Source organism: Flavobacterium azizsancarii (assembly GCF_027980145.1).
Lineage (GTDB): Bacteria > Bacteroidota > Bacteroidia > Flavobacteriales > Flavobacteriaceae > Flavobacterium > Flavobacterium azizsancarii.
Map to the genome: position 1 here is coordinate 57,672 of NZ_JAMZNK010000009.1, position 90,784 is coordinate 148,455.

Annotated in this window: 76 protein-coding genes (1 of these 76 running past the window's edge); 39 read left to right on the plus strand and 37 right to left on the minus strand. The window is 34.3% G+C overall.

Features of this window, described 5'->3' with window-relative positions; translation table 11 throughout:
• The 5 genes from NJT12_RS07835 to NJT12_RS07855 form a co-directional block, all read right to left on the minus strand.
• Positions 1 to 66: the beginning of a M16 family metallopeptidase gene (locus tag NJT12_RS07835; protein ID WP_271335328.1), read on the minus strand. Its footprint begins 2,742 nt before the window's first position; only the first 66 of its 2,808 coding nucleotides appear in the window; the start codon lies at positions 64 to 66; its stop codon lies beyond the left edge, outside the window.
• A gap of 215 nt (positions 67 to 281) precedes the next feature.
• A complete protein-coding gene (locus NJT12_RS07840) occupies positions 282 to 1,313 on the minus strand; it encodes a TlpA family protein disulfide reductase (protein WP_271335329.1) in 1,032 nt (343 codons plus the stop codon).
• Between the two features lie 111 nt (positions 1,314 to 1,424).
• Positions 1,425 to 2,846 carry a RagB/SusD family nutrient uptake outer membrane protein gene (locus NJT12_RS07845; protein ID WP_271335330.1) on the minus strand — a complete coding sequence of 474 codons (1,422 nt, stop codon included), beginning with the start codon at positions 2,844 to 2,846 and terminating at the stop codon, positions 1,425 to 1,427.
• Positions 2,847 to 2,854: 8 nt separating this feature from the next.
• Positions 2,855 to 6,298: a TonB-dependent receptor gene (locus NJT12_RS07850; protein WP_271335331.1), complete on the minus strand. Its 3,444-nt coding sequence runs from the start codon at positions 6,296 to 6,298 to the stop codon at positions 2,855 to 2,857.
• A gap of 161 nt (positions 6,299 to 6,459) precedes the next feature.
• Positions 6,460 to 7,602 (minus strand): FecR family protein, encoded by a 1,143-nt coding sequence (locus tag NJT12_RS07855; RefSeq protein ID WP_271335332.1) that lies wholly within the window; start codon positions 7,600 to 7,602, stop codon positions 6,460 to 6,462.
• Between the two features lie 122 nt (positions 7,603 to 7,724).
• Here NJT12_RS07855 and NJT12_RS07860 point away from each other — a divergent pair, with 122 nt between their 5' ends.
• Both NJT12_RS07860 and NJT12_RS07865 read left to right on the plus strand, forming a co-directional pair.
• On the plus strand, positions 7,725 to 8,306 hold the full coding sequence (locus NJT12_RS07860) for an RNA polymerase sigma factor (protein WP_271335333.1): 582 nt from the start codon (positions 7,725 to 7,727) through the stop codon (positions 8,304 to 8,306).
• A gap of 142 nt (positions 8,307 to 8,448) precedes the next feature.
• Complete coding sequence (locus NJT12_RS07865) at positions 8,449 to 8,757, plus strand: response regulator (protein WP_271335397.1); 309 nt, start codon at positions 8,449 to 8,451, stop codon at positions 8,755 to 8,757.
• 106 nt (positions 8,758 to 8,863) lie between these two features.
• On the opposite strand, the gene NJT12_RS07870 is transcribed toward NJT12_RS07865, so the two are convergent.
• From NJT12_RS07870 to NJT12_RS07890, 5 genes are all read right to left on the minus strand, one after another.
• A complete protein-coding gene (locus NJT12_RS07870) occupies positions 8,864 to 9,928 on the minus strand; it encodes a PAS domain-containing protein (protein ID WP_271335334.1) in 1,065 nt (354 codons plus the stop codon).
• A 101-nt stretch (positions 9,929 to 10,029) separates the two neighbouring features.
• On the minus strand, positions 10,030 to 10,194 hold the full coding sequence (locus NJT12_RS07875; RefSeq protein WP_271335335.1) for a hypothetical protein: 165 nt from the start codon (positions 10,192 to 10,194) through the stop codon (positions 10,030 to 10,032).
• 324 nt (positions 10,195 to 10,518) lie between these two features.
• On the minus strand, positions 10,519 to 10,788 hold the full coding sequence (locus NJT12_RS07880) for a hypothetical protein (protein ID WP_271335336.1): 270 nt from the start codon (positions 10,786 to 10,788) through the stop codon (positions 10,519 to 10,521).
• A 540-nt stretch (positions 10,789 to 11,328) separates the two neighbouring features.
• Positions 11,329 to 12,189, minus strand: coding sequence for a helix-turn-helix domain-containing protein (locus NJT12_RS07885; protein ID WP_271335337.1), 861 nt, complete (start codon positions 12,187 to 12,189; stop codon positions 11,329 to 11,331).
• Between the two features lie 284 nt (positions 12,190 to 12,473).
• On the minus strand, positions 12,474 to 13,184 hold the full coding sequence (locus NJT12_RS07890) for a hypothetical protein (RefSeq protein ID WP_271335338.1): 711 nt from the start codon (positions 13,182 to 13,184) through the stop codon (positions 12,474 to 12,476).
• A gap of 346 nt (positions 13,185 to 13,530) precedes the next feature.
• Between NJT12_RS07890 and NJT12_RS07895 the strand changes: the two genes are divergently transcribed.
• Positions 13,531 to 15,201 carry an AraC family transcriptional regulator gene (locus NJT12_RS07895; RefSeq protein ID WP_271335339.1) on the plus strand — a complete coding sequence of 557 codons (1,671 nt, stop codon included), beginning with the start codon at positions 13,531 to 13,533 and terminating at the stop codon, positions 15,199 to 15,201.
• Positions 15,202 to 15,671: 470 nt separating this feature from the next.
• Here the strand turns inward: NJT12_RS07895 and NJT12_RS07900 are convergent, their stop codons facing one another.
• On the minus strand, positions 15,672 to 15,935 hold the full coding sequence (locus NJT12_RS07900) for a helix-turn-helix domain-containing protein (RefSeq protein ID WP_271335340.1): 264 nt from the start codon (positions 15,933 to 15,935) through the stop codon (positions 15,672 to 15,674).
• 961 nt (positions 15,936 to 16,896) lie between these two features.
• Here NJT12_RS07900 and NJT12_RS07905 point away from each other — a divergent pair.
• The 3 genes from NJT12_RS07905 to NJT12_RS07915 are packed head-to-tail and all read left to right on the plus strand — an operon-like array spanning position 16,897 to position 23,992.
• Entirely contained in the window at positions 16,897 to 19,920 is a 3,024-nt protein-coding gene (locus NJT12_RS07905; RefSeq protein WP_271335341.1) for a SusC/RagA family TonB-linked outer membrane protein, read from the plus strand.
• Between the two features lie 10 nt (positions 19,921 to 19,930).
• Positions 19,931 to 21,313: a RagB/SusD family nutrient uptake outer membrane protein gene (locus NJT12_RS07910; protein WP_271335342.1), complete on the plus strand. Its 1,383-nt coding sequence runs from the start codon at positions 19,931 to 19,933 to the stop codon at positions 21,311 to 21,313.
• A 15-nt stretch (positions 21,314 to 21,328) separates the two neighbouring features.
• A complete protein-coding gene (locus NJT12_RS07915) occupies positions 21,329 to 23,992 on the plus strand; it encodes a S9 family peptidase (protein ID WP_271335343.1) in 2,664 nt (887 codons plus the stop codon).
• A gap of 67 nt (positions 23,993 to 24,059) precedes the next feature.
• Here the strand turns inward: NJT12_RS07915 and NJT12_RS07920 are convergent, their stop codons facing one another.
• The 3 genes from NJT12_RS07920 to NJT12_RS07930 all read right to left on the minus strand — a co-directional run bounded on the left by NJT12_RS07920 (position 24,060) and on the right by NJT12_RS07930 (position 26,562).
• Positions 24,060 to 24,353 (minus strand): DUF6520 family protein, encoded by a 294-nt coding sequence (locus tag NJT12_RS07920; RefSeq protein WP_271335344.1) that lies wholly within the window; start codon positions 24,351 to 24,353, stop codon positions 24,060 to 24,062.
• A gap of 113 nt (positions 24,354 to 24,466) precedes the next feature.
• A complete protein-coding gene (locus NJT12_RS07925; protein ID WP_271335345.1) occupies positions 24,467 to 25,984 on the minus strand; it encodes a MauE/DoxX family redox-associated membrane protein in 1,518 nt (505 codons plus the stop codon).
• A 284-nt stretch (positions 25,985 to 26,268) separates the two neighbouring features.
• Positions 26,269 to 26,562, minus strand: coding sequence for a hypothetical protein (locus tag NJT12_RS07930; RefSeq protein ID WP_271335346.1), 294 nt, complete (start codon positions 26,560 to 26,562; stop codon positions 26,269 to 26,271).
• 8 nt (positions 26,563 to 26,570) lie between these two features.
• Here NJT12_RS07930 and NJT12_RS07935 point away from each other — a divergent pair, with 8 nt between their 5' ends.
• From NJT12_RS07935 to NJT12_RS08010, 16 genes are all read left to right on the plus strand, one after another.
• Entirely contained in the window at positions 26,571 to 27,077 is a 507-nt protein-coding gene (locus tag NJT12_RS07935; protein ID WP_271335347.1) for a S8/S53 family peptidase, read from the plus strand.
• The gene (locus tag NJT12_RS07940) at positions 27,074 to 27,289 is read left to right on the plus strand and encodes a DUF6252 domain-containing protein (protein WP_271335348.1); all 216 of its coding nucleotides are present in this window, start codon (positions 27,074 to 27,076) and stop codon (positions 27,287 to 27,289) included. Before NJT12_RS07935 ends, NJT12_RS07940 begins: the two co-directional genes overlap by 4 nt.
• A 147-nt stretch (positions 27,290 to 27,436) precedes the next feature.
• Positions 27,437 to 28,507, plus strand: a complete 1,071-nt coding sequence (gene corA, locus NJT12_RS07945; RefSeq protein ID WP_271335349.1) for a magnesium/cobalt transporter CorA — start codon at positions 27,437 to 27,439, stop codon at positions 28,505 to 28,507.
• A 47-nt stretch (positions 28,508 to 28,554) separates the two neighbouring features.
• On the plus strand, positions 28,555 to 30,648 hold the full coding sequence (pta, locus tag NJT12_RS07950) for a phosphate acetyltransferase (RefSeq protein WP_271335350.1): 2,094 nt from the start codon (positions 28,555 to 28,557) through the stop codon (positions 30,646 to 30,648).
• A 172-nt stretch (positions 30,649 to 30,820) separates the two neighbouring features.
• Positions 30,821 to 32,005 (plus strand): acetate/propionate family kinase, encoded by a 1,185-nt coding sequence (locus NJT12_RS07955; RefSeq protein WP_271335351.1) that lies wholly within the window; start codon positions 30,821 to 30,823, stop codon positions 32,003 to 32,005.
• Positions 32,006 to 32,033: 28 nt separating this feature from the next.
• Positions 32,034 to 32,456, plus strand: coding sequence for a DUF3995 domain-containing protein (locus NJT12_RS07960; protein WP_271335352.1), 423 nt, complete (start codon positions 32,034 to 32,036; stop codon positions 32,454 to 32,456).
• Positions 32,457 to 32,556: 100 nt separating this feature from the next.
• Complete coding sequence (locus NJT12_RS07965; protein ID WP_271335353.1) at positions 32,557 to 35,301, plus strand: ligand-binding sensor domain-containing protein; 2,745 nt, start codon at positions 32,557 to 32,559, stop codon at positions 35,299 to 35,301.
• A 244-nt stretch (positions 35,302 to 35,545) separates the two neighbouring features.
• Positions 35,546 to 38,545, plus strand: a complete 3,000-nt coding sequence (locus NJT12_RS07970) for a SusC/RagA family TonB-linked outer membrane protein (RefSeq protein ID WP_271335354.1) — start codon at positions 35,546 to 35,548, stop codon at positions 38,543 to 38,545.
• A 4-nt stretch (positions 38,546 to 38,549) separates the two neighbouring features.
• Complete coding sequence (locus NJT12_RS07975; protein WP_271335355.1) at positions 38,550 to 40,013, plus strand: RagB/SusD family nutrient uptake outer membrane protein; 1,464 nt, start codon at positions 38,550 to 38,552, stop codon at positions 40,011 to 40,013.
• A 72-nt stretch (positions 40,014 to 40,085) separates the two neighbouring features.
• Positions 40,086 to 41,459, plus strand: a complete 1,374-nt coding sequence (locus NJT12_RS07980; RefSeq protein ID WP_271335356.1) for a glucoamylase family protein — start codon at positions 40,086 to 40,088, stop codon at positions 41,457 to 41,459.
• Positions 41,460 to 41,470: 11 nt separating this feature from the next.
• Positions 41,471 to 42,184, plus strand: coding sequence for a carboxylesterase family protein (locus NJT12_RS07985; protein WP_271335357.1), 714 nt, complete (start codon positions 41,471 to 41,473; stop codon positions 42,182 to 42,184).
• A gap of 10 nt (positions 42,185 to 42,194) precedes the next feature.
• A complete protein-coding gene (bglX, locus tag NJT12_RS07990; protein WP_271335358.1) occupies positions 42,195 to 44,495 on the plus strand; it encodes a beta-glucosidase BglX in 2,301 nt (766 codons plus the stop codon).
• 130 nt (positions 44,496 to 44,625) lie between these two features.
• A complete protein-coding gene (locus tag NJT12_RS07995; protein ID WP_271335359.1) occupies positions 44,626 to 45,411 on the plus strand; it encodes a glycerophosphodiester phosphodiesterase family protein in 786 nt (261 codons plus the stop codon).
• 59 nt (positions 45,412 to 45,470) lie between these two features.
• The gene (locus NJT12_RS08000; protein ID WP_271335360.1) at positions 45,471 to 47,393 is read left to right on the plus strand and encodes a discoidin domain-containing protein; all 1,923 of its coding nucleotides are present in this window, start codon (positions 45,471 to 45,473) and stop codon (positions 47,391 to 47,393) included.
• Between the two features lie 151 nt (positions 47,394 to 47,544).
• Entirely contained in the window at positions 47,545 to 48,933 is a 1,389-nt protein-coding gene (locus NJT12_RS08005; RefSeq protein ID WP_271335361.1) for a M20/M25/M40 family metallo-hydrolase, read from the plus strand.
• Positions 48,934 to 48,940: 7 nt separating this feature from the next.
• The gene (locus NJT12_RS08010) at positions 48,941 to 49,465 is read left to right on the plus strand and encodes a PsbP-related protein (protein ID WP_271335362.1); all 525 of its coding nucleotides are present in this window, start codon (positions 48,941 to 48,943) and stop codon (positions 49,463 to 49,465) included.
• 110 nt (positions 49,466 to 49,575) lie between these two features.
• Here the strand turns inward: NJT12_RS08010 and NJT12_RS08015 are convergent, their stop codons facing one another.
• The 3 genes from NJT12_RS08015 to kdsA all read right to left on the minus strand — a co-directional run bounded on the left by NJT12_RS08015 (position 49,576) and on the right by kdsA (position 52,222).
• Positions 49,576 to 50,259 (minus strand): YiiX family permuted papain-like enzyme, encoded by a 684-nt coding sequence (locus NJT12_RS08015; protein ID WP_271335363.1) that lies wholly within the window; start codon positions 50,257 to 50,259, stop codon positions 49,576 to 49,578.
• Positions 50,260 to 50,478: 219 nt separating this feature from the next.
• Positions 50,479 to 51,384 carry a hypothetical protein gene (locus NJT12_RS08020; RefSeq protein ID WP_271335364.1) on the minus strand — a complete coding sequence of 302 codons (906 nt, stop codon included), beginning with the start codon at positions 51,382 to 51,384 and terminating at the stop codon, positions 50,479 to 50,481.
• A 19-nt stretch (positions 51,385 to 51,403) separates the two neighbouring features.
• A complete protein-coding gene (kdsA, locus tag NJT12_RS08025; protein ID WP_271335365.1) occupies positions 51,404 to 52,222 on the minus strand; it encodes a 3-deoxy-8-phosphooctulonate synthase in 819 nt (272 codons plus the stop codon).
• A gap of 314 nt (positions 52,223 to 52,536) precedes the next feature.
• Here kdsA and NJT12_RS08030 point away from each other — a divergent pair, with 314 nt between their 5' ends.
• Complete coding sequence (locus NJT12_RS08030) at positions 52,537 to 52,659, plus strand: hypothetical protein (RefSeq protein ID WP_271335366.1); 123 nt, start codon at positions 52,537 to 52,539, stop codon at positions 52,657 to 52,659.
• Positions 52,660 to 52,734: 75 nt separating this feature from the next.
• Here the strand turns inward: NJT12_RS08030 and NJT12_RS08035 are convergent, their stop codons facing one another.
• The 7 genes from NJT12_RS08035 to prmA form a co-directional block, all read right to left on the minus strand.
• On the minus strand, positions 52,735 to 53,199 hold the full coding sequence (locus NJT12_RS08035) for a hypothetical protein (RefSeq protein WP_271335367.1): 465 nt from the start codon (positions 53,197 to 53,199) through the stop codon (positions 52,735 to 52,737).
• 10 nt (positions 53,200 to 53,209) lie between these two features.
• Positions 53,210 to 53,407 carry a hypothetical protein gene (locus tag NJT12_RS08040; protein WP_271335368.1) on the minus strand — a complete coding sequence of 66 codons (198 nt, stop codon included), beginning with the start codon at positions 53,405 to 53,407 and terminating at the stop codon, positions 53,210 to 53,212.
• Between the two features lie 381 nt (positions 53,408 to 53,788).
• Entirely contained in the window at positions 53,789 to 54,241 is a 453-nt protein-coding gene (locus NJT12_RS08045) for a 2-dehydro-3-deoxyphosphooctonate aldolase (protein WP_271335369.1), read from the minus strand.
• A gap of 104 nt (positions 54,242 to 54,345) precedes the next feature.
• A complete protein-coding gene (locus tag NJT12_RS08050; RefSeq protein ID WP_338083384.1) occupies positions 54,346 to 54,999 on the minus strand; it encodes a lysoplasmalogenase in 654 nt (217 codons plus the stop codon).
• 43 nt (positions 55,000 to 55,042) lie between these two features.
• On the minus strand, positions 55,043 to 56,314 hold the full coding sequence (locus NJT12_RS08055; RefSeq protein WP_271335371.1) for a sterol desaturase family protein: 1,272 nt from the start codon (positions 56,312 to 56,314) through the stop codon (positions 55,043 to 55,045).
• 389 nt (positions 56,315 to 56,703) lie between these two features.
• Positions 56,704 to 56,979 (minus strand): ATP-dependent Clp protease adaptor ClpS, encoded by a 276-nt coding sequence (locus tag NJT12_RS08060; RefSeq protein WP_041517785.1) that lies wholly within the window; start codon positions 56,977 to 56,979, stop codon positions 56,704 to 56,706.
• A 145-nt stretch (positions 56,980 to 57,124) separates the two neighbouring features.
• Positions 57,125 to 57,958, minus strand: a complete 834-nt coding sequence (gene prmA, locus NJT12_RS08065) for a 50S ribosomal protein L11 methyltransferase (protein ID WP_271335372.1) — start codon at positions 57,956 to 57,958, stop codon at positions 57,125 to 57,127.
• A gap of 113 nt (positions 57,959 to 58,071) precedes the next feature.
• Between prmA and NJT12_RS08070 the strand changes: the two genes are divergently transcribed.
• Both NJT12_RS08070 and NJT12_RS08075 read left to right on the plus strand, forming a co-directional pair.
• The gene (locus NJT12_RS08070; RefSeq protein ID WP_271335373.1) at positions 58,072 to 59,208 is read left to right on the plus strand and encodes a hypothetical protein; all 1,137 of its coding nucleotides are present in this window, start codon (positions 58,072 to 58,074) and stop codon (positions 59,206 to 59,208) included.
• Complete coding sequence (locus tag NJT12_RS08075; protein ID WP_271335374.1) at positions 59,168 to 61,507, plus strand: hypothetical protein; 2,340 nt, start codon at positions 59,168 to 59,170, stop codon at positions 61,505 to 61,507. Before NJT12_RS08070 ends, NJT12_RS08075 begins: the two co-directional genes overlap by 41 nt.
• A gap of 131 nt (positions 61,508 to 61,638) precedes the next feature.
• Here NJT12_RS08075 and tpiA read toward each other — a convergent pair whose 3' ends face one another.
• The 4 genes from tpiA to NJT12_RS08095 form a co-directional block, all read right to left on the minus strand.
• The gene (gene tpiA / locus NJT12_RS08080; RefSeq protein WP_271335375.1) at positions 61,639 to 62,391 is read right to left on the minus strand and encodes a triose-phosphate isomerase; all 753 of its coding nucleotides are present in this window, start codon (positions 62,389 to 62,391) and stop codon (positions 61,639 to 61,641) included.
• A gap of 112 nt (positions 62,392 to 62,503) precedes the next feature.
• Positions 62,504 to 62,998 carry a TlpA family protein disulfide reductase gene (locus NJT12_RS08085; protein ID WP_271335376.1) on the minus strand — a complete coding sequence of 165 codons (495 nt, stop codon included), beginning with the start codon at positions 62,996 to 62,998 and terminating at the stop codon, positions 62,504 to 62,506.
• Between the two features lie 525 nt (positions 62,999 to 63,523).
• Complete coding sequence (locus tag NJT12_RS08090; RefSeq protein WP_271335377.1) at positions 63,524 to 64,624, minus strand: BT_3928 family protein; 1,101 nt, start codon at positions 64,622 to 64,624, stop codon at positions 63,524 to 63,526.
• A 62-nt stretch (positions 64,625 to 64,686) separates the two neighbouring features.
• On the minus strand, positions 64,687 to 65,226 hold the full coding sequence (locus NJT12_RS08095) for a DUF1599 domain-containing protein (protein ID WP_271335378.1): 540 nt from the start codon (positions 65,224 to 65,226) through the stop codon (positions 64,687 to 64,689).
• A 228-nt stretch (positions 65,227 to 65,454) separates the two neighbouring features.
• Here NJT12_RS08095 and folP point away from each other — a divergent pair, with 228 nt between their 5' ends.
• Positions 65,455 to 66,279: a dihydropteroate synthase gene (gene folP, locus NJT12_RS08100; protein ID WP_271335379.1), complete on the plus strand. Its 825-nt coding sequence runs from the start codon at positions 65,455 to 65,457 to the stop codon at positions 66,277 to 66,279.
• 189 nt (positions 66,280 to 66,468) lie between these two features.
• Positions 66,469 to 67,092: a hypothetical protein gene (locus NJT12_RS08105; RefSeq protein ID WP_271335380.1), complete on the plus strand. Its 624-nt coding sequence runs from the start codon at positions 66,469 to 66,471 to the stop codon at positions 67,090 to 67,092.
• Between the two features lie 40 nt (positions 67,093 to 67,132).
• Here NJT12_RS08105 and rlmH read toward each other — a convergent pair whose 3' ends face one another.
• The 8 genes from rlmH to NJT12_RS08145 all read right to left on the minus strand — a co-directional run bounded on the left by rlmH (position 67,133) and on the right by NJT12_RS08145 (position 73,396).
• Positions 67,133 to 67,606, minus strand: coding sequence for a 23S rRNA (pseudouridine(1915)-N(3))-methyltransferase RlmH (rlmH, locus tag NJT12_RS08110; RefSeq protein ID WP_035628752.1), 474 nt, complete (start codon positions 67,604 to 67,606; stop codon positions 67,133 to 67,135).
• Between the two features lie 87 nt (positions 67,607 to 67,693).
• A complete protein-coding gene (locus tag NJT12_RS08115) occupies positions 67,694 to 67,996 on the minus strand; it encodes an antibiotic biosynthesis monooxygenase family protein (protein WP_271335381.1) in 303 nt (100 codons plus the stop codon).
• A gap of 51 nt (positions 67,997 to 68,047) precedes the next feature.
• The gene (locus tag NJT12_RS08120; protein ID WP_271335382.1) at positions 68,048 to 69,466 is read right to left on the minus strand and encodes an amidohydrolase family protein; all 1,419 of its coding nucleotides are present in this window, start codon (positions 69,464 to 69,466) and stop codon (positions 68,048 to 68,050) included.
• Positions 69,467 to 69,694: 228 nt separating this feature from the next.
• Positions 69,695 to 69,979, minus strand: coding sequence for a GNAT family N-acetyltransferase (locus NJT12_RS08125; RefSeq protein ID WP_271335383.1), 285 nt, complete (start codon positions 69,977 to 69,979; stop codon positions 69,695 to 69,697).
• Between the two features lie 6 nt (positions 69,980 to 69,985).
• A complete protein-coding gene (locus tag NJT12_RS08130; RefSeq protein ID WP_271335384.1) occupies positions 69,986 to 70,381 on the minus strand; it encodes an OsmC family protein in 396 nt (131 codons plus the stop codon).
• A 3-nt stretch (positions 70,382 to 70,384) separates the two neighbouring features.
• Positions 70,385 to 71,266 (minus strand): pirin family protein, encoded by an 882-nt coding sequence (locus tag NJT12_RS08135; RefSeq protein ID WP_271335385.1) that lies wholly within the window; start codon positions 71,264 to 71,266, stop codon positions 70,385 to 70,387.
• A gap of 241 nt (positions 71,267 to 71,507) precedes the next feature.
• A complete protein-coding gene (locus NJT12_RS08140) occupies positions 71,508 to 72,263 on the minus strand; it encodes a YwqG family protein (RefSeq protein ID WP_271335386.1) in 756 nt (251 codons plus the stop codon).
• Positions 72,264 to 72,295: 32 nt separating this feature from the next.
• On the minus strand, positions 72,296 to 73,396 hold the full coding sequence (locus tag NJT12_RS08145; RefSeq protein ID WP_271335387.1) for a DNA alkylation repair protein: 1,101 nt from the start codon (positions 73,394 to 73,396) through the stop codon (positions 72,296 to 72,298).
• A 348-nt stretch (positions 73,397 to 73,744) separates the two neighbouring features.
• Here NJT12_RS08145 and nadC point away from each other — a divergent pair, with 348 nt between their 5' ends.
• From nadC to priA, 7 genes are all read left to right on the plus strand, one after another.
• A complete protein-coding gene (gene nadC, locus NJT12_RS08150; protein WP_271335388.1) occupies positions 73,745 to 74,602 on the plus strand; it encodes a carboxylating nicotinate-nucleotide diphosphorylase in 858 nt (285 codons plus the stop codon).
• 87 nt (positions 74,603 to 74,689) lie between these two features.
• A complete protein-coding gene (locus tag NJT12_RS08155) occupies positions 74,690 to 75,610 on the plus strand; it encodes a YihY/virulence factor BrkB family protein (protein WP_271335389.1) in 921 nt (306 codons plus the stop codon).
• A gap of 4 nt (positions 75,611 to 75,614) precedes the next feature.
• A complete protein-coding gene (locus NJT12_RS08160; RefSeq protein WP_271335390.1) occupies positions 75,615 to 76,046 on the plus strand; it encodes a DUF2147 domain-containing protein in 432 nt (143 codons plus the stop codon).
• Between the two features lie 15 nt (positions 76,047 to 76,061).
• Entirely contained in the window at positions 76,062 to 76,793 is a 732-nt protein-coding gene (gene bla-B1-FLAV, locus NJT12_RS08165) for a subclass B1 metallo-beta-lactamase (protein WP_271335391.1), read from the plus strand.
• Between the two features lie 58 nt (positions 76,794 to 76,851).
• The gene (locus tag NJT12_RS08170; RefSeq protein WP_271335392.1) at positions 76,852 to 77,115 is read left to right on the plus strand and encodes a hypothetical protein; all 264 of its coding nucleotides are present in this window, start codon (positions 76,852 to 76,854) and stop codon (positions 77,113 to 77,115) included.
• Positions 77,115 to 77,519, plus strand: a complete 405-nt coding sequence (locus tag NJT12_RS08175) for a PIN domain-containing protein (RefSeq protein WP_271335393.1) — start codon at positions 77,115 to 77,117, stop codon at positions 77,517 to 77,519. The genes NJT12_RS08170 and NJT12_RS08175 overlap by 1 nt, the downstream gene beginning before the upstream one ends.
• A 56-nt stretch (positions 77,520 to 77,575) precedes the next feature.
• Positions 77,576 to 80,026 (plus strand): replication restart helicase PriA, encoded by a 2,451-nt coding sequence (gene priA, locus NJT12_RS08180; protein ID WP_271335394.1) that lies wholly within the window; start codon positions 77,576 to 77,578, stop codon positions 80,024 to 80,026.
• Between the two features lies 1 nt (position 80,027).
• Here the strand turns inward: priA and NJT12_RS08185 are convergent, their stop codons facing one another.
• Positions 80,028 to 80,726, minus strand: coding sequence for a LytR/AlgR family response regulator transcription factor (locus NJT12_RS08185; protein ID WP_065449575.1), 699 nt, complete (start codon positions 80,724 to 80,726; stop codon positions 80,028 to 80,030).
• A 177-nt stretch (positions 80,727 to 80,903) separates the two neighbouring features.
• Between NJT12_RS08185 and rpsF the strand changes: the two genes are divergently transcribed.
• From rpsF to NJT12_RS08210, 5 genes are all read left to right on the plus strand, one after another.
• Positions 80,904 to 81,245, plus strand: a complete 342-nt coding sequence (gene rpsF, locus NJT12_RS08190) for a 30S ribosomal protein S6 (RefSeq protein WP_007810575.1) — start codon at positions 80,904 to 80,906, stop codon at positions 81,243 to 81,245.
• A 5-nt stretch (positions 81,246 to 81,250) separates the two neighbouring features.
• Positions 81,251 to 81,547 carry a 30S ribosomal protein S18 gene (gene rpsR, locus NJT12_RS08195; protein WP_002987043.1) on the plus strand — a complete coding sequence of 99 codons (297 nt, stop codon included), beginning with the start codon at positions 81,251 to 81,253 and terminating at the stop codon, positions 81,545 to 81,547.
• Positions 81,548 to 81,614: 67 nt separating this feature from the next.
• Positions 81,615 to 82,055, plus strand: a complete 441-nt coding sequence (gene rplI / locus NJT12_RS08200) for a 50S ribosomal protein L9 (RefSeq protein WP_271335395.1) — start codon at positions 81,615 to 81,617, stop codon at positions 82,053 to 82,055.
• 144 nt (positions 82,056 to 82,199) lie between these two features.
• The gene (locus NJT12_RS08205; RefSeq protein WP_271335396.1) at positions 82,200 to 82,673 is read left to right on the plus strand and encodes a DUF6495 family protein; all 474 of its coding nucleotides are present in this window, start codon (positions 82,200 to 82,202) and stop codon (positions 82,671 to 82,673) included.
• Between the two features lie 1,268 nt (positions 82,674 to 83,941).
• On the plus strand, positions 83,942 to 90,784 hold a 6,843-nt coding region (locus NJT12_RS08210), incomplete at its 3' end, for an Ig-like domain-containing protein (protein ID WP_422653648.1).

Sequence of the window (90,784 nt, forward strand, 5' to 3'; positions counted from 1 at the left end):
TAGTTCTTGTGCTGTAACAGTATGCGCTGTTACTAAAATAAAAAATACAGTTAATAAATTTTTCATGTTTTTTTATATAATTACGTTTCCTGCCCTGATTTAACGTAAATTTTAAAAGGGATATTATTTATACATTTTTTCGAGATAAGCATATTAACCTTTTAATAATAAACTATTTTCTACAGAGATTAATGTTTAAAAAATGGAAACAAAAATGAATTGAATTTAATAACCAGAAAGACCTTTTCTCTGATTATTAAAGCTAGTTTTTAAAAAGTTATTTAAATATTAAGAGATTTTAAGATCTCGACTAATTCTGGCTCTGATGGTCTTGGAGCATCGGAATTGACAATTTTTCCTTCTTTATCTAAAATAATAAAACGTGGAATAGCCTGAATATAGTAAGCCGCTATAAATGATGATGCTATCTCTTTGTCTGCCAAAAGCTGAATTCCGGTCAAACCTTGTGCTTTAATCATGTTGCGCCATTTTATTTCATCTTTTAAACGGTCTACAGATATGCTAACAAATTTTATGTTCTTACCGTGAAATTGTTTTTCTACTTTTGCAATAAATGGCATTTCGTATTTGCATGGTCCGCACCATGTTGCCCAAACGTCAATAAAAACAAAGCTTCCTCTGAAATCTTTAAGAGAGGATTTTCCTTCTTTGTAATTAATATAATTTTTAAACTCTGGTGAAGGCATTCCTATACCTAATTCACTTTTATTTCTTTGTTCATCTGTATATTGCTGAAGAAGACCTTTTGTCAAGTTTTCAAACATTTTTAATTGGATGGTTACAAAATTAGGATCAAGATCTGATTTTTTTTGCTTTAGTAGTGACGTGAAATCAGCTGAAAATTTATTTATTTTAGCATCAAAAACTGTTTTTTCTAAGTTTAAAAACTCCATATAATCACTCCCATATAAATCTGCTTCCAGTTTAGATTTGGTTCTTAAAAAGTTGTTTTCTTTTTCTCCTTTTCCGCTGATTGTGATGCTTTTATAAATGTTTTTTGCATCAAAATTAATTTCTAAATTCATATCATTTATAAGATATACATTGAAGAACTTATCATAAAAAGTATTAAATAATATGGGTTTATCCAATTTTAAGGTATCTCTATATGTTCCGTCAGCAGCTACTTTTATTGTAACGCTTTTTGAACTAATGGGATCAAATAATCGTACTCCTAATCCTTCGATTGGATTTTCTATTTTTCCGTGTACTATTGCATACTCTTTTTGCGCTATTATTTTTTGGCAAGAAAGCATTACAACTAGTAATGCCAATGCTTGTAATTTTTTCATTTTTTTAGATTTATTAAATTTAAGTTTAAGAAATGAGCGTGTATCGATAATTTGATTATAGATTTATCTTTTTCGAAATAGGTACACTCTGCTTTTAGAATAGTGAAAAGGCTAGTAGCCTTTGTTTTGTGTGACTGTTTTATTTCCTGCTATTATTTGTAATGGTATTGGCAGAACAAATTGATTAGGAGATACCAAAGTAGCTTTGACTGATGATGCTTTAAGATTTCCAAGATTTACATATCGTACGATATCAAACCACCCTTCGCCATTTTCAAAAAATAGTTCTAGTAATTTTTCGTTGCGAATATCTTCTAGTAGAGTTGTTTTATCAGTAAGTTCTTTTTCGGCTACTCCTGCGCGATTTCTTATTTCGTTTAGACTTTCTAATGCTAAAGTTAGATCTCCACCTGTCTTACGAGTTTCTGCTTCAGCTTTAATTAAGTATATTTCAGCAAGACGCAAATGATACAGGGTATTTCCTTGAGATGCAATTGTGTTTAAAAATGGATATTTACCGTTTCCATTTGACTTTTTTGTGATGTTTGAGTAGGCAAACGCAAAACGTGGATCGTATCCTGAACCTGTACCTGACAAACTACCGTCATTAAAAGTTCCTACCTGAGCATCGGCTAAACTTTTTAAGGTTTGACTGTATGTTGTGGTGTTTACCTGATACATGGCTGTTTTTCCTTCATTATCCGGGCCTGTTATTGGAGCGAAAATAACTTCAGATGACTTGAAACTATTTTTAAAGATATCTGAATATTGTGCTTCCAACATGTAGCCTTCGGCATTGTTTATTACTTCATCTGCTAGAGTGGCGGCTTCTGTAAATTTTCTTTCGTACAAATAAACTTTTGACAACAGGGCTTTGGCAGCAAGACTTCCAGAATAAAAATGGTCTATGTTTACTGGCCCCAAAAGTGATGCGTATAGTAAATCATCTTCTATCTGTTTGTATACCTCTGCTACTGTATTTCTAGGTTTTGCCTCGAGTACAGTCGAGAAATTAGTTCTTAAAACTACTCCGTAAGAAGAATTTAAATCGTAGAATTCTCCAAAGTAACGCAACAAATTAAAATAAGTAAAAGCTCGTTGGAACTTTGCCTGAGCAATCATTGCTCCTTTTTTTTCTTCAGAAATACCAATGGCTTTTCCTGCTTCTAATTCCTGAATTAGGAAATTAGCAGAATTAATAATTTTGTAATGACCGCTATATAAATTCGTCAAAAAGATATTATCTACCGGGACTTCGTTAGTGTTAAATCCTTTACTGCCACTCATAAAACCCGAGATCAATCCTTCGTTGCCATAAGCTGCTAAATGCAAGGGAAAAAAGCTTACATCAAACTCTTTTCCTAAATCATAAACACCATTCAGAACTAATTGAGCCGAAGCCTCATCGCGTACAGTATTATCTGTTGTTAATTTATTATTGGGTTGTATATCGTCAATATTACAGCTTGCAGTGGTTAATGCTATTGAAAGAAGTAAAATCGTATTGATCTTTATAAAATGTTGTTTCATCATTTTTGAATTTAAAATTGAACTTGAACTCCTAAAGAGTACGACTTAGCTAATGGATACGGATCTTCATTGTTGATTTGATCTGTGATAGTGCCTCTTTCAGAGAAAGTTTCAGGATCAATTCCAGGCCATTTTGTCCAAGTCACTAAATTTGTGCCCGTTAATGTCAGTTTTGCGCTTTCTATACCAATTCTGTTGATTAGTTTTTGGTCGAAATTATAACTTAACTGGATGCTTTTTAGACGTAAATAAGACGTGTCATAAATGTATCTATCTGAAATTCTTCCATTAGATGATGGATCTGTATATACTGCTTTTGCATAACGAGCATTAGTATTTTCAGGTGTCCAGGTATTTAGGGCGTATTCAGTATATTTATTTTCTCCCAATGTGTTATAAATACCTGTTGGAATTGCACTCCAAATTGATTTCGCTCCTACAGAATATTGAAACAATGCATTTAGACTAAAATTCTTGTAAGCGAATGTATTTGATATTCCGCCAAAAAAGTCCGGTTGAATATTTCCTATTATCGCTCTGTCATTAGCATTAATCTGACCATCATCGTTAACGTCTTCCATCATAAAGTCACCAACAGTAGTTGAGGCTTTATCATAAATTCCTGATGGTGAAGCTGCATTTAAAGCATCAACTTCGTCTTGCGATTGGAAAATTTTAGCTACTTTATATCCCATAATCGTACCTACGGGTTCTCCTTCGATGTAATAATCTAATTGGTACGAATTGATACTGGCACCGTTTAATTTTTCGAGTTTGTTTCTGTTTAAAGACCAGTTAAAACTAGTTGACCAAACAAAATCCTGACTTCTGATGATATCGCCGCCTAAAGTGATTTCAATTCCCTTATTTGAAACATCCATGAAATTAGAGAAATAAGAGTTAGGTCCAAGTTCAAAAGGAATTGGTGTTTTTACTAAAGCACCGGTTGTTTTTCTATCGTAAATATCAAAACTTCCTTTTATGCGATTGTGGAAGAAACCGAAATCTAAACCTAAATTAACCTCTTTGGTAGTTTCCCATCCAATGTTTGGATTTGGGAAGTTGTTTTCTGGTACAATGGCCGAACTTCCGTTATAGATGTTAGATGCTGTGTTTTGAAAAAACTGTAAGAAAGCAAAATCAGAAACGTTAGTAGAACCCACTTTTCCAACACTCGCTCTTAGTTTTAAAATGTTGATGTTGCTTACATCAGCTAAAAAACTTTCATTATTAATATTCCAACTTGCAGACAAAGACGGGAAGTACGCTCTTTTATTATCTGGACCAAATTTTGAAGAAGTATCAGTTCTAAAATTTACAGTAGCATTATACAAATCTTTGTAACCATAATTCAAACGAGAGAACAACGAATACAATCCTGTTTCTACACGATTGCTGGCATATCCAATTACAGTTCGCGCTGATGTTGCATTGATTAAAACCTCGTCATCAGGAAAACCGCTGTATAAATGACTTGAATTATTAAAGTTTGTTTTATCCCAGGCAGCTCCTGCTAATGCACCGAATTTATGCTCTGAAATTTTAAAGTTGTAATTAGCAGTCAAATTCGTTGTGATATTAGACACTAAGCCATCTTCTTCATTTAAATAAGAATCATTAGGATAATATATAAAATCAGTTTCTGTAATTTTAGGAATAAACGAACTGTTTTTATTGTAAAAGACAGAAGCATTTACGTCTGCTTTTAACTTTAAATCTTTTAATGGCTCCGCTTCAATATAAGTATTGCCGATAAAATTATAGGCTTTGTTATTGGTTTTGTTACTCAATCGCATTAAAGGATTTGGCTCTAAAGTCATAAACCCATATTGATAATCCGGCTGACCTAACAATTTACCATTTTCATCTCTAACGGGTAAATCCGGACGAGCGCGAGCAATTGAAGTATTGATTGTAAACTGATTTAAAACATCGTTTTCTCCAGAATTAACCTCTGTATGACCAACATTTACAGAGCTTCCCATTTTTACGTGATTGCTTATATCAGTATCAAAGGAAATTCCTAAATTATATTGTTTCATTTTATCATTTATAGTTAAACCCTCTTGGTCTATAAATGAAGTGCTAAAATTATAATCTGTTTTTTCGCTGCCACCGCTCAAACTCAAATGAGCTTGTTTTGTTACAGCCATACTCCTAAAAACTTCTTTGTTCCAGTCTGTATTAGCATTTCCAAAATAATTATCGTTGATACCGCCATTGCTTACTTGGAAAGTATCGAAATCTAAATCTACTTTGGCAATATTTGCTAAATCGTAAGATAAAAAAGGATCTAGTTGACCACTGTTCATCGCATCGACGCTATTGTTAACCAATAAATTGTAGAAACTTTTATATTGACTTGAATTTAAAGCGCCGACTTTATTGATAGGCTGAGCAAATGTCGTTGCATAAGAAAAGTTTAATTTTGGAGCTTGATTTTTTTTGCCTCTTTTGGTTTTAATAATAATAACTCCATTAGCTCCACGAGAGCCATAAATTGCAGTAGCTCCGGCATCTTTTAAAACATCAAAACTTTCTATATCGTTAGGATTTAATGTGGATAGGGGATTGGCGCCTTGCAAAGCATCAATATTAAACGGCACACCATCAATTACAAATAAAGGCTGATTTAATCCGCCTCCTACTGAAGAGAATGGCGAAGTAATTCCTCTAATATTTATACGAACCGGCGCACCTGGACGCCCAGTATTTTGAGATACTTGAACGCCTGCTGCTAAACCACCCAATGCTCTGTCAAAACCTATTGTTCCTGTTGCTGCCTGCACGATATCTTTGGCATCTAAAGTAGATACGGCACCAGAGAATTCGTTACGTTTTTGCTTACCATAACCAACAAGTACAACTTCTTCGAGTTCATTTAGTTCTGGTGAAAGAACAATTTTAAAAGCAGTCCTACCATCAACTGCTACGCGTCTAGGTTCGAAACCTACTTGAGAGAAAATCAAAAATTTGGCATTGTAGTCAGAAACAAATTTGAATTTTCCGTCAAAGTCGGTAGTTGCTTCGTAATTCGTTCCTTCTATCATTACAGAAACACCTACTAACGGAAGCCCAGCTTTATCTGTAACAATTCCTTCTAAGTGTTTTTGCTGAACAGCTACGTTATTTTCTGTCTTTTTTTCGGAAGTATTTATTTTTTTAAGAATAATTTGATTGCCCAAAATTTGATACGCAATCGTACTGTTGTTGAATAATTTTGATAAAACTGAGCTTAACTGCTCTTGCTTAACATTCAGAACAATTTTTTGGTTGATGTTTAATTCAGTTCGGTTGTAGAAAAAATGATAGTCAGTTTGTTCTTCAATAAGCTGAAGAACAGTAGTCAAACCTACCATTTTTACATCCATGGTAACTAAGTCTTTTTGTCCATAACAGCTCGATGCATTGACCTGTAATAGACTGGTAAATAAAAACAAGAAAGTTAATTTCATTTTTAAATTATGGGTACTGAAAATGTGCTTCAACGCACTTTTTGTTCGTTGTTTTTTCATAAGTTTACACTTGGTTTAATTTTTAGTTTTAGATTAAATCAGCATTTTAAATTGACGAGGAGGGTGTTGACGCACCTTCCTTTTTTTTTGGGGTTTGATTACTACATTTTTTTTGGTTCGGTTATGGTTATTACTCTATTGTTTATGGTGTAATTAAAAGCTTTATAAGTTTGAAAAGTTTTTAGAACTTGGTCAATATTTTCGTTTTTAAAAGTGGCAGTGATAATAATGCTATTCAAGTCTTCGTAATTGTTTATAATCTGAACATTGTATTTTCGCTCTAGTTTATTGGTAATAACAGCAAAAGAATCATCTATAAACATTAGTTCTCCAGAAATCCAGGCAATATATTTTCGAACGTTTACTGGTTCTACTTTTAATTGTTTGCCCTCAAAATAAACTCGCTCAGATGGTTTTAAGATTACTTCTTCGTGATTTAAATGATCCGATGCAGCCACTTTGCCTTCAACTAAAACCGTATATGTTTTGGCATCGTTTTTATAAGAAGTCACATTAAATTTAGTTCCCAAAACTTTTACATTCATATCACTTGAACTTACCAAAAATGGATGTCGCGGATCCTTTGTTACATCAAAATAAGCTTCACCATTTAGAAATACCTGACGAATCTCTCCTTTGACGAAGTTTACGGGAAATTTTAAAGACGTTCCCGAGTTTAATTGTATGCTAGTGCCATCGGATAAAATCAATTCGAATCGTTTTCCATTGGGTACGCTGATCGTGTTGTAAACCAGTTTTTCCAAATTCAGTTCTCCAGCATAAACGATTTTATTTTTGTGTTGACTTCCAATTACTTTACCCTGGTTATCTGTGATTATTTGTGTATTTATAGGATTAATAATTTGTATACTTCCATTTTCCGATTGTAACGTAATCGACTCTTCTCTCAGAATTGCTTGGGTATCGGTGGCCTTAAAAAAAATATTAATCTTAAACAAATAAAAAGCACTTAAGAATACTATAAAAATTGCAGCATATTTAAAATAAGAGCGAATTCTCGCTTTAAAAAAGACGCTTTTTTCTTCTTTAATTTTTTGTAGAAATTGTTTTTTTGCAGCATCAGTGTTAAACGTTTTTTGGCTACAATTAACCGTGTAGTTAGTCTTTATCAAATCATTGAACACCTTTTGGTGATTTACATCTTGATCAAGCCAGTTTGAAATAGCAATTATATCTTCTGGTGAAGCCTCATTATTTATAAATTTCAAGATTAATACTTCCATTTTAAATTGTGTCATTTGGATTATTTAGCCTATGACGAACAAAAACAATAATACCCTACCATTTTTAGAATATTTTTTTATTAATAGTATTATTTTAATTAATATTACTTTAATTTGCTTTTATGAAAAGTGATCTTTATAGCGATAATACTATCTTACTTCAATCCTTAAAAGAAGGTAATGAAAAAGCTTATAGCTATCTTATGGATGTTTATTACCACAAACTATGTTTATATGCCGACAGTTTGATCCGAAATATTTTTGCTGCCGAGGATATTGTTCAAAATGTATTTCTTAGATTGTGGATACAGCGTGAAAATCTAAAAATTGATCAATCTTTCAAAAGTTTTTTGTACAAGTCGGTTTATAATGAATTTATAGATCAGTATAGAAAAAATCAGTTGCTTACGACACTGGAGAAAAGATATTTTGAAACTTTAAATGCATTTGTTTGGGAGGACAATTCCGACAACTTTGAACAAATGCTTTTTGTTATAAATAAAGAAATTGAAAAACTTCCGCCAAAGTGTAAAGAAATCTTCATTTTAAGTAAAAAAGAAGGGCTGACAAATAACGAAATTGCCGACTATTTGAAGATTACTGTGAAAGCAGTTGAAGCACAAATTACAAAAGCATTCTCAGTGCTTAGTTCTGCTTTGGAGGAAAAGAACAGGGCGTTCTTTTTTCTGATATTCAGTCGTTGAAAATCCTAAAATTATTACTTTGCGGTATTACAAGAAAAATAAGCAAGACCCTTGTTATTGACTGTCCTTCTTCTGCTTTACTAAGTTACTTGTTTATTTACTTATTTGACAATAAACCTTTGCTCGCATACACCATTGTAGACTGGGCCGGTCACTTTCCGGCTCAGAGCTTCCCGAATTTGTTTTTCTGGATATCAATATGCCCGGCAAATCAGGGCTTGAATGTCTCGAGGAGATAAGAAGCTGTGAGGGGGGGCTAAAAGAAGTAAACATTATTATGCTCTCCTCCAGCAATGATCCGCAAAATATTCACAGGGCAATGGAATTGGGCGCTTCATTTTACGCTGTGAAGCCCAGTTCGTTCGAGAAACTAAAGTCAATACTTAAAGAAATCCTTGCTATGGATCTTGCCTGGACTGTTGAAGAAAAGAAAAAGTTTCTTTTACTTTAGGCAGAAGCGCCATTGCTAAATGGCAAAAAGTGATTTGTAGATAAAAATACCGGTCTGAGACCTTCAGCGGCAGTAAGAATGAAAGACGAAGATTAGATATACGGGCCTAAGGGTCTATTTTGTCCTTGTGGTAATCCCTGAGCCATTTTTCGATTTTCTCAAGCAGCAGAATTCTTTTCTTTCCTGTTTTGGGATGAATTACAGTATATATTTCATCATAGATACCACCTGACTCTGGGTTCAGTCCCCATGCTACAGCCTTTGCGACCCTTTGCTGGTCTTCTTCTAGCAGGATCGGTATAACTTCATTGTAGGGTTGGGCGGCAGGGTCATACCCAAACCATTCGATCAGGCGCTCGGAATAGATTAGTCCATTTGACGCCACATCAATGCTCCATGTGCCAAGCTGGGCAAGCTCTACGGCGCCTCTCATGTTTTGTTCGGCTTCCTGCAGCTTGTTTCGAGCAATTACTTCTTCTGTACAGATAACACCATAGATTCTGCCTTTTGCATTGTAGAGTGGCTTGTAGGTGTAATCGTAATAGCCGTAATAGGGCAAACCATTCTTTATAAACATGATACGTGCAGCCGTTTGGGTATGGATTTCTCCCGTACTTAAAACTTTAGTATAGGCCCCGAACAAATGTGTCTCCTTAAGCTCGGGTGCTGCTTCCATGATGGGCATGCCGATAATGGAATCTCCTTTGCCGAATATTTCCAGCATTTTCTCATTGGCCTGGTGCAGGAACATTTCAGGTCCCGTATACACCAGTTTGGCCACAGGGGAGTTGTAAAAGACGGTACGCGCAAATTTTTCACTTTCTTCAACCTTTTGCCTTTGGCTGACCTGCAGGGTATTGTCCATAACCCATACGGCTACTTTTTTTACCTTCCCGGCAGTATCCTTCAGCGGGGCATAAACTAAAGTTATATAAACAGTTTCCTGCCTACCGTTCCTAATCACCTTACGTTCGGCTTCACGGGCAGTGTAAGGGTTCCCGTCAGAAATAGCACCCGCTAGTGCGCTCTCATAGTAGGAGCGTGCTTCAGGGAAAGTATCCCAGTAAAAATTTCCGAGGATTTTCTTGCGCGGTTTTCCGGCCACGGCTATAAAGCTGTCATTTACAATTTCCACTTTAAGTGTCTGGGCATCCAAAACGCAGATGGCCACCGGAGTTATAATGCGGGCTTGAATATGCTGCTGAGAGCTGTAATTTGAAATGCGCAGTAAAAAATAAAGAGCAGAAAACCTGTGTTTTCTGCTCTTTAATATTAATATTCCCGTATTTGTTTAATGATGCGCTGCAGGGTTTCCACGGCAATTTCCTTATCCCTTTCTTCTGCGATATACGCTTTACTGCGCATAGAATCAAAGGAGAGGTTCTTTTTAAAAGGTGTTGAGAGAAACGGCACAATGGTTTTAAAAACCTGGTTCATTGATTTTGAAACAAGGATTTCAAGTTCGTGGCAGGCCTGAAGTATCAGTGCGGTCTGGTCGGTTGATAACTGGCACAGTATTTTTTCTTCTCTGCTTACAGGATTTTGCTGTGAAAGTTTTTTATTTTCAGAAGGAATGCAGAGAGCAGTTTTAAGATCTTCCTTTTTTTTAAGAAAATTAATTTCCTGTTTAAACCAGTCCAGCAGTACTTTCTTTACATTTTGATGGTCAGGATGAAGGGCCGAGGCCGCATTGCCTGCAATTTGGTTAAGCTCTTTAGCATACAGCAGCAGCCATCCAATTCTATCGGAAGCCAGTTCAAATCAGCTGATTTTCATAGATACGGCCCGGGTATAAAAGTTGATAAAAAGTTTGCTGTTGAAATTCATATAAATAGGCGCCTGCATTAAATCGGTATGAATCAGGTCTTCTGTTTTATTTATCTTCAGCGATTCAAGTTCCCCAAGCAGCTCTTTAGAATAGAGCATTTCCCTAAAGGTGACTTTTTTATTTTCTTTAGAAGCAGCAAAGCAGTAAAGGTTATTAAAAACAATCTCTGCAAGCATCTTTTCATCCGGATCAAAATGCATCATGGTTCTGAGTTTATCGATTCTGAGTTTTATTTTCTCATAGGAAACACTGAGATAGGAAACAGGTATTTTGGAATCTAAACTTATAAAACGGGCAAATCTAGACTCCAGAAAATTTAGGAGTTCATCCAAAGCGCTAAGAAGGGCAGTAGTGACTTCCCACAGATCCTTTCTTTCCGTATGGGGGCTTTTATTGATAACAATCGGCTGATCCCAAAGACTGATCAGGGCGGAATGATAATTTTTTACCAGTACCTTAATATGCTTTTCTTTGCTGAGTGAAAAAACGCGGATAGTAAACTATTTTTGGATGAATTGTGTTTGCTGTACAGCTTTATTGATTATGGCTTGAGACTCAAAGGAGGTAAGGTTGCTTATGGCGCTTTTTTTTGGATTTAAATTCAGCGTCACAACGGAGTCCAGCCATTCTAAAAGATAGGTTTGATTCATGTTGCTTCACTTTTAAGTAAATATTATTTCAATATTGTATTGAAAATACTCCAAATCAATGTCTGTACACATTTCAAACCCAGGTGGAATTATTTAGTGATGGTTCAGCCTTTTTCGGTATTCAGATGGAGATAAAGAATTATGCTTTTTAAAAAAATTACTAAAGAAAGAAGTGTTTGCAAATTTTAGTTGGTCAGAGATTTTAAGAATGGTTAAATCACTATTTTGAAGCAGAATCTTAGCTTCCAGAATTAGTGCATTCTCAATGCACTGCTTGGCCGTTATCTCTGTAATTTGTTTAATTGTTTTAGTGAGATGCCCTGAGGATATATTCAGGGCATCCGCGTAAAACTTGACACTATGCTGTTCTCTGCAGTGAATTTCCAGTAATCTGAAAAAATGGACTGCTGTTTTTTCCGTGGTGGAATATTTTATCCTTTCATGCCAGGAAGCTTTATAATAATGGCTGGCAAGTTCATAGAGAAACAGGTTAAAACTCAGCAGGATCAGCTCTTTTTTAAAAACCCTTGAATTAGGCATTAACAGCGTGGAGTTCACTATTTCCAGCAAATCCATCAGGCTCTTGATCTCCTTTTTCTTTATGAAAATTTTAGAGGCATACCGGGCAGTGAAGAAATTAAAATATCCGATATGGGGCCATCTAATACTGTTCTCCAATGCAAATTCTGGTGTAAAAGATACAATCGAAATGCACAATTCCCTGCTCATCAGCAGAATTTCGCAGTCTGACTTTTTTGGAATAACTGCTGATTCGTTAATAAATAAGTGTACTTTCCTGCTGTTGATGCGCATCGCTGCAGCGCCTTTATTTACAAGTAGCACAGTAGAATAATCTTCCGGAATCAAATTCTTTAATGCGCGCTTGGAGGTTATACTTTCCAAAATGCACAATTGAATTCCCTCAGTTTTATAGTTTGATTTTCTAAATTCCAAAGTATTTTTTTTAAGATTAAAGGCCTCATTTTTCTAACTGTATAGTTTTGCGATTAGCGAAACACAGATAAACAGCATATTTGACATCCCATTTATAAATAAGAGATATACTAATTTCCTGACGGAATCCATTTTAAGGGTCTCTGCAAGAGAGATACCTTTTAAATGATCATTAAATAGTATGGATAGGATCAGGTATATGGTTGCCAAATTGAATAGTATCAGAAAAGCATAATAACTGTATACTATCTGTTTTTCAAAAAGTAAAATCCAGTCCATAGTTTCTATTCTGTAGTGTTGCTGCTGAGAATCCCCGCGAGTAGTGATCTGGTAACTGCAGTGGCAGAATTGCTTAAGGCTCCCTGAACGGCGCCGACCCTGTTTCCAACCGAGGTTTCCCAGTCTTTGTCTTTTCTCTCTGATGCATAATAAAGCGAATACCTTGTAATGGCCGATGAGGTAAGGATTATTCTTTTCTCTTCAGCTGAAAATTGCTGGTTATTTGCAACAGCAGCCTCAAAAGAGATGATGGATTGATAAGCGGCATCATAGCCGCTGTTCTGCCAGAGTGCAGCCAAGGACATAAATTCTGACAGGCAGTTTTTTGAACCCGTGGACATCCAGGAATTGGCAATAATCTGCTCCAGTTGCATTTCAGGCGAGTCGACAATGCCTTGTATTTCTTGGAAATTGATCGGATAATAAGAAGGCAGGTTTTGAAGATCGCTGTTCAGAAGTGAAATAGAATCAATTTTACTGCTAATAGCACTTATGGTTTGATCCGAAAAATTACCCGAAAGATAGGCATCCAGTAAGTCATTGTGAATTTTCCCGGCGATGTCATACGCATTGGCGGTATTTTCAGGATTCAGCCCTGCATTCTTTTTTGAATTGGCATCCTTTTTTTTGAAATTAGATTCTGAGTCTTCGCGAGCATAGTCGTTGGTGCATGAAAGGGCCAGTACCGCCAGCATGCTGATTAAAAAGTTTTTCATGATTAAAGTGTGTTAAATGGAATGACTTTTCAGTCAGTTCATCACCCGAGTAAGCAGAACTTTAAAACAGCACGATGCCGTTTTTTTTGCTTTTGAATTCACCGCAAATCTATCATCATCCACTCAGCCCTGCAAACTCTCATCTGTGGATTTTCGGAATTTCACCTATGGATTTTCCGAAAATCCATACCCTGTTTTTTTAAGTTAAGTCTTTGTTATCAATATATTACGTTATATTTGAAGCTCTTTTTTTACAGAATGCTTTACCTATGATCTGAGATCTGAAAATTGTATTAAGGAAAAGCATTTTTTGATAAATATTGTACCATTTTTTAATTATCAATCTATGCTTAAAATACAATTCGGACTTCTTTTTTTGTGTCTGGCCCAGCAGGTTTCGGCCGACTGGAACCCACTGAGATCACCTGATACGCTTTATGGTAAATCCTATGATTATTTATTTGACAGGATTGAAGAATCTGAAGGCAGCAGCCAGCCAGTTTATCTTGCATATTTCCTTGGAAAAGCCAAAAGGGAAAAAAATGAGCAGGAAATCATAAACGGTTATAAAAACTACCTTCATTATTCCGCTGATAAATTAAAACTGGTTTATGCCGACAGTATGATCTATACGGCCAGAAAGTCTGGAAATGATGCGCTGATCGGTTCGGGGTATCTCTCAAAGGGAATTGTCTTTTATTCCTTTAAAGAATATAAGCAGGCTTTAGACCATTATCTTATAGCCGATAATTTTATTTCCAAAACAAATGATGATTACCTAATTTATAAAGTAAAGTACAATATAGCCCAAATTAAATATTACTTAGGGTTTTATGATGAAGCTGCTCCTTTATTTAAGCAGTGCATTGAGTATTTCCACGCGCATAATGCCAGAGGGTATCTCAATTCCTTACACTGCCTTGGTCTCTGTTATAACAGGATGGGAAATTATGGCCTCTGCTCTGAGATAAATGAGAAAGGGATCGAGGAGGGGAGGAGGCTCTCCAATGAGGATATGAAAATGTATTTTATACATTCTGAAGGGATCAATCAGTATTTTAAAAATAATTATGCTGATGCCTTAAAAAATATCAATGCGTCAATTCCTCAGATAATTAAAAACAAAGATTTTGCAAATGAATCTGTGGGCTGGTTCTACCTTGGGAAAAGTTACTGGGCTCTTCACAAACCCGAAAAGGCACTGCCTTACTTTATGAAAGTAGATGGGATTTTTGAAAGTAAAAATTACATCCGCCCGGACCTTAGAGAGAATTATGAACTGCTGATAAAATACTACAAAGGCAGACAGGATATGAGTAAAGAACTTTTTTACATCAAAAAACTACTCAAAGCCGACAGTGTGCTCAGCAGCCGATATGTTTATCTCTCGGGCAGAATACGTAAAGTCTATGATACAAAAGTACTGATAGCCGATAAAAATAAAATTGAGTATTTATTTAATAAAAGAAAGCACAATGACCTTATCTTCAGCGGTGTTGCCATTTTGCTGTTTTCAGGGCTGCTGTATTTTGCCGTAACACATTTCAGGAGTAAAAAAATGTACAAATCAAGATTAGAACAGGCAATGAATGAAAAAAATTCCTTGCAGCCTCGGGTGCAGAGCAGGAACGGAGGAAAAGTCATTGATGATATCAGTAAAGAAACAGTAGCGCAGATACTCAGAAAACTCGATAAATTTGAAAACGATAAAAAATTTCTTTTAAAAGCCTTAAATGCCGGCAGACTTGCGGCAATTACGAGTTCTAATCCGAAATATTTATCCAGTGTAATAAGGAACCATAAAGGGAAAAAGTTTGTAACCTATATCAGTGATCTTAAGATCGATTATATTATTACTTTACTAAAGGAAGATAAAAAAGCAAGAAAATATTCAAATAAGGCGCTCGCTGATGAAGCGGGATTCAGTACTACCCAGAAATTCGCGCAGGCTTTTCATGCCAAAACCGGATGCCCGCCCTCTTTTTTTATTAAGGAAATTAATAAGATGCCGGTTTAGGAATGTTGATTTTAGTAATGAGGCATGCTGTTTTAAGCCTGTGATTTGATAAACTGAAGTGAATTTGAAGCAGAATCATGAGGTTTCTTCAGCAGGCAGCCTCTCCCGCTTTGCACTGCAATCTTTTATGCCGAACCCCGGCAGAAAAGGATTTCCGTTTCAATCGGGGCTAGAAAAATGTATTCAGCTTTTTTAAAAGTATTTAAAAATATGGATAGTTGAGCTGAGCTTTATTAAATAAATTAAAACTATTAAGATGTAATTCATCCTGAATATTTTGCAAGCAGCTATTAATGTTTTCAAACTCCTTTTGATAGATAAATCATCTGAAACAAAATAACTTTCTATTAATACAATTGCTAAATCTATAGCCTGTTTTATAAAAATATTCAATTACAATCTTAATAGCTATTAAATTTATAATTGGTCTAATCTTGCAGGTGGATTTACAGAAAAAATATATATCTTGACTAATTATTTTTTTTACCTATATACTTCTTAGTAAACTCTTCATAAGTTTCTGACGTTTCATTTTTCCAATCAGTAGGTTCTATCAAACTATGTATGTTTATACGTAGAAGTTTCGCTATTTGATAAAACTCCTCAAGGTTTGGTTGCCTTTTATTGTTACGCCATAAAGATATAGTAGATTCTGATTTTCCTAAATATATAGCAATTACTCGGTTCTTAATTTTCTGATCGTCAAAGACTTTTTTTAATCTATTTAATTTCATTTTTAAAAATTTATCTTTAAAAGTTTTGCGTTTAACGTAAAACTTTTATATATTTGTATTTATAATTTTGCGACATAAAATTTTAATTAAGTCTAATACGACTTGATTGATGATGTCTCTCATGAAAGAAAACCGCTAAAATTCCACATGAGAAGATATGAGTTCGCCACTATCTATTAGATTTTACTATTTTTGTACAATATCTAATAGGGCGGACTTCATGTAAATCTTTGTGGACTACAATTTCGATTGTAGGGTTCTTAGCGGTACCACTTTCAAAGTTTTGAAGTTCGCCTTATTGTTTCTCTTCATTACTTTTTTGAAAGACATCGTTCAACTATCATAAAATAAATAATTGATGAGAACGAATAACTTAAAACCCCTTATTGTAAGACCCCCTTAATAAAGGTCAACTTTTTTGTTTTCCCAGTAAAATAAACAGTGAGGATGTACATCATATTAGCTTGCTCTCGTACGAGAACAATTTTTGTAAGCCATCTTAACAATAGCTATCCTATAGAAAACTATAAATAGCCATATAATTACCCCTTTAACCACTCTCTCATTTACACTTAGAATGACCAGATAAAAATCTTTAAACTCGCACTTTAAAAGTATATCCTTTATTTCTATTTCACAACTGAAAGTTTAAAATGTTTTCTAAAATTTTTACAGGGAAACCGTTTGATTAGATTAGCTAACTATAAGATAAATTCTGATGGGTTAATTTGAATTAGATGGAAAATAAACACTCCATACTAGGCTGCTACAAGGAAACGGCGGTGTGGCTTGCAATGATTAACCTTTAAACTTAAATGCGTATGTAATAAACTACTTGAAGCCAAAATTGAAAGTTCAACTTCACTTCAATATAAAATAAAAAGGTCCTCTAACTCTTCTTGGCGGTTGACTAGAGGACCATAGCTAATCAAATCATATTTAACTAACCAATCCCAATATTATGAATTATTTTTCATTTTACAAGGGTGGGAAAGCTCTTTATTGCCTGTTTTTTATAGGGTTCATATTATCTTTCTCATCTTCTTCAGCGCGAAACTCAAATCGGAGTTTCAGTTTTATTTTTCAACAGCATCAAGTTCAGGGTGTTATTACCGATGGCAATGCTCCGCTGCCTGGTGTAACTATTTCAGTCAGAGGCAGAGCAGATGTCAACTCCATAACTGATTATACGGGGCATTATTCAATTTCCGCCGGTATTAATGATACTCTTGCCGTTTCTTTTATAGGCTTTAAAACTAAACTTATTCCCGTTGCAGGGCGGGTCAAAGTAGATATCGATCTTCAGTACGATACAACAACGCTTCAGGAAGTACGCGTTAATGCAGGATATTATTCCGTTAAAGAGAGCGAGCGCACAGGAAGCATTGCACGAATAACTTCTAAAGACATTGAAAACCAGCCTGTCACCAATGTGCTTGCAACCATGCAGGGACGAATGGCAGGAGTGAGCATTACTCAGACCACGGGGGTTCCAGGAGGTGGATTTGATATCAAGATCCGTGGACAGAACAGCCTTCGGTCAGGTGCGAACTCCCCGCTCTACATTATTGACGGCGTTCCGTATGCTTCAGATCCAATCGGTTCAGGGATAACAAATCTTACTTTTCCAACTCTTTCAAGTCCTTTGAACAGCATAAATCCGAACTTTATTGAAAGTATTGAAGTTTTAAAGGATGCCGATGCGACCTCTATCTATGGATCGCGTGGCTCGAATGGCGTGGTTCTGATCACCACCAAAAAAGGAAAAGTCGGTAAGACGAAATTTACGCTGACCAGCTCCACAGGGGGCGGTACAGTTACTAAATTTATGGACCTCATGAGTACCAGCCAGTATCTCGCAATGCGCAAGCAGGCATTTAAAAATGACGGACTTACTGAGTATTCTCCTTGGGATTACGATGTCAACGGAACTTGGGACCAGAACCGCTATACGGATTGGCAGAAAGAACTTCTCGGTAGAACAGCTCAGATTACAGATCTTCAAGGAACGCTTTCCGGAGGGTCTGAAAATACCCAGTTCATGCTAAGCGGTTCCTACCATAGTCAGTCTACCGTTTTTCCAGGTACTTTTATGTATAAAAAAGGCGGCAGCCAGTTCAATTTAAATCATGCATCTGATAATCGGAAATTCAGGCTTAACTTCTCCGCTGGAGTTACACTTCAGAATAACGACCAGCCTTCTTTCGATTTTTCCTATGATGCACGCAGCCTTGCCCCTAATGCACCAAGACTTTATAATCCAGACGGCTCATTGAATTGGGAGAATAGTACATGGACAAATCCCCTTGGAAACCTTAATACGGAATTTGAATCTAAAACAAATGACCTAACAGCCGGTACCGCTGTGTCCTATGAAATAATTCCCGAACTGATTGTAAAGGCCAATTTGGGATATACGAATCTGAATAATAGCGAAACACGTATAGTACCATCCACCATTTATGATCCTGCATACGAAGTTAGTAGTGAAAGGTCGGCCATTTTTCTCAATGATGTAAAAAGGGATTCTTGGATAGCTGAGCCGCAGATCAACTGGAAAAAAGAGCTGGGAACTTCAACGATTGATATTCTGGCAGGGGCAACATTTCAAAGCCAGCGTTCCACACGCCTGCAGCAGTCCGGTACCGGATTTACATCCAATAGTCTTATTTATGATCTGGCTGCGGCTAAAGTGACCAAGGTGCTACTTAGTGATGAAACCCTTTATAAATATCAGGCATTTTTTGCAAGAGTTAACTATAAATATAAACAGTGCTATATCCTTAATCTGACTGCCCGTCGTGATGGATCTAGCCGTTTCGGTCCCGGAAAGCAGTTCGCTAATTTTGGAGCGGCGGGGCTGGCATGGCTTTTTTCAAATGAATCATTTTTTATGCAGAACAAATGGCTGAGTTTTGGAAAAATAAGGACAAGTTACGGAACAACAGGAAACGACCAGATAGGAGATTACCAGTTTTTGGATACTTATTCCAATACAGGTATACTCTATAACGGTATACCAGGACTAGCCCCGAGCAGGCTTTTTAATGCGGATTTTGGATGGGAAACCAATAAAAAGCTGGAAGCAGCTTTGGAACTAGGTTTTTTTGGAGACAGAATTTTTACAACTGTTGCCTGGTATCAGAATAGATCATCCAACCAGCTTGCAGGTGTTCCCCTTCCAGGTTCAACAGGCTTTACTTCCTACCAGGCAAATCTTGATGCGGTAGTTCAGAATAGCGGACTTGAATTTACGCTTCGCACCGTTAATTTTAAAGGGCACGGCTTTACTTGGACCACAAACCTTAATCTTACATTTGCAGAGAATAAGCTCTTAAAGTTTCCTGGCCTTGAAAGCTCTGCCTACAACCAGCAGTACCGTATCGGAGAACCTTTGAACATAAAACTCTTATACAGTTTCAAAGGGGTCGATCCACAGACCGGATTGTACACTTTTGAAGATCTTAACGGGGATGGTGCAGTAACCTTTCCTGAAGATCGTCAGGTCGCAGTTAATCTCAATCCCCAATATTACGGCGGGCTTCAAAACCAGTTCTCCTATAAAGGAATCACTCTTGATTTTCTTTTCCAGTTTATCAAGCAGAAAAATAGAACTTATCCCATGGGTACAGCAGGGATGATGGCTAATCAGCAGCAAAGGAAAACCGACAGCTGGTCAGCTCCCGGAGACAACGCGGCTTATCAAATGTTCAGCACAGGCTATGACTTTCCTGCTGTTATGGCAACTTATTCCTATAATGAGAGTACTGCTTCAGTCACGGATGCTTCTTTTATCCGCTTGAAGAATATTTCTATTTCCTATGACCTGCCACTTGATTTAAAGCAGACTCAATGCAGAGTCATCTTGCAGGGGCAGAATCTTCTAACATTTACAAAATACGTAGATGGGGATCCGGAATTTACCTCCTATGGCTTTCTGCCTCCATTGAAAATATTGACTGCTGGAATACAGCTAACCTTTTAATTCGATTACTATGAAAACGATTAACCTTTTAGTAATCCGGTGGTTATGGCTTAGTGCTATAACACTATTCATTTCCTGCGATTCTTTTTTGGAAGTGGAACTTCCAAAAACGCAGCTCACGGCCGTGGTAGTTTTTCAGGACTATCATACAGCGGAGGCCGCACTTACCGATATCTATTCCAATCTGCGCGATTCAGGAATTCTTTGTGGGGATGGGACAGGGATCTCAAACCAGCTTGCCAATTATGCCGATGAAATGGTCAGTAGTGAAAATCCTTCCAATCCTAGTATTTCTTTTTATACAAATTCACTGCTGCCTTCCAATAATTATGTGACAGGATACTGGAATTTTGGCTACCATCAAATCTATGCGGCGAATGCTGTGATTGAAGGAGCAGAGAAGAGCAGCCTGACCGCTTTGCAGAAAAAACAACTGCGTGGAGAGGCCTTGTTCATAAGAGGGCTTATTCATTTTTATCTGGTTAATCTTTTTGGAGATATCCCTTTTGTAGACCAGACAGACTTTAAGATTAATAGGACTGTCAAAAGAATTCCAACCGCGCAGGTCTATGAAAAAATTATTGCTGACCTGCGGGAAGCTTCAGTACTTCTTCGGACGAGTGATACTGACCGAAATAGGGTGCGTCCTGACGCGATAGTAGCCAAAGCGTTGCTTGCCAGAACACTCCTTTATATCAATGCCTATCCCGAAGCTGCCAATGAGGCATCCGCTGTTTTAAATCAAGTGCAGACCTATAGTCTTGAGCAGCCTGAGAAGGTGTTTTTGCGTGCTTCCAGAGAAACAATCTGGCAGCTCGAATCCGGTGGCTCGGGGCAAAATACTGCAGAAGGAGACTATTTTATCTTTACATCCGCACCTCCACCTTATGTGTCGCTGAGTAATTCCTTAGTGTCTTCTTTCTCCCCAGGCGATTTGAGAAAATCATCTTGGATCAAAGGTGTGTCTGATGGTACCACAATATGGTACCATCCTTACAAGTACAAGGAAAATAACCCAACAGCAGAATCTAAAGAATACTCCATTGTACTGAGGCTATCAGAACAGTATCTGATCAGGGCGGAAGCAAGGGCGTGGCAAGGAGACCTTATCGGAGCCAAAGAAGATCTGAACAAAATAAGGCACCGCGCAGCGCTCACTGACACTCCTGCGCTAACACAAAAGGAGATTTTGGATGCAGTCTTCTTGGAAAGAAAACTTGAATTGTTCACCGAAACCGGGCATCGCTTTTTTGACCTTAAACGAACTGGCAGGCTTGATGCCGAACTGGGTGGCATGAAAAAGGGTTGGGACTCATCGGACAGCCTTTTTCCCTTACCGCAGAACGAACTTAGTACGAATCCTAATTTGAGACCTCAAAATCCCGGATATTAAAACAAAACATTTATTATGTTAAAAGTAATATTTACCAAAAGTTGGGGCTTCCCTCATTTTACTTTGGTGCCTATTTTAGAATTTTTATTTTTATTTTTTATTTTGCCATTAGTAGCCTGTCCTCTCATGGGGCAGGTGGTGCAAAAAAAATGCCTTTCGCCGTCAGAATATTCTCTGTGGGGAGAAGTGCATTTAGATAAAATTTCTTATGATGAAAAATGGACAAGTTACAGGAATACCTATGAAAATTCGCAGGATACTCTCTTCATACAAAATATTGTAACTGGGCGAAAGTTATCTGTTATTGGTGCAGAAAAAACACTCTTCACAAGTGGCAATTTTTTCATCTATAATAACACAACAAATCTGAATATTCTGAATCTGAAGACCCTAAAAACAGAAACTATTCCTAAAGTAAAACAGTTTCTATATGACAAGAAGACTGATAAGCTCGTAATTTTTATAGGCGATGCCCAGGAAAATGGTACACTTCTGGTTAAACCGTTGGGAAAAGCAGGCGTAGTTAATTTTAAAGGTGTGTCTCAGCTTGCCCTAAGTCCCATAGGAGGTAAAATAGCGTTTACCGCTTCGACCCATTCAGGACATGCTATCGCAGTTCTAAATCTAGAACAGTTGAATAATGTTAAATGGATCGCAGATAGCTCAGAGCAGTTCATCGGCTTGACTTGGGAGGATAATGGCAAAGCATTGGCTTTTTTACGCCAATCGGCAGATCAGAATATAAATGCATTGGGATTGTATGTTCTGTCGGCGGAAAAGTCGTATGAACTAGATCCAAACTCATGTTCTGATTTTCCACAGAAGTCCTCAATATATTTTGATGCGTTCACGCCCATAGTAATCTCGAGTGATCTGAAGCGTGTTTTTTTTGCCATAAAAAACGAAACAAGTTCTTCAGAGGACGGGTCCCCGCAAAAGGTCGAAATTTGGAATTCAAATGATAAACGGGTCCGTGCACAGGAAAAATATGCAGGCCGTTTTGACGCAAAACCTAAAGTAGCGCTGTGGAATCCGAACAGCAATCACGTCAACCTCATTACGTCAAACGAGCTTCCATTACTGATGCTCAGCGGAGATATGAAATACGCTGTTTTATCAGATCCCGATCAACATGAGCCACAATTCAAAGTGGAAGAAATCAGAGATATCTATGTTATGGATCTCTCCACATTTGAAAAGAAAATGGTTTTGGAAAAATATGTATATGTGCCTTTGGAGCTAAATATTTCTCCTTCGGGGAAATATTTTTCGTATTTTAAGGAAAACAGCTGGTGGGTTTACGATTTTGTATTAGGAACTCATAAAAACGTATCAGAAAAAATTGGTGTGAAATTTACCGGTAAGGCTCAGGAACTTGTCCCTGAATCTGCTTACGGGAATCCTGGATGGAGCCTGAATGACAAGGAAATTCTTCTTTATGATCAATTTGATATTTGGGCGGTCAGCCCGGACGGAAAAACTTCTAGTAGGATTACAAAAGGCAGGGAGTCCGGTATTAAGCTGCGTGTCGCCAAGGCGTCCAATGGGAAAGGGCTGAAATTTCTTTTCGATGGTCTTGTGTCTGAGAGTTTTGATCTTAGTGAAGAGTTGCTGCTGCGTGGTAGCGGAAGTGATGGCAAGACAGGTTATTTTAAGTGGATGAGCGGTTCGCGGCAAAAAGCTCTTACATACGGCGACTACTATACCGATGATCTAAATTACAGCCCAAAAAAAAGAACTTTTTTTTTCAGGGAACAGAAATTTGACAGTCCGCCACAGCTATTGAGCAGCTCAGTTTCGGGAGACAAAAAAAGTTTTTATAAAAGCAATTCTCATCATAAAAATTATTTCTGGGGTAGGTCGGAACTGATAGAGTTTGAGAATGCTAAAGGTAGAAACTTAAAAGGTGTTCTGTTTTATCCAGCAGAATATGACCCGAAAATAAAGTATCCAATGATTGTGAGTATTTATGAAAGCCAGTCACGTGAACTGCATATTTATGAAAATCCAACTTATTATAACGGAGCAGGTTTCAATATCACTCTGGCAACAGCAGCTGGATATTTTGTTTTTTTACCAGACATACATCTTGAATATCAAAACCCCGGACTATCTGCAGCGGACTGTGTTATTTCAGGAGTCAAAAAAGTAATCGAGAAAGGAATTGTAAAGCAGGATAAGATTGGACTTAGGGGACACTCCTTTGGCGGCTTTGAGAGTGCCTTTATCATATCGCATACCGATCTGTTTGCCACAGTGATAACAAGCGGAGCTATTACAGATCTGTTCAGCGACTACCATAGCCTAGGTCCTCGTGCAGGAATTCCTGAAATATGGAGATATACTACAGAACAATATAATATGGGCAAATCTCCCTATGAAATCCCAGAAATGTATGCTGCCAATTCCCCTATAATTCATGTGCCTAAAATAGATGTTCCGGTACTTTTATGGACAGGTGAAAATGACCCTCAGGTAGATCCTCGTCAAAGTTATGAATTTTATCTTGCACTAAGACAGCTGCGGAAAAAAAGTGTTATGCTCATTTATCCCAAAGCTGGTCATGTCCTGATGAAACCTGACCAGCAGAAGGATGCTACGGTTCGTACTTTAGAATGGTTTGATTATCATTTGAAAGACAATCATTCCTACTCTTGGATTGCCGATGCAATGAAATAGGTATCCTTATAAATAAAAAAACAATGCAGTTCCGTAGGAACTGCATTGTCAATTAAAGAAGCATTTTTTATTGTCCATTTACAACGCGGTATAATGGCTGTACACAATTATTCTCTGCATTTTTTTCATATGCAATTGGTCCGGAGGTATCGCCCATACGACACAGCTCTTCTTTCTGTATGTCACTGCACTGAGTTCTGTTAGGAGAACAGGTTCCGTTGGGATTAGCAAAATAGCCCCATTTCAATGCAACATCATTTTTTTCAGGTGCCTTCTGCATGGAAGTTGTAGCAAAAGCTCCTGAAACTGCCAAGGCTACAACAGCTGCCGGCAGTACGTTTTTTAAAATTAAAGTTTTCATAATATTAAATTTGAAATTATAAGTCTGATCTACTTTTTTCTACAGGTGTTCGATCTGATTCCTGATACCGGCCGGTATATTATTATCGGATGCAGCCAGGCTGAAGCCGATATTTATTTCTTTGTAATTTCTTTTTTTAAGACATTCTTCAACTTGTAAACAACAAGATCTTCTCCTATTATCACAGAGAGGTAATCTTGGGTGACTGCAAAAGAATTCAGGGTGCTGGATGAGGTGTGATATATCGGAAAACTCATCAGATAACTTCCTTTGGTCAGATCGTAAACATCGATAATAAAAGATTTCTGCCACAGTGTTTCATCCTCATATTGGCCTCTGACAAGTGAATGGACGAATAGCAGATTTTTATATACGGCAGCTTTTGAATTCACCACATCCGATGGAGAAGACAGGGCGTACTGTTTTCCTCCCTTGAGCGTTGATACTTTTAACCTTGCTTTTGAAATGGTGTCGATAGTATGGCCCCTGTATTGAAGAGTACCGTTTTGATCTGCCACAATGAATTCATTTCGATAGTAGTATAAATACACGATTTTCTTTATTCCATTGCTGTATAAAAGTATACCGTCGGTATCGAAGATACCGTCGATCTGTTTTTGTAAGAGGTCTCTTTTATAGTTAATTTTAGGGATTGAGTCTATTTTAAAAACACCCAGCACATTGGCAAGTTTTACTGAATTATTTGATCGGAAAGCGACCGAAGCTCCATCGATTGGTACTAGCTTTGTAAAATAGGGCATTCCTTCAAATTCTTTAGTGATGCTCCAGTTTTTAGCGTCTCCCCGGAACAACACTGGAACGCTTCCATCATAAAGGTAGAAGTGTGGCTCCTGCAGTGTAATATAAATATTTTTAAAAGGGATCTTTCCCGGTGAGAACGAAATCATTTGGATTTTTTGATCTTTTAGATCAGAGTCAAATGACATAAGGTAGGAAGGAAATTCATAGTTGCCCAGAATTATTCGGTTTCCGCGCAAACCCACTATATAATAGGAATTATGCTTTAATTTAAACGAGGCTGAATATTCTGCTGGATGTTGCGGATAACGTCTTAAAAATGGATTGCGGTGGTGCATGACTTCTTCGGAAAATACAAAGAGAAGCACTATTGCCAAAATGCTAGTCACAAGTGTCGCAGCTATAGGTTTAAAAGAACTTAGAAAGATGTAATTAAAAGGTTCAGGTTTTTTCTCTTGTCTATTTAAACCTATTGCCAAAATTGCCAGTATGACAAAAACAAGATTGAATATAAGATGGGCATTCCAGCTCATTTTTTCCAGAATTCCACCACAGGAACACGGAACAAAAGAACCGAAATGAAGAAGTATAAAGATATAGGCAGAAAACATAGTCATTAAACTCAATGCCAGATAAAGACCCAATGTTCGTGATTTTGGAACAACAAGTAATGCAGCAACCAGTACTTCAATTACAATTACCAGCCAGGAAATCCATGATGCATATATACTTAGTAAGGGCGACTGTCCAAGGTGAACCTGAAAATTTTCAAAGTCTAATATTTTGCTGGTAGCTGCATATATAAAAAGCGTAACACACAAAAGATAGATTATTTTTAGGGAGACAGTCTTTATATTTTTGTTTACATTCATGATTTCATTTAAAGTGATTATTTGATCAATTTTAAGACTTAATATTCTAAGTAAACTCTCTTTGTAAATCTTAAAACAGCATTCAAATAGGTTAATGTATTCTGTTGATTACAGCTAAAACAAATCTACAAAAACCTATTATACTGTCTGTTATCAAAAACAGGCGCAGATTATTCAATAGCATTCAAATGTTAGTTAAAAATAAAGATTGCCTTGCTGCATAAAAAGAAGATGCCAATAAACAATTTTATGTTTATTGGCATCAATTAATTTTCTTATTTCATTTACTTTCCGATATCACTCAATGAACTAAGTTTTTCACTGAATTCTATGAGTCCCGCTTTTTGAAGAAATTCATCTCCAAATTGTTTTAGTTCCTGGAGATTTTCCTGAGGAATACTGGTCAAAAAGAGGGATGATTTATCATCACCTTTTGCGGTGAGCCCGCGCTCAATTACATGGTTTAATAAAAGCACATTTTTGCGTGAAATTTTCAAATCAATTTTCACTACTTCATTCATGCCTGGGATACTAAATATAGTATCGAAAACCTTTGCTACATCATTTGTTGTCATCATAAAATCTATTGCAGACGGGTGGGACTAGTTTTGCAGCTCCCAGTACATTAAGACTTGCATCAGGAATTAAAGCTCATTTTGGCAGTTCTTTAAATGCATTGGCAATTAGAACCTTGCTTATTCATAGTTCTGAAGCTTCTGAACTTCCGAAATTTGAAGTTGGATGGGGGCGAGTTGCTAGAGATTTAGAAAGCATAGTGGTGTGTGAAGACCATGTAATGAGGGTGGTATATCAGGGGAAAATTAGTGCTGCAAAATATCTACGAGCACCGATTCCTTTGCCACCTGGAGCAATTGTCGGAATGGTGAAAATAAAAGCTACTCTTTGCTATGCAACTCCCGTTGATCCTCATTGTCCAGATAACTATACTCGGAGTGGTTTAGAGCCATTTTTTCGACCAAATAAAAATAAGAAACGTAAAGTTGAAAAGGGAGAAGCTGAACCAATGCATGCTTTAACAAAACCCTTTTTTGTAATGATATTATTGACGCCTTATTTGTCAATACTTATTTGATTGAAGGGAATACTTATACAGAACATTTTGCTAAAACCGGAACAATAACCATTACTTCAATGAATTCTGATAAAAAAACAGTGTCCGGAACTTTTAGTTTTACTGCTGAAAAAGTGGGCGTATTACAAACTAAAGTAGTTACACCTGATGTTGTTGAAGTAAAAAACGGAGTATTTACAAACGTGCCTTATAAAGTATTGACTACGCCATAAGTATTGAGTAATTAAATATTAATAAACCGGGTCAGAAATGGCTCGGTTTTTTTTACGTCTTAAATTTTAGGTATTTCCTATCAAAATGACAATTGTCATTTCCCGTTCAGATTCTTTTTCGTAATATTACTATGTAAATATTTTTGAATGAGAAAGATTAAATACAAGAAGGGACGCAAGCTTCAGCATATCACTTTAGAGTACACAGGTGTTGAAAAAGAGCATGAAACAGAAATGCAACTTTTTGTATACGATGATGCAGATGTCGTTGAATATGAGAAATTTACCGTTTTAGCATTAAATACCTGCATTGATTATACTAAAAATAACTGGCTCAATATTCATGGATTAAATGATATTAATTTGCTTAAAACAGTTGGTGCACATTTTAAACTGGATGATTTTTTATTAGCAGATATTTTAAATACTTCAAAAAGAACCAAATTAGAAGAACAAAAAGATATATTGTTTTTTAATATAAAATCACTTTTGCCTTCTGAATATTCGGATAATATTAGTGTTGAGCAGATAAGTTTTATTTTGAAGGACGGAATTTTAATTTCATTTCAGGAAAAACGAAGCGATTTTTTTACTCACATTCGAGAACGCCTTCGCACTCATGCAGGAATTGTGAGAACTAAAAAAGTAGATTATTTGCTTTATTTATTATTAGATGCCGTAATGGAGAATTTTTACATTACAATTGAAGACGAAGAAGATAAGATTGAGGAATTAATCAATTTGACTAAAAAAGGCGCGGATCCTATTATTCTGGAAAAGATTGAGAATCACCGTGATAATTTTAATTTTTTAAAACGTTCTATAATTCCGCTTCGAGATTCTTTGTATTATTTAAAAACAATTAAAGACGATGATACTTATAACGGAATTCAGAAAGAGACTTTTAGTTTCTTTATCAGATTGCATCAAAAAAGTCTGGAGCTTTTAGAGCAAATCGATTCTGATATGAGCTCATTAGAAAGCGCTTCTAATTTTTATTTCTCGGAACAAAGCCGAAAAATGAATGAGATCATGAAAACCCTTACGATAATTTCGGCTATTTTTATTCCGCTCACTTTTATTGTTGGTGTGTATGGAATGAATTTTGAATATATGCCGGAATTACGTGCAAAAAATGGCTATTTTATTGTCATGGGCGGTATGCTTTTATTAGTTGTCGCTTTGATTATCTATTTCAAAAAAAGACGCTGGTTTTAGCGTTTATTATACAATTACAAAATTTGTTAAGTTTCAATATATAAGTTATGAGTAAAGCAATATATATAGCCACAAGCGATCATAATAGCGGTAAATCGATTATTACACTCGGTTTAATGAGTATTTTGATTGGTAAAACGGCTAAAGTAGGATATTTTAGACCCATTGTAGAGGATTTTGTCGATGGAGAACTGGATAATCATATCGAAACAGTTTTGTCTTATTTTAATCTCGATATCAAATTTGAAGATGCGTATGCAATTACAAAAAGCAAATTGATCAAGAAGAAAAACAAAGGTAAAATAGGAGAGGTTTTAGATCTGATTATCGAAAAGTATAAAAAGCTTGAAGAACGTTTTGACTTTGTTTTGGTAGAAGGAACAAGCTTTACAGGCGAAGGAACTTCGATAGAATTAGATCTGAATGTTTTGATTGCGAAAAACCTTGGAATTCCAACTATCATTATAGGTTCTGGAGTTGGAAAGACATTAGAAGAATTGGTAGACAGTCTTTATTTGATTTACGATTCTTTTAAAATAAAAGATGTTGAGGTTTTATCCGTTATCGCCAATAAAGTTCAATTAGAGAATATAGAATTGGTAACACAAGGGTTACAGAAAAGTTTGCCAGGGAACGTCTTGATCAATACAATTCCGTTGATTTCTAGTTTAAATAATCCAACAATGCAGGAAATTGTCAATCAGCTTGATGCAAAAGTATTGTTTGGCAGTGCTTATTTAAACAACGAAATTGGGCATTTTAGCGTTGGTGCGATGCAATTGCACAATTACCTGGTTCATTTGCATGATAATGCTTTGGTAATTACTCCCGGAGACCGTTCAGATATTATTTTAGGGGCTTTGCAAGCCAATGAATCGGCTAATTATCCAACCATTTCAGGAATTATTCTAACCGGAAATATAGTTCCCGAAGAAAGTATTTTAAAACTAATCGAAGGGCTTTCTGCCATTGTTCCTATTATTGCCGTCGATGGCGGAACGTACAGTATTACCAATAAAATTGGTTCAATCAAATCAGAGATTTACGCCAACAACACCCATAAAATTGAAACATCGATTAGTACTTTCGAAAAATATGTAGCAGTAGACGCTTTATCTGAACGATTGATCACTTTTGTGCCGGAAGGAATGACACCAAAGATGTTCCAGTACAATATGGTAAAAAGAGCCAAACAACATCGCAAACATATTGTTTTGCCTGAAGGAACTGATGACCGAATTATCACTGCCGCTTCAAGATTATTAGATATGGACGTAGTTGATATTTCTATAATTGGTGATAAAAAACACATCGAAAATAAAGTTGCAGAACTTGGAATTACCTTTGATTTTTCGAAAGTCAATATTATCAATCCAAAAGAATCTGAGCTTTATGAGGACTATGCAAATACGTATTACGAGCTTCGAAAAGCTAAAAATGTAAGTATTACCATGGCAAGGGATTTAATGGAAGATGTGTCTTATTTTGGAACTATGATGGTGTACAAAGGGCATGCTGACGGAATGGTTTCCGGAGCAGCACATACTACACAACATACCATTTTGCCGGCGCTGCAATTTATTAAAACAAAACCAAATTCATCCGTAGTTTCATCCGTGTTTTTTATGTGTTTAGAAGACAGGGTATCTGTTTTTGGTGATTGTGCAATTAATCCAAATCCAACAGCAGAACAATTGGCCGAAATTGCTATTTCATCTGCTGAATCAAGTTTAGCTTTCGGAATCGAACCAAAAATAGCCATGCTTTCTTATTCATCAGGATCATCAGGAAAAGGAGATGAAGTTGATAAAGTGAGAACGGCGACTGAAATTGTAAAACAAAAACGACCGGATCTAAAAATTGAAGGCCCAATTCAGTACGATGCCGCAGTGGATCGTGAAGTAGGAAAAAGCAAAATGCCGAATTCTGAAGTAGCGGGGCAGGCGAGTGTACTTATTTTTCCTGATTTAAATACTGGAAATAACACGTATAAAGCCGTACAAAGAGAAACAGGAGCATTAGCTATCGGACCAATGCTGCAAGGCTTAAACAAGCCGGTAAACGATTTAAGCCGTGGCTGTACGGTTGATGATATTATAAACACAGTAGTAATTACAGCGATTCAGGCGCAAGGATTGTAAGCAATTAAAAATTAAGAATTAAAAATTATCAGTTTTACGTTCTGAAATAATACTTAAAAAAATCCGTTTTGATCCGTGTCTTCGCGATAGCGAATCCGTTTTATCAGCGTCAAAAATTTGGAAATACAAAAAATTAGCGACTTAGTGCCTTAGCGGCTAAAAATAATAAACAATGAAAATATTAATAATAAACTCAGGAAGTTCTTCAATAAAATATCAATTAATGATTATGCCTACAAACGAAGTAATTTGTTCGGGTATGATTGACAGAATTGGTTTAGAAACTTCGAATGTAACCTTCAAAACTTCTTCTGACTCACTAGAAGAATTGCTGCCAATTCCGAATCATAAAGTAGGTTTACAAAAAGTGGCTGATATGCTTTTACATCCTGAAAAAGGAGTTATAAAATCAACATCAGAGATTGGTGCAGTTGGTCATCGCGTGGTACATGGAGGAAGTTATTTCTCTGATACCACAATCATTACTGAAGAAGTTAAAGATAAAATAAAAGAACTTTCAGAACTGGCTCCATTGCATAATCCGGCACATCTTGTGGGAATAAATGTTGCCGAAGAAATTTTTTCAGCCGCAAAACAAGTGGCAGTTTTTGACACTGCTTTTCATCAGACAATTCCAGTTGAAGCGTACAAATATGCCATTCCTAATTATCTTTTAACAGAGAATAAAGTAAGGGTTTATGGTTTTCATGGAACCAGCCACAAATATGTTTCAGAAAAGGCAATTGAGCATTTAGAGAAGAGTTCTAAAATAATTACCATTCACTTAGGAAACGGTTGTAGTATGACCGCAATAAAAGATGGAAAAAGCATTGATCATACGATGGGATTTTCACCGGCAAATGGTTTAATAATGGGAACCAGAACAGGAGATATTGATCAGTCAGTTATTTTTTATATGGTTAAGAATCTCGGGTATTCTGCAGATGATGTAAATTCGATTTTGCTGAAACAAAGCGGAATGTTAGGACTTACCGGATATAGCGATTTACGTGATATCGAATCAGAAGCGGCAAAAGGAAATAAGGAATGTGAGTTAGCTTTATTGATGAACGCTTACCGTATCAGAAAATATATAGGTTCTTATGCTGCTGCTTTAAATGGCCTGGATGCTATTATCTTTACAGCTGGAATTGGCGAAAATTCATCCTATATGCGAAAATTGGTTTGTACTGATATGGATTATTTTGGAATTGAAATAGAGGATGAGAAAAATCAGATTCGTTCTAAGGAAATTAGAGAAATTAGTAAGCCAAATTCAAAAACAAAAGTTTTAGTAATACCAACAGACGAAGAATATGAAATCGCAAATCAGGTATACCAATTGCTGCAGAATTAATTGATTTTACGACTTTACATTACTTCAAATGATTATCATTACAATAATACTGTTTTTAGTTTTTGCAGCGATTTCAATGCTTCATTTTTATTGGGGTTTTGGAGGTAAATGGGGGAGTTACTCGGTCGTACCAACTAAAGACGATGGATCGCCAGTTTTTATTCCCAGAACAATTTCAACTTTTATTGTTGCTATTGGTTTATTGGGTTTTGGTGTTTTTTATTTGATAAAATATGGTTGTATAACTGTGAGTTTGCCAATATGGCTCGATAGGTATGGATTTTGGATCATCACTTTTATATTTATCCTCAGAGCTATCGGAGATTTTAATTATGTTGGCTTCTTCAAAAAACATAAAAGTTCAGATTTTGCCTTAAATGATACCAAGTATTATTCTCCTTTGTGTTTGCTAATTGGGGTATTAACATTAATACTAGTGTTTTCTAATTAAATATTTAAGTAGTTTATAGCTATAAAAAAGCTCCTCAATCGAGGAGCTTTTTTATGTTTTTAAATATTTGTCAGTATCTTTGAATATAAATCCGAATATTTTGAAATCGACACTTCTAAAACTGTTTTTCTTGTTTTTAATTGCTTCACAAATCCAGGCACAAGAATTACTTCCTTTTGTAGAAAACTATAATAAATCAGATTACCAGGGCGACAATCAAATCTGGAATGTTGCTCAGGGAAAAGATAATGCCATGTATTTTGCCAATAACCATTATTTATTGCGATATGATGGCGTAATGTGGGAAAAATATACTTTGCCTAATAAAACCATTATCCGTTCGATTATGATCGAAGGCGATAAAATCTATTCCGGTTCCTATAAAGAGTTTGGGTATTGGTATAGGAAAGAGGGAAAGATGCATTATGTTTCGATCACCAAAAATCTGCGCTTATTTGATGAAAAAGACAATGAGGAAATCTGGAAAATTTTCAAATTCAACGGGTCTATTTATTTTCAATCATTTAATGATGTTTTTATTTATAATGGAAAACACATTCAAAAAATCAGATTTCCTTTTCTAATATCCTATTGTTTCGTAGTTGATAATGATGTTTACGTAGCCTCGGTCGAAAAAGGTCTTTTTAAAATGAGTGGGGCAAAGATTGCAAACCCAAAAGGCTGGAATATCTTAAAAAATACAGTCGTTCATGCTGTCGAAAAGTACCAAAATAAGAATTATATTTTTACTCAGAAAAAAGGAATTTTTATAGTCGAAAAAGATCGTTTAGTACCTTGGAATAACCCATTAAACGAGACCTTAAAAGCAGCAACGATTAATGTAGCCAAATTTATTAAAAACAATAAATTGGTTATAGGAACAGGTAACAGAGGTCTTTTTATTTATGATTTCAATACAGATACCTATAAAAACATTGATCGCAACAATGTGTTAAAGAACAATTCAGTTTTGAGCATTGGTTTTGATAAAGAAAATGATTTGTGGCTTGGCTTGGATAATGGGATTACCCATGTAGAAATAAACTCTCCAATATCTTTCTTTTATGATAACTCGGGACTTTTAGGTTCTGTTTATTCTGTGGCTGCAATAGACAAAGGCTATTTAATTGCATCAAATCACGGTATTTTCGAGTTTGTTTCAGGAAAGTTTAAAATGATGCCTAATACACAAGGGCAGGCATGGAATATTACTAAAATTAATAATAAGTTTATCATTGGACATAATGATGGAAACTTTTGTTATGAAAATGGCTCTTTGGTTAAGATTAATAATATAAACGGAGGATGGAACTTATCTAAAAGCAGTATCAATAATACTTATTTTCAATCGACCTATAGCGGAGTCCTGGTTTATGATAATCCTGCAGACCTAACGCAATACAAGATTATTAATGATCTTTCGAAACCTATTAAATACGTTGCTCAGAATAAAAAGAATGAAATTTGGGCTGCTGATAATTACCGTGGATTGTATCGCGTTGTCTTTGATGATAATTACAAAACAAAAAAAGTTGAGAATATCACGCAGCAAAGTAAAATAAAGAATGATTTTGGAGTTAAGATTTTTGAATTTAGAAAAGAAATCCTTTTTCTAATCAACAATCTATGGTACACTTATAATTCGATTACTAATAATCTTGAAGAGAATGAACAGTTTAATTCTAATTTCAAGAATATTACCGATGTAGTCTCTATTGACGAAGATCATTTTGTGGTACTGCAAAATGGAATTTTATATCATATTCACGCAAATGGAAACAAATTTATATGGAACATCATTCAGGAGAAGTATTATAAAGGAACTTTAATCAATGATAACTTGAGAATTTTTAAAACTCAAAATCATTATTTGCTCAATCTTGATGACGGATTTATTTCTCTTCAATTAAAGTATGTTAACAAACAGAATTCAAATGTTAAGATAGAAGCGTTTAATGAAGAAAATCTAATTTCTAATGATTCAAAGATTAAATACAATACAGAACTAAAAATAAATGTGATCTCGGGGATTTATGGTGCCAGTAAGCCTAATTTATTTTATAAGATTAACAAAAGTAAAGATTTTATTCAAATTTCAAATGGATTAATTGAGCTGAATAATTTGAGCAGTGGTTACCATTCTGTTGTTGTTTACAAACATGACGGCGCCAACTATGAAAAAGTGTCCACTTTTGATTTTAAAGTTGCTGAACCCTGGTATTTTTCTATTTGGATGGTGATGCTTTATTTACTAATAGTGGGAGCAGTGTTGTTTTTCTATTATAAATGGAATAAGCTTCGTTATATGCAAAAATTAAAATTGCAGGCCGAAGAATTAAAACATCAGCGCGAAATTCTTGAAATGGAGCTAAAGGCGGAAAATGAATTGAATGTTCAGGAGTATGAAAAACATATTCTGGAACTCGAGCTGCAAACTAAATCATCTGAAGTTGCAGGTAAATCTTTGTCTATTGCAAAGCAAAGTGAAATGATCGAAAATATACAAAGCATTTTAGATTCAGAGAAAGATTTTAATAAACTCAAAAGTGAAATCAAAAAAGCTATCAAAATAAATGAAGTAAATAAGCACGAGTGGGAAACTTTTGAAACGAATCTAAATCAAATTCACAATGAGTTTATAATAAACCTTTCAAAGAAGTTTCCTAACCTTACTCCAAAGGATATTAAATTATGTATTTACCTTAAAATGAATCTTTCTTCAAAGGAGATTGCTCCTATGATGAATATCTCATTTAGAGGTGTAGAACTGCACCGATATCGTTTAAGAAAGAAGCTAAACCTCTCTCAGGAAGATAATCTCTCAAAATTTTTATTAAGTGTGTAAGATTTGTATTTGTTTTTTAAGGATATTATATTTTTAAGTATCTTTTTTTATATAATTACAATACATCATTACTACATCATAACGTTATGTTAATAATAATAAATTAACATTTAGAGTGCTGATTTTCACTAGTGTATATTAATGTTTTAACATAATGATGTAGCTATGTTGTAGTGTTGTATGATGTACTACAACGTTGTAATTGTTTAATTTGGCTCTACTAACTTAAACGATTACGAACTGTATGAAAAATTTTATTTTTAGCTTTTTAGCGCTTTTGCTATTGCCGGCATATATGTCTGGACAAGCAATTAAAGGAAAAGTAGTAGACAGTAGTGGAATGGGAGTTCCGGGAGCAGTTATTAGTGCTTCTAATTCCAGAACTTCTACAGATGCTGATTTCGACGGAAATTTTACAATTAATGCCAAAGAGGGGGAGATTCTTAAAATCTCAATGTTAGGTTTTGATGCTGTTTCTATTGCAGCAACGACCGCTCCAATGACAATCACATTAAAAGAAGCAGGTGACACTGCTTTAAAAGAAGTTGTAGTTATTGGTTACGGTACCAGAAAGAAAATTGATAATACATCTGCTGTAAGTTCAATTAAATCTGAAGAAATTACAAAAATGAAAGTATTGAATGCTTCTCAGGCTATTCAAGGTAAAGCTGCCGGTGTTCAGGTATCTAGCTCTGATGTGCCAGGAAGTACACCTTCTGTTGTGATCAGGGGAGCAGGTACAGCATTAGGAGGAAGAAATCCTTTATATGTTGTAGATGGTATGCCAACTGACAATATCAACAACATTAATACTAATGACATTACATCTTATGAAATTTTGAAAGATGCATCTTCATTAGCTATTTATGGTACAAGAGGGGCAAATGGTGTAATTATGATTACAACAAAAGCAGGAAAAGGAAAAATGAATGTAGAAGTTGAAAGTTTTGCAGGTTTTAGAACTCCTCTAAAAACTGTAAAAATGGCAAATGCTGACGAATATGTTCGTTATAGTAATGCTGCTTTCAGTGGAGCTTTCCCAGCAGGCAGATTCTCTGCAAATCAGCCTTATAATACTAATTGGCTTGATGAGATCACAAGAACGGGATCTTATACTCAAAACAATATCGCAATTTCAGGGTCTTCAGAAAACGTAAAATACTTTTTTAGTGTTGGAAATTATGAAGAAAAAGGAATTCTAAACGGATCTGATTACGGACGTACAACAATCAGAAACAACAATGAGTTCAAACTTTCTGATAAAGTGAAACTTACTCAAAATATGAGTGTGAGTACAATCAAAAATACTCCAATGCCATTAAGTGCATTTACGAATGCTTACAGACAATCTCCACTAGTTCCTGTGCGTTATGCTGATGGAAAATATGGTGTGCCATTTATTTCAAATGGAGTTGTAGGAGAAACTGGTGAATCATTCAATAATGTTGGAAATCCGGTAGCTCAATTAGATTATACAAATGAGAGACAACAAACTCTTACTTTGCAAGGTGGTTTGAAATTAGATTATGAAATTATCAAATCATTAAAATTCACTTCACAATTTAATGGAGAGTTTTATACTTACAAACAGTACAATTATGTTGATAACGTAGCACTTTGGTTATCTGCAGATCCTACGCGTGTACAATCAAAGTACCCTGGAGATTTGAATGTTAACACATTGACAAGAAGCAGAGACCAATATTTTAATTGGAATTTGTCTAACTACTTTACATATAATAAAGTTTTTGCTAATATTCATGATGTTGAAGTTACTGCTGGTATCGAGGCGAATGTTCAAGGTACAAGAGAGAAATTGACTATCGACAGAAAGAATGTTAATCCAAATGCGGACTATTGGTCATTAAAAGATGTGAATGTTGCAAGTTCAGTAACAGGATATAAAGATGAAGCTTTGAACCAAAGAAGATTACAATCTTATTTTGCGCGTTTTCAATACAAATTGATGGACAGATATTTACTTACAGGTACTGTAAGACGTGACGGATCATCACAATTTGCTGATGACAAGCGTTGGGGAACATTCCCATCAGTTGGTTTGGGATGGATTGTATCTAAAGAAAGTTTCTTAAGTAAAGTAGAAACAATTGATTTATTAAAATTAAGAGGTTCTTGGGGTAGATTAGGTAATCAAAATGTACCATTGAATACTCAAACTTTTACTTCTGGATTAGATTATCCTTTTGGTTCAGGAACAACAATCAACTCACAAGTTGACCCTAACTTATCTTGGGAAATTGTAGAAGAACTTTCAGGTGGTGTTGATTTTGAATTGTTTAAAAGTAGATTAAAAGGATCTTTTGATTTATATGAGAAAAAAACAACAAACACAATTTTGAATGTTAAACCATATTCAGCTTCAGGAATTACAGTAGCTGCACCTTCACATATTGGAGAAGTATCTAACAAAGGTTATGAAATTGCATTACGTTGGGATGACAAAATAAATGATAATTTAAGCTACTGGGTTGGAGGTAACTTCTCCCATAATAATAATGAGCTTACTAATCTTAAAAACGTTCAGTTATCTCCTATCATCGGAGGAAGTTTAGGAAATGGTCAAAACACAAAAATTCTTGATAATACTTCTGTAGGACAGCCTTTAGGTAGTTTCTATATGTATGAATTTGCCGGAATTGATCAGGCTAATGGTAACATGTTATACTATAACGCAAACGGAGAAAAAGTAGTTCAGACAGCATTAAACGAGAGAACTGATAAAAAATACGTAGGATCACTTTTACCAACTTCTACTTACGGAGTTACAATGGGGTTAACGTATAAAAATATTGATTTTTCTGTTGATGGATACGGAACAGGAGGAGCTAAAGTGTATAATGGTAAAAAAGCACAACGTTTTGGAGGTGAGAATATCGAAGCTTCAACAGCACGTGATTTCTGGTCACCAACAAATACAACATCTTCTAATCCTGCACCTTCTAACGTGACTCCTGTTGCTTCAACATATTACTTAGAATCAGCAGATTTCTTTAGAATCAATAACATTACTGTAGGATATAAACTTCCTTTAAAAGATGATCAGTTTTTTAGCTACTGTAGAATATATGTAAATGCAATCAATCCGTTTATTACGCAAAAATTCTCAGGATTCTCTCCTGACGTTACAGGCGATGGTAAATTGGTTGAAGGTACTCAAGGAGTTGAGTTAGATGCTTATCCATCATTGAGATCATTTGTTATAGGTGCTAATTTAAAATTTTAATATCATGAAAAAAATATATATATCAATGTTTGTGCTTTCCGGATTGCTCTTTGCAGGATGCGCAGATGACTTTTTGGATGTAAGTCCGACAGAATCAATTCCGGTAGATCCGGCGTTGGTAAACAGTGATGAAGGTGCTACTGGTTTTGTAACAGCAATTTACAATCAGTTTTTAGGATGGGAAATGTCTTCGTTTGGCTGGAATGCAGTTTCAAGTATCATTACAGATGATGCAGATAAAGGTTCTGATCCTGGTGATGCAGGTGGAGATAAAGATATCATTGATGCTTTAACTTATAATGCTTCAACACCATCATTTGAATCTACATGGAATGCTAATTATGCGGGAATAAACAGATGTAATCAAGCCTTAGAGATGTTTCCTAAACTTGATAAAGTTACTCCTGAATTAAAAACCAGATTAACAGGTGAAGCTAAATTTATGAGAGCTTTCATGTATTTTACTTTAGTAAAAGGATATGGCGGAGTTCCTATTGTAGATCACTTATCAGGTGTTCCAATTTCAGATGCTGATAAACAAATGCAGTTAACCCGCAAGTCAGTTGCAGAAGTTTATACTTTTATCGAAAAAGATTTGGCAGATGCTATTGAAGCTTTACCAGAAAAAGGCGCTTACGTAGGAAATGATAAAAAAAGAGTTTCTAAAGGTTCAGCTTATGCTTTGTTAGCAAAAGTAAACTTATATCAAAAAAATTGGCAAAAAGTAATTGACAATTGTGATAAAGTAACCGGATATAGCTTAGTTTCAGATTATTCTCTTCAATATAAAAAAGAAGGTGAATTTGGTGATGAATCTATTTTTGAAATTGATGGAGTTGGTACAACGGCCACTCCAGGTTTCGGAATTGGAAACTACACTGTTTCTCAGGCACCACGTGGTGCTGGAGGATGGGGTTGGGGATTCAATACACCAACTAAAGGTTTAGCAGATGCTTATGAGCCAGGTGATGTAAGACGTGCAGCTACTATTATTTTCAGAGGATCATTTTTGTATGATGGTAGAGAAGTTCCTTCTACTGTAGCAAATGCAATGTATAATTATAAAGCGTATTCATCATCTTTTTATAATGTAGAATTTACAGATACAAATCTTAGATATTTAAGATATGCAGAAGTAATCTTAATGAAAGCTGAAGCTTTGAATGAATTAGGACAAACTTCTGAAGCTATTCCTTTAGTAAATCAAATTCGTAAAAGAGCAGGTTTAGGAGATACTCCTTTTACTTCTCAATCAGATATTAGAAAAGCAATCTATAAAGAAAGAAGATTAGAATTTGCTTTTGAGCATGACAGATGGTTTGATCTTGTGAGAACAGGACAAGCTCAGTCAGCTATGGCAGCAGATGGAAAAACTTTTATTGTTGGAAAACATGAGTTATGGCCAGTTCCAACTACATTCTTAAGAGAAGCAGGTGGACTTTCTCAACAAAACCCTGGTGGTTACTAATTAAATTTTTTTAAATCACTCCTTTCTTGTGAAAGGAGTGATTTTTATTAATTGTTTTCAAATTTTATTATAATGGTTAGAATTTCAGTTTTATTATTAGCATTGAGTTTTTTTGGTTGTGGGTCAATTGGTGAAAAGTCGAAAGATAAAGTTGCCGAAAAGACTTCTGTGGTTAAATTAACAGATGATGAACTTTTAGCTATTGTTCAAAAACAAACTTTCAAATATTTCTGGGATTATGCAGAACCAAATTCTGGATTAGCAAGAGAACGCTATCATCCGGATGGATTTTATCCTGATAATGACCCAAACATTGTAACAACCGGAGGTTCAGGTTTTGGACTTATGGCAATTGTTTCCGGAATATCACAAGGTTATATTACCAAAGCACAAGGAGTTGAAAGACTAAACAAAATTGCTGACTTTTTAGGCAAAGCAGATCGTTTTCACGGAGCGTGGTCGCATTGGATAGACGGAAATACCGGAAAAGTAAAACCTTTTGGAACCAAGGATAATGGTGGAGACTTAGTCGAAACATCATTTTTGGTTGCAGGGATTATTACTGTTCGCGAATATCTAAAAGACGGTTCTGAAAAAGACAAAGCTGTAGCTCAAAAATATGATGCACTTTGGAAAGGCGTAGACTGGCAATGGTATACAAACAATAAAAATGTATTGTACTGGCACTGGTCGCCAAATTACGACTGGCAAATGAATTTTCCGCTTGAGGGATATAACGAATGTTTGATTACATATGTTCTTGGAGCGTCTTCGCCAACACATGCAATAGATGCAAAAGCATACCATGAAGGCTGGGCGAGAAGTGGCGGAATAGTGACTTCTAAAACAAAATATAATATTCCATTGATTTTAAAGCATAATGGAGCAGAGGAATTTGGCGGACCATTATTTTGGGCACATTATTCTTATGTAGGACTTGATCCAAATCAATTAACAGATAAATATGCCAACTATTGGGATCTGAATGTAAATCAGGTTAAAATAGATTATGAATATTGTGTTGAAAATCCAAAGAAATTTGCAGGTTATGGCGCTGATTATTGGGGATTAACAGCATCTTATTCAAGAAATCCTGATGGATCAATTGGGTATAATGCACATTTTCCAACAAATGATGTTGGGGTTATATCACCAACAGGAGCAATAAGTTCAATTGTGTATACTCCAAAAGAATCAATGGCCGTGATACGTAATCTTTATGAAAATCATAAAGATCAAACCTGGGGAGATGCAGGTTTCTATGATGCCCTTAGTTTAGGAAATAATTGGGTAGCAAAACGTTATTTGGCAATCGATCAGGGACCTGAAGTAGTGATGATCGAAAATTACCGCACAGGTTTATTATGGAAATTATTCATGAATGCTCCTGAAGTAAAACAAGGTTTGGTAAAACTTGGATTTAAATCCGGGAAATACGGTTTTTAATAACGTTTAAAATGAAAAACAGTTTAGCGTTATTGATGGTTCTTTTTTCAGTAATGAGTTTTGCTCAGACTGAAACTACCGGAAAAATAAATACGGTTATAGTCGTAAAACATGAATTAGGTTATGCTTTACACAAACCGGCAAATACAAAGGAAAAAAAGCCATTAATAGTATTTATTTCTGGAGATGGAGAAAAAGGTACAGACATTGAAAAAGTAAAGATCAATGGCCCTTTAAAATATCTTAAAACACATCAGTTAGATGCTTATGTATTAGCACCGCAATGCAAAGAAGATGAAAATTGGGATATTGAATCGATTAATGAATTGATTTTAAAGGTTCAAAAAGAAAACGAAATAGACGCTGATAGAATATATGTTACAGGTCTAAGTTCAGGAGGCTGGGCAGCATGGAATCTCGCACTTTCATATCCGGATAAGTTTGCCGCAATAGTGCCTATTTCAGGTTTTGTTGATTTTATTGAGCTGGAAAATGCTTGTAAAATAGCTGCTATCCCAACCAGAATTTTCCACGGATTATTAGACGATGTGGTAAAAGTAGATTATGCAATTACAATCTACAAAGAATTGAAAAAATGCAATGCAAAGGATGTCCAATTAACCATTTTTGATGATGCAGGTCACGATAGCTGGACAAGAGTTTATGACAATCAGGAGATTTATGACTGGATGTTTAAACAAAGAAAAATGAATACAAACAAATAAATACAATAGAATGAAAAACAAATTAGTCTTACTATTTTTAGGATGTGCTGTTTTGGGTTATGCCCAGAAAAAGAATACTAAAAACGCAGTAAAAATTAAACCAAGGTCAGAGTTTGTAGCTGAGTTATTGTCGAAAATGACATTAGATGAAAAATTAGGTCAGCTTAATTTACCAACTTCTGGAGATATTACTACAGGACAAGCAAACAGTTCTGATGTGGCTACGAAAATTGCTGAAGGAAAAGTAGGAGGTTTATTCAATATAAAATCTGTTCAAAAAATTAGAGAAGTACAAAAAATAGCTGTTGAAAAGAGCCGATTGAAAATTCCATTGATTTTTGGAATGGATGTTATTCACGGTTACGAAACAACATTCCCAATTCCGTTAGGATTATCTTGTACTTGGGATATGGGATTGATCGAAAGAAGTGCTCAAATTGCAGCGCAGGAAGCAAGTGCTGATGGTATCAACTGGACATTCTCTCCAATGGTTGATGTTTCTCGTGATCCTCGTTGGGGAAGAGTTTCTGAAGGTTCAGGAGAAGATCCTTACTTAGGAAGCCGAATTGCAACTGCGATGGTAAACGGATACCAACAACATGATCTTACAAAAAATAATTCGATCATGGCGTGTGTAAAACATTTCGCTTTATACGGTGCTCCAGAAGGTGGTCGTGATTACAATACAGTTGATATGAGTCGTATCAGAATGTTCAACGATTATTTCCCTCCTTACAAAGCAGCTGTTGACGCTGGTGTAGGTTCTGTTATGGCTTCTTTTAATGAAGTAGACGGAATTCCTGCAACAGGAAACAAATGGTTAATGACAGATATTTTAAGAAAAGAATGGGGCTTTAAAGGATTCGTAGTAACAGATTTTACAGGAATTCCTGAAATGATCGAACACGGAATGGGAGATTTACAAGCGGTTTCTGCGCAGTCTTTAAATGCTGGTGTTGAAATGGATATGGTTGGAGAAGGTTTCTTAACTACTTTGAAAAAATCATTAGATGAGAAGAAAGTAACTATCGAAACAATCGATAATGCTGTTAAACTTATTTTGGAGGCTAAATATGACCTTGGATTGTTCCAGGATCCTTATAAATATTGTGATGCTAACAGAGCAAAAACGGAGATCTTTACTGCAAGCAGCAGAAAAGAAGCAAGATCAATTTCAGCACAATCATTGGTTTTATTAAAAAATCAAGGGCAGGTTTTACCACTTAAAAAATCAGGAACTATTGCTTTAATCGGGCCATTGGCTGATGCTAAAGAAAATATGCCCGGAACATGGAGTGTAGCTACAAAAATGGAAAATGCTATTTCACTTTTAGCAGGAATCAAAGAAGTAGCAGGAAAATCTACGAAAGTATTATATGCAAAAGGAAGTAATTTAGATTATGATGAAACTTTTGAGACAAACGCAACCATGTTTGGTAAAACGTTACACCGTGATGCCCGTTCAAAAGAAGAATTATTAGCTGAAGCTTTACAAGTGGCTAATCAATCAGATGTAATTGTTGCTGCACTTGGAGAATCTGCCGAATTAAGTGGAGAATCAAGCAGCCGTACGAATTTAGAAATTCCACAAGCACAAAAAGATTTATTAAACGCATTATTGAAAACAGGAAAACCAGTTGTTTTAGTTTTATTTGATGGTCGCCCATTAGTGATTAAAGAAGAAAACGAAACTGTTCCTGCAATTTTAAATGTTTGGTTCGCAGGTAGCGAAGCAGGTTATGCTATTGCTGATGTTTTATTTGGAGATGTAAATCCTTCAGGAAAATTAACATCAACTTTCCCAAGAAGTGTTGGTCAATTGCCAATTTACTATGCTCATAAAAATACAGGAAGACCACTTTCTAACACAGAAGGTAAATTCGAAAAATTCAGATCTAACTATATCGATGAGAGAAATGAGCCATTATTCCCATTTGGTTTCGGTTTAAGTTATACTTCTTTTGAGTATTCAAATGTGAAAATTTCATCTGATAAAATGAATCCTGCAGGAAAATTAAAAGTGACAGTTGATGTTGCAAATACAGGAAACTATGACGGAAAAGAAGTTGTTCAGTTATACATCAGAGATTTAGTAGGTTCAGTAACAAGACCAGTTAGAGAATTGAAAAATTTCCAAAAAATTACACTTAAAAAAGGGGAGAAACAAACCGTGACTTTTGATATCACAGTTGAAGATTTAAAATTTTATAATTCTGATTTACAATTCGTAGCAGAACCTGGACATTTTGATGTTTTCGTTGGAGGAAATTCAAATGCCGATAAGAAAGTTAGTTTTGAGTTAACTAAATAGTTGGTTTATTTATTATTGATTGGCCCTCCGTAGTTAGTTCGGAGGGCCTTTTTTTAGCTTTTTAGCCTGTCTTTTGTAAGTAAATTCTATGGATAATAACCTTTAAAATATAAATTTTAATTTTTATAAAATGAATACAATCAAAATATCCGGTGCATTTTTTTTAATACTAACAATAGCTCTTTTCTCCTCTTGCAGTGCAAAAAAAGATGTTGTTGTAGCACATCGCGGAGCATGGAAAAAAAATAACCTGCCAGAAAATTCAATAGCTTCCCTTAGGCATGCTATTGATTTAAAACTTGCCGGTTCAGAATTTGACGTCTGGAGAACGGCTGATGATTCTCTTGTAATCAATCATGATGCCCATTATAATAAACTGCTTATTGAAGAAACAAATTATGCAGACTTAATAAAATTTAAACTTTCGAATGGGGAGAAATTGCCAACCTTACACGAATATATTACAGAAGGTAAAAGAAACAATAAACACACTCTTTTGGTCTGCGAAATAAAACCTTCGGAAATAAGTAAAGAAAGAGGAAAAACGACGGCGCTAAAAACGGTTGAAGTGATCAAAAAGCTTCAGGCCGAAAAAATTACCGGATACATTAGTTTTGATTATGATATACTGAAGCAAATCAGACAAGTAGATCAAAGAACTTCTTTGCAATATCTTGAAGGTAATAAATCTCCAAAAGAAGTAAATTCAGACCATATTTCAGGTGTTGATTATCATTATTCTTTTTTTCAAAAACATCCTGAATGGATCAAAGAAGCAAAAGACAACAATATTACCCTGAATGTCTGGACCGTTAATGATGCTGATGTTATGGATTGGATTATCGAAAACAAATTCGATTATATCACCACCAATGAACCTGAATTATTAAACGAAAGATTAAAGATTAAAGAATAAAGAGTGAGAATTAGATTTTAAACTATGAGATCTAATTTTAAAAACAAAAAATAAAAGAAATGTATAAACTATCGTCTCTATCGCTTTTGTTGCTTTTGATAGGATTTAATACCAATATCTCGGCACAAAAATCCAGTATTCCGGGTAAAACAGAATGGTTTGATCCTAACAAAACAGCTACAACCTACTGTAATCCAATTAATATTGGGTACAATTATACCACTCATAATCATAACGGAATTCCGGAATCGCGCCGTTCAAGTGCAGATCCGGTAATTATTACTTACAAGGGCGAGTATTATTTATTTGCTACCAATCAGGCAGGTTTCTTTTGGAGCAAGGATATGTCAGATTGGAATTTCGTTTATGGAAGTTTTCAAAGACAGCCGGGCGATGATGATCAGTGCGCACCTGCGGCATGGGTTGTAAATGATACCTTATTTTATGTAGGTTCAACCTGGAAGAAAGATCACCCAATCTGGAAAACAGCTGATCCTAAATCAGGAAGATGGACAAGGCACGTAGACAAAGCAATGCTGCCAACATGGGATCCTGCTATTTTTCAGGATGATGATAAAAAAGTATATATGTATTACGGTTCAAGCGGAAAATTACCTCTTGTTGGTACCGAAGTAGATTATAAAACGTGGTTGCCAATAGGTAATCAGGCAGACTATGCAAAGCTATACGCTGCAACTGAAGTAGAAGATATTCAGCGTCCGTACGGACAAATTAAAGAAGTAGTGGGACTTGATCCTAAAAACCACGGTTGGGAACGTTTTGGACCTAACAATGATATGGAACCTGCACCTTGGGGTGATTTTATAGAAGGTGCATGGATGACCAAACACAACGGAAAATATTATATGCAATATGGTGCTCCGGCGACTGAATTTAAAGGATATGCAAATGGAGTTCACGTTGGTAATAGTCCGCTAGGGCCTTTTGAATATCAAAAACACAATCCAATGTCATATAAACCGGGAGGATTTGTAATTGGAGCAGGACACGGAAATACTTTTGCTGATAATTTTGGCAATTACTGGAATACCGGGACTTGCAAAATTTCGATAAAAGATCGTTTTGAGCGCCGTATCGATATGTTTCCTGCGGGATTTGATAAAGATGATGTCATGTATTCTATCACTTCTTACGGCGATTTTCCAATTGTATTGCCAACACAAGAGCGTGATCAGACAAAAGGAGCTTCATCAGGATGGATGTTACTTTCGTATAAAAAACCGGTAACAGTTTCTTCTTCTGAAGAATGTATGGAAGTGGAAACACACAGAATGGATAATGGCGGTAAAAAAGTATACGAGAAATTCTGCTACGGTGCTGAAAATTTAACCGATGAAAATATTCAAACCTATTGGTCTGCTAAAACAGCTGATGCCGGAGAATGGCTTCAGATGGATTTAGGCCGACCAATGGAAATTAAGGCATTGCAGATTAATTATGCAGATCATAAAGCGACTCAGTTTAATAAAGCAATGGATATTTATTATCAATATAAAATCTATATGTCTGATGATGCGCAGAACTGGACATTAGTAGTCGATAAATCTAAAAATGACAAAGATGTTCCTCATGATTATGTAGAGTTAACGAAAGCAATTAAAGCACGTTACATCAAAATGGAAAATATTCATAATGCATCTGGATTGTTTGCGATCTCTGATTTCAGAGTATTTGGTAATGGATTATTAGAAAAACCAAAAGCTGTTAACTCGCTTAAAGTAGATCGAAATAAAACAGATTCAAGAAATGCTATGATTTCCTGGAAAAAACAAGCGGATGCCATTGGTTACAATATTTATTACGGTATCACGCCTGATAAATTATACAATGCCATTATGGTGTATGGAGATAATTCGTATGATTTTAGAGGTTTAGACAAAGGAACAAAGTATTACTTTACTATCGAAGCTTTTAATGAAAATGGAATTGGAACAGAGAATAAGATTATCGAAGTAAAATAGCTTTATTTTATTAAAATGATAAAAACTCTAATTATAAACGAACAGGTTTGTAATTAGAGTTTTTTTTGTGAGAATATTGAGTGAGAAACTCCGGCAGTTCTAAAGAATTTTGTTCCTTTGCGTAACAACCCAAAAAAACGTCATAAACCCAATGAAAAAAACGATTCTTATAACTGCTTTAGTCTTAAGCGGATTGACCTCTTTTGCACAGTCAAATGAAGAAAAGAACATTAAATTATTCTATAAAAAAGCTCTGACCGAGGCAAAATGTTATAGTTGGTTAGAATATTTGTCTAACGATATCGGAAGCCGTTTGTCAGGTTCTAAAGGTGCTGAAGAAGGCGTACAATATACAAAAAGACAGTTGGAAACATTAGGACTTGATAAAGTGTATTTACAAGAAGTTATGGTACCACATTGGGTTCGCGGCGAAAAAGAAACCGCCTATATCTTAGACGGAAAAGTGAAAACAAATGTGCCAATCTGCGCTTTAGGAGGCTCGATTGCAACTGCAAAAACCGGGCTTACAGCAGAAATTGTAGAAGTACAAGGTATTGAGGAATTAAAAACTTTAGGATCTAAAGTAAAAGGTAAAATTGTGTTTTTTAACAGACCAATGAATCCTGAAAATATCGAAACTTTTGTTTCGTACGGAGCTTGTGTAGATCAAAGATTTGCAGGAGCAAAGGAAGCCGCTAAACTTGGTGCTGTAGGATCTATTGTTCGTTCGATGAATTTACGTTTAGATGATTTTCCTCATGCGGGAGCTCAAAGTTATGGCGATTTGCCAAAAGAAGAATATATTCCAACTGCTGCTGTTAGTACAAATGGAGCCGAATTGCTAAGTAAGTCTTTAAAAGCGAATCCTGCTTTAAAATTTTATTTCAAACAATCCTGCGAGACTTTGCCGGATGTTTTATCTCATAACGTAATTGGAGAATTAACTGGAACAGTTAATCCACAAAATATTATGGTTGTTGGCGGACATTTAGATTCCTGGGACTTAGCCGATGGTTCTCATGATGATGGAGCAGGAGTAGTGCAAAGTATGGAAGTAATTCGTATTCTTAAAAACTTAAACTACAAACCTAAAAATACGATTCGTGTAGTTTTGTTTATGAATGAAGAAAATGGCGGAAAAGGCGGAGCAAAATATGAAGAAGTTTCTAAACAAAATAACGAAAATCATATTTTTGCTCTGGAAAGTGATTCAGGAGGATTTAGCCCAAGAGGATTTTCTATAGAAGCTGATGACACGAATTATAAAAAGATAAAAGACTATACGCCTCTTTTTGAGCCTTATTTAGTGCACAGTTTTACAATTGGGCACGCAGGTTCAGATATTGGTCATTTAACGTCTAAAGCGATTGTTAAAGCAGGTTTAAAACCAGATTCACAACGTTATTTCGATTATCACCATGCAGCAAATGATAAATTTGACGCAATAAATAAGAGAGAACTAGAACTTGGGGCTGCAACAATGACATCATTACTATATCTAATGGATCAAAACGGAATTGTTTTGCCAACGGCAAACTAAGGTGTTTATGAAGTGGTTTTTTGAACTTGGTTTTTTGTTTTTTGTAACATTTTGTTACAGTCAGCAGAATGCTGAAAATGCTTATGACAAGTTATACATTAGTGAGAAAAAATATTCCCTACTGTTTCCTTCCAATTGGTATCTTAAAAAAACAGATTCACTTCAAAAATCATTTATATTATTGAGTGAAAAAAGTTCTCCGAATGATAATTTTATTGAAAATATTAGTTTAAGGATTAGTGATATGGGTTATTCTAACATTAAACCTAAAATGCTCAAAAAGATAATTGACAGAAGAATTGGAGTTACTAACGAAATTATTTCGAATAGAAAAGTTATAAAAAATAATGTAACAGGTCAGGAAATTGTTTATAAAACAATGTTAGATGATGGAAGATTTGCCACTATTCTTCAATATTATTTTGTAAAAGGTTCTGATTTATTTCTTCTGACATTTTGTTCTAACCCCGATGAATATTTGTCATATATGCCAGTTTATCAATATATATATGGAAATTTTGACATAAGATAGTATAAAAAATAAGTATAATAAAAAAGCGATGAGTTTATTCTCATCGCTTTTTTTGTATTACATTTTCTGCGTTAATCTGTCAGATCAGTTAAATCAGCGGGCAATTAATTTTAATACGTATCAATTACAGTTTTCAGTAAATCAGAATCGACTAAATCAGAAGGCGCAACAACTTTCTCTTCAAGCGGAATATCGTTTCCATATCTTTCTTTTAATACCTTTTTTACTCTTGCATCAGTCAGATTAAAATCTTTCAGTTGTTTTAGTTTTGATAATTCGATATTAGCACCATTTTTATAGATTTTCCAGATCAGTTCAGAGCAATAAATCCTTGTATCAGACCAATCAAAATAGGCATCATATTCTTTGCCCATAAAACGCTGGCTGTAATCTTTCATTTTTTGCAGTGTGGCCGGAGTTAATAGGGTTGACGCATTTTTTAATCTTTTTGCCAGATATTTTTGATCTTTTCCGTGGTTGATCCAATCCTCAAGGCGAGTCAGTTTTACAGGCTGTACGGCTTCAAAAACAAACCAGTTTCCGTTGATGTTATAGATAAGCCCACAATGGGAAAACTTTGAGTTTGTCGCAATTCGAACCGCTTCACATTGACTTGATTCCGAAGTTTGAAATATAAGATCACCATCCTGAACTTTATCTGTCAAAGTAGTTGCTGTCTTCGTTTTTGTTCCCGAAAACGGATTATTGGGAAAAACCTGCATCGCAACAAACAAAGCACAGCTAAAACTCAATAAAAATGTAATTCCGACAAATAGATATTTTGATTTTTTCATGTTTATATTTAGTGTTCTTTTAAAGTCAAAAATGGCGCACAGATTTAACGGGTTATAAGGGGTTTCGCTGGATTAAAAATACATCGTTATTCAAAAAAGGCTGTGTAAATCAGTTTTATCCGTAAAATCTGTTGGCAACTAATTAATGATAACAAATAAAAGGCAAAAAAAAATAGTTACCAAAATGATAACTATTTTTTAAATATGTTTTATGAGATATTAGATTCTGAAAATCCCTCCTACAGCAATAATTCTCTGGAAAAAGAAAAAGTCCTGCGAAGCTTTATCTTCACTGCTTGTTGTAGTTCTAATGTCCTGCATGTTGATGTAACCGCCTTTTAGCTCACCTTGCAAGTAGAAATATTTGAAGAAAGTAAAGTTAATACCCGCTTTTGCAGATAAACCATATCCTGAAATATGAAAATCATCATGACGTTCCTTTCCTAAAAGAGTGGTATTGGTTTTAGGATATAAAAGCCCTGCACCTAAACCCTCAGTTAGATTAATTTGTACTTTGTCAGTATTAGTAATGCCAAACAATTTAGAAATATCATCATGTCTTGAAACCTCAGTATTAATATAGTTCAAACCATCTGTATGTTCGTACATTAAAAAAGCAGGAGGATTTCCCTGAGCAGTACCTTTATCATAGCCGCCTTCCTGAGCACCATTTAGAGACATATCTACAGGTCTATTATTGTAATCTCCGTTATAATAAGATCCAGCCTGATCAGCAGGTAAATTAATATAACCATTAACATTAGCTGTTTGATTCTGAGTCATTACATATTTCATGTGGTCCCATCCAATAGAAACACTGTAGTGATCGCTAATGAAATATCCCATTCTAAAATTAGTCTGAGGAATTGTCATGTTTGCAGGATTTACATAGTCAAGATGCCATCCTTTTGGTTTATCATGAGCCTTCATGTCATTAACCGTAAAGTTGTAATCTTTACCTCTAAAGTTTACATCAGATTTAGTATAACTATCTCTGTTACCTCCCCAGGAAACGAAAAATTTTCCTTTATTATGAGCTGTATATCTTTGTACTGTGATTTCTTCCTGAGCAAAAGTGTTTAAAGAAACACACATCAGAAAGAAAAATAAAATTTTTGTTTTCAATGAAAATAGTATTAAAAATTTAAAATGAGTTAACTGTTTTTCTAATGGCAACTAACTTGGTCATTAAGCCTTCAAAATAATCTAAATGTAACATGTTGGCACCATCACTTTTTGCGTTAGCAGGGTCAAAATGAGTTTCGATAAAAATACCATCAACACCCACAGCAATACCCGCTTTAGCAACAGTTTCAATCATATCAGGTCTTCCGCCCGTAACACCGGCAGTTTGGTTAGGTTGTTGCAACGAGTGCGTTACATCAAGAACCGTAGATGCATATTGTTGCATAGTAGGAATTCCTCTAAAATCAACAATCATGTCCTGGTAGCCAAACATAGTACCACGATCCGTAACCATTACATTTTCGTTGTGGCAATCCAATACTTTTTGTACAGCATGTTTCATGCTTTCAGGGCTCATAAATTGACCTTTTTTCAAGTTTACCACTTTTCCTGTGTTAGCCGCAGCAACAACAAGGTCAGTCTGGCGAACAAGAAATGCAGGAATTTGTAAAACGTCAACGTATTGCGCTGCCATTTCAGCATCTTCATTTGTATGAATATCTGTTACCGTTGGAACGTGAAAAGTTTCAGAAACTTTTCTTAAAATTTTTAATGCTTTTTCGTCACCAATTCCGGAAAAACTATCAATTCTCGAACGGTTTGCTTTTTTAAAAGATCCTTTAAATACATAAGGAATCTGAAGTTTGTCGGTAATACCAACTAATTTTTCAGCAATTCTAAGAGCCATTTCTTCTCCTTCAATAGCGCAAGGTCCCGCCAATAAAAAGAAGTTACCACTTTCAGTATGCTTAATTTGAGGAATATGTTGTATGTTCATAATATGATTTTTTGACAGTGCAAAGGTAGTTATGATTTATGAATACGAGATTAAGATTTAAGATTATTTTAAGAAGCCAATCCTGCTATCCGCTGTAATGCTTTTCTCTAAACCCTTTTTTTTCTTGGCCTTTGCGGGAGCTTCCTTTAGTCGCTCTGCAAAAACCAGAAAAAAAAAGGCTTTCTCAAAAAATGATTTCCGCTTCTATCGGGGGCTGGAAGCTTTAATAGAATTATACGATTTCCGTGTAAGTTTATCTACAATCATAAATGTTTAATTAGGAGCAATATTAAGATATTGCAAAAAACTGCTAAATGATATTTATCATATTATTAGAAAAGCAATTGCTTGAAAATTATTCTGAAAGAGTCTTGGTAATAGTATGGCGTTATCAAAAAACGATTGTTGTTTTAAAACCTGTAAGGGCAAGATCTTAAACTAAAAAAAGCTTTTAGTTCGATAAATCGCATCATGATTTGTAGCTGCTATTATGTTGTAAATAGGTTGTTTAGTTACTTTTTTATAGCTAGATAATTGCTGTTTTTTCTGTGTCTAAAATAGTAGGCACCAAATAAAATCTGACCCGTGAAAAATAGGATATTGAGTACTACATTAATATAAATTACCATTTGAATCTGTGACAAGAAACTTTCCGGATTGTATAAATTCATTTCGACCAAATGATATACATTTAGTTTTGCAGCCAAAATAGCTGGAAGTGTCAGTGATAAATGGAGTAAAATTTTTTTTAAATCGATCTTTATACTATTTCTGGAAAGCTTGTAATAATAAAAGCTTACAATGCAAAGGGTAATAAACTTAATTAATTGTGAAGCAACTCTTACTGGAAGAATAGTAGTATTCCAGCCGGGAATTATAGAAGATAAGATATCTGAATTGACATAGATTATATAATATGGGAATATGATAATAGTTAAAATGGAAAAAAGGGTAAAAGCCGTTTTAGTTTTAATCATATATTATTACTTAATTTTGGTAAGATCTCTTGATAAAGTATTGTATAATCATTGTTGCAATCAATAAGAAAGAGGAAATTAGCAAAAGTCCAATAAACCCAACAATCCACATTCCGCATCTGTAATTTTGCCCGTTAAGGGTTTGCATATTATAAGAAGCAGCATAAAAAGAGAGAATAGAAAAGATAATCTGTAATATGAAATTCATAAAACAAACAGTTCTAAATTTTAATGATATTGTTTCGCCAATTGCTTTTCTGCCAATTATAATTTGAAATAATATTGGAAGAAGAATTAAAAGTAAAGGTGTTATTCCAGGCATAGCATTTATTTTTTTAATTCATTTTTGTTCCTAAAAACTTCATGTTCTTATTCTTTGTACAGATAAATTTATCCAGTTTATTAACACGAACGAATTTCTCGTGCCAGCAATGGCAAAAGTAATTCATAATTTCATTTTCAAGTATCATAATAGGTTATTATAGCAGTACAATAAGACAAGATTTTGATAAAAAATAAAAAGCAAATTTATAGCAGCAATAGACTATTAAGATTGGAATTTATAAAAGCAGATAATTTTAGTTTTATACTATTCCTTTTTCAAACTCAATCCCATCGGAACCATTAAAATTCCTTTTTCGTAAACATTCAAATAAAGAGTAACAGGTTTCTTTTGACCTTCCCATTTTAGTTCATAGACATTCAGGAATCCGGCACCCATATCGCTTCGCTTGGTAGGGAAAGGACAACAGGTTTCTAGACGGGTATAGGTGATTTTTTCTCCGTTTGGTCCGGCTAAAGCATTTAGAAAACGAGTTTCATTCAAGGCTTCGTTTCTTGTGTTTTGATAAAAAATATTTATTGGATAATCCGGATTGTAACCGTATTTTTTATCGCTGCTAAAAAGAGTAATTAAAAATGTATTGTCTTTCTTTAGAACTAAATCAGGCGCATTGTTATCTACATTTTTCAAAGTAGATCTTGTACTCACACAAGAAGCAGCAGTGATTAACAGAATGATAAAAAGGGCATTTTTTTTCATGGTTTAAAATATTTGGTCTTGCAAAGGTAAAAGCGTTTTTTCTTTTTGTTACGGATTTCATGAATTTTTAGTGATTAAAAAATCAATGTAAATCTGTTTATCAGCTAAATTGTGGGCGCATCTGCTTTTTTCTTGTTCAGTTGTAAAATACCTACTACAATCAGATATTGTGCCACAAGATAAGTTAACATAATAAAAAACGAACTTCTTTCTATCGTTGCATGAAATTTATTGAATGCCAGAATACTATCAGAAATAACAAATGCAGCAGCGCCAAGAAAAATATATAAAGCCGCAGGTTTTTTCCAAATTAAATAACCATTAAATGCAAATAAAAGCATTGTAGAAATTACCGCTGCATAAATAATTACAGGTATTTTTAACTCACCTAATTTTGGAATTAAAATAGTGATCATTGCAATTAAGTAGAAAGCAATTAGAAGACTTCCAATTCCAAACAGTACTTTATTGATCTGAATTTCTCCTGTAATCTGCTTGTTAAAAAGCACACAATAAGCAATATGAGCAATTAAAAAAGAAACTAATCCCAGAATAAAATAGATCTCTGCAATATCAGCAAAAAGTAAAACAACATCTCCAATCCAGGAAAAGATCAAAGCTGTTAATAGTATATTCCCTGAAGGAAATTTTCGATGAAAATAGACCCCAAATCCCAAGAACGGAATTAAAACAGGTTTTAAAAATAAATCTAAATTTTCATGCCCTGTCAACAAAAAAATGAGATACAGAACACTCAAAAAAATATAGATTTTAAAAAAGATAGTATTTCTCATAACTGGTTTATGAATTTATTATTTGGTTGTTTGGTTTTTTGAATTCAGTAGTTACAAAATAAATCGTAATCAAAAAAGATATACTTAAGTAACCTAAAATAATATAATTACCCATAGAAAAAGTATGATTTAAGCCAAACCAATCGCCATAATACACCATAATTGCAATTGCAGCTACAAAGCGTAAACCCTCCCAAAAAATAGCAAATCTGCTTTTATCCATTAATTCGGTATAGCTATAAATTGTCATCAGGATAAATAAGCCATAGATGAAAATATTTGGCAAACCAATTGTAGCAATATTATCAAATAAATAAGTGACAAACAACAATGTAACCAAAACTTGTGTAACTGACCAGTAAATTAATTTTTGAGAATTCTGTGTTCCATATTTTTGAAAATCAAAAACATTATCAATTTTTGTTACCGGATATTTTTCGTCAAAATTTTCAGGACGCCAACCAGTTGGTTTAAACCAGATGGTAAATTTGTCTTTCCAATTTTCAGTTCTCCATGCATCTTTAATCAATAAGGTTAAATGTTGAAAATTAATTCGGATAGGGTTCCAGGTATTTGCTGGTCTGGTAATACCAAAAACGGGCGGAACATTCTCTAATTCAGCTTGAAAAGTACCAAATAATTTGTCCCAAAAGATAAAAATCTGCGAATGGTTTTTATCTAAATATTCCGGATTGATGGCATGATGTACACGATGATGAGAGGGAGTAACCAGAATATATTCCAGAAATCCCATTTTTTTGATGTGTTTGGTATGATACCAAAATTGTAAAAAGAGGTGCAATGGTAAAGTAATCGCAATTACAGTCGCAGGAACACCCAATATTGCTGCGGGAATCAATAAAAAAGTAAATAGATTGGCTAAACTTGCAATAGGCTGACGCAAAGCACAGGCAAGATTAAATTCTTCGCTGCTATGATGAATCGCATGTTTGTTCCAGAAAAGATTAATTTGGTGAGCCCATCGATGGCTCCAGTAACCATAAAAATCAATGACAAAAAAGGCAATACAATAGGATAGAACGTTCGCTTCTAAATGATAGATTGCAATTTTAGAAACCATCCATTCATAAGAAATAAAAGTCAGGCTTAATCCCAGAACATCTTTTACAGAATTGGTAATTCCGGAACTTATACTCGATACGCTGTCTATCAAAGGAGCGGTATCGTCCTTTTTGTAAATGCCGTATATTTTTTCGATTATAATTAATACTAAAAAAATAGGCGTAACGATGATCAATATTTTTCCATATTCCTCCATAAAAAAACATTCTATTTTATTCAAATATAGAATAAAATAGAATGTTTTTTAAATTATTGAAAAATTAAACAGTTAAATACAATTTTCGGTTTAATCTGAGTCGAAAGTTGCAATTCGTATTTTAAAAAAAAGCAGTTATTTATTTTCTTTAGAAAAAACGACTGAATAGAATTTTGGTGTTTTTTGATTCTTAATTCCAAATTTAACCACCTTTTTAATTATCTTAAAAGAATTATATTTTAATTCTAAAATGACCTGATTATTGGCATTGCAGGCAGTTATTAATAAAAAAAAGAGGGATTGACTTTTCTAATATAGCTATAAAAAAAACATTCTACTTTATCCCAACCAGAATAAAATAGAATGTCTTTGTTTTTTATGATTTGCAATTAAACAATTTCGGCGCTTAGTCCAGCTTCCAGAAGTTGTGTACATTGAGGTTTAAGCTTATCCATTGGCCCCGTTTTTACGGTGCATTTCCCGTTGTAATGTACAATTAAGGAACATTGTTCTGCTTGTTCAGGCGTGTGACTGCAAACACGCATCAAAGTGTCAATTACGTGATCAAAAGTGTTTACATCGTCATTATAAACAATGATTTCGTTATTGAAACTTGTCGCTTCTTTTTCGCGGACTCTTTCTCTTACTTTTTCTTTAGTACTCATGTTTTTAGGTTTTTGTACTGTTGTAATTACTAATTTTCTTTGTCAAAGATTTACAATTAAACAGCTTTTAATAAAGCTAAATTAGTTGTTAACCTGTTTGATCAGTTTAATCTGTGAGCTACTTAAATTTCAGATAATCAACTATCTAATTTACGTATTTTAATGAAACCCAGTTATTTTTTTGAAACTTTTTAACATATGTCAGCCCTTTTTCTGTGCAGGAAGCATCAATAAAAGGAATGTCTTCTTCATAGAAACCGCTAAATAATATTATGCCGTCTTTATTTAAAGAATCAACATAATGCTGCATATCGTTCAACAAAATATTACGATTGATGTTTGCAATGATCAAATCGTATTTTTTACCGGCTAACAAAGCTGCATCGCCTTCGTAAACGGTAATATGTTTACAATTATTGCGTTCTGCATTTTCGATAGAATTCAAATAACACCAGTTGTCAATGTCGATAGCATCAATTGGCTCAGCACCTTTCATTTCAGCAAGAATCGCTAAAATAGCAGTTCCGCAACCCATGTCAAGAGTTTTAAGACCTTTAACATCCATTTCTAATAAATGCTGAATCATCATGTATGTTGTTTCATGATGACCCGTACCAAAACTCATTTTGGGTTCGATAACAATATCAAATTCCGCATCAGTTTTTGGATGAAATGGAGCACGAACATGGCATTTTCCGTCTACATCAATTGCTTCAAAATTCTTTTCCCATTCTTCGTTCCAGTTTACCTGATCGATTTCTTCAATAGTATATTCAATTTTAAATTCTTCAGATTCTAAAATATAAATGTCATCCAGGATATTTTCATCCCATAAATCTTTCTTCACATACGCCGAAATTCCGTTTTCAGTTTCTGTAAAAGTCTCAAACGCTTTTTCTCCTAATTCAGCAATTAAAATTTCTGAACCCGGTTCTTTTGGTTCAATCGTAAAATGGTATCCTAAATATATATTTGACATAAAAAAAATTTTTGCAAAGGTAAGAATCCAAAGCAGAAGTTGTTCATAAATAAATCATATTCTAATAATTATTAATGTTAATTTTGATTCAAATTTGTAAGTATTTTTTGAATATGAAGAATATCATTTTTATTTTGCTCTTTGTGGTACTAAACGGAGCAACTTGTGAGAAAGAACATGGTGTAGTGCGATCTTTTTGTTATTGGAAAACGGATTTGAATTTTGAAAAAGAAGATGATTCTTTAATCAGGAATTTAGACGTAAAACATATGTATGTTCGTTTTTTTGATGTCGACTGGAATCCGTATGCCAAAGAACCTTTGCCGGTCGCTACAATCAGGAATATCAGACTGAGTGAAAGTAATCCTGATATTACGCCAAGTATTTTTATTACCAATGAAGTTGTTTTGCGATCTGATAAAAAACAATTGGACAGCCTGGCAACCAGAATTGCACAGCGTGTTCAGAAAATTGGTGAAAAAATGAATGAAACCAAGGCCGATAAGATTGCCAATGCAATTGTATATCCAAAAGATTACTATAAAAAGGAAAACTATAAAAGCATGAATTATGATTCTGTAAAATCGATTGAACTTGCGAAATTAAAAGTTGATTTTAAAGAAGTTCTGATCGATTGTGACTGGACAGAAAAATCGAAGAACAATTATTTTTACTTACTAAAACAAATTAAAAAAGGATTTCCAACGGCACAAGTTTCGGCTACAATCCGACTCTGGCAATATAAATATGCATCAAAAGCAGGAATTCCGCCAGTAGACAAAGGTTTGTTAATGTGTTATAATTTGACAAAACCGGAAGATTTTAAAACTAAAAATTCGATTGGGACAAGTCAGGAACTGGCACAATACATTACACACGATCAGTATAAATTAAAACTGGATATTGCATTGCCGTTATATAGTTGGGCTGTTGTTTTTAGGGGAAATCAGTTTAAAGGAATTTTATCAGACTATGATGAATTAAGAAATGATACGATTAAACTAAAAAAAGTATCAGATACCAAATATGTTTTGCAAGATGATGTTGTAGTAGAACAAACGTATTTGCGGAATGGTGATGAAATCAGGATCGAGAAGATTTCGGAAGAAGAACTTGAGAAAATGATTTCGATTGTAAAAAGTAAAATTAAGATTGATAATCAAACCAGAATAACTTTTTTCTCTTTTGATAAAAAATACATTGAAGATTATGGAACCCAAAATATATCCAGCTATTATGCGCGTTTTTAGCAGTTTACTTTTAGTTTTATGCTTTCAGGTTTCTTTTGCCTGTGGCTGGAGCGTTTCAGCTGAAACCAGTCGTTTGGTTTTGTTCAAAGCACAACGTGAAGGTTTTTTTAAACTGACTCCGTTTTATTATTCTGCAGATTCTTACTACTGGACCAATACTTTTTCTAGTGTTGACAGGGAATTGAATTGTGTAGAATGGAAGAAAAAATTAGGAAATCAAATAGACACAAAAGATGTGCATACCATTTTGTATGAAACAGATGGGGAACAATTTGAAACGGCTTATGAAACTAAAACATTAAAGAGGGCCTTCGAAAAAAATACATTTGTTGAAGCTTTGTTGCTGCCTAAAAATAAAGCATTTTTAAAATATATTTTGTTTGCAAAAAAACTGGAATATAATAGCAATGAAGATGTAAAATGGGAATCATGGGAACAAATTGGTTATAATAGTAAAATAAATAGATTGGCAGATGTTTATAATGATTTTGATGAAAGGATAAAATCAGCCAAAGATCCGTTCTTAAAACAGCGATATGCGTTTTTAAGTTTACGATTTAATTTTTATGATAAGAATCCAAATAACGTGACTCGTTTATACGATACTTATTTTACCACTAATAAAAATACTATTTTAGAGCCTTGGGCTTTGTATTATAAAGCTTTAGGTATCGACAATTTACCATTGCAGAACTATTTATTGAGTAAAGTTTTTGATTCTTGCGAAGAAAAATCCTTCGCCGTTTTGCAACATTATAATTGGAAATTAACCGAAGAAACTTTGGCTTTGGCCCAGAATGACCAGGAAAGAAGTGTAATTCTATCTATAGAAAGTTTTCGTAATCCAGCGCCTGATTTAAAAACAATAGAAGAAGTTTACAAACTAAGCCCGAATAGTATTAATTTGAGCTTTTTGATAGGAAGAGAAGTCAACAAACTCGAAGACTGGATTTTTACACCACAATATACCAATTACGGAAGTCCATCGGTTACATTTGAAGGAACAGACTGGTATGGAGATTATGCTAAGGCAAAAGACGAAAACTTAAGTAAGGATATTTTATATTTAAGAGAATTAGAATATTTCTTAATTTCTATTCGTGAACAAACTTCGGGAGAGCAAAAAGACTATATTACGGCGGCAATTGCACAGCTTTGTTTTATGGATGATGAAATTGATTTGGGTAAAAAATATACCAATATGATTTCTGACAAGGCAAACGCATCAATACAAATGCAAAAAAATATTCAATTGGCTTTAGTTTCGCTAAAACAAGATGATTTGAAAAGTGAGAAAGTTCAAAACCAACTTTTTAAGTATTTTGATTCCGTTGAAAGTCTGGTTGAAACAGATTATGGATTGTTCAAGAATTTATACAGTTTGTATCGCATTGCAAGTGCAGATTTCTATAAACAAGGCGATCGTATTACAGCAGGATTACTAATGATGAAATCTGACCACAAAAATGAAGGAGAATATTCAGCTTATGACAGACCTTATTTTTACAGTTATATAGGCTATTTTGATCGAAGCGCAACTACAGAAGATATAGATCGTTTGATTGCTTTGCAGCAGAAAAAAGAAAAAACACCGTTTGAAAAATACATCTGTTCCGGAACTATAGCACCAAATATAAATTACTACAAAGACTTAAAAGGCACAATTGCTTTTAGAAATAACAATTTAGAATTGGCTTATGAAACCTTTTCGAGTATGCCAAAAGATTTCTGGGAGAAGAATTATTCCTTTAAGGATTATTTAAATGAAAACCCGTTTATGCCTAAAATCCTGCAAAAAGAGAAGGAACGAAAATTTGATTATCGTTTTAATAAAACGGAGTTTATTGCCAAATTGATTCAGTTAAAGAAACAAAATACGGCGGCAAGTAATTTGCAATTGGCACATGCTTATTTTAATGTTTCTTATCTGGGGAATTCCTGGATGATGGTGGCGTACGATTGGACATCTGGAGAATCGTATATAGATTATGTTTACGGAGACAATTCTGATTATGAAAAAACATATCAGAAAGGTAATTATTATGGTTTAACCATGGCAAAATTGTATTATGAGAAAGCCTTGAAAATGTCTAAAAATAATAATGAAAAAGCATTTGCCAGTTTGATGATTTTCGAATGTAACTACTACAATCATTATACTAATATTGTTTCTGCCGAAGAAGAACAAAAGAATCCGTTTAAAACAGGGCAGGAACTCAACAATTTCTATTCTCTTTATAAAACAACACCAACATTCAAAAAGTACGATTGCCCATTGTTAAGAGCATTTATAAACTAAATTTTTTTTTAAACCATAAGGGATATCAGAAAATTTAAGCTTGGCTTTGGGTAAAACAAAGAGGTATAAAAAAAAGCGTTCGCACAACGAACGCTTTTTTTATAGTAAATCTAAAATCTAAAATCTAAAATCTAAATAGCAGTTACAATAGCTAAGAAATCGTCTGCTTTTAAGGCAGCACCACCAATTAAACCACCGTCTACGTCTGGTTTACCAAAAATTTCTTTAGCATTGTCCGGTTTAACAGAACCACCGTATAAAATAGAAACTTCGTCAGCGATATCAGCTCCAAAAGCTTTGCGAACAGTTTCTCTGATAAATTCATGCATTTCTTGTGCTTGTTCTGGTGAAGCAGTTTCTCCAGTTCCAATAGCCCAAACTGGTTCGTAAGCTAAAACAACTTTAGACCATGATTCTTTTGCAATATGAAATAATCCGTCGCGCAATTGATTTTCAACAATATTGAAATGATTTCCTGACTGACGATCTTTTAATTCTTCTCCAAAACAGAAAATAACTGTCATGTCATGTTTCAGTGCAGTATCTACTTTATTAGCGATTAATGCATCAGTTTCATGAAAAATAGCTCTACGCTCAGAGTGACCAAGGATTACTGTATTTACACCAATACTAGTCAACATATCTGCAGAAATTTCTCCGGTAAAAGCACCGCCTTCAGCTTGGTGAACGTTTTGTGCAGAAACTGCGATAGTTGTATTTTTTAATTTAGAAACAGCTGCTTGTAAGTTTACAAATGTTGGAGCAACTATAACTTGTGCAGTAGTTTTTGCTGGTATTTTAGCAATTAATTCGCTTAATAATTCTTCAGTTTGTTCTGCGTTTTTATGCATTTTCCAGTTTCCTGCAACAATTTTTTTTCTCATTTTGGTAGTTTTTATTTTATTCTTTTTTTTGTTTTTATTCTTTTAAAATAGCAATGACATTAAATTTTGATATTGTCGTTGTCATTGCTTTTTGTAAATGTAATTGAAAATTTTATTTCAGGCTTTTTAAAGTTTCATTGATTTTATCAAAATCCTTTTCGATAGCACGGTACAATACAATTTTTCCGGATTTGTCAATGATAATATATCTTGGAATCCAGTCTAAATCAATTGCTTTTCCAAAAACGCCTTTCATACCATCATTCATCATAAAATGATCCCCTTTTAATTCGTGTTTTTCAATTCCGGCTTTCCATTTATCAGCTGTTTTATCAGCAGAAAGGAATAGATATGAAACATCAGGGTTGTTTGCCTGAAGTTCTTTAAATTGTGGCATAGCTTTTACACAATCACCACACCACGAAGCCCAAACTTCAATAACTAAGGTTTTGCCTTTGTATTTCTTTAAAATATTTTTAAAAGTAACCTGACTATCATCAGTCGCTAATAATTTCTCAGATAATGCCTCTTTAGAAAAACTTGTTTTCTGAGCTTGTGAACATGAAAACGTAATAAATGCAATTACAACCAGTGCTATTTGTTTCATAGGTAGATAAAATTTGTTTTTAATTTTGGATTTAACTGTCTTTATCTAAACAAATAGTATGATTTATAATCATAACGATTTCTTATAAAAAAAGAGTTCCAACAAAGTTAAACAAACAAATCGAATGAGAAATGGAGATTAACAAAATTTGAAGACTCCTTTATTTTATAACAAAACAAGAATTATAGGTTAAAAAAAGCCAAATGAAATCGTAATAGTAGGTCGTGAAAACAGGATTTTTTAGAAATAAACTTTTGGATAGACAGAAAAACAAACATTTTTTTTATTTACGGAATGATTTTACGAGCAAAAAAACGTCAGATCTGTATAAAAAAGCCATCAGTAATTTTCTTAATTATTTCAGGGTTAAGTTGATTTTTTGGATATCGTATTAACAAATTAAACAAAAACAAATAAGCTGGTTTTGTATTTACTTTACGAAATATTCAGGACTTCAAACACGAACGCCAATTCAACTAATTAATAGAAAAATTGGCGTTATCAGCGTTTATGCTTATTTAAAAATTACAATTTCAAATCATCAGTATCGTTGTAATGTACCTTTTGAATGATAGTTCCGTTTTGTACCACAACAATACTCGGATTAGCTCTTTCTACAGTTTTTAATGCTGTTGCATCACAGAAATAGAAATCAACATCTAAACCATATTGTTTTTTTGCTTTTGCAATTTCATCTGCTCCGGAAGCAGTCATTGCAATTACTTTATATCCTTTTGCTTTTGCAGCTTTACTTAAACCCTCTAATTTTTTCATTCCATCAGGATGAGATAAATTCAGGTCATAAGTTACAAAAATTAATAATTTAGGTTCTTTTAATAATTCTTCTTTATAGTCAGAATCGTCTTTTACCATAGTAAAATCGTGAATTGGCGGAATATAACCTTCAGTAATTACTTTGTCTTTTCTGTCGACAAAAGCCGCGCCTTCCGGAATATTTGCCAGGTCTCTTTCTGTAAATTCTTTATCGACACCATTTACTTTATAGATAAAAGTCATTTCTACGACAGATTTTGGCGCACCTTCCGGAATTTCCATTCCTTTCTCGATGTTTGTACCTACTTTATAAGGACGGAAATCCTTGATAGGATTATGATTTAAAACCCAAACTGCCATAAAAACGCATAAAATAATGCTTACAAGAGTACTGATATTTGTAACAGTATTGGAGAATAAAGGTTTTACTAATTTTTTATTGACAAACAAAATCACAATAAAGAATAGTAATACGATATCTTTCGAAAAGGATTGCCAAGGCGTTAAGTGCAAAGCATCTCCAAAACATCCGCAATCTTTTACAACATCAAAATAGGCAGAGTAGAAGGTTAGGAAGGTAAAGAAAACGATTAATAGCAATAAAAACCAAATCGTAAGTTTCGATTTATAACCTACCAATAACATAACTCCCAGGACAACTTCTAAAATTACTAAAAAGATGGCTAGTCCTAAAGCCAATGGCTCTAGAAATGGCATATTGAAAACCGGCTCACTAAAATATTCAGCCAATTTATAAGAGAATCCAACCGGATCATTTAGTTTGATTAATCCCGAAATAATAAATAATACGCCGACAAATAATCTTGAAAATTGAGTAATGATGTTTTTCATGGTTTTGTGTTTTTTTCGCCACGAATTTCACGAATTAATTCGTAAAATTTGTGGCTAATTTTTTATTTTAATGGTTCCAATATCAATGCAAAAACAGAATAATTAATCATATCCTGATAATTGGCATCAATACCTTCAGAAACTAAAGTTTTGCCTTTATTGTCTTCAATTTGTTTTACTCGAAGTAGTTTTTGCAGAATCAAATCAGTCAGGGAACTCACACGCATATCACGCCAGGCTTCACCATAGTCATGGTTTTTAGCCAGCATTAACTCTTTTGTCAATTTAACTTTAGCGTCATATAATTCAGTTGCTTTTTCTACGTCAAGATCAGGCTGGTCAACAACTCCTAATTCTAACTGAATCAAAGCCATGATCGAATAATTGATGATTGCTATGAATTCTCCTTTTTCATCTTCATCAACTTTACGAACTTCGTTTTCTTGTAAGCTTCTGATTCTTTGCGCTTTTATAAAGATTTGATCCGTTAGTGAAGGCAATCTTAAAATTCGCCACGCACTGCCGTAATCTTTCATTTTATTGATAAATAAAGTGCGGCAAACCGTAATTACATTATCATATTCAAGGGAAGTATTCTTCATTTATTGCTGTATATTTGCTAAAATTTATTCAAAAATAGGTATAATATTAAAGAGTTTCAAGTTTCAGGTTTTCTTTGTTTCAAGTTTTTTCTAAACAAAGTGTTAATGCTAAGAACTTGAAACTTGAAAATAATATAAAAAGTTTCAAGTTTTCTTTGTTTCAAGTTCGAGCTTGCACAATCTGGATTATCCTGAAACTTGAAACCTGAAACAAAAATAACAAAACATATGCTGATTAACTGCAAAGGGCAACTTGTTGATTTGTCAATTCCTAAAGTAATGGGGATTTTGAATGTTACGCCTAACTCTTTTTTTGACGGAGGAAAGTATAAAAATGAAGATGATATTATCTCGCAAGCAGGTAAAATGTTGTCTGAAGGTGCTGCGTTTATTGATCTTGGGGCATATTCAAGTAAACCAAGTGCTGAATTTGTTACTGAAAAAGAAGAAATTGAGCGTATTGTTCCGGCAATCGAAGTGATTTTAAAACATTTTCCAGATGCTTTATTGTCAATTGATACCTTTAGGGCTGCCGTTGCAAAAGCGAGTATAGAAACCGGTGCAGCGATTATAAATGATATTGCTGCAGGCGAATTAGACGATAAAATGTTTGATATAATTGCAAATTATAATGTTCCGTATATTATGATGCACATGCGTGGGAATCCGCAAACAATGCAAAGTTTGACGAATTATGAGGACATCGTAAAAGAAATGCTTTTCTATTTTTCTGAAAAAGTAAAAAAGGCAAGAAGCTTAGGTATTAATGATTTGATTCTTGATCCGGGTTTTGGATTTGCGAAAACAACGGATCAGAATTATGAGGTTTTACAAAAAATGGAAGTTTTTAATCTTTTAGAATTACCAGTTTTAGCAGGCGTTTCGAGAAAATCGATGATTTATAAAACATTAAATAACTCTGCACAGGAAGCCTTAAACGGTACAACGGTTTTGAATACGATTGCTTTGACAAAAGGCGCTAAAATTCTTCGTGTTCATGATGTAAAAGAGGCAGTAGAATGTATTACTTTGTTTAATAAAATAAATGGGTAATTAGAAAAATTCATTTGGTTTGTCATTTCGACCAAAGGGAGAAATCGCATGAGAAACTCTACAAAGATTGGCAATTTTGTTTGCGAAATTACCAATGCGATTTCTCCTGCATCGAAATGAAATACTCTGAGTTTATTAATATTAAGTGAAATACATTAACAGGTTAAAAAATAAATAAAACTAATTTTTATGAAATACTTTACTTTAATCATTGCCTTGCTTTTATTTTCATGTGAAAAAAAAGAAGACGTCCTGCTTCCAAAAGCAAATGTTTCTATAGTGAAAGATGTTCAGGATCATTCGCCAATTTATATTTTCTTTAAAACAGAAGGAAAAGATACGATCGCAGATGTAAACCGAAAAAACAGCATTATTTCTACCAACTGGCTTTTTAATATAGACAAACGTTTGCCATTAAAACTAGTAATTCCCGAAGTAATAAAACTTCAGGATAAAAAGCGTGCGGATAGCGCGCACAAAAACGAAGAAGCAGAAAACTATTATTCGTATGCTGATTCTATCGGAAAGAATCTGGCTTTTTTACCTTTCACAAAAGTGTATTATAAATTAGAAAAACCAAAATCGGAGGGGTTAGTTGTGTTTTTTAAGAATAATAAAACTGTTGAGGTTAACAACCAAATCATTAAAAAAGAAGAATTACTAAATTACATCGCAAGTCTTGACTTTGCTGTTAAGCCAAAAATGCAATTCTGTTTTGATAAAAATATGAGTTTCGATGCCTATATTCAGGACAAAATTTTGGTTCAGAAACTAGAATCATTCGCAAATATTACAGAAGAATTTATTTTCTAACTTGAAAGTTGAAACAAATAAAACCTGAAACAAATTTCTTTTACTGATGATGATAAGGTTCGTTCCTTAAAATCGTAAACCCGCGATACAATTGTTCAATGAAAAACAAGCGAACCATTTGGTGCGAAAATGTCATTAACGAAAGTGATATTTTCCCCTGTGCTTTGCTGTAAACCGTATCAGAGAATCCGTAAGGACCGCCAATTACAAAAACTAAAGTTTTAATTCCGGAGTTCATTTTCTTTTGCAGTTCTTCAGAGAAACCAACGCTGGAGAAGTTTTTTCCGTTTTCATCCAGTAAAATCAATTGATCCGTTGGTGTTAATTTAGCAAGAATCAGTTCGCCTTCTTTCTCTTTTTGCTGGCTTTCAGATAAATTCTTTACGTTTTTGATATCCGGAATAATCTCCAAATCAAATTTGATGTAAAAAGACAAACGTTTGGTATAATCGTCGATTAAAGTTTGTAACGATTTATTGTCGGTTTTGCCAATGGCGATAAGTTTGATATTCATTTTAATTTTTTTTTGCCACGAATTTCACGAATCAGCACGAATTAAAAAAAATCTGTGTCAATCTGTTTAATCCGCATAATCTGTGGGCTATTTTTTATTCTCAAAAACAGTTTCAAAATGCTCTACAATGGGAAACGGTTCATAATAATGATGTAAAATTTTCTTCCATTCCAGATAAGCCTCAGAGTTTCTAAAACCTTGGGTGTGATCTTCAAGCGTATTCCAGTCAACCAATAAAAGATATTTATTTTCGACTTCCAGACATTTCTCTAATCGATGCCCAAGATAACCATCGATGGATGAAATGTATTGACTTGCTATTGCAAAATCAGCTTCAAATTGATTTGCTAATTCAGGTTTTACAAAAAGAAATGCGGCTTCTAGAATCATATAGCTTAATATTGGCAAACCTAACAGGTTTTAAAAACCTGTTAGGTTTCGTTAGTTTTTAGGGAATTTAGCTTCAAAAGTTTTAAATCTTGCGTCTAAATCTTTCAATAATTGTTTTTTAACTGATGAATCCTGAATAAAACTGTAATTAATACTATTGTAAACGTATTGTTTTATTGTTGCATATGAAACATCAGGATATCTTTTGGCCAGTAAAACGTATTGTTCCGTCATATTTGTTCTTAAAATCCCTGCATCATCAGTACTGATCACGATTGGGACATTAAATTCTTTATAAAGTACAAACGGATGTCTGCTTTCTTTTACTTTCAAAATGAATTCATTACTTGTCAAATTGATCTCTATAGGAATATTATTTTTTGCCATATAGCGCAATAAATCATATGAATTTGCTTCGTAAGCAATATCCACTCCATGACCAATTCTGTTTGCTCCTGCGACATAAATAGCATCATTAATATGCCATGTCAAATCTTCAGGTTGCACTAAACCAAGAGTCAATTCGCCAGCGTGAAGCGTATATTTTACATCAGGAAATTTAGAATGGCAATATTTGAACATCACCATATGCAGCCAATAATCTTTCATCGAATTTTCTCCATGTTCCGGAGAAACAATGTTTACACCGGCAACCAATTTGCTGTCATTTGCAGAGATAAAGGCAATAGTCAGATTCTTGAATAAATCGACAGGATCCATAAAACGAAGTACAAAATTTTGATAACGCATAGTAAAACGATCATCATCAATTTTTAAGTCTTTGTGCAATTTTGCTATAAAATTGGTATTGAAATCTGTAGCATATTTTTTAGCATCTTTCTTTTGAACTGCTTTATACAAATCGTCTAAAAGTTTCAGAACTGCTTTTTCATCTCTTTGAGAAGCTGCCTGACGTAATTTTGTATTGAAATCTGTTAAATCAGAAACGTTCATATCACACGGAATCGTTGATAATTGTGTTTCGATATAACTTACGTTTTCAACAATGGCGCGTTTTTTTAATTCGAGCATTCCTTCTGCAAAATGCCCCTGGATAGTAGGTTCAAACTTTTGAAAAGAATCAAAAAATAAATCGTCAGATGGTACAGAAACGCCGTTATAATCTTTAGCCGACCAGGTTTGCATTACTTGTTGCTCGTAAAAAGCAAGTTTACCTTCGTTTTTAAGAGAAGAGAAAGTCTGCCAATTGCCTTTTGCAGGTTTTGTTTTAGAGACGTCCATGGTTTCTAAATTCAAATAAAAATCTTGTGCAATTGCTCTTTCCAAAAGAGGTTCTGCATAAATTGATCCTGAAAAATGATGGTGTAAATCGCCGCCTTTTGGCATTTGTTGAAAGAAAGCTGTTAAGAGAGCTTCGTTATTTCTGTTTTTATCTAAATAATTTTCAGCTGTTTGAGAAAAGCTGATTTGTGCTATGAAAAAACAGAAAAGTGTAATTATCCTCGTCATACTCTAAGTTTAAATTACATGCAAATATACGAGTTTCTGCGGAAATTTGAAAATTGAATTTCATTGTAGTGATTTTTTACCGCAAAGGACGCAAGATTTTTATTATACCTAAACTTTATTATAAACACAAAGTTCGCAAAGCTTTGTCTAAAAAACTTTGCGAACTTTGCGTAATTCTCTGCGCCCTTTGTGGTAAAAAAAACTTAGAAACTTAGAGCCTCAGCAGCTTTAAGAAAACAATACATCATGAATTTCTTCTACCTTATCAAAAACACTTTTTGCAAAAGGACAAAGCGGAATAATTTTCAGATTATTGGTTCTGGCATATTCTACAGCGGCCATAACAAGTTTTTTACCAACACCTTTTCCGTTGAATTCCTCATTGACTTCAGTATGATCAATGATGAATTTAGAATCTCCAGCCCAGGTATACGTCATTTTTCCAGCTTGTTTTTCGTCTTCAATAGCTTCAAAATAGCCTCTTCTTGTATCGTTTATTTGTTTGATTTCCATGATAAGTTATATTAATGTAGTTTTAATTTCGATTGAATGTGTTAATGTTTTGTGTATTGGGCAACTGTTGGCTATTGTTTCTAATCGATGCCTTTGTGCTTGATCTACCTCGCCTATAATTTCGATTTTGCGTGTAAATAAAGAAACATTTTGCTCAGAATCTCTTTCAAAATCAACTTTGATATTAATTTCAGAAACATCCCACTGTTTTCTATTTATATACATTCGTAACGTGATCAAAGTACAGGATGCTAAAGACGAAGCCAAAAGTTCTGACGGACTAAAACCTAAATTTTTGCCGCCCATTTCCTGTGGTTCATCAGCAATCAGGATATTTCCGCTGGCTGATTTTATTTCCGTTCGATACAAACGCGTATCTATTTGTGCTGAGATAGTTTCCATATATTATTTGATTCTTGGTTCAGGTAATGGTACAAATTCAGTTTCACCCGGAACTTTAGGGAAAGTTTGTTCTATCCAGTCTTTTTTTGCTTTTTCGATTGTATTTTTATCCGAAGAAACAAAATTCCAAAAGATAAAATGTTCTTCAGGAAACGGTGTTCCTCCAAAAATGTAAACCGTAGAATTTTCGGCTAACTCAAACTCGCATAAAGTACTGTCTGTAGTAATTAAAATTTGCTTAGGATCGTAAACATGTTCGCCGCTTTTAATGCTTCCCTCAAGAATATATAAACCGCTTTCTCCAAATAAATCCTTACCGATATTTATTTTTTTAGCTCCGGTACTTTTAATTTCAATAAAATATAACGGACTGTAGACCGGAACTGGTGATTTTTTTCCAAATGCTTCTCCGGCTATTAATTTATATGAAACGCCATCTTCTTCCCAACTTGGGATATCACTTGCTTCGACATGCGTAAAATTTGGATCCATTTGTTCCAGTTCTTTTGGCAATGCCACCCAAATTTGCAAACCATGAAGCATTTTGTCAGAATGTCTTAAATATTCAGGTGTTCTTTCAGAATGTACAATTCCCTTGCCGGCAGTCATCCAGTTTACCGCTCCCGGTTTTATCTCTAGTTCGGTTCCCAGACTATCACGGTGCATGATGCTTCCTTCAAACAAAAATGTAAGGGTAGAAAGACCAATATGCGGATGAGGGGGAACGTCCATGTTTTCATGATCACTTAAATGTGCAGGTCCCATATGATCGATAAATACAAATGGTCCAACAGCTCTTTTTTCACGGAAAGGCAATAATCTGCCTACCATAAAGTTGCCAATATTGGCAGCACGTTCTTCGATAATTAAACTAATATTTGACATGGTATTTGTTTTAGTTGAAGCAAAATTACTGTTGTAGTTACAATCAGTAACTTAATTTAGATTAAGAAATATACTTTTGGTATTATTTATAAAAGTAAGAAATAGAATAATAAGTACTCTAACAGGATTATAAATATAACACGAATTTCACTAATTACCTCAGATTAATTATTGGTAATTAGTGAAATTTATGTTCATTATCAGTTTGTTAAAATGATTTGTTTTGTAATCTATGATTTGTCTAGCAACAATCCCAGGTAAAATAAGCTTTCTCGAATTTTCGATTAATAAGATCTTCTTTATTAATGAAAAAATTAGCAACGCCACTGTCGCCAAACATTATTTCTTCATCAGTATCGATTTGAAGTAATAAAATGTCGTTTTTTGCTTTTTCGTCATATTCTCTTGGATCACCTTGTGTAAAATAAGCGTAACCTCCAATTTTATGACCTTCATTATCAAATAGTTTTTCGATTTCTTTTTTTTGAGATTCCTCTAATTTCTCTTCAAATTCCCAATAATCCAAACCATTGAAACTAAAGTCAAATCGAAAATCCTGAACACCGCCATATTCTTCTTCTTTTGAAAAAGTCAAAGTATGTTCGCAATTAATTGGTGAATCTGAATATAATTCTTCAGTCAGAAATTCGAAATTAGTCTGAGGGTCTTCTATTTCAGCATGATACAATATCTTATAATCTTCCATGTCAGGCCATTCTTCACCGGAAACATAAAATTGCAATATACCTTTATCAGGATAATTTTCTAATGATGGTATTTCTGAAAAATTAAGCTGAGCCAATAAAATCATCGGCTTTCCTGTTTTGTCTTTAGGATATTCTGCATTTAGTGGTAAGTATGGTTTTCCTAGAAATTTGCTTTGGGTAAAAGACAAAACAGTTTCTTTTTCTATAGGTTTCGCATTTATTTGAATATAATCCAGTTTGTATTTTGCCAGATCATTTTCAAATTCTTTTAAGTATTCAGGGAATATCATTGTCTATTTTTTAATTGTATGTTTTTGATTTTTTATTCTGTCAATTCAAATTCCAAAGTCTCACTTTCAGTTCCGTTAATAATAATAGATAACTCATGAACTCCCGTATGAAAAACCCGGGTCGTAATTATTTTGAAAGACTGGTTTCTATCGACTTTTATCAATTGATTGGGTTGATAGGTTTTCTCGCTGATCTTGAAGACTTTTTTAGCCAAATGTCCTTTTGATTTTTTATAATGTACGGCATATTCTAAACGAACAGTTTTGGCTTCTTCATTTTTATTATTTAAATGAAATTGAAACTGCAGATGATCGCCAATTTTTACAATTGGTGTTCTGATTTCAAAATCAGAAAGTTCGATATTGGTACTTTCCAGTCCATAATGGCTTAAAATTTCAGGATGTCCCTGCTTTAATAAAGTACGACAACCGTGTTTGATGATACCATCAGTTTCCGGGCTTATTCCGTACCATTTTCCGGCAATTTCCAATACAACTTCCGGATTGTCTTTGGCGATGTCATTCAGGTTATTGGCAACACTTCGACGTACATATTCTGAAGGATCATTTTTAAGGTTTTCTAAAATGGGCAGGATAGAAGCGGGATCTTTTTTGAGAAACGGAATTGCCATTGCCCACGGTAATCTTGGTCGGCTGCCTTCGCTGGATAATCTCCGAACATGATGATTTTCATGTAACGACCATTTTGTCATTTCATCGATCATTTCTTGTTTGTATTTTAAAACAAAAGGGCGAACGGCAAATTCACAGCTAATGAATTGTGTTATTGAAACAAAGGCTTTTACTGAGGTTTTAAAATCATCTAAACCATAGGTTTCGATATAATCGGCAAAAAATATAAAAGCAAGATTACCTTCTGTAAATTTATTTTTCTTTAAGTTTTCGATGATTTTATCAATCAACAAAACTGCTTCATGAAAATTTTCAGGCATAAATTGATGCAAAACCACTGTGGTGTGTTTCATGCGGTCTTTCCATTCTTTTTGGGTAAAATCGCCTTCGTAAATGGCTTCAATAAATTTTTGTTTATCGAAAGCCGGATGCACGTCGGCGACAGCCTGACCAAATTTTTCGTAAAAAGTAACCGAGTAAATATCTTTAATTAAGCCCATGATTTTTTTTGAATGAACCTCAAAGATATTTAATGTTTTCAATTAAAATTATAGATTCTGTTTGAAATTTTAAACACATAGAAACATAGATAATAAAATTATAGACAAAAGATATTTTTAAAAAATCTAAATTTTCACACATAGCTGAATGTATTTAGCGATGTGAATTAATACAAGTGAAACAGATTTTTGCAGAACCGAAGATTTATGTTTCTATGTGTTGAAAAAATAAGCGTTTTCCTTATAATTTACATTAATGTTTTTAGACCTAAGAAATTTTTCACAGACAGTAAACTTTCAAATCCACAAAATATGTCCTACTTTAGCATCTTATAAAATTTAAGAAAAATGATTAGCGAAGTACAATTTCAAACCGAATTACAACTATTGATTAGCAACGCAATCCGAGAAGATGTAGGTACAGGCGATTACAGTTCATTGGCGTGTATTCCTGAATCAGCACATGGCCAGGCTAAATTATTGGTAAAAGATCAGGGGATTATTGCGGGTGTTGCACTTGCAAAAATGATTTTTGAATATGTAGATCCAAAACTAAAAATCAAAACATATATAGAAGACGGAACACAGGTAGAATACGGCGATGTTGTTTTTGAAGTTTTAGGAAGTTCCCAGTCTATTTTAAAGTCAGAAAGAGTAGTTTTGAATACCATGCAGCGTATGTCTGCTATTGCTACAAAAACAGATCAATATGTTCAGCTTTTAGAAGGAACCGGAGCTAAAATTTTAGATACCCGTAAAACAACTCCAAACTTCAGAGCTGCAGAAAAATGGGCCGTAAAAATTGGAGGTGGAGAAAATCACCGTTTTGCACTATATGATATGGTTATGTTGAAAGACAATCACATTGATTTTGCAGGCGGAATTACTTTAGCGATCAAAAAAACAAAGGAATATTTGAAAGCGAATAATTTAGATTTGAAAATTATTGTAGAAGCCAGAAACCTTGACGAAATCCGTGAAATTTTATTAAGTGACGGAGTTCACAGAATTTTGATTGATAACTTTAACTATGAAGATACTAAAACGGCGGTAAAGCTAATTGGTAAAAAATGCCAGACGGAATCTTCAGGAAATATCAACGAAAAAACGATTCGTGAATATGGGTTATGTGGAGTGAATTATATTTCATCAGGTGCTTTAACGCATTCAGTTTATAATATGGATTTGAGTTTAAAGGCTTTTTAAGGAAGTTATAAGTTGCGAATTTATGAGTTTTAGAGAATCAAAAATCTAAACTCAATCCCGAGGTATCGGGACTAAAATCAAAAAAATATGTCTCAAGAGATAGAAGATCGGATTGAAAAGATTCCTGTTGTGCGCTATATTGCCCGATTTCTTAAGAGGATAAAATTGCCTTGGTTAGAAGGTCTTTCGTTGTATGATTTACTCGAAATGTATACCATTGGTATCATCGAAGGAGCATTTTCGTATCATGCAAGTGCTGTTTCATTTAGTTTTTTTATGGCCTTGTTTCCTTTTGCCTTGTTTATTTTAAACTTAATTCCTTTTATACCGATAGAAAATTTTCAGGCAGATTTTTTGCTGTTCGTGCAGCAAAGTGTTCCTCCTAATACTTATGACGCGATCAATAAAATCATCAGTGATATCTTAAATAATAGTCATTCAGGTTTGTTGTCGTCAGGATTTTTGCTTTCTATTTTTTTGATGGCAAATGGTATTAACGGAATTTTAAGTGGTTTCGAATCTTCTAAGCATGTTTTTGACAAACGGGGCTTTTTTAGTCAATATTTGGTAGCACTCGCAATTTCGCTTGTTATGACAATTATATTGTTTGTAACAGTGGCTACAATTGTAGTTTTTGAGGTCTTTATTCAAAAAACAATCATTCAGGATGTTTTGAGTGATCGTATTCCGCTGATTATTTTAGGACGATATTTGTTTGTAATCTTAATGATTTTGATAACTTCTTCAATATTATTACGTTATGGGACGAAACAGTATAATAAAGTGCCTTTTATTAGCATCGGATCTGTTTTTACAACTATATTAATTGTTATATCTTCGTTCTTTTTTGGGATTTGGGTTATAAAATTCTCAAAATACAACGAACTTTATGGTTCAATTGGTACATTATTAATTCTAATGTTTTATATTTGGATAAACTGTATGATTCTGCTTTTGGGGTTCGAATTGAACGCCACTATCAGAAAATTAAAACAAAAAAACAAATAATATTATGAAAAATTGGATATTAACTATTGGTGTTTTCTTCCTAACATTAGGTACAATTCACAGTCAAAGTGTTATTGGGAAATGGAAAACAATTGACGATGAAACCGGCGAAGCAAAATCTATTGTAGAGATTTACGAAAAGTCAGGAAAAGTATATGGTAAAGTAGTAGAGATACTTCGCGCCGATCATAAAAAAGATGTTTGTGTAAAATGTGAAGGTGCAGATAAAAACAAACCAATCTTAGGTTTAAATATAATCAACGGACTTAAAAAAGACGGCGATGAATATAGCGGAGGAACTATTTTTGATCCTACAAATGGTAAAAAATACAAATGTTATATTACCCTTGAATCTGCTGATAAACTTAAACTTCGCGGTTATGTAGGAATCTCTATCATGGGAAGAACGCAATACTGGACAAGAGTGAAGAATTAATTTCATAAAAATAAAATGCGAAAATTAGCATCGATAATTTTATTCTTAACCATACTATATAATAGTTTTGGGCAATCTAAGAATTCGCCATTACAAATAAGTCATCTTACAGGTGACTTTTATGTTTATAAAACGTTTCATGAGTATAAGGGAAACCTGATTGCTGCAAATGCAATGTATCTCGTTACTAACAAAGGCGTAGTATTGTTTGATGCGCCTTGGGATAAAACGCAATTTCAGCCCTTATTAGACAGTATAAAAGCAAGGCATCATAAAGAAGTTGTGATGCATTTTGCCACACATTCTCACGAAGACAGGGCAGGTGGTTTAGATTTTTACAGACAAAAAGGAATTAAAACTTATACTATAAAATTAACCGATGAGATCCTTGAAAAAAATAAGGAAAAAAGAGCTGAATTTGTGATTCCAAATGATACCGTATTTAAGGTTGGACAATATGCATTTGAGGTTTATTATCCAGGTAAAGGCCATGCACAAGACAATATTGTGGTTTGGTTTAATAAAGAAAAAGTACTTTATGGAGGTTGTTTTATTAAAAGTACAGAAGCAACAGATTTAGGCTATTTAGGTGATGCTGATGTAAAAGAATGGGAGAAATCTATTAAAAAAGTACAAGCGAAATTTAAAAATCCTAAATACATTATTACCGGTCATGATGATTGGAAAGATCTAAATTCTTTAAATCATACTTTAAAATTGGTTCAGAAATATAATGCTGTCCATTGATTATTGAGAATGGTTTCTTTAATGCGTATTATTTAAAATAGCTTAATTTTGCTTATATTTGAAAATTAATTTAATTGGATTGAAAATGACTATAACTGATAAAAATATACTTGAAAGTTATTCAGATTTATTTGAAGGGCTAAGTTTTTCGAACAAACTCGAACTTATCGAAAGGCTTACAAAATCTTTAAAAGTTACTAAATCCAAAGAGAATAATTTTTATAAGTCTTTTGGGGCATTTGCTTCTGAAAAATCTGCAGAAGAAATTATTTCTGAAATTAAATCCAACAGAAAATTTAAAAACACTGAAATTAAATTTTAATGGGATATTTACTTGATACAAGCATTTGTGTTTTCTTTTTAAGAGGAAGATTGAATCTTGATAAAATAGTAAAAGAAGTTGGACTGGAGAATTGTTACATTTCTGAAATTACAGTTGCAGAACTTCGTTTTGGTGCCGAAAATAGTGATGATCCAATAAAGTCTAATAAAGCAGTAGATGTTTTTTTTAAAGGTTTAACTATTATTCCAATTTTCGGTTCGATTAAAAGATACGCAACCGAAAAAGTACGGCTTAGGAAAATTGGAAAACCAATAAATGACGAATTTGACCTTTTAATAGGTGTTACTGCAATCGAAAATCAATTAATTCTCGTTACTGATAATAGTAAAGATTTTAAACTTCTAAACGGAATTCAAATGGAGAATTGGTTTGAAAGAGTTTAAATTTTTCCTTTTTGATCCCTTTTCAGATAGTTTTCTCAATCTTATAAAATATTTGCATGTTTTTTGTCGAAGTTGTTCTACCGCTTTCCTTAGCTAAAACCTTTACTTATCGTATTACTGAGGCTGAATTTCATTTCATTAAAAAAGGAATGAGAGTTGCAGTGCCTTTTGGTAAAAGTAAAATATATACGGCGCTGGTAATTGATATTCATGAAAATGAGCCAAGCTTATATGATGCCAAGGAAATTCATCAAATATTAGACGAAAAACCTATTGCGACCGAGATCCAGATCAAACACTGGCTTTGGGTGGCGACCTATTATATGTGTGGTATTGGCGATGTATATCGTGGCGCTTTTCCAGGTGGATTATTGCTGGAAAGTGAAACCATTATTTCTTATAAAGCAGATGTGGAAGTAAATGAGAGCGAACTTTCTGATGATGAATTTTTGGTTTATGAAGCATTGCAGCAACAAAGTGCTTTAAAAGTTCAGGAGATTATTTCGATATTAAATAAGAAAAATATTTTTCCGATTCTTCAAAAAATGATCGCCAAAGATATTATTGTTTTAGAAGAGGAAATAAAAGAAAGTTACAAACCAAAATTGGTTAGGTATGTAAAATTACTTGCTAAATACGAATCAGATAATGGCTTGGGAGAATTGCTGGAAGTTTTGAAAAGCGCTAATAAACAAAAGGAAATTGTTTTGTCTTATTTCCAATTGATGGCTTCTGAAAAGAAACCTATTACGGTAAAAAAACTTGTTGAGGTTTCAAATTCATCTTCGGCTATTGTGAAGGCTTTGATTGATAAGGAAATTTTTGAAGAATATCTTTTACAGCAGGACAGAATTTTGTTTGAAGGGCAGGTAACTGAAAAACAATTATTATTAAGTGAGCCACAGCAAACAGCTTTTACAGCGATTAAGGATAGTTTTTTAGAGAAAGAAGTTTGTTTATTGCACGGTGTCACGTCAAGCGGAAAAACAGAGATTTATATCAAATTAATTGAAGAATATTTAGTTACCGGAAAACAGGTTTTGTATTTGTTGCCGGAGATTGCACTTACCACACAATTAGTTTCGCGCTTGCGACTTCATTTTGGAGATAAGGTGGCTGTTTTTCATTCTAAATACAGTAATAATGAAAGGGTGGAGGTTTGGAAACAAACACTCGAAAATTCAGCTAAAGCTCAAATTGTGATAGGGGCAAGGTCAGCTTTGTTTTTACCGTTTAATAATCTAGGTTTATTGATTGTTGATGAAGAACATGAGCAAACCTTTAAGCAAACGGATCCTGCACCGCGTTATCATGCCAGGGACGCAGCTATTGTTCTGGCTAATTTTCATAATGCCAAAGTGCTTTTGGGATCTGCAACGCCTAGTATTGAGACTTATTTTAATACACAAAGTGATAAATATGGTTTAGTGACTCTTGCAGAACGTTATAATAATGTTCGAATGCCTGAAATTCTTTTAGTTGATTTAAAAGACAAGCATTTTAGAAAAAGAATGAAGGGGCATTTTAGTGATCTTTTAATCGAAGAAATTACTGAAGCTTTGTCTTTGGGTGAACAGGTGATTTTATTTCAAAACAGACGAGGATATTCGCCTATAATTGAATGTCTTACTTGTGGTCACGTGCCTCATTGCCAGCAGTGCGATGTGAGCCTGACTTTTCATAAGCATAAAAATCAGTTACGTTGTCATTATTGTGGTTATTCTATTGCAAAGCCTACGCATTGTCATAGCTGCTCAAGTATTGATTTAACGACTAAAGGATTTGGAACTGAACAAATCGAACAAGAATTAATGTCACTTTTTCCTAAGGCCAAAACTGGCAGGATGGATCAGGATACTACTCGCGGAAAATTTGGTTTTGAGAAGATAATCGATTCTTTTAAAAATCGTGAAATTGATATTCTGGTAGGAACACAAATGCTTGCCAAAGGTTTAGATTTTGATAATGTAAGTCTAGTTGGGATCATGAATGCGGATAATATGCTGCATCATCCTGATTTCAGGGCTTTTGAACGTAGTTTTCAAATGATGACACAAGTAGCGGGAAGAGCAGGAAGATCTGAAAAGCAGGGAAAAGTAGTTATTCAAACCTATAATCCAAATCACAATACGATTCAGCAGGTTACAACCCATAATTATATGGGTATGTATAAGGAGCAATTATACGATCGTATGATTTATAAATATCCTCCTTATTTCAGGATTATAAAGCTTACTTTGAAACATCGTGAATTCGATAAATTAAAAGAAGGTTCGATGTGGTTGTATCAGGTTTTGAGTCAGAATTTAGGTATTCCGGTTTTAGGCCCTGAAGAACCTGCAATTAGCAGAATCAGGAATGAGTATATCAGAACTATACTCATTAAGATTCCACAGAATATGCCTTTGGGAGCAACAAAAAAAACTATTCAGAAAATGTTGAATAGTTTTGAGGCTGTTGCTCAGTACAGAGCCATAAAGGTAATTGCCAATGTCGATTTTTATTAAATTATGACGACGTTGACAATGCTTTTACTAAGTCTTCTTTTTTGTTTCGACTAAGTGGAATCTTTGTAATGCCAATTTCGGCAAATTTACTATTAAAGCGTTCTACTTTATCGATATTAATAATATACGATTTATGTACACGTATGAACTTGTCTTTTGATAAATCATTTTCAAAAGATTTCATTGTCGAAAGCACCAAATTACTGTCGTCTTCAGTTACTACTCTTACATAATCCCCAAAAGCCTCAATCCATTTTATCTTTGCTGTAAAGATTTTAAGTTTCTTAAGGTTGCTCTTGATGAAGATATGTTCGCCTTCTTCTTCTTTGACATCCTTTTTGAGTAAATGCATATCAATTGCTCTTTTTACAGAAGCATTAAAGCGATCTACGGCAATGGGCTTCTGAAGATAATCAGTAGCATCATAGTCAAAAGCTTTTAAAGCATATTCAGCTTTAGAAGTAATAAAAATAATTTGCGGCTTAGATTTTAAGCCGTCAAGGAAGTCAAAACCATTAATAACGGGCATTTCGATATCTAGAAATATTAAGTCGATATTATTTAGAGAAATACAGCTTTTTGCTTCGATTGCATTAGAAAAATCCCCGATTAAGTGCAAACCTGGGTGATTATTAACTAATTTTGCAATAATTGTCCTTTGTATAGAACTATCATCTACAACAACACAGTTTAGTTTCATAACATTAAGATTTAGAATAAATTCAGGATAGCAGTAGTAAATGTATTATAATTTTGTAAAAAAAACTAAAATCAGCCTGCATTTTTTACTTTATAACGAATAAAAGCAAAAAAGTGTTGTATATATAAATTTAATGGTTACTTTTGCACCCAATTTTAACAAATAAATATTGTATTTATGAATCATTATGAAACTGTTTTCATTTTAAATCCCGTTTTATCTGAGGTTCAGGTGAAGGAAACAGTAACGAAATTTGAAGAATTTCTTACTAGTAGAGGAGCTGAAATGGTGTCAAAAGAGGATTGGGGTCTGAAAAAAATGGCTTACGAAATCCAAAACAAAAAAAGTGGTTTTTATCACTTATTCGAATTCAAAGTAGCTGGAGAAGTTCTAATTGCTTTTGAAACTGAATTTAGACGTGACGAAAGAGTTATGCGTTTCTTAACTGTAAGTTTAGACAAGCATGCTATTTCATGGGCTGAAAGAAGAAGAGCCAAATTAAAATCTACTAAAGCTTAATTATTATGTCTACAATAGAGCAATCTGCAAAAGGAAAAAAAGACGGAGATATCAGATATTTAACGCCTTTAAACATTGAAACTAACAAAACTAAAAAGTACTGTCGTTTCAAAAAATCAGGAATCAAATATATCGATTATAAAGATGCTGATTTCTTATTGAAATTCGTTAATGAGCAAGGAAAAATTCTTCCTCGTCGTTTAACTGGAACTTCATTAAAATACCAAAGAAAAGTTTCTGTAGCTGTAAAAAGAGCTCGTCACTTAGCTTTAATGCCATACGTGGCGGATTTATTAAAATAATATTAAAAACAAAGTTGTTGGTTTCCGGTAAGATGGAACCTAACTTCTCAAATAAAAGGACAACAACATGGAACTTATTTTAAAACAAGACGTACAGAATCTAGGATTTAAAGATGATGTAGTATCTGTAAAAGCTGGTTACGGTCGTAACTTTTTAATCCCTCAGGGTTTTGCTGCATTAGCAACTCCTTCTGCTAAAAAAGTATTGGCTGAAAACCTAAAACAAAGAGCTCACAAAGAAGCTAAAGTTGTTGGTGATGCAAAAGCATTAGCTGAAACTTTGAAAGCGATTGAAATTAAACTTTTTGCAAAAGCAGGTGGAGAAAAATTATTCGGTTCAATCACGAATATTGATATCGCTGAAGCTTTAGCTAAAGGTGGACAAGTAATCGATAGAAAATTCATCACTAGCGGTATCGTTAAACGTACTGGTAAATACACTGCAAATGTGCGTTTACACAGAGATGTAATCATTGAATTACCATACGAAATTGTTGCTGAAAAGTAATCGTTTTATATACTATATAAAAATCCCGATGCGAATCGGGATTTTTTTGTTTAAAAGAAATAATAATTAATTAGACTTAAAGTTATTTGCGCAAAGCATCTTGCTTAAAAGCTTATAGCGTAAGGCATAAAACCTGAAAAGAAAATGAAATACGCAAGATTAACAAAAGAGCAGTTTGATGAATTGCACGCAGAATTCGCTAATTTTTTAGCTACACAGACAATTGATAAAGCAGAGTGGGATTCTCTTAAAATTAATAAGCCGGAAGTGGCAGAACAGGAACTTGATGTTTTCTCAGATCTGATTTGGGAAGGTGTTTTGTCAAGAGCAGAATTTTTAGAGCATTTTTCTAAAAATCATATCTTCTTATTTAAATGTTTTGAAAAAGATGTACAATCTATTGTTTTAAAATCTGTGGTGCCTGAAACTGATTTTTTAACTAAGGAAGGTCTGCAATGGTTGAGCGATAATATGTTCACCGAAAATATAGAAATGAAAGTAGGTAAAAAAGTATTTACTGAGGATCGAAATGCATCAATTTTTGAATTGATTCAACAAGGGGCATTCTTAAGTGATGGACAATTATTCACTCAGATTAATACTATTATTGAGTCGTAATTTATTCTTGATCTCTTCAAAAAAAGGCAAATAATTGATTGTTAATTATTTGCCTTTTTTTTATTTTTTTAACTTTCGTTTAAACTTTTTTGTTTTTTTTACCCCGTATTTCCACTCCTTTTTTTAGAATAACGTAAAGAAAATTACTTTTGAATTGTAAATGTAGGTTTTGCTTTTCAAATTAGCTTTTTAAACTGTGTTTTAGTCCCTTGTTATACTGTATATGTAGTCTTAATATTACTTTTTTAATATTTAACATAAAACGAATTATTTTTTTTAAACATTTATAATAGTCGTTTTTACTTAAAAAACGTAGGTTTTTCTGATGTTTTAACTGTTTTTATGAATTTAAATTTCTTTTAAAATAAAAAAAATAGGAATTTTACGTTTGTTTTATATTTTACTTTTTTTTAATTTTAGAATACGAAAGTTAAACAAAGTAAGTTTTGTGCTTTCGGAATTAAGATTATAGTTTCCAAAAACACACATTAAAAAGCAATCTAATTGTAGTTATTAATTTTTTCAAAATTAAATAATAGTATTTGTGTTTATTGAAATTTTAAAAATTTGAATAATAACCTAAAATTAGTTGCTTATGGAATTGACATTTACTTTCTTTATTAAGTTTGCATTAATTAGTCCTATTCTTATAGCTTTATTTTTTATCTGTTTGAAAGTAATTAAGTTTATTTCCAAATTTGATTTTTTTGCAAATGCAAGCCCTTTTCAACAATTTAATAGTTTAAACAGTTTTTTATTTTCAAAATCCAATCGGCGGTTTTGTTAATAAAGAGGATTTTCGTGTTTAATTTTTTTTAAACCAATAATTCTCCTGATAAAAAAATTAATGATTCAATTTTTAGAATTAATTCTAATGCAGCAAAATTTACAGATCGCCTAATCAACTTTCTTTAAATATTGAATCATCTTATATATTAAGAATTTCCCCAGTTCTACTCAACTTAAATTTTCTTTTATGAAAATTAAACCTAAAACAAATCACTCCTTCTGGAAGATTGATTCAGATCAATATTCCCAAAATTTTTCTGGACATTTTTTATTCTACAGGAATAAAAACTGCTCTTTTGTATACTTCGGTATACGCAATACGACATGATTTTTTTATTTAAATGCAGTTTACATTCTTAGTATACTACGAATTTAAATTTCATTTTAACTAGTTGATTATTAACGTTTTTTAACATTGCCTAAGCATACGTGCTTATCGCAACAGGTATTTTATTGTCCATTTTCTAATCTTCCAAATTATGAAAAAAAATTTTACTTTTTATGATCTCATCGTTAAGAAGAGATTGTTGGCTTTATTAGTTCTATTGCTGTTTTGCAATATAAATTATGCACAGACGTTTTGTAAACCTACTGGACAGACAAATAGCGCCGGTGGCGGTCTGTTGTGTCTTGGAACAAGTGTTCTTAATCCAAATGATGCATTTGACGGAAATTTAGATACTTATGCTTCATTAACAAATGCGGTTGCTGTAGGTAATTGTATTGCACAAGAAACATTAACTCTTGGTCAAATGGCAAAACCCGGGGATCAAATAGTTGTTTATTATGGTTCCAATTCGCCTTTAAGTGTTGATTTACTGTCTAACATTAGTATTCAGGCAAAAAATTCAGTTGCAGTAACTGAAGGTCCCGTGGTTGGATTAAATAATCCACTGTTAAATGTAGCATTATTGGCAGGAAATACAAGGGGTGTTTTTAAGTACACACTTACGACCGATGCTGACCAAATTAGAATACAAACTGGTGGATTTCTTAGCTTGTTAACAAATTTAAGAATATACGATGTACGCTTACAATTTGCTAGCCCTACAATTACGGGAGGAAATACGCAATCTGTATGTACAGGGCAATCTATAGCACTTTCGGCTACTGCCGCTCCTGGTACAACTGTAGCCTGGTATGATTCACCAACATCTACTACTGCACTTTCTACCAGTGGTAATTATACGACCCCAGCTTTAACAGCTTCTACTACTTATTATGTAAGCACTTCACGAAGCCCTGGTTGCGAAAGTGATGCGCGGGTACCAGTTGTAATTAATGTATTGAACCCTATAAAACCCGCAGTAAATGCTGCAGGAACTTCAATCTGTTCAGCAGGACCAACACAGGTAACGGCATTATCAGTGATAAATCCGGTATTAGGAACAAATTATTCCTGGTATAATGTGCCGATTGGTGGAGTAGCATTAAATACGGGAAAGGGAGATAGTTATTCGCCAACTGTGCCTGTAGGTATTTCTACTTTTTATGTAGAAGCTTCCATTGGAGCCTGTAAGTCTGCTCGTACTGCGGTAACGGTTACTTCTACTCCGGTTCCGGGGCTTGCGACGATATTAACGCCAAGTGTAACCATACTTTCCGGGCAAAATGCAACTTTAAATGCTTCTACAGCTGAAGCTGGTGTCAGTTTAGATTGGTATGATTCCGATTTAGGAGGAACCAAATTATTAGCTAATTCTACTACTTTTACGACTCCTATTTTAACAGCCACAAAAACTTATTATGTTGAATCAGTTAATCTTGCAGGAGGATGTGTAAGCGCAACAAGAGTTCCTGTGACGGTAACTGTTTCAACTAGTTCACCAGGAGGATGTTTGGATGCTAATAGTCAGCAAACTACGCAATACGGAATTTGTTTGCTTTGTTCTGTAACAGCTCCGAATAATTCAGTTGATGGAAATAGTGGTACAGCAGCAAGACTTAGTCTTCCGGCTGGTTTGATAAACGGTTGGATTCAGCAAACACTACAATTTAACAATCCAGGTCAAGCCGGAGATGTTATTACGGTTGATTTAGAAATTCCAACCGGACTTTTAGATATAAGCGCCTTAAGTTATATTTCATTAGCTACTTATAACGGTGCTACTTATAATAATGACCGAATAGCGGTAAATAGTTCTCTTTTAAATATCCAATTGTTAACTGGTAATCGTTTTAAAGCGAGTCTTAAAGCAGGATCTGCTTTTGATCGTGTAGAGATTAGGCTGGGAGGATTGGCTACATTACTAACTAGTCTTAACATTTATGGAGCCTCGTATACATTTAAACCAAGAACAATAACCGGTAATACTACAATTTGTAGTGGACAAACAACAACATTAACGTCGGATGCTGCTTTGGGGGAAAGTATCAAATGGTATGATGCATTAACCGGAGGAAATTTATTGGTTAGTACAGCGGCGTACACAACTCCTGCATTGACTGCTAATACAACTTATTATGTAGAGGTTACTCGTAATGGTTGTGTGAATAGTGAAAGGACTCCTGTTTTGGTTACAGTTAATAATCCTGTAGCTCCAACAACGGTTGTCCCAACTCCTTTAAATTTATGTAGTGGACAATCGACAACGATAACGGTAAATTCGCCAGTTGCAGGAACAACTTATAATTGGTATGACCTAGCTAATGGCGGGACATTATTGTTTACGGGAACTTCTTACACAACGCCAAACCTTATTGTTACTACTCCTTATTATGTAGAAGCTGTAATTGGAACTTGCGTGAGTACAACTCGTACACGAGTGGATGTCAATGTTAATCCTAGACCTTTGGCTCCTGTTCCGGTATCGTCAAATATAACGATTCAATCTGGACAAAATGTTACTCTACAGGTTTCAAATCCTGTGGTTGGCGTAGTTTACGATTGGTATGATGCTCCAACTAATGGAGCCTTACTGTCATCTGGTACAAATTCATATACGCCATCTCCAGTTTTAATAGCGAATACAAGTTTTTATATAGCTGCCAGAAGTACTGCTACGGATTGTGTCAGTAACACAAGAACTGTGATAAATGTTACTATAAGTAATTCTATTAATTCTTGTTTATTGGCGAATTCGCAAGTAACTTCAAAAGGAGGAACAACGGGATGTTTATTATGTGGTTCAACTACAGATGAAGCCTCAGTAGATGGAAACAATACAACTGCTGCTAATCTTTTGGTACCTATTGGGTTACTAGGGGATTATATGCAACAAACGTTAAGTTTTCCTACAGTAGGTCAGACAGGTGATATTATAGATGTCGAATTAGGAATTCCTGTGGGGCTTCTTAATATTAGTGCCCTTTCGAATATTACTTTGCAAAGTTTTAATTTAGGTGTTCCTAATAGTGACCAAATTGCTATTAGTTCGCTTTTAAATGTTCAGATATTAGGAGGAAACCGCTTTAGAGCGAGTTTTGCAGCGGCAGGTCCATTTACAAGTGTTCAGATTCGATTAAGCGGATTAGTTTCTCTAGCGGCAGGCTTAAATATTTATGAAGCTTCTTACAGATATCCAGATGCTACAATAAATGGAGTATCATCTCCAATTTGTGCTGGACAAACTGCGACACTGTCAGCATCTGCTATAGGAACACAAAATTTTACCTGGTATGATGCCCCAACTGGAGGAACTATAGTTGCGGTTAGTCCGACTGCTGCATTAAATGCTACTACTATATTTTATTTGGAAGCAAGTCGTGGTGGTACACCATGTTTAAATAGTAACCGTCAAGCTGTAACAGTAAATGTATTGCCCATCCCAACAGCTGCGGATATTGCAATTACAAGTCCTCTAACAGCTTCTTGTGCAGGAGGAATTGTATTGACTCCAACATCTGCTTTATCGGGAGCGACTTTTAAATATTATACAGATCAAAATAAAACGCAAGAAATTATAACGGGATCTACGGTGGTTTCTCAGCCTGGAGTTACTTTCTCTAAAAATGCTACAACGGGAGCACTTACAGTTAGCGGACTTAATGCTACTGCACCTTATACTTACTACGTATCTGTTCTAAACGGAGGAACTTGCGAAAATGTAAATGGGACATTAAAAGCAGTAGTCGTTAATTATCCTGCAGGCTCAGCTTTAAGTGTTATGCCTAATTTAGCTGGTTGTGCTAAAGCTAATTTAAGTGATGCTATTACAAATTTTGACACATCTGGAAATACAACTTATACTTTCTTTGATTCGGCAGATAATACAATTACAGATGTCGCTGCGGCAAATATTACTGTAAGTGGTAATTATTCTATTCAGGCTCAAACAACTGGTGTTGATTGTCCATCTGTAAAATTTCTGGTAGCAGTAACCGTAAATCCATTACCAACATTAACAGGTGTAAGCAGTTCAATAGCGGTATTAAAAGGAGCTACAGTTACTTTAAGTGCATCATCAAACGGAACAATAACCTGGTATGATCCACAAGGGAATTTTGTACCTTCAAGTAGTATTGGGCCACTTAACACTGTTGGTATTTTTACTTATACAGTGGTCGCCACCAATGCAAATGGAACTTGTACCACTAGTCAGACAGTAACAATTAGTGTTCTGGACCCTGCTTCTTGCGATACGTTACTAGAAAGAGTGTATGCTGATTCTCAATTAAAAGGAACAGTTATTACCGGAACGGTAACAAACGAGCTTTTGGCAGTAGATAAAGATCCGGCAACATATTCAACAATAAGTATTGGCTTAGGGGTTTTAGGTATTGGTACTACATGGCAAAATCTACAGTGGCCAACTACTATTACTAAAGGAACTCCGGTAACAGTAAAACTAGGTTTACAAAATAGTTTACTTGCGGTAGGAGCAAGTATTTCAGTAATTGGAACTAAACGTGACGGACTTGGAAACCCAATTGATATTGGAACATTGCAATCAGTATCAGGATCATTATTAGATTTATTGCCAGGTGAGAATTCGTTCGAATATACATTTGTTCCTTCGAATACAGCTGGAGTTCAGGATTATGATGGTATCAGAGTGCAGTTAGGATCTGTTGTAAGTGTGGCACAAAACATTAATGTTTATGATGCTTACTATAAAAAAGAAGTGACGCAAATTGCCTGTGGACAGGGAGATATCGAAGATATTTTCTCTGGTGTAAAAAAAGCTATTGGTCTTGGGGCATTAACAGCTACTGTAGGTGTTTCAAATCCATGGAATGTAGCTGACGGAGATGTTGCTACTTATGCTACCCTGTTTAATGGCGTAGGAGTGCTTGCAGCTGCCGAGTTAACAGCAACTTTTAGAACACCATCTATGGTGGGAGATAGTTTACGAATTACAATTTCTAAACCTGGAACTATTTTAAATTTAGGTTTACTTTCAGGGATTAATATTCAACTTTATTCAGGAAATATTCCTGTTGGTCCACAAATACAAGGAAGTAATTCTAATTTGTTGACTTTAAGACTGCTTTCCGGAGGCACTGTGGCGATGACAATTGTTTCACCTCAGACACAGCCATATGATAGAGTGGTAATTACTTTGGGCGGTGCTGTTACTCTTTTGGATCAGCTTAGAGTTCATACTATTGATCGTGTAACCAATACTACAGTTATTGGAGAAGATACTGATAATAAGGTTACGGTTTGTCCGGGAGCACCTATTACGCTCACGGTTCTGCCAAAATCTTGTGCAAATTATGCCTGGTATGATTCGCCAATTGGAGGGAATCTACTAGTAAGTGGTCAAACCTATACAATTCCTGCTACTTTGGCAGCGGGTACTTATAAATATTATGTTCAGCCAATTCGTTACGGTTGTGCAGCCTTAGAAAGAGGAGAAGTTACGGTTGTTGTTAGAGCAACTACTCCTGCAGCTGCAATCGAAAACGTAACAATAAACGGAAATAATGGAACTATTGTTTGTACTGAAGATGGTACGGTAACATTGAATACAGTTTTAAATGGAGTACCTGCACTAACTAATCCAGTGTATCAATGGTATAAATTTGACGGAACTACAAGCCAGTTAGTGGCTGGTGCAACAACTGCTACATTAATAATACCAGGATTAGCTCCTGGAACTTATACTTATTATGTTGGAGTTAGTTCTAATGAATTTTGTGAAACTTTGCCAGCAGATAGAAAACAAGTAACATTTACCATTTTACCAGCTTCTCTGACAACAGACATTACGGTAAATAATGCTTCTATTTGCCTTGGTACAACTGCAACGTTAACGCCAACAAGTACTTTGACAAGCCCAATTTTTCTTTGGTATTTAGATTCCAATAAAACTCAGCCTGTTTTTAGTGGAGTAATTAATGGCATAACTTATACCGTTGATAGTGTTACAGGAGTTTTAAAAGCTTCTGGTATAACAACAGCTATGAGCCCTATTTCTTATTATGTTGCTGTTACAAGCGATACAACATGTCCGAATAAAAATGGAGAGCTTCAGGTTGCTACTATAATAGTTAATGATCCGCCGACACCAACATCTACAAATAATCCTCAGAATTTCTGTTTGATAAATGTACCAACGGTTGCAGATCTTCAGGCAAATGAAGCCAATGTAGTTTGGTATCTTGCCTCTACAGGGGGAACTGCACTAGATCCAACAACAGCTTTGATAAATGGAACAATTTATCACGGAGCCATACAAGATTTATTAGGTTGTGAAAGTTCTGTTCGTTCAGCGATAACAGTGAATATTAACGATCCTGGAACGCCAAGTTTGGTAACTGCAGGAACTCAAAACTTCTGTCAGTCCACTTTGCCAACTTTTGCAAGTATTCAGTTAAACGAATCTAATATTGTTTGGTATACTGCTTTAAGTGGCGGAACATTGATTCCAAATACAACAGCTTTAACAAGTGGTACTTATTATGCAGCGATAAAAGATGCAACTTCACTTTGCGAGAGTGCATTGAGATTAGAAGTTGCCGTAATAGTAACTGATCCTGGAACGCCAAGTTTGGTAACTGCGGGAACACAGAATTTCTGTCAGTCAACTTTGCCAACTTTTGCAAGTATTCAGTTAAACGAATCTAATATTGTTTGGTATACTGTTTTAAATGGCGGAACATTGATTCCAAGTACAACAGCTTTAACAAGTGGTACTTATTATGCGGCGATAAAAGATGCAACTTCACTTTGTGAGAGTGCATTGAGACTGGAAGTTGCCGTAATAGTAACAGATCCTGGAACGCCAAGTTTAGTAACTGCGGGAACACAGAATTTCTGTCAGTCAACTTTGCCAACTTTTGCAAGTATTCAGTTAAACGAATCTAATATTGTTTGGTATACTGTTTTAAATGGCGGAACATTGATTCCAAGTACAACAGCTTTAACAAGTGGTACT

What these genes read in the sequence shown, in the direction of transcription:
- NJT12_RS08045 (WP_271335369.1), bottom strand. Translation starts at nt 54,241, where the DNA reads ATGAAAAAAAATGCCCTTTTTATCATTCTGTTAATCACTGCTGCTTCT.
- NJT12_RS08055 (WP_271335371.1), bottom strand. Translation starts at nt 56,314, where the DNA reads ATGGAGGAATATGGAAAAATATTGATCATCGTTACGCCTATTTTTTTA.
- NJT12_RS07930 (WP_271335346.1), bottom strand. Translation starts at nt 26,562, where the DNA reads ATGATGACAACAAATGATGTAGCAAAGGTTTTCGATACTATATTTAGT.
- NJT12_RS07925 (WP_271335345.1), bottom strand. Translation starts at nt 25,984, where the DNA reads ATGAATGTAAACAAAAATATAAAGACTGTCTCCCTAAAAATAATCTAT.
- NJT12_RS08185 (WP_065449575.1), bottom strand. Translation starts at nt 80,726, where the DNA reads ATGAAACTAAACTGTGTTGTTGTAGATGATAGTTCTATACAAAGGACA.
- NJT12_RS08005 (WP_271335361.1), top strand. Translation starts at nt 47,545, where the DNA reads ATGAAAAAAACGATTCTTATAACTGCTTTAGTCTTAAGCGGATTGACC.
- pta (WP_271335350.1), top strand. Translation starts at nt 28,555, where the DNA reads ATGAGTAAAGCAATATATATAGCCACAAGCGATCATAATAGCGGTAAA.
- NJT12_RS08135 (WP_271335385.1), bottom strand. Translation starts at nt 71,266, where the DNA reads ATGTCAAATATTAGTTTAATTATCGAAGAACGTGCTGCCAATATTGGC.
- NJT12_RS08060 (WP_041517785.1), bottom strand. Translation starts at nt 56,979, where the DNA reads ATGAGTACTAAAGAAAAAGTAAGAGAAAGAGTCCGCGAAAAAGAAGCG.
- NJT12_RS07845 (WP_271335330.1), bottom strand. Translation starts at nt 2,846, where the DNA reads ATGATGAAACAACATTTTATAAAGATCAATACGATTTTACTTCTTTCA.
- NJT12_RS08145 (WP_271335387.1), bottom strand. Translation starts at nt 73,396, where the DNA reads ATGGGCTTAATTAAAGATATTTACTCGGTTACTTTTTACGAAAAATTT.
- folP (WP_271335379.1), top strand. Translation starts at nt 65,455, where the DNA reads ATGCTGATTAACTGCAAAGGGCAACTTGTTGATTTGTCAATTCCTAAA.
- NJT12_RS08090 (WP_271335377.1), bottom strand. Translation starts at nt 64,624, where the DNA reads ATGAAAAACATCATTACTCAATTTTCAAGATTATTTGTCGGCGTATTA.
- NJT12_RS07855 (WP_271335332.1), bottom strand. Translation starts at nt 7,602, where the DNA reads ATGGAAGTATTAATCTTGAAATTTATAAATAATGAGGCTTCACCAGAA.
- NJT12_RS07880 (WP_271335336.1), bottom strand. Translation starts at nt 10,788, where the DNA reads ATGATGCATTTTGATCCGGATGAAAAGATGCTTGCAGAGATTGTTTTT.
- NJT12_RS08120 (WP_271335382.1), bottom strand. Translation starts at nt 69,466, where the DNA reads ATGACGAGGATAATTACACTTTTCTGTTTTTTCATAGCACAAATCAGC.
- NJT12_RS08115 (WP_271335381.1), bottom strand. Translation starts at nt 67,996, where the DNA reads ATGATTCTAGAAGCCGCATTTCTTTTTGTAAAACCTGAATTAGCAAAT.
- rpsF (WP_007810575.1), top strand. Translation starts at nt 80,904, where the DNA reads ATGAATCATTATGAAACTGTTTTCATTTTAAATCCCGTTTTATCTGAG.
- rlmH (WP_035628752.1), bottom strand. Translation starts at nt 67,606, where the DNA reads ATGAATATCAAACTTATCGCCATTGGCAAAACCGACAATAAATCGTTA.
- NJT12_RS08095 (WP_271335378.1), bottom strand. Translation starts at nt 65,226, where the DNA reads ATGAAGAATACTTCCCTTGAATATGATAATGTAATTACGGTTTGCCGC.
- NJT12_RS08105 (WP_271335380.1), top strand. Translation starts at nt 66,469, where the DNA reads ATGAAATACTTTACTTTAATCATTGCCTTGCTTTTATTTTCATGTGAA.
- NJT12_RS07895 (WP_271335339.1), top strand. Translation starts at nt 13,531, where the DNA reads ATGCTTAAAATACAATTCGGACTTCTTTTTTTGTGTCTGGCCCAGCAG.
- NJT12_RS08070 (WP_271335373.1), top strand. Translation starts at nt 58,072, where the DNA reads ATGAAGAATATCATTTTTATTTTGCTCTTTGTGGTACTAAACGGAGCA.
- NJT12_RS07980 (WP_271335356.1), top strand. Translation starts at nt 40,086, where the DNA reads ATGGTTAGAATTTCAGTTTTATTATTAGCATTGAGTTTTTTTGGTTGT.
- NJT12_RS08075 (WP_271335374.1), top strand. Translation starts at nt 59,168, where the DNA reads ATGGAACCCAAAATATATCCAGCTATTATGCGCGTTTTTAGCAGTTTA.
- NJT12_RS07910 (WP_271335342.1), top strand. Translation starts at nt 19,931, where the DNA reads ATGAAAACGATTAACCTTTTAGTAATCCGGTGGTTATGGCTTAGTGCT.
- NJT12_RS08130 (WP_271335384.1), bottom strand. Translation starts at nt 70,381, where the DNA reads ATGGAAACTATCTCAGCACAAATAGATACGCGTTTGTATCGAACGGAA.
- NJT12_RS08160 (WP_271335390.1), top strand. Translation starts at nt 75,615, where the DNA reads ATGAAAAATTGGATATTAACTATTGGTGTTTTCTTCCTAACATTAGGT.
- bla-B1-FLAV (WP_271335391.1), top strand. Translation starts at nt 76,062, where the DNA reads ATGCGAAAATTAGCATCGATAATTTTATTCTTAACCATACTATATAAT.
- NJT12_RS07960 (WP_271335352.1), top strand. Translation starts at nt 32,034, where the DNA reads ATGATTATCATTACAATAATACTGTTTTTAGTTTTTGCAGCGATTTCA.
- NJT12_RS08175 (WP_271335393.1), top strand. Translation starts at nt 77,115, where the DNA reads ATGGGATATTTACTTGATACAAGCATTTGTGTTTTCTTTTTAAGAGGA.
- prmA (WP_271335372.1), bottom strand. Translation starts at nt 57,958, where the DNA reads ATGTCAAATATATATTTAGGATACCATTTTACGATTGAACCAAAAGAA.
- NJT12_RS08125 (WP_271335383.1), bottom strand. Translation starts at nt 69,979, where the DNA reads ATGGAAATCAAACAAATAAACGATACAAGAAGAGGCTATTTTGAAGCT.
- NJT12_RS07970 (WP_271335354.1), top strand. Translation starts at nt 35,546, where the DNA reads ATGAAAAATTTTATTTTTAGCTTTTTAGCGCTTTTGCTATTGCCGGCA.
- NJT12_RS07985 (WP_271335357.1), top strand. Translation starts at nt 41,471, where the DNA reads ATGAAAAACAGTTTAGCGTTATTGATGGTTCTTTTTTCAGTAATGAGT.
- NJT12_RS07875 (WP_271335335.1), bottom strand. Translation starts at nt 10,194, where the DNA reads ATGAACCAGGTTTTTAAAACCATTGTGCCGTTTCTCTCAACACCTTTT.
- NJT12_RS07995 (WP_271335359.1), top strand. Translation starts at nt 44,626, where the DNA reads ATGAATACAATCAAAATATCCGGTGCATTTTTTTTAATACTAACAATA.
- NJT12_RS07920 (WP_271335344.1), bottom strand. Translation starts at nt 24,353, where the DNA reads ATGAAAACTTTAATTTTAAAAAACGTACTGCCGGCAGCTGTTGTAGCC.
- NJT12_RS07955 (WP_271335351.1), top strand. Translation starts at nt 30,821, where the DNA reads ATGAAAATATTAATAATAAACTCAGGAAGTTCTTCAATAAAATATCAA.
- NJT12_RS08030 (WP_271335366.1), top strand. Translation starts at nt 52,537, where the DNA reads ATGATATTTATCATATTATTAGAAAAGCAATTGCTTGAAAATTATTCT.
- kdsA (WP_271335365.1), bottom strand. Translation starts at nt 52,222, where the DNA reads ATGAACATACAACATATTCCTCAAATTAAGCATACTGAAAGTGGTAAC.
- NJT12_RS07905 (WP_271335341.1), top strand. Translation starts at nt 16,897, where the DNA reads ATGAATTATTTTTCATTTTACAAGGGTGGGAAAGCTCTTTATTGCCTG.
- NJT12_RS08000 (WP_271335360.1), top strand. Translation starts at nt 45,471, where the DNA reads ATGTATAAACTATCGTCTCTATCGCTTTTGTTGCTTTTGATAGGATTT.
- NJT12_RS08140 (WP_271335386.1), bottom strand. Translation starts at nt 72,263, where the DNA reads ATGATATTCCCTGAATACTTAAAAGAATTTGAAAATGATCTGGCAAAA.
- NJT12_RS07850 (WP_271335331.1), bottom strand. Translation starts at nt 6,298, where the DNA reads ATGAAATTAACTTTCTTGTTTTTATTTACCAGTCTATTACAGGTCAAT.
- rplI (WP_271335395.1), top strand. Translation starts at nt 81,615, where the DNA reads ATGGAACTTATTTTAAAACAAGACGTACAGAATCTAGGATTTAAAGAT.
- NJT12_RS08035 (WP_271335367.1), bottom strand. Translation starts at nt 53,199, where the DNA reads ATGATTAAAACTAAAACGGCTTTTACCCTTTTTTCCATTTTAACTATT.
- priA (WP_271335394.1), top strand. Translation starts at nt 77,576, where the DNA reads ATGTTTTTTGTCGAAGTTGTTCTACCGCTTTCCTTAGCTAAAACCTTT.
- NJT12_RS07890 (WP_271335338.1), bottom strand. Translation starts at nt 13,184, where the DNA reads ATGAAAAACTTTTTAATCAGCATGCTGGCGGTACTGGCCCTTTCATGC.
- bglX (WP_271335358.1), top strand. Translation starts at nt 42,195, where the DNA reads ATGAAAAACAAATTAGTCTTACTATTTTTAGGATGTGCTGTTTTGGGT.
- NJT12_RS07840 (WP_271335329.1), bottom strand. Translation starts at nt 1,313, where the DNA reads ATGAAAAAATTACAAGCATTGGCATTACTAGTTGTAATGCTTTCTTGC.
- NJT12_RS08015 (WP_271335363.1), bottom strand. Translation starts at nt 50,259, where the DNA reads ATGAAAAAATCAAAATATCTATTTGTCGGAATTACATTTTTATTGAGT.
- NJT12_RS08040 (WP_271335368.1), bottom strand. Translation starts at nt 53,407, where the DNA reads ATGAATTTCATATTACAGATTATCTTTTCTATTCTCTCTTTTTATGCT.
- nadC (WP_271335388.1), top strand. Translation starts at nt 73,745, where the DNA reads ATGATTAGCGAAGTACAATTTCAAACCGAATTACAACTATTGATTAGC.
- tpiA (WP_271335375.1), bottom strand. Translation starts at nt 62,391, where the DNA reads ATGAGAAAAAAAATTGTTGCAGGAAACTGGAAAATGCATAAAAACGCA.
- NJT12_RS08155 (WP_271335389.1), top strand. Translation starts at nt 74,690, where the DNA reads ATGTCTCAAGAGATAGAAGATCGGATTGAAAAGATTCCTGTTGTGCGC.
- NJT12_RS08085 (WP_271335376.1), bottom strand. Translation starts at nt 62,998, where the DNA reads ATGAAACAAATAGCACTGGTTGTAATTGCATTTATTACGTTTTCATGT.
- NJT12_RS07915 (WP_271335343.1), top strand. Translation starts at nt 21,329, where the DNA reads ATGTTAAAAGTAATATTTACCAAAAGTTGGGGCTTCCCTCATTTTACT.
- NJT12_RS07975 (WP_271335355.1), top strand. Translation starts at nt 38,550, where the DNA reads ATGAAAAAAATATATATATCAATGTTTGTGCTTTCCGGATTGCTCTTT.
- NJT12_RS07860 (WP_271335333.1), top strand. Translation starts at nt 7,725, where the DNA reads ATGAAAAGTGATCTTTATAGCGATAATACTATCTTACTTCAATCCTTA.
- NJT12_RS08010 (WP_271335362.1), top strand. Translation starts at nt 48,941, where the DNA reads ATGAAGTGGTTTTTTGAACTTGGTTTTTTGTTTTTTGTAACATTTTGT.
- rpsR (WP_002987043.1), top strand. Translation starts at nt 81,251, where the DNA reads ATGTCTACAATAGAGCAATCTGCAAAAGGAAAAAAAGACGGAGATATC.
- NJT12_RS07900 (WP_271335340.1), bottom strand. Translation starts at nt 15,935, where the DNA reads ATGAAATTAAATAGATTAAAAAAAGTCTTTGACGATCAGAAAATTAAG.
- NJT12_RS08205 (WP_271335396.1), top strand. Translation starts at nt 82,200, where the DNA reads ATGAAATACGCAAGATTAACAAAAGAGCAGTTTGATGAATTGCACGCA.
- corA (WP_271335349.1), top strand. Translation starts at nt 27,437, where the DNA reads ATGAGAAAGATTAAATACAAGAAGGGACGCAAGCTTCAGCATATCACT.